The organism is Bacillus sp. P4_E1 (genome assembly GCF_056401715.1).
The window spans coordinates 1-115,343 of record NZ_JBFUIV010000010.1 but is presented as its reverse complement, the minus strand read 5'-3'; the positions used below and the strand labels follow the sequence as shown (position 1 = coordinate 115,343).

Sequence of the window (115,343 nt, the reverse complement as noted above, 5' to 3'; positions counted from 1 at the left end):
CCATTCTACGATGGGGGATTTGAAGCATTGTTAGAAGTAGCCATTCCATATAAATTTCAACCAGAAACAAAGTGAGTGAACGAAAAAACAGGAGCCACAAGGCTCCTGTTTTCTATTCAATCGTCTTCAGTAATAGTTTCTTCAACAATGGTTTAATCTTCAGGCGTAAATCTTCAGCATGATTTGCAACTAAGAAGTGATGGTTATAAATGTTCTTCATTAATTGATAAGTTGCTTCTTTCGCTTCGCCTTCTTCGATAAAGATGCCGATTACTTCCATACCACTTTTACGAGCAAGTTTGACTGCTTCGTGCGTATCTAAAATTCCGTCTTGTTGATAGTCTAGTGCAGAAGGTTCACCGTCTGTAAAGACAAGTAAGAATTTATGTTTTTCTGGTCTTTTCGCAAGCTTTTCGGAAACGATACGAATAATATACCCGTCGCGGTTATCTTCTTCTTCGCGAAGTTGCATAATTTCTGGACCGACGTTTGGTAACGTTGAGTTTTTATACGTAACAACTTCATGGATAACGTTCGGTTTATCTTCAGGTTTAGCACTAGAAGCATCTTCCCAAAATCCACTAATAGCGTGCGGGATTTTTAAAGATTTCAACGCTTCATGGAATAGGACCACACTCTTCTTCGTTTCTTCCATTTTGTTATACATAGAACCAGAGCAGTCCACTAATAGTTGGAATGCAACGTCGAGCTCTTGTGATTCTTGTCCTTTTTTATAAAACATACGCGGCTGCTTTTCAGTATAAATACGAAGGAATTTCTTACGAAGCCTTCCGTAATATTTATCACTGTTTGCATTCGTTTTGTTTTCAATTGTTTTTTCGATAATTTTCTTTAATTCTTTTACATCTTTATTAACGACTGATTTGATAGCTTGGTAATCTTTTTTCTCATCAGGATTCGATTTGCGAGCTTCTTTAAATGTATGAGAAGCTCCCACATTATACTTGCCGTATGCACCGTCGTTTTGGCTAGAAGCATGAGACGCTCTTGCTTCCTCTGTATCAGCACCATCAAAGTTAGATTGTGTACTTTTTTGGGAAGTACCTTGTACAGAACCAAGTGCTTGGTCACCATCTTCTGATTCACGAGCAGTATCACCCATCATATTTGTTTTTGTTCCGCTTTCTAAATCAAAGCGTAAAAAGTTCTCGTTTTCATTGTTTTTATTTTCACGGTGCCATGTCGAGAAGCTTTCATCCATTTTGTTTTTGTTATCATCGTCATCTAGGAGCTGCGTATCATCATTTGCTAATTTTTCAGCGCGACTGTCTTTCTCATCTGCAATCACAGATAAATAAAGCGGTGCATGTCCGAAATAATTATTAAGCATATCACTTTCAAGAAGTCCTTCTAAACGATAGCGAATTTTCTCAACAATATACATAATATCTTCCGTATTACGAGCTTGGAATGTTTCATGCAAAATTGATTCAATTTGCTCGAAATATTCATTATTAAACATTTCATATTTATCACTCGTTAATGAAAGATAGCATAGACAAAATAGACGATCACCGTGATAGTTACGAACACGATTTATTTCATTTTGTGAGCCAAAGTAATTGCGATACATTTCTTTTCGGCGTTTAAAAATATGTTTTGTGCCAGGACGTAAATTTTTGACGATTTCCTCAACACGTAAATCTTCTAATAGAACAAATAATTGTGTTAAAAACTTTTTTAGAGGCGATTCTTGTAACTCAATCGCATAAGAACGAATTAAAGTCATGTCCGAGTAATGTTTATTACCAAGTGCCTTTAAGAACACTTCGCTTTTTAATCCGATTACTGTATCCTCTTCTTTTCGATCATCCCAAAAGTGACTAATGACAACCTTTTTTTCAATTTCGTCGTAGTATGCTTTATAGCCATACTCAAGATAGGCATCGTCTTCTTTTAGAAGAGCATACATTAAGTTTTCCATTTGTAGAAACAGCGACGCATCAATTTTTTTGTCACTAAAAATTTGTCTCATGAATTATCCCTCAAAGAAATAACTTTCTGCTAATTCACGGACAGTCATTTGTTCTGTTTCATCGTTTAATTTTGCGATAATACTACGTTCAATTGCACGCATAACAGGAATATATACACCTAAATCACATGCATCGATAATGCCACGAATACTAGCTGCTTCTTCACTTACGCGCCCATCACGAGCTAAAGGCATAAGATCGCTTGCGAATGCAACGAACTTTTCAATTGTTGCAACATCATTTAATTTTGATTCAGATAGTAATAGTTCTTTTAATGTATCACCTTGAATGTAAGGAACTTCAATAATAACGAAACGGTTTTTTAACGCTTCGTTTAGTTCACTTGTCCCAACATAACCTTCGTTAATCGCAGCAATTACGCGATATTCGTCATCACCGTATACAACTTCTTGTGTAAATGGGTTTGTAATCATTTTACGGTAATCTAACGCACCATGAAGAAGTGGTAACGTTTCAGGTTTTGCCATATTGATTTCATCAATATAAAGGAAATGACCGTTTTTCATTGCCTTCATAAGAGGACCGTTAACGAACGTAACTTCAGATGCGCCGTCTTTTGTTTGTAATGTGTTGTATCCTAAAATACCTTCTACATCTAAGTCGACAGAACAGTTAATGCTATGCATTGGTTTTTGGAATAAAGAAGAAAGAGTTTCCGCTAGTACTGTTTTACCACTACCAGTTGGTCCTTTTAATAGAATGTTTTTACCAAGTAAAAGTGCTGTAATGGCATCTTCAATAATGCTGTTATCAGATGCTTTATATATTTTCTTGCCAATTAAATGTGCATTTTCACCAGCTTCTTGTTTATTCTTTTCATGAATTGTAGAAAGCTGCTGTTTTAAATCAGAATGTATATGAAATTGTTCTAACATGTATTTCCCACCTAACATTATTTTCATAAAGTAATACATCTTATGATAACTTGTTTTAATATGGTATGCAAAGAAAAGGAGAAGGGGGAAATATAAAAGAAAAAGCAATCAATATCACATTGATTGCTTATAGTAAAGGAGAAATGAGTCGCATAAAGGACTCTAATATTCGTTTTTTGATACTTCTTTTTTGGAACGAGTTCCATTTAATTTCAGTGGAGTGTTTAAAGTCTTCTTCAAAATCGCGTTTAATATCATGAACGGTTTCTGATTCATATAGTACGCTAATAATTTCATAATTCAATTCAAAGCTACGTACATCCATATTTGCTGTTCCGATTGTTGCAATTTTATCGTCAACGAGTACAATCTTTGCGTGCATAAATCCATCTTTATAACTGTAAATAGAAGCACCAGCTTTTAAAAGTGGAGTGAAATAGGATTGAGATGCTTGATCGCTAATAATACTATCACTCTTACCAGGATATAAAATGCGAACATCTATGCCAGATATTGCACTTAAGCGTAATAATGTTAAAGTTTCTTGATCCGGAATAAAGTATGGTGTAGCGATCCAAATAGATTTTTTGGCTGAGCCCATAATAGCTAGTAATGTATTACGAATACTTTTATCATCTGAGCTTGGTCCACTTGCTACAATTTGCACCGCACCTTCTGCATCCGGAATTTCTTTTCCTGGGAAGTAGTGTCTATTCATAAATTGATCCCAAGAATAAGTATTCAATCCACTAGACGCATAAAGCCAATCTTCTAGAAAGATGGCTTGTAATTTATACAATGCTTTTCCTTCTATTTTTAAATGACTATCACGCCAAACAGGGAATTTTTTTGAGCGACCAAGATATTCATCACCGACGTTGAGCCCTCCGGTAAAACCAATTTCTCCATCTACAATGACGATTTTACGGTGATTACGATAATTAACTGTCTCGAGTAACCAAGCTGAAAAAATAGGGTCAAATTCGACAATTTCAATTCCAACTTTTTTCATAGGTTGTAAAAATCGTCGTCTTAACGTATTACTTCCGAGTCCATCATAAAGGAAGCGTACAATAACACCATCTTTTGCTTTTTGTATTAAAGCATCTCGTACTTTTGTACCAATCTCATCAGATTTATAAATATAGTATTGAATATGTATGTGATGTTTTGCATTCTCGATTGCATTCAAAATTTCTGAAAAGGTTTGATCACCGTTTGTTAAAAGTTTTGTTGTCGTTCTATCTGCGGCAGGCCCGCCTCCGAATTTTTGTACGACTTCTGTTAAATGTATAGAACGTTCATGTAATGGGACTGTGAGTGATAATTCTAGTCGTCTTCCTTCTAATATTTCGCGGAATAACTTTCTTTGTTCTTCTGAACGATGAAGATGTTTTTTTCTTCTCCAACGGCTACGCCCGAAAATAGAGTATAAAAGGACACCTACAACAGGAAGAAGTGCTAATACTAAAAACCACGCTAAGGTGCTTTGGGGTGATCTATTTTCGATAAAAATAACGAATGAAATTCCTACGATTGTGATGGACCATAGAGCACCAACAAACGTATATAACGAAATAACCGATGTATTTAATAGGAAAAGAACGATAGATACGATTGTAAATATTAATAATAATTGAACGATAGGTTTCTTCATTTCTATAAAATTCCTCAAATCTTTCTTAAATATAGACTTCTTATATAAAAGGTGTAATCTGACATTCTTATTATAAAGTGTTTTGTTTTTTTTACAAAATATAGACATTTTCCCCATGCTTTCCGCATTTGTCCTACATACAGTATATTATTACATTTTTATATAGAAAAGGGGATGAATAAAATGTACGATCTTCCATTTGGTGGATTTGTACATTCTCCATTTTTAGGAGGAGGATTCTTTCCTGGAAGGGGCTTTACTTAGTCCTGCGTTTGGTTATGGCGGATATTGCTGTCCATACTATACGGATTATTAACAGTATCCTTACTATTCATACAACACATATTAAAGTAGGGAAATTGAAAAGGAGAGGAAGAGAAATGAACTATATGCTAAATCACGGAGGATATTATCGTAATCATCATGGTGGGGGAGGGCATAATCACCATGGAGGACATAATCACCATGGTGGGCACAATCATTATGATCATCATCATCACGGTGGTGGATGGGGCTGGGGTGGCGGCTCGTGGGGCGGAGGGTTTTTCCCAGGAAGTTTTGCTGGAGGCATGTTAGGTGGGCTTACAGCTGGCGCATTAACGGGTGCAGCAGGTGGAGGCTACTATCCAGCACCGTACCCAGTAACGTATCCAGCACCATATCCAATGCCATACCCGGGTTATCAGCAAATACCATATCAGTATTAAACTAAAAAAGAGGATATCCTCTTTTTTAGTTTAATACTTTATTTATAAATATTTCCAAAAACAAGGTGAAAATATGTTAATATGTTGTTATTATAATTCAATATGTTAAATGCAAATTTTGGCTTTATCCCGCTATTTGTGGGCAGTAAAACCCCCACCTCAAAATTCAGCTGGAACAAAGAAGTTAGGTGGAAGCCCTGCTACCCGTAAAAGCACGATTGGTGATCAGTTGGGATGAACAAAACCCCCACTGATTAGAGTTTCACTTTATATTATTATTCGTGAATCGTTGCATTTTGTATATTAATCTCTATTTCATTATGTATCGGCAGTTAGATTTACATCTTAACATTTAATGAAATAAAAGAGGTTAGGTGTGAGGTCGTATTAGTAGGGAGCAGAGGCTAATAGTGATGAAATTGTCACTTTACAAATTCAAAGAATGTAAGAGAATACTGTATAATAAGCTTAGATAAGTAGAGAGATGAGAAGCTTCTACTATAATTAAAACAGCACCATATTGCTTTTTTTTATAAATAATATTATGTTATTTTAATCGGCCTATTTAGAAAAAAATTGTGATTTATCCCGCATTAACGGGCAGTAAGACTCCCACCTCAAAATTCGGTGAATGTGAGGAAGTTAGGTGGGAGATAAAAGCCCGATTGGTGAAGGCTAATAATCAGTGGGGGATGGACAACCCCCCCCCCTACTGATTAAAGTTTCATTTTATGTAAAGGCGTATTGTTAGAAAATGAAATATCTCTATTTCTATGAAGAGAAACGAGTTGTGTTTTAGTCAGATAGGAAGCAAGGAGAGGTGCGCATGCTAGAACAAAGAGGTCATGCATTATATGACTCTTCATTGCAAGATTTAAAATTAGCATTAGATGAGTCTTCAATTGTTGCTATTACAGACCGAAATGGTCTTATTACATATGTGAATGATAAATTTTGTAAAATATCAAAATATAAAAGAGAAGAGTTAATAGGAAAAGATCACCGTATTTTAAATTCCGGATATCATCCGAAAGCATTTTTTCAAATCCTATGGAAGCGTATTTTGAGTGGAAAAGTCTGGACAGGGGAAATTCGAAATCAAGCAAAAGATGGTACGTATTATTGGGTTAAAACAACAATTGTTCCATTTTTAAATGAAAAGGGAGAACCTTATCAATTTATTGCAATTCGAAATGATATAAGTAGTAGGAAAGAAGCAGAACAAAGATTACGATTAAGCGAAAGTCGTTATAGGGAACTTGCTTATCATGATGCGTTAACAAGTTTACCGAACCGTTTACAGTTAATTACGACTGTAAATAAGATGATTGCAGAGAAAATAGAGTTTGGCATGATTTACTTTGATTTAGATCGTTTTAAATTAGTGAATGATACGTTAGGTCATATGATAGGAGATTTACTTTTAAGCGAAGTTGCTTCACGGTTGCATTATGTGCTAGGAGAGAAAGATGTTCTAGCTAGGCTTGGTGGCGACGAATTTGTACTGTTAACAAAAACTCATACACATGATGAGATGAGGCAGTTAGCGACATCCGTGTTGTCATGCTTTCAAGCGCCATTTATGCTTGAAGGTCATGAAGTATATATTTCAGCTAGTCTAGGACTTTGTTCCTATCCGCAAGATGGAAAAGACGTTGAAACGTTATTAAAAAATTCGGATTTAGCCATGTATAGTGCGAAAGAGCAAGGAAGAAATGCGGCGTGCTTCTTTACAGATGAATTACGTGCGAAAATAAACCGTAGAATGAAAATAGAATTTGCTTTGCAAAAAGCGATTCGTGACGAAGAATTAAAAGTGGCATTACAGCCCATTATTGATTTGAAAACAAAGAAATGTACTGGTATTGAGGCTTTAGTACGCTGTAAGACAGAAGAAGGTCCTATTTCACCAAGTGAATTTATCCCTGTAGCTGAAGAGTGTGGACTTATTATAAAACTAGGAGACTGGGTACTAGAAAAGTCATGTCGACTGTTTAAAACTTTACCAGATTATCAAGAGGGACTGAAGTTATCTGTTAATTTATCAATACAACAATTGATGCAAAAGCGATTTATTTTATCTGTTCGTAGTATATTGAAGCGAACAGGGTTTCCGCCAAATCGTTTAATATTAGAAATAACAGAAAGTATAGCTGTACGCCATTTTGATTATATTATTGCTACATTACAAGAATTGAGAAGTATGGGAATTTTAATCGCTTTAGACGATTTCGGAACAGGGTATTCCTCATTATATTATTTAAAACAACTACCACTTGATATTGTGAAAATTGATCGTAATTTTATTCGTGAGTTTCATTATGATCATGCACAACCAGAGCGAACGATTGTAAAATCGGTTATTGAAATCGCCCATAGTTTAAATTTATTAGTGGTTGCTGAAGGGGTAGAAACGGTAGAACAAGAAAGTTTATTAAAATCAATGAGTTGCGACTTTGTACAAGGTTTTTATTATGCGAAACCGTTAGATATAGGGGAACTAAAAGAAAAGTTATTAACTGATTTTTAATAAAAAAAGAGAAGCGAAAAGCTTCTCTTTTTTATTGTTTTTTTTGTGAATCTTTCATTAAAACTGGATAAAGAATAAGACCTAATACAAACAAACCAATGCCTAAGAAGAATGTTTTTAAATCAGCAGTTCCCGTTTTAATAACCCATATGGAATATAAAAATGCTAATGCAGTAATGATTCCATCTTTTATTCGGGATCCCGGCATTATATCATACGTTTCCCCCGTAATAACTAATTTTAACTGATACAAGGTAGAAACAAGGTACGGGATTAAATATGCTAATGTCGCTACAACAATAGCGAAATTATATGCTTCTGAAACAGTACCAGAAATCGTTGAGAATAAGAAAATTTGCGTCATCACATTTGTAATAAATAATGATTTTGAAGGACTACCTTTTTTATTTGTTTTACTGAAAAACTTAGGGAAAAGTCCATTTTTAGCAGCCTGGTAAGGTACTTCTGAGCTAACAACGATCCATCCTACAGTAGAGCCGAATAAAGATACGAGTGCAAGTAAGGCCATTATATAAGCACCTTTAGTACCAATTGCTAAATTTAATGCATCTACTAATGGTTTTTGAGACTCTTTTAAAGCGTCTTGTGGAAGAGCGCCCATTGTTAGTAGAGTAATTGCCATGTAAATAAGAAGAGCGATGATTAATCCGAAAATCGTAGCTTTCTTAACATCGTGCTGAGATTTTGCACGGTTAGAGAGCATAACTGCTGACTCAATACCGATAAACGCCCAAAGTGTTGCAATAGCAGCGGAATTTATTTGTCCACCCAACGAAATAGGTTGTCCAGCTTCATTCATAAATGTTTGACCGTCCCCGAAATTAGAGGCATTGAAAATGAATAATGTGATTACAATAAACATTGTAAATCCGATGATTTTTGCGATTGTTGCAAGAAGGTTCATATTTCCGGCTCTATCAATATTTTGAGAAAGAATATATTGAATTCCCCATAGCATCATACTACATACTATGAAGGTTAAAGCTTTTCCAAGTTCTAATGAAAATCCGTTTGTTGAAAAGAGAATTTGCTTACTTTGTAAAACTGGGAAGAATGTTGATAAATATCCTGCAAAGGAAATAATTACAGATGCTGTAGCAGCCCAGTTAGCAGCCCAGTATCCCCAAGCCATACTATATCCTGCAACTTTACCTGTCTTTTGAGAAGTAAACATTGCTTGGGCGTAACTTTGTGGTCCTGCTTTTAATTCTGGTTTACGAATTGCTAAATTTCCAAATACGAGTGCAATCATAAATACACCAAGTCCTGTAATACTCCATGCCAGTGTAGATCCCATTGGACCTGATACGTGTGCTAAATTTGCTGGGAGCATAAATACGCCACCGCCAACCATATTCCCGATAACAAAAGCTGTTAAAATCCATAATCCCCATTTTTTCGTTTCCATTTTTGTTAACTCCTTTGTAGTAAGTTTTGCTTAAACATCATTTTTTACTAGCATTTTTGGCAATAAAAAAAGAGCCATGTAGATAAAAAATACCTACATGGCTCTTTGCCAAAGCGTAGGTACAACGGGAATAACCCTTGTACCTACGCGTAATTTTTCCGCTAGGTTTCAAGGGTTAAGTATGATGATGATGTTTTTGTGCAAATGTAACTACAATTGTTGTATAAGTAAGCATAGTTCTTTGCTCCCTTTCTCCTCTGATTTTGAAGTTAGTATACTACATGTTTTTTTGAAAGAAAAGAAAAATTTATAAAAATACGTTTTAGAGACTAAATATTTACCTATAGTTTTCTTGTACTGGAAAATAAGTGAGAGATTGGCAGAAGAGTATAGCGTGGTATAATACATATAGAACTAGAAGGTGACAAGGGGCTATTGTAGATGATGAGTAAGTATGAACAAATTTATACAGAAATCAGCAAGTCTATTGATAATAAACAATTAAAAGAAGGATGTAAAATCCCATCAGAAACGGAATTAATGAAGCAGTATGAGGCAAGTAGGGGTACTGTAAGAAAAGCTGTAGATTTATTGCAAGAGCGTGGATATGTTCAAAAAATACACGGAAAAGGTGTTTTTGTATTAAAGCGCAAAAACATTGAATTTAACTTTGGTGGTATTGTAAGTTTTCAAGAAGAAAATGAACGTTTAGGACGTCATTGTATTACAGAAGTCGTGGAAATAGAGAAAATGAAAGCGACACAAGATGTAGCAAAGTTATTAAACGTGAAAGAAAAAACGGAAATAAATCATATTAAACGTGTACGAAATATTGATGGAGAAAAAGTAATTTTAGATATAAACCATTTTGTATCGGAATATATTCCAGGATTAACGAGAGAAATTGCAACTGCATCGATTTATAAATACATTGAGAAAGAATTAGGGCTACATATTAGCTATTCACAGCGGGTAATTGAAGTGCAACCATGTACAGAGGATGACCGAAAGTATTTGGATTTAAATGGAACAGACTATGTTGTCGTTGTAAAAAACTTTACTCATTTATACGATGGGAGTCAGTTCGAATATACGGAATCACGTCACCGTTTAGATATTTTTCACTTTTCGGATGTGGCGCGAAGAAAATAAAGAGATGGAGCGAAATAATCGTTCCATCTCTTTATTTATCCCGCTATTTGTGGGCAGTAAAACTCCCACCTCAAAATTCAGCTGGAGCAAAGAAGTTAGGTGGGAGATCAACTGCCACGCCCGATTGGTGAAGGCTAATAATCAGTGGGGGATGAACAAAACCCCCACTGATTAAAGTTTCACTTTATAAAAAAATCACCAACTTATATATACGAGTGTTGACTAACTTATATATACGAGTTAATATGTAAGTGTAAACGGTATCAAAAAAAGAAAAGAGGGACGGGAATATGGGGAAAGACTATCGTAAAACAGCAAAAGAAGTGTTGCAGTATATTGGTGGGAAAGACAATATTGAACAAGCTGCGCACTGTGTAACGAGGCTACGTATCGCTTTAAAAGATGAAAATAAAATAGATAATGATAAATTACAGTCTGTTTCATTAGTAAAGGGAGCGTTTCATAACGCTGGGGTATTTCAAATTGTAATTGGTCCAGGTGATGTCGATCGAGTATACGCTGAATTGATAACGCTTGCAGGTATGGAAGAATCGACAGTAGCTGACGTAAAAGGTTCAGGGGATAAAAAATTAAATCCAGTTCAAAAGTTTGTAAAAGTATTTTCAGATGTATTTATGCCGATTTTGCCAGCAATTATTACGGCAGGCTTACTAATGGGGATTAATAACCTGTTAGGGGCAAAGGACTTATTTTTTGATGGGAAAAATTTATTAGAAGTATATCCGAACTTAGGTGGGCTTTGGGATTTAATTAATATGATGGCCAATACAGCATTCGTATTCTTACCGGCACTTGTTGGTTGGTCAGCAACGAAGCGCTTTGGTGGTAGTCCAATACTAGGGATTGTTATGGGATTAATGCTTGTGCATCCGGCCTTATTAAACGCGTGGGATTATGGAAAAGCAGCGACTGGTTTAGAGGGACAAAAGATTGAGTACTTCGATATTTTAGGGCTATTCCAAATTGAAAAGGTAGGGTATCAAGGTCAAATTTTACCCATTTTAGTAGCAGCATTCGTATTAAGTAAAGTTGAAATCTTCTTAAAGAAACATGTGCCAAACGCAATTCAATTATTAGTTGTACCAATTACAACAATCGTTGTAACGGGTGTGTTAGCGTTAGGAATTATCGGTCCAGTTACACGTCATATTGGCGATTTATTAACGGCTGGATTAGTTGGCGTATATGAAACGGTACCAGTACTTGGAGCAGTATTATTTGGAGCATTATATGCACCGCTCGTAATTACAGGAATGCATCATATGTTTATTGCAATTGATTTACAGCTAATTGCACAGCACGGCGGTACATTTATTTGGCCGATGATTGCTCTTTCTAACATTGCACAAGGTAGTGCGGCACTAGCGATGTTCTGGATTTCTAAAAATCAAAATGATAAAAGTATGGCATCAACATCAGCAATCTCAGCGTACTTCGGTATTACAGAGCCAGCGATGTTCGGTGTGAATTTAAGAAATAAATTCCCGTTCTATGCAGCGATTATTGGGTCTGCTATAGCAGCGATATTTATTACATTAAATGGTGTATTAGCACCAGCAATCGGAATTGGCGGATTGCCAGCATTTATTTCTATCATTCCGAAATCGATTCCGATGTTTATTGTAGGGATGATAATCGCAGTAGTAATTCCATTTACATTAACATGGTTATTTGCGAAACGAGTAAAACAGAAGTAGGAGGAAATTAAGCATGAAAGATTGGCATAAAAGTGTAGTTTATCAAATTTATCCGAAGAGCTTTAATAGCTATTACAATAAAGAAACCGGTGATATAAAGGGAGTTACAGAGAAACTAGATTATTTAAAAGAACTCGGAGTAGATTATATTTGGTTAACACCGATATACCAATCACCACAAAATGATAATGGATACGATGTAAGTGATTATTACAGCATTGATCCATCTTACGGGACGATGGAAGAGTTTGAAGAGCTTTTAAAAGAAGCGAAAGTACGTGACATTGAAATCATGCTTGATATCGTTGTAAATCATAGTTCAACGGAGCATAAGTGGTTTAAAGAAGCAAAAGAAGATAAGAATAGTCCGTATCGAAATTATTATATTTGGCGTGATGAAAAGAATAATTGGCAGTCTAAATTTGGAGGATCTGCTTGGGAATATGATGAGAAAACAGAGCAATATTTTTTACATCTATTTGATGAGACGCAAGCTGATTTAAACTGGGAAAATGAAAAGCTTCGTGAAGAAGTGTACGATATGATGCGCTTTTGGTTGGAGAAAGGTGTAAAAGGATTCCGCCTTGATGTTATTAACTTAATTTCAAAAGATCAAAGATTTTTAAGTGATGAAGGCACCACTGCTACAAGTGATGGGCGTAAATATTACACAGATGGTCCACGCGTCCATGAATATTTACAAGAGATGAGCCAAAATGTTTTTGAAGGGAAAGATGTAATTACAGTTGGAGAAATGTCATCTACGACAATTGATAATTGTATTAAATATTCGAATCCTGAGCGCAATGAACTAAGCATGACGTTTAGTTTCCATCATTTAAAAGTAGATTATCCGAATGGTGATAAGTGGACGAAAGCTGATTTTGATTTCATTAAATTAAAAGAAATTATGTCTAATTGGCAAATTGAAATGCAAAAGGGCGGAGGATGGAATGCGTTATTTTGGTGTAATCATGACCAGCCTCGTATCGTTTCACGGTTTGGTGATGATGAGAAGTACCGAAATGAATCTGCGAAAATGTTAGCGACAGCTATGCATATGTTGCAAGGAACGCCTTACATTTACCAAGGTGAAGAAATCGGTATGACGAATCCTAAATTCGAGTCCATCGAGCAATATCGTGATGTAGAATCATTAAATATATATGATATAAAGCTAGAAGAAGGATTATCAAAAAAAGAGATTATCGGGATTTTAAAACAAAAATCTCGTGACAATTCCCGTACTCCGATGCAGTGGAATGAAGAGGTGAATAGTGGTTTTACAACGAGTACACCTTGGATTTCTGTGGCTGAAAACTTTAAAGAAATAAACGTAGAGAAGGCATTAGAAGATAGAGAATCTGTATTTTATCATTATAAAAAGCTAATTGAACTTAGAAAAAAATACGATGTCCTTACAGAAGGGAAATATGCTATTTTAGATGGAAATCATCCTAGCATTTGGGCGTATACACGTACTGTAAATAATGAAGTATTACTTGTTATAAATAACTTCTACGGAGAAGAAATAACGTATTCTGTACCAATTCATGTTCAATTGGATGGTATGAGACAAGAAGTATTATTATCAAATTACAAAGGTTCAAGTAAAGATATTACCAATCTTAACTTAAGACCGTATGAGTCAATTGTATATCGTTATATGAAATAAAAGGTTGGATGCCGGCGGGCGTCCAACCTTTTTATTTTAAGACGCCACTATATAAAATCGTTACTTCTACTTCCGGTTTAAATTTTACCTTTGCATAATCTTTATTCCAATTTTTTTTCTTCCATAAATCAGGATGATAAGCGATAAGATGTCTGCCAATCCCGAAAGCATCACAATTTGCTTTTTGGAGTTTTTTCGTTATGCGTTTTGCTTCTTTTGTGAGCTGCTTAGATAATTCTTTGTTTAGTTTTTTTCTTTCTCCCATTTTATAAAGATTATCTCTCGGTGCTTCAAGAGCGATTACTTGTAGCTTTAGTTTTAGATGAGCGTAAACATTTCCTTTTTTGTCAGTCGTTATATTCAAGTCTCTTTTTAGTTTCCGATTGCTCACTTCCATTGTTAAATAATCAGATGTCTTCTCTGATTCATCGCTAGTAAGTTTTTGGGTTATACGGGCACTTGTTCCCATTTTTCCGGTTAATAACACGAATAGAACAGATTGTTTCAAAGGTAAATGCCCAGTTAATTTATCGTTGTTAAATAAAGCTAACCCGTTTGTAATTACTTCTTTTCCTTTTATTTTTATAGAAGGGAGGGTAAAGTCTTTACCGGGATCTAACATTTTTGTAGCGGCTGTTTCTAAAGTTTCTTTTGGAAATACACTCATATCTTCTAAGCTTTTCACTTTTTTCTTTAGAAAATCTCCAATTAGTAAATTTCCTACTTTCTTTTTTTCGAGTATCTCGGATGTTTCACCATCTACTGCAATAAGTTTTACTAAAGCAGTTGGGTTTGTTGGATCCCGAAAGCTAACATCTAAATAGGGTAGTATACCTTTTTTTAGAATTTTGGTTCCTAGTAATTGAACACCATATTTGAAATAGCGAATATTCCCAGTTACATTTTTTTTTAGGGCATCGCTTGTATCCCTTATGTTATGCCCGGTTGCTGAATGTATTTCATTCTCGAATGAAGATTGCTCTCCGCTTGAACTTTTTACGAGCTCGACTGTTTGCTGGAGTTTATTCTCTTCCGTAATATCAGATCCAATGCTATAAGCTAATCTGGCCTCTCTTAATGGTTCTTGATCCCAACAGCCAGAAAGGAATGAACTAGCACATAATATAAAAAGTAGTTTAACTCTTTTTTTGAACATACTGTTCTCCTTTCTTATTTCGTATTACTGAATAAAGTAGAAATAAAAGAGGGAGAACAACTATGAAAATATAGGTGAACTTATCAGTGAAAGTTGAAATTACTTTTAATTCTTCAGGTGTATCTATAAATAAGGCTACACTAAAAGCAATAATACCAACGATTGGAACGGCCTTTTTATGATTAGCAAGGTTGAATATATGTCCAATTCCTATTGAGGCAGCACAGTAATAACTAGCAATAGAAGCGACAACTGTTATCATCCATATTGGTATGAATAGTAAATCAGTTCGGTCTATAATCCCGATATGCAAGGAGCGTAATAAGTAAGCAACTGGCTCTGGAATAAGTTCAACTTGTTTTGGACTGAATACGATAAAGCAAATCCAAACAGTAAAAGTATAAAAAAGCGTTACAAATCCATTAGCGATAGAAATGGCCTTCAGTTTTGCCACAGAACTGCCATTTACTTTTGGAAAAGCGATAAGAATAATTTCAAAACCATACATGGCTGTAATTGTTTCCTTGGATGCTTGAATTATATTCCACCATCCGGCTTCTGTAAGTGGAAAAATATAAGAAAAATCAGCTCGTGTGAGCCCAAGTGCAATTAAAAGTGCCATTGGGATAATAAGAATAGAAGCCATGACATAAAATCGTACAATCACTTTAAATGTATTATAGGCTACGTAGCAACAAGCTATTGTAAATAGTATGAGAATTGCAGACCAAGGGGTGGCTTGTAAGACCCATACTTTAATGACGTTACAAGCGTTTAACATGACGGTCATACCGATAAGAGTAAAATAAAAAACATAAAAAAAACCTAATAACTTTCCGATTTTATTACCAAATAGCATACAAACACTTTCATACATATCTGCATCAGGAAAGCGTTTTAAGAAAAGCCACATAAGTATAATAATAAGTTGAATTGCAAGACCAGCGATGAGAGCAGAAATCCACCCACCGCCTTTCGCAATGGGGTGAAGGCGGTTTGGTAAAGAAAGTATACCAACTCCAATTTGGCATTGAATAACGAAAAAGGTAAATTGAACAAGTGAAATTTTACTTTGCGTGTTTGTCACCGTTCTCATCCTCTCTCGTTACATGTTGTCGTTGCATTTTTTTCGGCTTTGGATCATGAGGTCGTTCCCGAAACGACCAAATTGGAAGTCTTACAAAAGAATCTTTCATATCTTTTATTCGCATCGGTGCAATAGGAGAAAGATATGGTGTATGAAATGAATGTAGCTGGCATAAATGAACGAAAGTTATAATTAGACCAAATGATATTCCTACGTACCCGAATATAGCAGCAAGGATCATTAACGGAAAACGAAGGATCCGAACTGCTGAACTCATATCGTTTGATGGAACGAGAAAAGACGCAATTGCAGTTAAAGCTACAACGATAATCATTGTATAAGAGACAAGCCCAGCCTTTACAATCGCATCACCAATTACTAAACCTCCTACGATACCGATTGTTTGTCCAACGCGACTCGGCAGACGAATACCAGCTTCTCTTAATAATTCGAAGATTAATTCCATTAATAAAGCTTCAAATATAGGAGGAAGAGGTACCTTTTCTAATGAAGCTTTAATTGTATAAACGAGTTCGAGTGGTAATACATCAGGATGAAAAGCGACGGTTGCGATATATATAGCTGGTAAGAGAAATGCGATTAAAAAGCTAACGAGCCGAATCATTCGTACGAAAGAACCAACAATCCACCGATTATTATAATCATCAGGTGATTGATAAAAAGCAAATAAAGTGACAGGAACGATAAGTGCTGTTGGATCTCCATCTGATAAAATGGCAACGCGCCCTTCCATTAAATTAGCCGCAGTTCGGTCGGGACGCTCTGTATTTAATTGTTGTGGAAATGGTGAGAAAGACGTGTCTTCTATAAATTCTTGTATGTATCCTGGTGGCATTAGTGCATCGGTCTTAATCGTTTCTAATCTTCTTTTTACTTCTGTGACGAGATCATCATTAGCTATATTTTGCATATAAACAATTGCTACTTTCGTGTGCATCTCTTCACCAAGGATAAAATATTTAACGACTAAATTTGGACTCTTAATTAGTTTCCGTACGGAAGCTAAATTAGTAGCTAAATCTTCTACAAAACCAGAATGTGGTCCGCGTACAACACCTTCATTGTCAGGCTCTTTTATATCCCTTTTTAAAGATAAAGCTGTTTCGAAAATACAAAAACTGTCGACTTGTTCATGAAAATATAATGATTTTCCTTGTAATAAAAGTTGCACACCATAATTTAAATTTGTTTCTTTTTTCATATTTAATGTGGAAAAAGCTTTATCTAAAGGCAAATCCGACCGCGTTAATAATGGCTCAAGAGCCAATTGATGAATTAAATTTTGGTCTGCTAAAGATTCGATATATAAGATTGTTCCTTTTCCATTTTGGAAAGGGACATCTAATTTTTTTATATCATCTGAATGACAGAGCTTATTTTCAATGTAATTAATATTTTCCGGAAGTGATGGAAACATATGCTTTTTTTTATTATCTTGTTGTGAACTTTTCTGTTCGGCCATAATTTCCATCTCCTTTACATTGAAATTGTTTCTGTTAATTTTTGTTGTTTGTGAGAAAATTATGCTTGGATTATTTGAAAAAAGTAGCTTGAAAGTTACGTTACGTCATCTTTTATACTAAAGAAAATAGGATATAGGGGATGGTATAGATAACTCTGAGGTATATGTGGGGATGGAAAGAAAGCGTATATTAGATTAGCGATATTAATATATATCTTTTGTACTATAGAGGATAAGCCTAGTGGTATGCATAATTACATCGTTTGATGAATAGGAAATTTATGAGAATCGATTTATACTAATATTGTGTCTTGCCTTTTTAGGTGTAGTACACAGCCGGTGATTGGCTAGTGGAGGTTTTTCCATTTTGCCAGTGCCGGTTTTTTGTTGGATAATAGAGAAAATATATAAGAAGGAAGGGATCGTTTTGAAAGATGTAGATTCTATTTCTATGAGAGAAAAAGTTGCTAGCTTTTATCTTTATTTCATTTCTTTTTTTGGTTTAATTACTATAACTATCTCTTTACTTGAAATTAAAATCCCTTCTCATCTAACAATACTAGTATTGTTAGTACTGTTTATGGGGATCACAGAGTATTTTCCTGTACGATTTTGGAGGGGAGTAAGTTCACTTAGCTTTCCGATTATTTATTCTATGCTTTTGTTGTTTGGGACACATATAACCGCGCTCGCTCTTGTATTTGTTACTTTAATTATTCATTTGCTTCGGCATTCTCCAGTGGAAAGGATGCTTTTTAATAGTACACAGCATGCTCTTAGCCTTGTGTTAGCAGAATGGTTTTCTAGCAAATGTATGGTGTGGCTTGCCAGTGTAATAAATATGGAAGTTTTATATGAGAACTTATTATTTTTACTATTGTTTAGTATATTTTTCTGTTTTTTCAACAATCTCTTTTATGATTTACTAATGGTACTTCTTCCTCAGACATATTCGATACATCGATGGAATCAAAAAAATATATCAGTCTTTTTTTGTGAAAGTTTTTGTCTATTCTATGCTGTTCTTATACACATATTAGATAGCCAATATTCTTTAGAGCTAAAAGGAATTATTGTTTTGTTCTTTTTCTTCCCACTTGTGGCAATCTCTATCATTAGTTCATTTTCTGCACGAATACGGATGGAAAAAGAAAGATTGTACGAATTTTTTCTTATTACGACAGAAATAAGCCGTGGATTATCTGGAGGGAATCTTCAGCACATAAAAAAATCACTTAAAGGATTTCTAGGGATACAAGCATATGTATTATGGACAAAAGACGAGGGAGAATGGAATATACAGTTGAGGGATGGAAAATTGAAAAATGATATAACTGATTATTCCGACGAAAAAGGAGAATTCTGTGAAATAACTGAAAATACGGTTTTTAATAATTGGAAGGTTGGTACAGCACCAGGAGATGGGGTGTTTGAGGATGTTATACGTTCTTTAGTTTATTTCCCTCTTATTGTAAATAATGAGTTGATCGGGATGTTTGTTGCAGGTAAAAGTAGAGGTGCTGGTTTTTTCCCGGAAGATGTGCAGTTGTTAGCGACATTTTCCAACCAATTGGCTAACATAGTTAAAACAAGAATACTTATTTCTGAACAAGAAAAAAGGATGATTTTAGAAGAAAGAAATCGAATTGCACGCGAGATTCATGATGGTATTGCACAAGCTTTGGCTGGGGTGATATTTCAACTAGAGTCCGCTCAGAAAAAATACCATGATAAACCTATTGATATGCAGCAAGTAGTCGAGAAAAGTATAAAGGATTTAAGGGAAAGCTTAGGAGAAGTTCGCTATTCTATTTACGCTTTAAAGCCGTATCCCACACAACAATTAGGGCTTAAACAGGCGATAGCAAGTAAAATAAAATCTTTAAAACAAGAATATGAACTAGACATTACATATCATGAAAGAGGTCATTCACGTGCACTCAGCTTTTCAAAAGAAAGAGTTATTTTTGATACATTACAAGAGAGTTTACAAAACATTGTTAAACATGCACAAGCAGAAGAAATTGATGTTTTGCTAAGTTATCAAAGTGAGCACGTGCTTTTAAAGGTTAAGGATAATGGAGTTGGCTTTTCACTATTTGAGTCTATGGTTAAAACGAAGCATGAGCCACATTATGGTATATTACATATGAATGAACAAGCTGAACAACTAGGGGCTACTTTACAGATTGATAGTTCTTTAGGTAAAGGGACAGAAATTACACTGTTAATTCCAGATTCACAAACAAGGGGTGCGTAAAATGATTAAAATATTAGTAGTGGATGATCATGCTTTTTTACGAGACGCAATTCGGAGCATACTAGAGGTTGAATCTGATATGAAAGTGGTTGGAGAGGCGAGCTCTGGGGACGAGGTATTGGGAAAAGTAGAGGAATGTAGACCAGACTGTATTTTGATGGATATTAATCTTCCAGGGAAAAATGGAATTGAAGCTACGGGATTAGTGAAAAAAAAATATCCTAATTGCCGAGTACTTGTTTTTACAATGTATGAGCATGATGAGTATTTAATGGATGCGCTTCAGTCTGGTGCTGATGGTTATTTATTGAAGGATTCATCATCGGAGCAGGTAATAGCAGCAATTCGAATGTTATATCGAGGCGATTCAGTTATTCATCCGCGTATGACTAAAAAATTAATTACATATCATCAGCAAAAAATGAAATTAGAATCAAATGAAAATGAACTGACGGAACGTGAAAAGGAAATTCTTTTTGAATTAGTAAAAGGACTTAGTAATAAAGAAATTGCTGAAGCTCTATATATTAGTGATAAAACAGTTAAAATTCACATCAATAAAATTTTTAAAAAACTAAATGTAAAAAGTCGATCGCAAGCGGTGATTTATGCTGTTCGAAATCAATTGGTTCCGTTGGATTAAATAAGAGATGTTTAAAAGAACTATCGTGTTTCTTTATTCTATATTACAAAGAATAAAGGGCAAGGTAGTTCTTTTGTACTATTTGGGCATAGAATCATTAGAAAAAAATTACTCCTTTTGTTCAATATTCAGAAAAATCAAAATGTGAAATAATAAAAATAGAATTATTGCTTAACGCTACTAATAATTCATGTTGTAAATCATTGTAGTTGGAAACAATTTATGGGGGCTTTTATAGAAAGAAGATTAGAAGTGTGGGGATGGCGGTAGTAGTGTTGGAGATTCTCGATTATTTTAAATAGATTCAAGGTTGATAGAATTGCCAATGCTAAATAGGAGCTCAGAGGATTTATTTTAGAAAAATAAATTTAATAATAAGGAGATGCGCTATGAAGAAGGGGAAATTCGGAAAAATACTTATTGGAACGCTAACTGTTGGTATGTTAATGTCTCAAGGAATTCCATATAACGTATTGGCAGAAGAGGTAAATACAACTACTTTAACTGGGATTGATGATGCAAACGCTATATTGAAAGGTCTTACAAAGGAACAACGTAATGCCTTAAAAACGTTAAATACAAAACCAGGTTTTGTTATTTCACCAGGCATCAATACAGCAAGTCCTGATAATGTGAATGTGATTGTAGAGTTTAAGCAAGCACCTAGCAAAATCGAGATGTTAAAACAAGCAGCTAAAGGGAAAAAAATAGCTCTTTCAACTGCGGAACAAAAGGTAGAAGCATCTCATAAAGAATTTAAATCAGAGTTTGAACAGCTTCAAAAGAATAAAGATAAAGGGACGAATTTTAAATCTGCCAAAATAACAAGAGAATATAAGAATGCTTTTAATGGTGTAGCGATTTCGTTACCTGCGAATATGATTGAAGACTTAGTTCGCACTGGTATTGTTAAGCGCGTATGGGAAGATAGTGAGGTCAAAATTGATTTGCCGAAAGAAACAGCTAAGACTGCTGCTGAACCCAAAATGGCAGATAGTGTACCGCAAATTGGTGTGGACAAGCTGCATGATGAAAAAATAACAGGTAAAGGAATTAAGGTAGGTGTACTGGACACAGGTATTGATTACAACCACCCGGATTTGAAAGATGCATATAAAGGATATCGTGCAAAGCAAGGTGAAGATCCAAGCAAAATAGATCCGAACTCAATAAAAGGATGGGACTTTGTTAATAATGATGCTGATCCAATGGAGACAACGTATAAGGATTGGCAAAATTCTGGAGGATATCCTGAAATTTATGATGGAAGTGCATATTATACATCCCATGGCACTCATGTAGCTGGGACAATTGCTGCAGACAAAAAGAATAATGTGGATTATGCGGTTAAGGGAGTCGCTCCAGATGTAGATTTATATTCATATCGTGTATTAGGACCATATGGAAGTGGACAAACAAGCGGTATTCTTGCTGCGATTGATAAAGCAGTGAAAGACGATATGGATGTTATCAATTTATCATTAGGTGCAGCTATTAATGATCCTTTATATCCAACTTCTGTGGCAGTGAACAATGCCATGTTAGCTGGTGTTGTTACAGTAGTAGCGGCAGGTAATAGTGGTCCTGGAGAAGGTACTATTGGATCACCTAGTGCGGCGGCACTTCCAATTACAGTTGGAGCAAGTGATGCTGCGATGTCTATCCCGACATTTTCTGCCGATGCAGGTGATTTACATGTCGATAAGATGATGCTACTTGGAAAGAGCTTTACTGATAAGCTTGAAGACTTAAAAGGTCAATCCTTATCGGTTGTATATGCAGGACTTGGGAAATTAGATGATTTTAAGGGGAAAGACGTAAAAGGAAAATTAGCGCTCATCCAACGCGGTGAGATTACATTTGATGAAAAGATTAAGAATGCGAAAGAAGCAGGTGCAAAGGCCGTAATTGTATATAACAATGTTGATGGTGAAATCACAAGTTATCTTGGAGAAAGTACGTCATCTATTCCATCGTTCCGCTTAGCGAAAGTAGATGGTGAGAAATTACAAGTAAAAGCTGTACAAGGAGATGTGTCTTTAGCGTTTGGAGAAATTAGTAATATAAAAACAGAGGGAGATCATTTAGCCGATTTTAGCTCTCGTGGTCCTGCAACTAAAACAGATGATATTAAGCCGGACATTGTAGCGCCAGGTGTGTCTATTTTCTCTACTGTTCCTGAATATATTAACGATCCAAAGGATGGAGAAAATTATCCGGTAGCGTATGGACGTATGTCAGGTACATCTATGGCAACTCCTCATACTGCGGGGGTAGCGGCACTCATTTTACAAGAACATCCAAACTATAGTCCATTTGAAGTAAAAGAAGCACTTATGAATACCGCAGTTGACTTAAAAGAAGAGCGTTCTGTATTTGAAGTAGGATCAGGCCGAATTGATGCGTATCGTGCGGTTCATGCAGATACAGCTATCGAGGTTATTGATAAAACATCAAACGTTGTAAATGATGAAGAAGTAGAAATTGAAGAAAAAACAGGTTCTATTGCATTCGGGTATAAAAATCAATTGGGAAATGGACCTATTAAAGATAGTCGAAAAGTCTTAATTAAGAACAGCAGTAAAACAGACGGGAAAGAGTTTAAATTAGAAGTAAAGTTTTCACCAACAAATGTAGGTGTGAAGGACGCAGCGAAGAATGGTGTGAAGCTGAACGTACAAGATTCTATTAAAGTGGCTCCTGGTACATCAGGGGAAATTAGCCCTGAAATTATCATTCCAGAAAACGCTGAATTCGGTAGATATGAGGGGTATATTCATATTTCAAATAAAAATAATGAAAAAGAAGTATATCAAGTGCCATTTGCAGTGAAGTTCACAGAAAAGGGGATTGAATCTGTAGATTTACTGAGAGACGCAATGGCAACAGATGGGTCTAAATTCCATCCATTTATGGAAAGCCCAAGTTCACCGCTGACATTTAAATTAAATAGTCCTCTTGAAACCATTGATGCAGTTGTGAAAGATCGAAAAACAGGAAAGGCATTAGGAGTCGTTGGTACACTTAATGCAAGTAGTCTAACACCGAATGTTGAATATATGATGTTTTCTGGTATGGGAGGATATGTATTTCCGTTCACAGGAGATCCTGCCCATCCAATTGGGGATAAACCTGTTATGTTGCCTGATGGAGATTACGAATTGAACTTCGTTGGATATGATAAAGAAGGGAAATCTTATACAAAAGGCGATAGCATTATCATTGATAATGTCATACCTGAAATGAAATTTACGGATGTACAACCTGGTATTCATGAAGTAAATGATTCTATGTTCAAAGAAGAAGATGGCCAGCGGGCATTATGGGTGCATGGTAATGTTTATGATTCTACAGTGGATGCATTAAAGGCAAAAGGCCTGCAGTATGACCAAAAAGCTAATCAAATTGTATATTATCAGAACTCGGCCTTTCCATCAGGTTGGCTGAATACAATTCAGGCCAATGGTGACTTTAAATTTGGAGTACTTCCAGAAGAAATAAATGAACCGTTAAATTTAAAATTATTTGGATATGACCTCGCAACTGCAGGGAATATGGCAACTGGATATAAAGATTACGTCTTTGTAAAAGAAGGGACAGAATACGCTGTTCCAAGTTATGACAAAGATAAAATAAAATTAGGAGAAAAAATTACGTTAACTTTAAATCTCAATAATGTAAAACAACTTACGGCAGGTACATTTGAAATCCCTTATGATAAGCAGCTATTTAAATTTACAGATGTGAAACCAAATTCAGCGCTTACGGAATATGCAAAACAACATGGATTAAACTTGACATTAGAAGATACGGCTATAAATACAGAAGGAACTTGGGAAAACAAGGTGAAAGTTGGCGCATCATTGGAAGGAAAAGAATTTAAAGGATTAGATGGAGATACACCATTTTTAGATGTTACATTCGAAATGACGAGCGATGAATATTTTAATAATTTAACTGCATTTGGAGCAGATAAGTTCTCTTATATAAAAGCTGGTGCATCAGAAGGTACTGAGATTCCTGTGTTTAAAGATAAATCTTTTGCTATTGTTTCGAAGCATTCAACAGTTACAGGATATATTGGTCCAGAAGCTTTCTTGAATGAAGAGGGGTATTTAGGTAAGAATGATTACACAAAACTAGGAGCAAAAGTTTACGCAGTTGGCAAGGATGGAAAGAAATATACAGGAACGGTTAATGATAATGGGCAATTTGAAATTCATAGTGTTCCTGTAAGCGATAAAGAATATGATATTTTCGTAGAAATGCCGGGTCATTTAAATAGTAAATTAACTACAAAAATAGGGAAAATGCAAGATGGAGAATTAGTGGGACAAAACTTTAGAGCCGATATGGATGACAACCTTGCAGGTGATGTAAACGGCGATAAAATGGTGGATATTCAAGATGCTAGAATAGCAGCTCTTTCATATGAAAAAGGAAAAGTGGCTGCAAAAGATGGAGATGTCAATCAAGATGGTGTTGTAAATGAAACAGATATTCGTTTTATCGAGAAGAATTTCTTGAAAAAGGGTCGAGATGCTAAAGAAAATCAGAAGCCGAAAGAAAATGTAGGGCCAGTGACGTTAGATAAAATCTTACGTTCTATTGGCTTAGAACCAAAAAAATAAGTGGACAAACTTCTAGAGTAAATAAAGCAATAGGACAATGAATATAAAATTAAATGAGATTGGCTAACAAATAACCGGTAATGATTTACGGTAACATTACCGGTTATTTTAAAAGTAATAGTCGTTTGGGTACATGAAGTAACTAGTTTAAAGTTAGTTCGCTTTCGTTGTGGGACAAGGTAGTTGCTTAATTATTATTGTTTGTGGGCTGGAAATAAGGTTTGTAGTTTAAACTTTAAAAATAGGGGGGCTTGTGAAATGAGTATTAAGAAAAAACTTGGTATGGGTGTTGTAACTGCAGCGCTTGGCTTATCTTTAATTAGTGGGGGAACATATGCGTATTTTAGTGATAAGGAAGTATCACAAAACACGTTTGCAGCCGGTACTTTAGATTTGAGTGTTAATCCTGAAGTTGTTATTAATGTCGACAATATTAAACCAGGTGATGAAATGGAGCGTGGTTTTCAATTAGTAAACAAAGGAACCTTAGCAATAGGAGATGTGAAACTTCTGACAGATTACAGTGTAATCGATGCTAAAGGAGATAATGGAAATGCTGATTTTGGTGATCATATCCGTGTTGATTTCTTGTGGAATTTGGATAAAAATGAGGTTCCAATTTGGTCTACTACATTATCTGAATTAAAGGTAGCTACGCAAAACGGAAGTATTCCTGATCTTGTACAAAAAGGTGTTGTAGACCGAGAAGGAAATGGACTTGCTCCTGGTGATGATGATACTTTCTACGTAATGTTCACATTTGTAGATAACGATGAAGAGCAAAATGTATTTCAAGGAGATTCATTGAAGTTAAATTGGACCTTCAACTCAATGCAGACAAAAGGTGAAGAGAAATAAAGATAAATATTATATATGAGAATGAATTGATGAAGAATTGAGGAATAGAATTTTTAATAGTGTAAAGGTTGATTGAGTGAATCAACCTTTTTTATTTTGTGAGAAAATTATGCTTAGATTATTTGAAAAAAGTAGCTTGAAAGTTACGTTACGTCATCTTTTATACTAAAGAAAATAGGATATAGGGGGATGGTGTAGATGACTTTAAAATGTATGTGGGGATGGAAAGAAATTTTATATTTATTTGTTTTCGTATTTCTAATTGTACCAGTAATGATTGAATCTCTTTTTTATGATTATGCTTTAAAAATACTAGGGAACTCATTATATGCTGGAGTATTAATGGGACTTATAATGGCAGTGATATTTACGTTTGTAGTTTATCTTTTTTGCATAAAAAGATATAAACTGTCGTGGAAAGATATTGGAATTCGGAAGCTTTCATGGAAAGATTTATTGTGGACATTTGTAGCGGTTATTTCTTTGATTGTAGTTAGTATAGGTGTATTAATGATAATGGAGAAACTGGGGATTTCTTTTGAAAATAGTAAAACGGAGGCGATCCAAAATGATAAATCAATATATGCGTTCTGTATCGCGGTAATTGGAGCAGCAGTTATATCACCAATCTATGAAGAAATTTTATATCGAGGTGTTTTTTATACATTTTTTCGTGATAGGTATGGTATATGGGGCGGTATGCTTATAAGTTCAATAATATTTACTATTGTTCATATCCCGACATATAACACATTACCGGTGAATTTTTTAAGCGGAGTAGTATTTGCGTGGTTATATGAGAAAACAAATTCTATTTTATCGGCTATGATTGCCCACGCATTATTCAATTTCATAGCAGTACTTCTCACATTCATGTCGAATTAATTAGAGGGTACATATAGGAGGGAATAAATATGGAAATAGCTGTGGAACGAGTTTTTACACATAAGATTTTAGCAGAAGCTGCAAAGATATTTAATGTGAAAGTAGAAGAAAAGCCACTTGGTGATTTTGAAAATTATATTTTTAAGGCGAAGGGTAAAAATAATGAAGATTACGTATTACGCTTAACTCATTCTTCTCATCGTTCTAAAAAAGAGGTAGAGGCCGAACTAGATTTTTTACGGTATGTTGCGGAGCATGGGGCGAAAGTGGCGGGACCTCTTAATTCAATATCTCAAAATCTTGTAGAAGAAATTGGAGCGGAAGATGGCACTTTCTTTTTCGCGTCTTTATTTACATATGCAAAAGGTGAGCAAGTAAAAGGAGAAGAATCGCCTTATTGGGGAGATGCTTACTTTGAAGCGTGGGGAAAAGCGATTGGACAACTGCACCGCCTTACAATGGATTATCCTAAAACAGACTACCGTGATACGTGGGAAGAGGATGAAAGTAGCATTGTTAATGGATTAGAAGATGAGAAGGTGAAAGGGATTGCCACTGTATTAATGGATGAAATAAAGGCTCTTCCAATTGAAAGAGAAACGTTTGGCCTTATGCATGGCGATATTCATCCAGGTAATTTTCATTATGATGGAAAAGGGCTAACAATCTTTGATTTTGATGACGCTGCCTATAATTACTTCATTCATGATTTGGCAATGGTTCTTTATTACTCTGTTCTTTTTACACCGTGGACTACAGAAGAGAGGAAAGAATTTGCTGGCAAACAGTTACAAGTGTTACGAAAAGGTTATGAATATGAGCACAGACTGACGGATAGTTGGTATGAATCGTTACCGTTATTTTTGCGTCTACGTGATATTGGTTTATACGGTACGCTTCAAAAGAAGTTTAAAGGGAAAGATATGCCAAATCATTTCATAGAATTAGCGGAACAACTCTATGAAAGAATTATAAAGAAAGAAGCAATTGTGAATATATAATACATTCATATCGAAACAAAGTATACAAAATAAATGTATACTTTGTTTTTTTATACAAAAATATGTTTACTTTATTAAAATAATATTGTTATAGATTCGGTATACACTTATAATTTTATATATATTCTGAATATTCTTTATAAAAGAGGAGGGGGAAAGTTGGAAGCTATCGTAAGTTGGATAAATAATATTGTTTGGAGTCCAGCACTTGTCTATTTATGTTTAGGAGTAGGTCTATATTTTTCCATTCGAACAAGGTTTTTACAAGTAAGACATGTAGGGGAAATGGTGAAGCTTACATTTAAGGGAGAAAAGTCTGATGCGGGTGTTTCTTCGTTCCAAGCGTTAGCACTCTCGTTATCAGGGCGCGTTGGAACCGGAAATATTGCGGGTGTTGCAACGGCTGTTGCCTTTGGTGGTCCAGGCGCTGTATTTTGGATGTGGGCGGTAGCCTTTCTAGGAGCTGGTTCTGCATATGTAGAATCGACGCTTGCACAAATATATAAGACGAAGCATCAAGGGCAATTCCGCGGTGGTCCTGCTTATTACATTGAAAAAGGACTAGGTGTTAAATGGTACGCATTAGTGTTCGTCGCAGCGACAATTCTTGCAACAGGAATGCTGCTTCCAGGTGTTCAAGCGAATAGTATTGCTGTAAGTCTAGAAACAGCTTTTGGTATTAATACTTCTGTATCAGGGGCGGTATTAGTAGCGGCATTAGCACTTATTATTTTTGGTGGAGTTAAGCGAATTGTTAACGTAGCGCAAGTTGTAGTACCGTTTATGGCGCTTGGCTATATTTTAGTAGCTTGTGTAATTGTAGGTATGAATATTGAAAAATTACCAGACGCTTTCATGTTAATTTTAAAAAGTGCATTTGCATTAGAAGCAGCTTTTGGCGGGATTATTGGTTTAGCAATTTCTTGGGGTGTAAAACGTGGTATTTATTCAAACGAAGCAGGGCAAGGAACTGGGGCCCATGCAGCAGCTGCTGCTGAAGTATCGCATCCAGCTAAACAAGGGTTAGTACAAGCATTTTCCGTTTACATTGATACATTATTTGTTTGTTCAGCAACAGCATTTATGATGATTATTACAGGCATGTATAACGTATTTGATGCAAGCGGAAAAAACTTTATCGTCAATAAATTAAATGGTGCACAGCCAGGTCCTGGTTATACACAGGCAGCAGTAGAATCTGTTTTCCCTGGATTTGGAAACGGTTTCGTAGCAATCTCTTTACTATTCTTCGCATTTACAACAATTATGGCTTATTACTACATTGCAGAAACGAATATAGCTTACTTAAATCGTGATAAAGACCGTCCTTGGATGTCTATCGTACTAAAGTTTGTATTCTTAGGAGTTGTATTCTACGGTTGTGTAAAAACAGCAGAAACAGCATGGGCTTTAGGGGATATTGGTGTAGGAATTATGGCATGGGTTAACATTATTGCGATTCTATTATTACAAAAACCGGCATTGATCGCATTAAAGGATTATGAAAAGCAGAAAAAAGAAGGAAAAGATCCAGTGTTCGATCCGCAGAAACTAGGAATTAAAAATGCTGATTTCTGGGAGCATGAATACGGGAAAGACAAGAAAGAAGAAGTATCTTAAGAGAATAGAAATGAAGGAGCAAAGGGAGATCCCTTTGCTCTTTTTTATGGACAAAATGAAGATGAAAGTTATTTTTTTGCCTATTTTTGAATATAAAAAGAATGTACATGCTTTGTTTAGGGGAGGGGGAGTATGGTGATAGAGTTTCGTAATGTAAATAAATATTATGGTAACTTCCAAGTTTTGAAGAATATTAATATGCAAGTGAAAAAAGGTGAAGTGGTAGTAGTTGTTGGTCCTTCAGGATCAGGAAAAAGTACATTGCTTCGGTGTATAAATCAGTTAGAGGCGATTACTGATGGAGAGTTAATCGTACAAAATACAGACGTACACAATAAAAAAACAGATATGAATGAATTACGCCGAAATATTGGTATGGTCTTCCAGCATTTTTACTTATACCCACATAAAACAGTTCTGCAAAATATTACACTAGCACCAATTAAAGTAAATAAAACTTCAAAAGAAGAAGCAGAAAAAACAGCGATGGTTTATTTAGAGAAAGTAGGAATCCCGGAGAAGGCAGGTGTATATCCTCATCAATTATCCGGAGGTCAACAGCAAAGGGTAGCTATTGCTAGAGGGCTCGCGATGCAACCGAAAATTATGCTATTTGATGAGCCTACGTCCGCTCTTGATCCAGAGATGATCGGAGAGGTGCTTGATGTTATGAAAGCGCTGGCTAAAGAAGGAATGACGATGGTCGTCGTCACACATGAGATGGGATTTGCACGTGAGGTAGCAGATAGAATTTTATTTATGGATGACGGTCAAATTATCGAAGATACAACACCGGCGCAATTTTTTGCAAGTCCTGAACAAGAAAGAGCTCGTCTATTTTTAAGAAGAGTGTTAAATCATTAAAGGGGGAGTTTTATGCTTAAAATGAAAAAGTTGTTTACGTTAATCGTATTTTCATGTTTATTCGTACTTGTCGTTGCTGGATGCGGAAGTAAAAAAGATGAGACGAAAGAAACGAATACGAAACAAGGCGGGGCTGTTGAGCAAATTAAGAAGCGCGGGAAGTTAGTAGTTGGAGTGAAGAATGATACGAATTTATTTGGATTGAAAAACCCTTCAACAGGGCAAGTAGAAGGATTCGATATTGATATCGCGAAGGCACTTGCGAAAAAAATTCTTGGTGATGAAAAGAAACTAGAGCTGAAAGAAGTAACGTCTAAAACACGTATTCCGATGCTGAAAAATGGTGATATTGATGCAATTATTGCGACAATGACAATTACGGAAGAACGCAAAAAAGAAGTAGATTTCTCAGATGTATATTTTAAAGCAGGACAATCGTTACTTGTGAAAAAAGGAAGCAATATTAAGAGCATTGATGATATAAAACAAGGCGTTAAAGTATTAGCTGTAAAAGGATCAACATCTACAAATAACATTCGCCAAAAATCACCAGAAGCAACAGTATTAGAGTTTGAGAATTATAGTGAGGCATTTACAGCGTTAAAAGCAGGTAAAGGCGATGTTTTAACTACAGATAATGCGATTCTTTACGGAATGGCAAAACAAGATTCTAATTATGAAGTTGTAGGGAAAATTTTCACGGATGAACCGTATGGAATTGCAGTACAAAAAGGTGCAGACGATTTAACGAAAGAGATTAATAGTTTATTAAAAGATATGAAAGCGAATGGAGAATACGATAAATTGTATGAAAAATGGATTGGTCAAAAACAAGAGAAGTAAAATGAAACTTTATTTCTCGTGATAAATAGTAAGAGTGAGAGGATGAGAGTACTCATCCTCTTCTTGTAAAGAAAGAGGGGAGAATATGTGCCTGATTTTTCTATATTAACGAATAACATTGATATGTATTTAGAAGGATTTAAATATACGGTTATGTCTAGTGTAGTTGCACTAATAGGAAGTTTTGTTTTAGGAATTGTTATGGCAGTGATGCGAATTTCACCTATTCGTATTTTGAATTGGATTGGCTCTGCCTATGTAGAGTTTGTTAGAAATATTCCACTCGTATTAATTGCATTCATTTTCTATTTTGCTTTGCCTGTAATAGGAATTACTTTCAACGGTTTTGTAGCAGGGACAGTTGCGCTTACAGTTTATACAGCGGCTTTTATTGCGGAAGTAATTCGTGCTGGTATTTTATCAGTCGCGAAAGGTCAAATGGAAGCAGCACGTTCTTCAGGATTAACTTATACGCAAGCGATGTATCATGTCGTCTTACCTCAAGCGATGAAAATCGTCATTCCTCCTCTAGGAAATCAATTTCTCAATTTAGTAAAAAACTCTTCAATACTCGGAATTATTGCTGGAACGGATTTAATGTATCAAGGAGACTTAATTTCAACGAAGACGTTCGTTACGTTTGATGTATATATATTTGTCGGGATGTTTTATTTAGTATTAACAATACCGCTAAGTATGCTAGTGCGTTATTTAGAAAAACGCTTGGCAAAGGAGGCGGTATAAATGGATTTTAAAGGAGCGATAACAGGTGATCATATCCTCTTTTTATTAAAAGGATTACTCATAACGTTAGAGGTAGCGCTCGTAGCAATTGTACTTAGCTTTATTATTGGTAGTGTAATAGGGATATTGCGCTACATGAAAATACCTGTCGTCTCACAAGTATTAGGAATTATCGTTGAAGTGATTCGAAACTTACCACTACTTTTAATTATATTTTTCACATATTTTGCGCTTCCAGAAGTAGGCTTGAAATTAGAGATTATAACAGCTGTAATTGTTGCTTTAACAATATTTGAAGCAGCAATGATATCTGAAATTGTTCGAAGTGGTCTATTATCGATTGAAAAAGGACAGATTGAGGCCGCAAGATCTTCAGGATTAACGTATGTTCAAGCACTGTGGCATATCATTTTACCACAAGCATTAAGAAGAATGGTCCCGCCGCTTGTCAGTCAGTTTATTTCATTGCTGAAAGATACATCATTAGCAGTTGGTATATCACTGCCAGAGCTTATGCATAATGCTCAAATTATTAGCGGGCAGAATGTAAATTATATGATTCCAACGTTTATAGTAGTAGCTTGTATGTATTTTGTTGTAAACTACGGTTTATCAATTTTATCTAGAAGATTAGAAATACGTTAACTCTTACAAAAAATGTAAGAGTTTTTTCCTTATAAATCCTTTTTTGCCTCAAATTAGTATCGTGAGCTCTTAATAGTTGAATTTTTATATTGTTTTATCAGAAAAGTTTTAATTTTATATAGAAATTGTAATCGCTTTCGTGTATATTTTTATTATCAGAAAATTTTAAAAAGAGATAGGGGTACTTGTAGGGGGAGGATTAAGATGCAGCAAACAACGAATGAGCAATTACATCGTACGATGAAGAGTAGACATTTATTTATGATCGCACTAGGTGGTGTAATCGGAACTGGTTTTTTTCTAGGTTCAGGTTACACCATTAATCAGGCTGGACCAGGGGGAGCCATCCTTTCATATTTAGTGGGCGGATTTATTATGTATTTAACAATGCTTTGTCTTGGAGAGCTAACGGTAGCAATGCCAGTTTCAGGATCTTTCCAAAAGTATGCGACGAAGTTTATTGGACCAGGAACTGGATTTATGATCGGTTGGCTATACTGGATTGGATGGGCAGTAACAGTAGGATTAGAATTAACATCGATCGGTTTAATGATGAAAAGATGGTTTCCGAATGTTGATGTTTGGGTATGGTGTCTCGTATTCGGAGTTATTTTATATGCTTCAAATGCAATATCAGCGAAGAGTTATGCTGAATTAGAGTTTTGGTTCTCTAGTATTAAAGTAGTTACAATTATTGCATTCATTTTACTTGGTGGTAGCGCATTACTAGGATTCTTACCATACGATGGAAAAGAAGCAGCGCCTCTTTTCTCTAACTTTGTAAGTGATGGTGGGCTATTCCCAAATGGACTAGCTGCAGTGCTTCTTACGATGATTACAGTTAACTTTTCCTTCCAAGGAACAGAGTTAATCGGGATTGCAGCAGGAGAGAGTCAGAATCCTGAAAAAACAATTCCACGTGCGATTCGTAATACAGTATGGCGCATTATGTTATTCTTCATTTTAACAATGACAATTTTAGTAGGGTTAATTTCTTGGAAAGAAGCAGGGATAATTGAAAGCCCATTCGTAGTTGTATTTGATAAAATCGGTATTCCATATGCAGCTGATATTATGAACTTCGTTATTATTACAGCTCTTCTATCTGTAGCGAACTCAGGGTTATATGCAGCAACGCGTATACTATGGTCACTTGCAAATGAAGGAATGGCACCAACTTCTTTCAAGAAAGTAAATAAACGTGGTATTCCGATTACAGCGTTAGTCGTAACGATTGCTGTAGCGGCGTTATCTTTATTAACAAGCTTCCTTGCAGAAGATACAGTATATATGTACTTATTATCTATAGCTGGTTTATCTGCTGTTTCAAGTTGGATCATTATTGCTTTATCGCAACTTCGTTTTAGAAGTCAGTATTTAAAAGGCGGAGGAAAATTAGAGGACTTAAAGTATAGAACACCACTATACCCGCTTGTTCCAATTTTAGCTTTAATTACAAATAGCATCGTTGTTATTAGTTTAGCGTTTATTCCAGAACAACGAATGGCGTTATATTGTGGTATTCCATTTATCATTTTCTGCTACATATATTATTATATGAGTAAGAAACGGAAGAAACCGATGAAAGTGGAGATGGAAGCAAAGTATGAAAATAAAAATTAAGCATGATGATATAGAGGCAGATTTATCGTATGGTCAATTAGCGATTGGGAAAGAAAACGGATATTCACCGTTACAATTACTCGTTTCTTCTATCGCAGGATGTAGTGCAATTGTTTTTCGAACGATTTTAGAAAAGAAACGTATTGCATACGATACGTTTACAATTGAAACTGAAATTGGTAGAAGTGAAGCTTTATCAAAACCAGTTGAAAGTGTTCATTTGCACTATAAAATTAAAGCGCAAAACATTACAGAAGAGCAATTAGACAAGGCGCTGCAACTTGCGGTGAAAAATTGCACAATTGTTCAATCTATAAAGGATAGTATAAAAGTTACAGAAACAATTGAATTAGTAAAGTGAAACATAAAAACGTGAGAATAGGGCGCTCACGTTTTTATGTTTTTGGCAGAGGGGGAAGAATGATGGAATGTTTAGGTTGTAAATTAGCAAATGAAGAAGAAATTATATATAAAGTGTATGAAGATGATTATGTAACTTGTTTTTTAGACCATGCGCCTTTCTACCCAGGACATACTTTAATTGTGCCAAAGAAGCATGTTTTAGAAGTGGACGAATTAGATGATGTTGTAGCGAAATCGATTATGGATGCTTCTAAGCTTATTTCAAAGGCTATTAAGTTATTATATAAACCAGACGGAGTTACAATTTGCCCCGCATTAACGGGGCAGTAAGATCCCCTACCTCAAAATTCAGTGAAAACAAAGAAGTTAGTTGGGAATCCAACTGCCCGTAAAAGCCCGATTGGTTCAACTAATAATCAGTGGGGGATGAACAAAACCCCCACTGATTAAAGTTTCACTTTATCAAAATGGTGGAATCTTTAACGAGTTAACTCATTATCACATGCATGTTGTGCCGAGATATAAAGAGCGTTCGTTTGCTGAGTTTTATACGGTGCAGCCAGGAGAACAGCAGAATCATAACCTTGAAGAGACAAAGAATTTATTAAAAGAAGCAATAGAGAAAATAATACATAGCGAAAAGGCGTAAGAGGGGTTTTCTTAAGGGGACAGTCAGGAAAATTCTAATATTAAAAAGCCCAATTTCTCAGTTAAAATAGAGAAATTGGGCTTTTCTTTATTCTATTATTCAATTTTCTCTATTAAAAAATTCTGCAGTGTCACAAAGTATATCGCTCATTCGTTATATAGAATGAGAGGAGGAATTATATGAAAGTTACAAACAAAGATTACGAAAAGATGGAAGAGCTATACGAGTTGTATGAGCAAAAAATTTATTATGTAGCTTATTCTATTTTAAATAATATTCAGCAGGCTGAAGATGCAGTTCAAGAGACGTTTATTACTCTTTATAAGAATTTGGAAAAGCTGCATAGTTTGAACACTCAAGAGCTTAAACAGTATATTTTGAGGATCGCGAAAAACAAGGCGATTGATAGTTACCGGAAAAATAAACGACATGAAACATTTTTAGAAGAATATCAACGAGAATCAACAGAGGTAGTAGATGAAAATATTGAAGAGTGGGAAAAACGTATAATGTCTGAGGTTCAGATTGATACATTGCTAAAAGAGCTAAATGAATCTAACAGACAAGTGTTTAAGTACAAAGTCTTCTATAACTTAACGTATCAAGAAATTTCAAGTGTAATGGGGATAACAGAGGCTAATGTCCGCAAGCAATTTGAGCGCGCTCGAAAACGAGTACAAAGTATTATAGGAGGTATACAAAATGACGAATTCAAAGAACTCCAAAGAAATGTATGACCTTGCTGAAAAAATTGCTTTAGATGATTTTGATAAACTGGATGAACAACATGAATTTTCACATACATATACACACAAAAAGAAATTGTTTATGGAGGAAATGAAGCTGAAAGACGAGCAACCACAGACAAAGCGTAAAAGACATCGTATGTTAATCGCTGCGGCCTGTTTATTGATTGGTATGCCGACAACCGTTTTTGGTGCAGTAAAAGTCTATAATATGATTGTTCAAAAACAAAATTACGAAGTAAATGTTTCAGTAACGAATAAGGAATCGAAAAATATTGATAAGTGGTATAAGTTGAAAGTTGGTAAATTACCAGAAAATATGGAAGCAATTGATGACTCGGCTATGAAATATTCATTTAAAGATAACGACGCAATGGGTGGATTTTCATTCGCTCTTTGGAGAGTGGGGGGAAATGCGGACTTTCAAACTTTATATTCAAAAAGCTATGAAGAAAAAGAGATAAATGGCAGGAAAGCAGTAATTGTTCATAAAGAAACTGGAAACAACAATGTAATGTTTGATAGGAAGGTCTTTCTCTTTTTTGAGAAAGAAGGGATTATGTTAGAAAGTTTTATTGGATCAGATGTAAATGAAGAACAAATGATGGATGTGTTAGGGAACATTTCACTTGAGCCTACGTCAAAAGAAAAGGCAGCACATATAACAGATTATGATAAAAAGTATTTTAGTGAAGCGGATGAACCTAAAAAAACTAAGGTGATTCCTTTGAAAAAAGATAGTAAACGACTATTTCACATAGGACAAAAGGTTCCAGTAACGATATCTATGGATAACAGCCAAATTGAATATGTGATAGAAAAAGTTGAAGTTTTTGATTCGATTAAAGATTTTAAACAAGAGAACTTTAATGAACTTGGCTTAGGGATATTAAGCAAGAAGAAGGCTTTAAATCAGACGGGAAAATTGCTATCGTACAGACGGGATGTATATAAATTAGGGAATGGTAAAGATTCAATTGATACATTAGTAGATTCGAAATTAGTTAATGTTAAATTTGTCTACCTGACAACAACAGTGAAAAATATAGGTAAACAGGTGACAGAAGAAATCTATATGACTCCATCCATAAAACAGCTTAAATTTGAAGGAAATGCATGGAACTACGCTAAAGAAGAGGGAATGGACGCAACGCGTATTATGACGGGCGAAGTCGATTATTTAGAACCTCATGGAGATGGAAAAAGCTTTTACAATATTGGCAGTATCCGACCTGGCCAAACGATGAAAGTTAACTTGGGTTATTTTGTGGATGAGGATAAACTAGATTCAATTTTCCTTGATGCTTTTCATTACAGAGGGAATGGAAGTACTGAAAATATGAATGCGTCATATCGTTGGTGGATTGATATTCGTCAACAGTCAAAACAATAGGAACAAATACACAAAAAGCTGCTTATATTTAGCAGCTTTTTTCGTCTTCATACATATGTAAAACCTCTTTTGCACGTATACGTAAACCATTTATCAATTCTTTCGGTTCTAAAACTCTTGCATCTTTTCCAAGTCTATAAAATAAAGGAGTAATAAAGTTAATTTCACCTTTATCAATTGTTGAATTTATATATCCTGTCCCATCTTCGTCTACTACAACGAATTCTTCAAGGTAAGGAACGCTTTTGCATTGGCGCACACCCTCTGTCGTTAGTAAAACATGTAACCGAGTAGGAATGTTTATTACGTTAGAGTTAGAGGCGAACCATTCTTCTAAATTCATAAACTTATCTTTATTTTCTTCGGTCGATAATATGGAAAGAATACGATCCACGCGATACAGTAATACTTTTTTTCTGCTGAAGTCATAGGATGGTAAGTACCATAGCCCATCATGAGCATATACACCGATAGGATGAACATATTTTATTTTTATCCCTGATTTAGATTCGTATTGAAAGTGTAAATTTTTATTTTCAATAGCCGCGGTTAATACTTCGTTTAAAAGAGGTGTATCAATTGTTCTCTTCGGATTCCAAAAAGAGATATAAGATCGTATTTTATCAACTTTCGCTTTCGCATCATGTTGTAGGGAGCTATACAGCTTATGCGTAACGGAATTGATTTCTGTGTTAAAAGGCAAGTCTCTGTAGTAGCTTAAAGACTGAAAAGCAAAAAAGATGGATACTGCTTCTTCTTCGGTAAATAAAATAGGGGGAATGACTTTATTCGTTAATACTTTATATCCTCCGTTACGACCTTGTTCAGCGTAAATGGGTAATCCCATATCACTTAAATCTAAAATATATCTATGGACCGTACGAACGGAAATATTAAATTCATCAGCTATTTCTTGAGCTGTAAATGTTTTTTTTGCAGAAGCAAATATAAGAATGTCTAGTAAACGTTTTGCTTTTGACAAGGATATCACCTTTTTCTTTTTTAACATGACATAAGTTGTCATGTTTTATGGTTAGTATAGTGCTTATAAGATGATTTTATCAATAGAAGCTGTAAGGAGGAAAAGATATGTCACGTGAAATTGTTTTATTTATTGCAGCGAGTTTAGATGGATTTATCGCGAAAGAAGATGATGATTTAGAGTGGTTAATGGAAACAGAAGGTGAGGGAGACAACGGTTATACAGAAATGTACGAAACAATTGATACGATAATTATGGGAAAGAGAACGTACGATTATGTGGTAGAGCATACGGAAACATTCCCGTACCTAGATAAAAAATGTTATGTTTTTTCTAATTCAGAAAAAGGTTCAAACGAACATGTAGAGTTTGTAAATGAAGATGTATTAGAGTTTACAAAAAGGTTGAAAGAGCAGGAAGGATCTAAAATATGGATGGTCGGTGGAGGGAGTCTACTGAAAGGATTTTTTAAGAATAATTTAATTGATGAATATGTTGTTACGATTACACCTCACATATTAGGTTCTGGAGTTCCGTTATTTAAAGAAAAGAATCCAGAAATTAATTTAACTTTAACGGATACGAAACGTTTTGGCCAATTCGTAAATTTATATTATAAAGTAAAGTCCTAAAGGATAAGAAAACACGACTATTGATGATAGTCGTGTTTCTATATAGATGGCAATGAAATTGTAAAGCAAGATCCGTGATCAATTTCACTTGTGACAGTAATATTCCCGCCGTGTAGTTCTACGATTTCTTTTACGATGGAGAGCCCTAAACCAGTGCCTCCTGTAGCTCTAGAGCGCGCTTTATCAACACGGTAAAAGCGATCGAAAATGTGAGGGAGGTCTTCAGGCGGAATCCCTTCGCCTTCATCTTCAATTGTAATGGAAATACGTTTATGTTCTTCTGTAACAGAAATATTTATATGAGAATGTTCTTTTGAATGTCTATACGCGTTATTTAAAATGTTAGCCATAACTTGTTCAAAGCGTTGCTCATCTAGCTTTACTAAGAGTGAGGAAGGACATGTGAAAACAACTTTAATTTGTTTTTCTCCGTACATCACATTTATTTTTTCAGTGATGCGAGTAAGGAAGGTGTGTAAATGCACTTCCTGTACTTGAATGAAAAAGTTATGCTTTTCCATTTGAGCGAGTGAAAATAAATCTTGGACTAAGTTTGTAATATAATCAGACTCGTCTTTTATAATGGATAAGTATCGTAAACGTTGCTCTGGGGGTGTGTTTTCTTTTGATGCAATGTCAGCATAACCTCTTACGTACGTTAATGGTGTTCGTAATTCGTGAGCAACACTTGCTAGAAATTCACTTCGCTCCGTTTTCATATAATGTAAATCATTTGCGAGAGTTTGGATAGATTGTGCTAGTTCACCAATTTCGTCATTTCGAGTAGTTGTTAATGAAACGGATAAATCGCCCTTACTCATTTTTTCAGTCGCTTGTTTCATGTGTAACAATGGTTTTGTTAACAAACGTGATAATAGAAAAATGGTGATGGCTGTTAATAGGAAAGTAATGACTCCAGCGATAATGAATTGCCGTGTGAGCCCGTTAACCATTTCTTCGATTGATTCCGTCCCGAGAAACATATATACATAGCCTTCCGTTTTTCCTGCCACTACAATTGGGCTAACTGTACATATATAATTAGATGTTTTCCAATGATTCTCTATAATTGCTCCATCATGATCTGTTCGTGTTTGCATTCCTTCAATATGTTTTTTTATAGTAGTATTTATTTCATTGGATTTAGCTAGTATTTCCTTATTTGCATTTGTAATAATAACAGTTGTTTCAGCTTCGGATTCCATTAAAGCAACATGGGAGATTGTTTGCCTGTCAAAATATTTTTCAAGGACATCTCGGTGACTATTTCCACGCTTTAATAAAGCAGTCATTTCTTCATTCACTCTATTGTTTACAAGGCTATAATAGAGCAAGACAAATAGAACACTTTCGATTAAAAGTGTAACAATTAGAAAATAAAATCCGAGTTGAATAGAAATTCGCTTCATCGTTTTGCTCCTTAGTTTTCAATATCAATCCATCGATATCCTACTCCGTAAACAGTTTTTAAATGGTGATCAATGGGGAAATTTACTTTTCGTAATTTATCACGTAAATTACGAATATGTGAATCGACTGTTCTATCTTCTGTATTTGTATTTAATCCCCAAATTCGTTCAATGAGCTGATCACGGCTTAATACGTAGTTCACATGACGTAAAAATAATCCGAGTAAAGAGAATTCGATTGGGGTGAGAAGAAGTTCTTCATTATGGACAGAAATGAAATGCTTGGCCTCATCCCATAAAATGCCGTGATATTGGATTTGTGCATGTTGATTGGTTCGGCGTAAAACAGCTTCAATTCTTGCGAAGAGCTCCTCTTCGTGGAATGGTTTCGTCACGTAATCATCTGCTCCAAGTTTTAACCCTTGAACGACATCTACCGTTTGATCACGAGCAGTTACCATAATGATAGGAACGTTACTAAATGATCGAATTCTTTTGCAAGTTTCCCACCCGTCCATCTTTGGCATCATAATATCGAGTAAAACAAATTTGAAGTTTCGATTTTCTATATGTGAAATAGCTTCTTCTCCGGATACTGCACATACGCAGTTATATCCGATTGGAGTAAGATAAAGCGTTAATAATTCAAGCATTCTCGGTTCATCATCTACGAGTAGTATATCGATCATAGAGTACCTCCGCATTTGTAGTTATTACTTAAATTGTAAGTCAAAATCATGAAGAAATGGTGCAGATTATAATGCATCTGCATAATTTCTTCAGAATTGCTTGTTATTGTAAAGTTGAAATTCCATTTTAGGTAATAATATTGGCTCGAAAACGAATAATACGGAGGCGATATAGTGAAAAAGATGACCCGAATTTTGGGGATAACAATAATTGCAGCAGTCGGTCTTGCGGCATGCGGACAAACGAGTACAGATCATAAAAATCATGAATCTACAGAAGAGAAGAAAACAGAGCAAAAGGAAATGAAAATGAATCAGGAGGTAACTGCGCCGAAAGAAATGAATCAAGGTGCATCGAATGATTTATTAACGACAAGTTTAAAAAATGTAACGAGATTAAATACAAATGATCCTCTGCAAATGGCAGTATTAACTTCGCAAACGATATGGCCAGCAACGCATAAAGAGAATCAGCCAGGCGCTATTATTTTAGTGCCAGTGAACGAGTGGCAATTAGGTATTGCAAGTGCGGATCTTATTCATCACCCGAATAACGGACCGATTTTATTTATAGAAAAAGAAAAGGTACCCGAAATGACGTTAAAAGAAATAAAACGATTAAATCCGCTCGGAACGAAAGATGGAACGCAAATTATGGTGATGGGGGATATAGGGGCATCTAGCCTAGAGCAATTAAAAGAATATAAAGTAAAGCAAATAAAAGAAACGGACCCAGCTAAATTTGCTAAAGATGTTGATAAAGAATATGCCGATATAACAGGAAATTATCCAAATAGCGTTATTATCGGTTCGTCTGAAGAAGAAGGACGTTTATATACAACACCAGCTGTAAATTGGATTTCTCATATGCCGGAACCTCTTCTATATACTGAAAAAAATAAAGTGCCAGAAGCGACAATAGAGGCATTAAAGACGAGAAAAGATAAAGCGAATATATATGTGTTAGGACCAGAAAAAATCGTTTCGAAAGAAGTAGAAAAAGAGTTAAGTAAATACGGGAAAGTAACGCGTATTAGTGGGGAGACTCCAACAGAAAATTCGGTTGCATTTGCGAAATTTAAAGATGAAAAAACGAAATTTGGCTGGGGATTCACAAAACCAGGTCACGGTTTGTCATTTGTTTCAAGCAAAACACCAGACTTAGCAATTGCGGGAGCACCGTTTTCACATATGGGTAAACATGCCCCTGTTGTTTTGCTTGAGGAAGGAAAAGCAAAACAACCAGTTTATGACTTCCTTGCTACTATTCAGCCGAAGTTTAAGGATGACCCAACACTTGGACCGTATAACCATGGTTTCCTATTAGGAAGTACTAGTGATATCTCATTTGAAACACAAGGGATATTAGATGAGAGGTTAGAGATTGTTCAGGAAAGTGGTCAAGGTCACGGTGGACATTAATAAAATGAGAAAAGACGCTGCTAAGGTAGCGTCTTTTCTTTAGGAAACTTTTACATAGCACAACATCCTTTGCTCGTTATATAATAGCCTTCGTGCAGTCGGCCTTGATTTTCTTATGGAGAAAATCAAATGATAAAAGAGTGGAGGAGTGTTACTTTGTTTCAAACTATAAAAAATGAATGGTTCTCAAATATGAGAGGGGACGTGCTATCGGGGGTTGTTGTTGCTTTAGCATTAATTCCTGAAGCGATAGCTTTTTCTGTTATTGCAGGTGTAGATCCGACGGTTGGATTGTACGCGGCCTTTTGTATTGCGGTTACAATTTCGTTTGTCGGCGGAAGACCAGGGATGATCTCGGCGGCAACGGGTGCGATGGCATTATTAATGGTCACTCTTGTGAAGGATCACGGTTTGCAATATTTATTTGCTGTGACAATAGTAACAGGTATTGTTCAAATTATTTTTGGAGTGTTCAAGCTGAGCTCATTTATGAAGTTTGTTCCTAAATCCGTTATGAGTGGTTTTTTAAATTCACTTGGAATTTTAGTTTTTACAGCGCAATTGCCGCATTTTAAAAATGCAACTTGGCAAATGTATGCACTTGTCGCATTAGGACTTGCAATTATATATTTATTTCCACGTATTACGACGGCTCTTCCGTCTACACTTATTTCAATTATTATTGTGACAAGCATTGCACTTATGAGCGGATTACAGTTAAAAACAGTAGGGGATATGGGAAGCTTACCGAAAGAATTACCGTTCTTTAGTATTCCTAATGTTCCATTTACACTTGAGACATTAGCAATTATTTTACCGTATTCAGTTATGCTAGCGGTTATAGGTTTACTAGAGTCATTATTAACGGCGTCGGTTTTAGACGATATGACACATACGGAAAGTAATAAGCATAAAGAGGCACGTGGACAAGGGATTGCGAACGTTGTTGCTGGTTTCTTCGGAGGAATGGCAGGATGTGCAATGATTGGACAATCTGTTATTAACATTAAATCAGGTGGTCGCGGGAGATTATCGACGTTTGTAGCCGGTGGTTTTTTAATCGTATTGCTATTTGTTTTAGGTGATTACGTTGTTCATATTCCGATGGCAGCTTTAGTTGCAGTTATGATTATGGTTTCGATTGGGACGTTTGATTGGAACTCTGTAGCGACGATTCATAAAGTACCAAAAGGAAACGCATTTGTTATGATCGTAACAGTTGTGATTGTCATAATTACACATAATTTAGGATTAGGTGTAATTATCGGAACGATAATTAGTGCAGTTTTATTTGCATTCAATATGGCAAAGATTCACGTGAAACATTTGTATATTGAAAATAAGAAAATATACGAAATTCACGGCCAACTATTCTTCGCATCTACGGCAGAGTATATAAATGCTTTTTCATACAATGAAGATGTGAAAGAAATTGAGATGAACTTTACTAACGCACACGTATGGGATGATTCAGCAGTAGCGGCAATTGATAAAGTTATAATGAAGTATGAACAGAACGGTGTGAAAGTAAGGATCACAGGGTTAAATGAACGTAGCTCGAAGCTCGTTGCGAATTTAGCTACTTATAATAAGAGAATTGCTAGTTAGAAGCCTCCTTTTTAGGGGGCTTTATTATATAATACGGGTAGGATAACGAAAAGGGGATTCAGCATATGTACAAACAAATTTTATTAGCATGCGATGGTTCTGAACATGCACTTCGAGCAGCCGAGCATGCAACATATATTGCGAAATTTAGCGAAGAAACACATGTTGAAGTTGTGTACGTAGTAGATAATAGAACGGCAAAGTCAGATATTATACAAGGACAAACGGATTTAGAAACAATATCAGCTAGTCGAAAAGATAAATTAAAAGAGATTGAGGGTTTATTAAAGAAAGAGAACATTTCCTACAAAATTACGATTCTACATGGCGATCCAGGAGATACGATTGTTCAATATGTAAATACAGGAGATATAGATCTTATTATTGCTGGGAGTAGAGGGCTAAATACACTGCAAGAGATGGTGCTTGGTAGTGTAAGTCATAAAATAGCAAAGCGTGTGAAATGCCCGGTGATGATTATAAAGTGAAGCTTTAATCAGTGGGGGTTTTGTTCATCCCCGACCTAACTTCTTTGCTTTCACTGAATTTTGAGGTGGGGGTCTTACTGCCCGGCGAATAGCGGGATAAAATAAGTTGAGTGAGATATTATGTAGTGTAAGCAGGACCTTGATATAATTCGAGGTCTTTTTTGATGTATAGAGGGGGGAGATTATGGAAATACTAGATATAAGTTTAAAGGGAAATCGTTAACTTACAAATTTGTAAGTTTGTTGTCAGAAAAATCGATGTTATGAAATTTTTCCCATTGGTAAAATAAGAGTATCAAAGGGGAGATAGGGAGGGTGGAAGTAATGAAATCATTGCAAAATTTATCATATAGTCAAGGGGTAAGCTTAATTTGTTTAGGCGGATTTGCTGCATCTGTTACGTTAGCTATTTTAATAAAGATGGTTCATCAAATCTTTTAATTTTAGAGTAGGGAAGGAATTGGTTGTTATTAATAGCAAGAGAAGTATTATAAATAAAAAATAGCTCCTAGCATGTATCTTAGTGCTAGGAGCTATTTTCTTATTTCTCTGTTTCTGCTTTATCGCTTGTTACGCTAACGTTACCCCATTTATATTGATCTTCTGGTGTATATTTATAGTCTTTTACGCGGTTGTTTACACCTTTTAAATCGAATTTATAATGAAGTGGAATTAATGGTACTTCATCATGAATTAATTTTTGCCATTTATCGTAGACGTCTTTACGATACTTTTCATCAGCAGCCGCTGGAGAAATACCCTGTTTTAATAATTCATTATTTTTGTCATTAGACCAACGCGTGTAATTGAACGATGCATTTTTAGCCCAAATACCAGAAGGGTCTGGGTCAGATGCAGTTCCCCAAGCTCCAGAGAAAATATCAACTTTTGGATCATCCTTTTTAATCATATCGTAGAATGAGTTAAATTCATGTAAGCGACCATCAAGAAGCTCTACTTTTAGGCCGATGTCTTTCCAAGATTGAATAAAGAATTTTGCGAGTGGTTCACTTACATCGCTACCACTCATTGATAAGAAATTAGCTTTAAATTCTTTACCATTCGGATCTTCACGGAATCCATCTCCGTTCGTATCTTTATAGCCAGCTTCATCTAATAACTTTTTAGCTTTCTCTACATCTTTATCATAAGAACCAACTTTATTGTTATGATATTTTGGTAGAGATGGTGGGATTGGTGAGTTAGCCGGATAACGTAGGCCATGATATAATTTTTCACCAATTTCTTTTCGATCAATAGCATACGCCATTGCTTGACGTACACGAACATCTTTAAATTTATCTTTATCCATGACTACTTCTTCTTTTTCTTTATCCATATGCCCTAATTTAAAGCCGATATAACTATAGTATAAATCGGTTTTGCCGAGTAATTGTGCATTTTTTAATTGACTTACATTTGGATATTGATCTGCACTTACTTCAGCAATGTCAATATCGCCGTTTTTTAAGGATGCGTTAACAACGGAAGGATTGACAACTTTTAAAACCATGCTTTTCAGTTTTGGCTTTCCACCATAATAGTCATCAAAACGTTCAAATTCAACGGATTCCCCTGGCGTAATTTTCTTCACTTTAAAAGGCCCAAAGCCAATTGGATTTTTACGGATTTTATCAGATTCTGCTAATTTATCGATTGGTACATCTCCTAAGTATTTCTTATGGAGAGGGTATGTCCAAAGTCCTGTTTTCACTGAAGGGTTTGGTTCTTTAAATGTAATAGAAATTGTTTTTGGATCCGTTACCTTTATACCTGAAATTTTTTCAGATTTTCCATTATGGTAATCTTCCATACCTTCAATCATTTGCATTTGAGAGTCATAGCGAGAACCAGCATATAGTTTGCTACCGATCACCAGGTAAGAATATTCTAAATCTTCAGCAGTAACAGGGTTCCCATCATGCCATTTTACATTATCTTTAATTTTTAGTGTAATTGTCTTTTTATCTTCAGAAAGTTCATATGTAGCAGCTCCATCATTAGTGTATTCCCAGTTTTTATCATTTGATAATAAAGATTCATCGAAAATTGTAAGGACTTGATTATCAGGATCTCCCTCATATACAGCGAAGTTTAAAAGGCCTTCAAATGGTGTGTTAGAAACAAGACCATATGTTAATGAACCATCTTTAATTTCTTTTTTGTCATTTTTAACAGTTGTACTAAATTTATTTGTATCTACTTTTTTTGTGCTGCTAGTTTTTTCACTACCCCCACTGCCCCCACATGCTGAAAGTAGTAATGTTGAAACTGCAAGTGTACTTAATACTTTGAAAAAATTTGGTTTATTCGTCATCTTCTCCACCCCTTATCCTTTTCTCTGTCTTGCATCAGCCGAGCGGCGTAGCGCTTGGCCAATAAAATTTATACACAGCATCAATGTTAAAATCATGATTGATGCGGGTAACCAAATCCACCATTTCTCTTGTAATACATCTGGGTTTCTAGCATAACTAACAAGTGTACCAAGGCTTGGTGTACTTTCTGGTAGACCGAACCCTAAGAAAGTTAGACCAGATTCAATGCCGATGTTTCCAGCAAGATTTAATGTAACACTGACAATGATAATTGAGCTTAAGTTAGGTAGTACTTGAAAAAGAATGATTTTCCAGTTTGGTGTTCCTAATGTTTTTGATGCAGAGACATAATCGAGTTCTTTTTCAGTTAATACTTTTGAGCGAATTAATCTTGCCTTTCCTGTCCATAAGAAAACGGTCATAATTAAAATGAAAGTAAAAATGTTGAATGTAGGAACAAGTGTAATAAAAACAATTACAAGCATTAAAAATGGTAAAACCATGACAAAATCGATAACGCGCATAATGATATTATCAATAGTTCCTCCAAAATAACCGGCAATTAATCCAATTGAAAGACCAATCAAACAAGAAAGAATAGTAATAGCTAGTCCAATTGTAAATGAGTTACGTGTACCAATAATAAGTTGGCCGAAAATATCGCGTCCTCCGTAATCTGTTCCTAACCAATGTTCAGCAGAGGGAGGGGCATAAATGGCGAATAAATCAACTCGTACAATATCTTCTTGTTTCATAATAAAAGATGCTGCGTATACCGCTAGTAATAAGATTGCTAGGAAAAAAAGTGAAAACATTGCTAATTTATCTTTGCGAAGTTCTCGCCACATAATAGAGAAACCAGAAGGACTTTTTTCGTAATGAATAACTTCAGTTTGTTTTTTAGGGTTTGCTAACATTAAAAACCCTCCTTTCTTTAATCAATACGAATACGTGGATCAACGATGCTTAGAATAATATCTGAAAGGAGAGTTCCAAGTAGCGTTGCAAATCCAGTAAACATAACGAGTGCAGTTATTACACTAAAATCGCGTTGAGAGATAGATTGTATAAATAGTTGTCCAATCCCTGGGTAACTAAAGATACTTTCCAAGAAGATGGCACCACCAACTAATCCTGTAATTTCATAACCTAAGAAGGCTGCAATTGGTAAGAATGAATTTCGTAAAATATGTCTAGAATAGACTTTTGATTCTGGAACACCTTTTGCTCTTACTGTACGTACAAAATCTTTATGTTTCGTATCGATAATTTCGCTTCGTAAATATTGAACAGTACCAACTGTCGCAATTAATGCGCCGGATAAAGCTGGTAATAGCATGTGATTGAATTTGCTTAAATAGTAAGCAAATGTACCTGTTGCAACTTGAGGATCTACGCTACCGCCAGTCGGAAACAGAGCAAACTTAAATCCGAAAAGGAAGAGCATAATTAGTGCAAATATAAATAGCGGTGTAGCAAAACCTAGATAGTTGTAAATGGTAATGAGTCGATCAGCCCAGGTGTCATTCCAACGCCCACTTATAACTCCCAGTGGAATGGCAATTAAGTAAGTAAGAATAAGAATAACAAGTGCTAAAGATACTGTATTTCCAAGTCGTTCACCAATTAAGTCGGTTACTTTCATTTTATGTGCATAGGAAATACCGAAGTCACCTTGGACGGCATTTTTAATCCAGCGTACATATTGTGTTGTAACCGGGTCATTTAATCCTAGCTTTTCACGTTGTTCTTCAATGACTTTTGGATCTGCTTTTGGGTTATTCATTGCTCTACCGGTTAAGGCATCGCCTGGCATTGCTTTAGCTAGTAGAAAGACTAGTATACTTAACACGAATAATTGCGGGATCATCACTAAAAATCTCCGTAATATAAATTTCCACATGTTTTATCACTCCCTTAAGGTAATGCCACCCGGTGAGTTGGCGAGATTGGTTTTAAATCGTAAGCACGACCGTTTTCATTGAAATACTTTTCGTATGATTTTTCGTACTCAGAACTTACTTGTTGACGTAATTTACGTTGTTGTTCGCGGTTTTCTGGACGAATATCAGGAATAGCTGATATTAGGCGTTTCGTATAGATGTGCTGTGGATTATTATAAATTTCTGCACTAGTTGCTTCTTCGACAATGCGCCCGCGATACATTACACCGATGCGGTCACACATATGACGAATTACGCCTAAATCGTGACTTATGAATAGGTACGTTAATCCAAGTTCAGATTGTAAATCTTGTAAGAAGTTTAAAACTTGCGCTTGTACCGACACGTCAAGTGCAGATACTGGTTCATCGGCGATAATAAGTTTTGGTTTTAATGTAAGAGCGCGTGCAATACCAATTCGCTGTCTTTGTCCACCGGAAAATTCATGTGGGTATTTATAAATAGACTCTGGATTTAACCCAACTTTATCAAGGTATTCTTGAACTGCTCGACGCTCTTCATCGGGTGAGAGCTTTTCAAAATTCCGAAGTGGTTCGGCAATAATATCGATAACACGTTTTTTTGGATTCAATGATGAATACGGATCTTGGAAAATCATTTGGATATCTTTTCGTTGTTCTCTTAACTCAGAGCGACTTAATTTCGTTAAATCCCTATTATTAAAATGAATGCTACCGCCTGTCGCTTTCGTTAAGTGCATAATTGCTTTACCCGTTGTTGATTTGCCGCTACCTGATTCACCAACGATTCCATATGTTTCACCAGGTTGTAATTCAAAGCTTACGCCATCGACAGCTCGTACATAATCTAATGTACGTCCGAAGAAACCGCCTTTAATTGGAAAGTGTACTTTTAAATCTTCTACTTTAAGCAGTGCCATGAGTTACGCCATCTCCTTTCTTATGTTGGAAGTTGAAGTGCTTATAGCAAGTACAACGTACCCAATGGTCTGGTTTTACTTCATGTAAAACAGGATTTTCCTCATGTTGATCTGGTCTAACCCAAGGGATTCGGGCTTGGAATCGGCATCCAGTGCGAGGAAGCTTCGCTAACGAAGGAACCACGCCTTGAATTACATGCAATTTTTCTTTTTCCGCATACGCAGATGGAATTGAGTTTAATAGAGAACGAGTATATGGGTGAAGCGGGTTATTAAAAATCTCTTCTACTGTTCCTGTTTCTACAACTTGTCCTGCATACATAACGACAATACGATCAGCTGTTTCGGCAACAACGCTTAAATCATGTGTAATTAAAATGATGCCCATTTTCGTTTGTTCTTGAATAGATTTTAGTAAGTCTAAAATTTGTGCTTGGATGGTTACGTCAAGAGCCGTTGTTGGCTCATCCGCAATAATGAGTGCTGGGTTACAAGCAATCGCAATCGCGATAACAATTCTTTGTCTCATTCCGCCAGATAATTCGTGAGGGTATTGTTTATATGTAAGTTCTGGTTTTGGAATACCAACTTGATGGAGTAGTTCTAAGGTGCGTTCTTTCTTTTCTGCTTTCGAAAGGTTTGTGTGGTAGTCTAAGTTTTCTTCGATTTGTTTTCCAACTGTCATAAGAGGATCGAGTGCTGTAAGAGGTTCCTGGAAAATCATACCGATGTTTGATCCGCGTACTTTATTCATCTCTGCGGTCGACATAGTAAGTAAATCCTTATCTCTATAGTTAAGTTGCCCTTGTAATTTTGTATTTGCTTCATTATGCAGTCGCATAATGGAAAGGGCAAGTGCACTTTTTCCGCAACCGGATTCACCAACTATCGCGACAATTTCATTTTCATGGACAGTTAACGAAACGTTATCAACTGCTGCATGATATTGATCTTGTATGCGAAAGGAAGTCTGTAAGTTTTCAATGCGAAGAAGTGGATTCTTCATGGTTATCCCTCCATCTTTTCTGAAAAGACTAAATATTTAGTATGTTGTTGCTATTTTAATATAAAGTGACAATGTTTGACAAGAGTAAATATTCAAAAATCTTTTTATATAGAGATGAGATGCAGTAATATAAGGATAAAAACCCTTTTAAAACGCTCACAATTATGGGGTGGATTGATAAATTATTTGTAATAAAAAAGTACTATATGTAGAAAAAAGAGAGGTGTTCTGGAAAGAACTGTCTCTCTTTTTTTTGTAAGTATAATATTATTGTTTAAGCTTGTTTTTGTTTTGTAGATCCTGTATTTAAAGTAAGAGCAAGGAAGAACATTGCAAGCACACAAGAAGCAAGGAGCAAAATGAATCCGCCGTCCCATCCGAATCCATCTACAATAAAGCCCATAGCTGCGCTAGCAAAAGTAGCTCCCCCTAGGTAACCGAAGAACCCAGTTAACCCAGCGGCAGTTCCAGCAGCTTTCTTTGGTGCTAAGTCAAGAGCGTGTAGGCCAATTAACATAACAGGTCCGTAAATTAAAAATCCAATTGCGACAAGTGCGATGCTATCAACCATTGGATTACCAGGAGGGTTTAGCCAGTAAACAAGAACTGCGATAAATACACCGACCATAAATAAAATACCAGCAGGTGCACGGCGTCCTTTAAATAGTTTATCACTCATCCATCCGCAAAGAAGCGTACCTGGAATACCAGCCCATTCGTATAGAGCATAAGCTGTACGTGAGCTACTGTGAGTAAAGCTTTTTTCTTCTACTAAATAAGTAGGAGCCCAGTCTACAACGCCGTAACGAACGAAATAAACAAAGACGTTAGCGATAGCGATGTACCATAAAAACTTATTGTTTAATATGTATGTAAATAAAATTTCCTTTACCGAAAGTTCGCGTTCACGGTCCGCTACTTTTTCATCTGATGGATATTCCCCAGTATGTTCTTCAATAGAAGGTAATCCGCAAGATTGAGGTGTATCTCTCATCGTAATTAATACATAAATCCCCACTAAAATTGAAAGAATACCTGGGAAGTAAAATATACTTTTCCAGTCATTTGCAAAGAAATATAAGCCTAATGTAACGAGAGAGGGCATAAGCGCGCCGCCGACATTATGAGCGACGTTCCAAATAGACATTTTTGTACCACGTTCACTAACGGAGAACCAGTGAACCATCGTACGGCCACAAGGAGGCCAACCCATACCTTGTACCCATCCATTTAAAAACTGAAGTACAAACATAAGTATAATGCTCGTTGTAATGAAAGAAAATGAGCCGAAAATAATATTAATGATACCGGATAAAAATAGCCCAGCTGCTAAAAAGTAGCGAGGATTACAACGATCGGATACGATACCCATAAGAAATTTACTTAATCCGTAAGCGATAGATACTGCTGAAAGGATAACCCCAAGTTCCCCTTTACTAAAGCCTTGTTCGATTAAGTATGGCATTGCGAGTGAAAAGTTTTTTCGAACAAAGTAGTAACCCGCATAACCGATGAAGATGCCTAAGAATACTTGCAAACGCAATTTGCGGTATTCGCTATCAGTGCGATCAGCTGGTAAGCGTTCTGCGTGGGGCGCAGGTTTAAATAATTGTGTGAAAAACATAAAATGAAAATCCTCCCCTAATTAATTGGAAGCGTTTTAAGACAGAGAGAATACAAAAAGGCTATGAAATATAAAAAAGTTCCCTTTTTTATGATTCATAGCCATATACTCCGATTCTCCGTGACTGTCAATATTAACTTCGACGAAAAGTATACAACTTTGTGACAAGAATGTAAACGTTTTTATAAAGAAAGTTGTTGACGTATTTTGTTTGTGGGATTAATATTTAAATACGTTAAATATTTTATTGCTTAAATAAGAGGTGGATAACATGCCAAATGATATGACTCATATTGATAAGATTCAAGCTCTTACATTCGCTATAGGAAAGAAAATGCAAACAGAGCTATTAGAACAAATGCAAGCATCAGGACTTACACCACCGCAGTTTTATATTTTAAAGATTTTAGATCATTACGGAGCTTCAAGAGCGACACAATTGGCGGAGAAAATGTACGTGAAACCGAGCGCGATTACAGTAATGACTGATCGTTTAATTGATCATGGGTTAGTAGAGCGCTATCACGACGATAATGATCGCCGCGTTGTTGTCATTGAGCTAACGAAGAAGGGGAAAACTACAGTAGAAGAAGCGATGGCGGCTCGTAATGAGCATATTGCAAAATACTTCTCACACTTAGAATTACAAGAGAGGGAAGATTTGTTGCGCCTCTTTGAAAAGCTAGAAACAATTATTTGCGGGAAACCAGAGAAAAAAGAGAAAAAAGAGAAAAAAGAGAAAAACTAAGAGGAATTGAGGAGATTACATGGAGCAACAAGAAAATCAGAATAGAAAGTTGTTGTTAATCGGTTTAGTAATCGCAATGCTATTTGCTGCATTGGACGGAACAATCGTTGGTACAGCAATGCCGCGTATCGTCGGTGAACTAGGTGGATTAAGTTTAATGACATGGTTAACAACAGCTTACATGTTAACATCAACAACGGTTGTACCGATTGCAGGTAAATTAGCGGATTTACTTGGGCGTCGTAACGTATATATAGCAGGATTAATTATCTTTATGGTTGGTTCAGCGTTATGTGGTATGGCAAACGGTATGACAGAATTAATTATTTTCCGTGGTATTCAAGGTCTTGGTGGCGGTATTATGATGCCAATGGCTATGATTATTATCGGAGATATGTTCACGGGAAAAGAACGTGCTAAATGGCAAGGTATTTTTGGAGCTCTATACGGTCTTGCCTCTGTAATTGGACCACAAGTTGGTGGTTGGATTGTAGACGCAGTGAACTGGAGATGGGTATTCTATATTAACTTACCAGTTGGTATTTTAGCGACAATCTTCATTGCAATGGGATTAAAAGCACATAAACAAACAGGACCAATTAAAATTGATATCGCTGGAATCTTCACGATGATTCTCGGTGTTGTAAGTTTATTACTTGCGTTAACGTTTGGCGGGAAAGATTATGCATGGGGTTCTTGGCAAATTATCGGGTTATTTGCACTAGCTGCCATTGGTATTGTTAGCTTTGTTATCGTTGAAACGAAGGCTGAAGAACCAATTTTACCGATGCACTTCTTTAAAAACCGCACATTTACACTACTGAATGCGATCGGTTTCTTTATGAGTATCGGAATGTTTGGAGCAATTATGTTCGTACCGTTCTTTATGCAAGGAATTGTAGGCGTAAGTGCTGCTGAATCAGGAACGATTATGACACCGATGATGATTACAATGATCGTTATGAGTATTATTGGTGGTCAGCTTGTATTAAAAATTGGTGTGAAACCACAAATTATTACAGGGATGCTTATTATGGCTAGTGGTTTCTGGTTATTAACAACGATGGATATGCACACAACTAAGCTTACCGCTACTTCTTATATGATGGTTATCGGTTTAGGAATGGGTCTTGTTATGCCGATATTAACATTAGCATTACAAGAAAGCTTCCCGAAAAAAGATCTTGGCGTTGTAACATCATCAAGTCAATTCTTCCGTCAAATCGGTGGAACATTCGGTATTACAATTTTAGGATCAATTATGAATAACACTTCAGGTACAACGTTAACAAATAAATTAGTACCTGTATTAGACACATTCCCAAAAGAAGCGGGACAAATGGTAACAAAATTTAAAGATATGATTCATACAGATCCACAAAGTTTATATTCTATGCTATTTAGTCCAGAGGCATTAAAACAAATGCCAGAAGCATTTTCTAATAGCATCGTACCAATTTTGAAAAGCTCTTTAGTGGACTCACTTCATACTGTATTCTTAACAGGATTGGTATTTATCGTAGTAGGTGCTATCTTTACGATTTTCTTACAGAAAATTAAACTGTCTGATCGTAAAAAAGATGCTGAAGAGCCTGCTGTAGAAGAAAAGGAAAAAACTGTATCATATTCGTAATAAAAAAGCATCGCCTTATGGCGATGCTTTTTTTGAGTATAACCGTAAAAGCTTTTTAGTTAGAAATGATTGACGTATTTTTATAAATGCGTTATATTATTTTCTGTAAACGGTTACATGAAATGAGGAGAAAAGAGAATGAGTACGATTAAAGACGTTGCAAAATTAGCAGGGGTATCTGTTGCGACCGTTTCCAGAGTGTTAAATAAAAATGGATATGTCCATGAGGATACATTAAAGAAAGTAGAGCGAGCAATTGAAATGCTAGATTATAAGCCTAGTACAGTAGCGCGTTCTTTATATAATAAAAAGTCTCGTTTAATTGGCTTAGTTGTTCCAAATATCGTGAATCCATTCTTTCCGGAAGTTGCACGTGCTGTAGAAGATGTAGCACATAAGCAAGGCTACACAGTTGTACTTTGTAACTCTGATGAAAATTTAGAAAAAGAGAAGCAATACATTGATGTGCTTAGACAAAATAATGTGGACGGATTTATTGTAGCAACGAATCCACAAAATAGTGTTAATTACATGAATTTGTCTATTCCAGTTGTTGCGATTGACCGTATGTTTAATGAGCGCATTCCTACTGTATATGCAGATAACTATGCAGGGATCCAGGCGGCGACAAAGTTATTAATAGACAAAGGGTGTAAACATATTGCACATATTCGTGGACCGCGTGATGTGAGCACAGCTAATGAACGTTTTGAAGGTTTTGTAGACGTTATTACGCAAAATAATCTTTCTTATATGATTGCAGAGAGTACATTCGATCCAGCTAATAGTGAACAGGTAGCGGTGGAATTATTAGAAGAATATCCGCATATTGATGGAATTGTTGCTGGGAATGATTTAATTGCAATTGGTATTGTAAAGGCTGCACTTCAAAAGGGAATTTCTATTCCAAACGATTTACAAATTATTGGATTCGATGGAATTTCTTTAACTGAAATGATGTATCCATCTATTACGACTGTTGCACAGCCAATTTATGAAATGGGGAAAATTGCAACAGAATTGTTGTTAGAGCAGATGGAAGGAAATCCATTAGAAGAGAAACACTATCGTTTACCGATTGAAATTATAGAACGAAATACAACGAAGTAAGGAGATGAGACAGATGCCAAATATTGCAGTAGTAGGTAGCATTTCAATGGACTTAGTGGCTGTTTCAAAAATACGGCCGAAAGCAGGAGAAACAGTAATTGGTGAAGCGTTTCATACGATACCAGGAGGAAAAGGGGCCAACCAAGCAGTTGCTGCAGCTAGATTAGGAGCAAATGTAGCGATGGTTGGTGCAGTAGGAAATGATGATTACGGAACAGTAGTTAGAAAAAATTTGGAGAACGAACGCATTTTTATCGACTATGTGGTACCGGTTACAGATAGGACGACAGGAATCGCTCATATCGTTTTAGCAGAAGAGGATAACAGTATTGTTGTCGTACAAGGAGCAAATGCTCTTGTAAATGAGTCGATTGTAGATCGTTCAAAAGACCTTCTTGTAAAAGCAGATATGGTTGTTCTTCAACTAGAGATTCCGCTTGAAACAGTAAAATACGTTCTGGCTATTTGTGAGGAGCATAACATTCCAGTTATGTTGAATCCGGCTCCAGCACAAATCTTATCAGAAGATATTTTAGAAAAAGCGACTTATATTACGCCGAATGAACATGAATGTCGCATCGTATTAAATGATTTCACATCACCAATTGAAGAGTTACTTGCGAAATATCCAAATAAGCTATTGATGACGGAAGGGTCTAACGGTGTTCGTTTCCATAACGGAACGGAAGTTGTTCAAGTTCCAAGTATTGCTGTAGACGTAGTAGATACGACTGGAGCTGGTGATACATTTAACGGCGCGCTAGCAGTTGCACTTTCTGAAGGAGAAATACTTCAAAAAGCAATTCGTTTTGCGAACATTGCTGGTGGTCTTTCTGTAACGAAACTTGGGGCACAGGGCGGTATGCCAACAAGAGATAGAGTACGTGAAGTGCAGGTGATTGTCGGATGAAGAAACACGGTGTATTAAATAGTGAAATTGCGGCGGTCCTTGCTTCACTTGGACATACAGATACGATTGTAATTGCTGATTGCGGGTTACCTATTCCTGATGGAGTAAAACGAATTGATTTAGCAGTTGAAATCGGAAAACCTAGTTTTTTAGACGTATTACAAGTAGTTGCTGATGATATGGCAATTGAAAAAGTGATGTTAGCAGAAGAAGTTATTATAAATAATGCAGAGGTAAATAAAGAAGTTGAGATGCGATTAATAGAGCCAGCATTTGAATATGTGTCTCATAAGGAATTTAAAGAGCATACAAAGAGAGCGAAGGCGATTATTCGTACAGGAGAAGCAACGCCTTATGCGAATGTTATTTTACATGCAGGCGTGATTTTTTAATAAAGGGATGTGATGAGAATGCATATTGAAATGAAGAACATTTCAAAAGCGTTCAGTGGTAATCCTGTTCTAAAAAACGCACAGTTTATGATTGAAACAGGAGAAGTCCATGCATTGATGGGGGAAAATGGAGCGGGGAAATCGACGCTCATGAAGATTTTAACAGGTGTATATAAAAAAGACAGTGGAACAGTCATGATTGATGGGAAAGAACGAACTTTTAAAAATGCGAAAGAAGCTGAAGAGTATGGTATTGCATTTATCCATCAAGAGTTGAACATATTACCGAATTTAACGGTAGCTGAAAATATGTTTCTTGGAAAAGAGTTAATGTATGGGAAAACGGGCATTTTACGTACGCGTCAAATGAATGCGATTGCCCAGCAACAATTAGCAGATCTTGGTCTACATGTGAGAGGTGCTATGCTAGCAGGTGAATTATCAGTTGGACAACAGCAAATTATTGAAATTGCTAAAGCATTAATGACAAAGGCGAGCGTTATTATTATGGATGAACCTACAGCGGCATTAACAGATCGCGAAATTGAAACTCTGTTTATTGTTATTAATAAATTGCGTAAAGAGGGCGTTTCATTCGTTTATATTTCACACCGGATGGAAGAAATTTTTTCAATATGTGATGCTATTACGATTTTGCGTGATGGAGAATATGTAGGGAAAAGATTAATTCCAGAAACGTCATTTGATGAAGTAGTTAGCATGATGGTGGGCCGCAGTATTGGTGAACGTTATCCAGAACGAAATAGTCAAATTGGCGAAGTGATTTTTGAAATGCGAAACGGAACGAAAAAAGGAAAATTTGAAAATGTTTCGTTTCAAGTTAGAAAAGGTGAAATCCTTGGTGTTGCGGGCTTGATGGGAGCTGGTCGCACGGATATTATGAAAGCAATATTTGGATATGAACCGCTCGATTCAGGAAAAATTTTCATGAATGGACAAGAAGTAAAAATTGATAGTCCAATTGATGCGATTAGACAACGAATTGCCTTTATTACAGAGGATAGAAAATCTGAAGGGCTTGTGTTAGATTTTTCGATTCGTGAAAATTTAGCTTTACCAAATTTAGAAAGTCTTTCAAAGGGAAGCGTGGTTAATAAAGGTTTAGAACGGCAATTTACAGAGGATATGATGAAGCTTCTTAATGTGAAAGCAGCAAACGGAGAGCAAGCTGTCAAATCTCTTTCTGGTGGAAATCAGCAAAAGATTGTAATTGCAAAATGGTTAGGTATTCATCCGCAGTTACTCATTTTAGATGAACCAACGAGAGGTGTAGATGTTGGGGCTAAAAAAGAAATTTACTCTATTATGAATAAGCTTACCGAGCAAGGAGATGCCGTTATTATGGTATCGTCTGAGCTTCCAGAAGTTTTAGGAATGAGTGATCGAGTTCTCGTCATTCATGAAGGGAAAATCGGTGGTATTTTAGAGAAAGATCAGGCATCGCAAGAGTCTATTATGGCACTAGCTACAGGGGGAGAGTAAGATATGGCTAAGAAGGGGAATGTATTACAACAACTTGGTTCTTTAATTGGATTAGTATTAATTATCGTAGTAATTACAGCTTTAAATCCAGCATTTATTGAAATTCCAAATTTATTTAATATACTGCGCCAAGTATCGATTAATGCACTCATTGCATTTGGAATGACCTTCGTTATTTTAACAGGGGGTATTGACTTATCGGTAGGTTCTATTTTAGCATTATCAAGTGCACTTGTTGCCGGAATGATGGCAAGTGGCATGGATCCGTTCCTTGCAATGGCAGTTGGATTATTAGCAGGTCTTGCAATGGGGATTGTAAACGGTATCATTATTGCGAAGGGAAAAGTAGCTCCGTTTATTGCAACTTTAGCAACAATGACTATTTTTCGCGGGTTGACGCTTGTTTATATGGACGGACGTCCGATCACTGGTCTTGGTGATCATTTAATGTTCCAAATGTTTGGCCGTGGTTATTTCCTTGGTATTCCTGTGCCAGCCGTTACAATGATGATCGCTTTTGCAGTACTGTACTTTATTTTAAAGAAAACAACGTTTGGTCGCCGTACGTTTGCGATTGGTGGAAATGAAGAAGCGGCAGCTTTATCAGGTATTAATGTTACGAGAATTAAAGTAATGATTTACGGTCTTTCCGGAATTTTGGCAGCGCTTGCAGGTATTGTCTTAACATCAAGGTTAGATTCTGCACAGCCGACTGCTGGTACTTCTTACGAATTGGATGCAATTGCTGCAGTTGTGTTAGGAGGAACGAGTCTTTCAGGTGGAAGAGGATGGATTGTTGGTACATTCATCGGTGTGCTTATTATTGGTGTACTAAATAACGGTTTAAATTTATTAGGTGTATCTTCTTTCTTCCAACAAGTTGTAAAAGGACTTGTAATCTTACTAGCTGTACTAATTGATCGTCGAAAAGAAGCGTAATGGAGGGGCAATTCATGAAAAAATGGTTACTGATACTCGTTGCATGTATCATGGTAGTTACTGCTGGTTGTTCAATGGAACCACCAGAATGGGCAAAGGATTCTAGCGATAAAGGTCGAAATAAAACTATTAAAGTTGGATTTTCTGTTTCAACTTTAAATAATCCATTTTTCGTCACGTTGAAAAAAGGTGCAGAAAAGAAAGCAAAAGATAGCGGCATTGAATTAATTGCTGTTGATGCACAAAATGATGCAGCGAAGCAAACAAACGATGTTGAAGATTTAATTCAAAAAGGTGTCGATGTAATTGTTATTAATCCAACCGACTCAGATGCTGTTGCTTCAGCGGTAAGTGCAGCCAATGCAGCCAATGTTCCTGTTATTACAGTAGACAGAGTTGCAAATTCAGGTAAAGTTGTTTCTCACATAGCTTCCAACAATGTAGAAGGTGGTCAAATGGCTAGTGATTACATTCGGGAAGTAGTTGGTGAAGGAACAAATGTCGCTGAGTTAGAAGGAATACCTGGATCGTCTGCTGCTCGTGAGCGTGGGAAAGGATTCCATAACGTAGCTGATAAGTCTTTAAAAGTAGTAGCAAAACAAGCAGCTGATTTCGATCGTGCAAAAGGGTTATCCGTTATGGAAAATATTTTGCAAGCAAATAGCGATATTAAAGCGGTATTTGCTCATAATGATGAAATGGCATTAGGCGCAATTGAGGCATTAAAATCTGCTGGTAAAACGGATGTAGTCGTTGTTGGATTTGATGCAACGGATGATGCTGTAAAAGCGGTTAAAGATGGGCGTATGGCAGCAACAGTCGCTCAAAAACCGGAATTAATCGGAGAGAAGGCGATGGAAACAGCAAAAGAGATAACACAAGGTAAAAAAGTGGACAAATTTATTCCGATTGAATTAGAGCTTATTAAGAAAAAATAAATAAATATAAAATGAAAATTAGGAAGGAAGAATAACAAATGAAATTTTTTATTGATACAGCAAACATTAACGAAATTAAAGAGGCAAATGCATTAGGCGTAGTAGCTGGAGTAACGACAAACCCATCACTTGTAGCAAAAGAAGGCGTAGATTTCCATGAGCGTATTCGTGAAATTTGCAGCTTTATTGAAGGACCTGTAAGCGCAGAAGTAATTAGCTTAGAAGCTGACAAAATGATTGAAGAAGGAAAAGAGTTAGCAAAAATCGCTCCAAATGTTGTTGTAAAAGTTCCAATGACAACAGAAGGCTTAAAAGCAGTAAAAGCATTCTCAGATTTAGGAATTCGTACAAACGTTACATTAGTATTCTCAGCAGTGCAAGCATTACTTGCAGCTCGCGCTGGTGCGACATACGTTTCACCGTTCTTAGGTCGCCTAGATGATATCGGTCATAACGGTATGGACTTAATTCGCCAAATCGCAGAAATCTTTGCAATTCACGGCATTGAAACAGAAATCATTGCAGCATCTGTACGTCATAGTGTTCACGTAACAGAAGCAGCATTAAACGGTTCACATATTGCAACAATCCCAGCAAACGTAATCGCTTCATTAGTGAAGCACCCATTAACAGATCAAGGAATTGAGAAATTCTTAGCTGATTGGGAAAAAACACAAGAGAAATAATACGAAATGGAGAACCCAAGTTTAATTAACTTGGGTTCTTTTTTTGTTTGAAAGAATTTTCATGCAATTGTGCATATTGTCTTTTAAATTTTTAATATAAGCTATTTAATATATACAAATCACTCTTTATTTTTCACATTTCGACATAAAAAGATAGAGGGTCTGACCAGAAAACTGGAGGGCATGATTCTATAACAGAAAGCTTATTTCTTATAGAATCATGTCTTTTATTATACAAGGGAGGATAGATTACATATTTTTATCTGAAGTTTAAGATTGATACAAGGGGATGATTAAAATGAGAAAAAAAGCGCCATTTAAAGTGTTGTCATCATTAACGATCGCAACACTCATCGGATGCTCAGCTGTAATGAGTGCTCCGTTAGCATATGCAGAAACGTCAGCAAAAGAAGGTGTGTCTACAACGCCAATTGATCATAACTTAATTCAAGAAGATCGTTTAGCGGAAGCGCTGAAAGAAAGAGGAACAATTAATCCAGCATCGTCTAAAGAAGAGACAAAAAAGGCCGTAGAGCAATATATTGAAAAGAAACAAGGGGATCAGGCGAATAAAGAAATTCTTCCCGATGCGAATCAAGAAGCATCTGATTTCGTGAAAAAGGTAAAAGAGAAGAAGATGGAAGAAAAGGAAAAAGTAAAGAAAGCTGAAAAAAATGTTAGCCCTGAGCAAAAGCCAGAGCCAAATAAAAAGCAATTAGATGGGAAAGTTCCAACTTCTAAGGCGAAACAAGCTCCATATAGTGGACCTGTCCGCAATGATAAAGTGTTAGTGTTACTCGTTGAATTTAGTGATTATAAACATAATAATATTGAGCAAACACCAGGTTATATGTATTCGAAAGACTTTAGTAGAGAACATTATCAAAAAATGTTATTTGGTAATGAGCCTTACACATTATTTGATGGTTCGAAAGTAAAAACATTTAAGCAATATTATGAAGAACAGTCTGGCGGTAGTTATACGACGGATGGATATGTAACAGAGTGGTTAACTGTTCCAGGTAAAGCCGCTGATTATGGTGCTGATGGTAGTAGCGGTCACGATAATAAAGGACCAAAAGGTGCGCGTGATTTAGTGAAAGAAGCATTAAAAGCTGCAGCGGATAAAGGATTAGATTTATCTCAATTTGATCAATTTGACAGATATGATACAAATGGTGATGGTAATCAAGATGAATCTGACGGTGTAATTGATCATTTAATGGTAATCCATGCTGGTGTTGGTCAAGAAGCTGGTGGCGGTAAATTAGGTGATGATGCGATTTGGTCACATCGTTCAAAATTAGCAACAGATCCAGTAGCGATTGAAGGTACAAAATCAAAGGTAGATTACTTTGGTGGAAAAGTAGCGGCTCATGATTACACAATTGAACCAGAAGACGGTGCAGTAGGTGTGTTTGCACATGAATTTGGACATGACCTTGGCTTACCGGATGAATATGACACGAAATATACTGGAACTGGTTCACCTGTTGAAGCGTGGTCATTAATGAGTGGAGGTAGCTGGACAGGAAAAATCGCAGGAACAGAGCCAACTAGTTTTTCACCACAAAATAAAGACTTCTTACAAAAGAATATGGGTGGAAACTGGGCAAAAATTTTAGAAGTAGATTACGATAAAATTAAGAGTGGTGTAGGCGTTCCTACATATATTGATCAAAGTGTTACGAAATCCAATCGTCCAGGCGTTGTACGTGTTAACTTACCAGGTAAAAGTGTTGAAACAATTAAACCGGAGTTTGGAAAGCATGCATATTATAGTACAAGAGGAGATGATATGCATACGACATTAGAAACACCATTCTTTGATTTAACAAAAGGAACAAATGCGAAATTTGATTATAAAGCGAATTATGAACTAGAAGCAGAGTGTGATTTCATCGAAGTACATGCTGTAACTGAAGATGGAACGAAAACATTAATTGATAGATTGGGAGAAAACATAGTCCAAGAAGATAAAGATACAACAGATGGAAAATGGATTGATAAATCATACGATTTAAGTCAATTTAAAGGGAAGAAAGTTAAACTACAATTCGACTATATTACAGATCCAGCTTTAACATATAAAGGTTTCGCAATGGATAATGTAAATGTAACAGTTGATGGACAAGTAGTATTTTCAGATGACGCAGAAGGACAGTCTAAAATGAAGTTAAATGGATTCGTTGTTTCTGATGGGACAGAACAGAAACCCCATTATTATTATCTAGAGTGGAGAAACTATGCTGGGTCAGATAATGGATTAAAAGCAGGAAAAGGTCCGGTGTATAATACTGGTCTTGTCGTTTGGTATGCAGATGATAGTTTCAAAGATAACTGGGTTGGGGTACATCCAGGTGAAGGCTTCCTTGGTGTTGTAGACTCTCATCCAGAAGCGTTTGTTGGTAATTTAAACGGGAAACCAGCGTATGGTAATACAGGCATGCAAATTGCAGACGCTGCCTTTTCATTTGATCAAACACCCGCATGGAGTGCAAATTCATTAACACGTGGACAGTTTAACTATTCTGGATTACAAGGTGTTACAACTTTTGATGATTCAAAAGTATATAGTAACAAACAAATTGCAGACGCGGGAAGAAAAGTTCCAAACCTTGGACTTAAATTCCAAGTTGTTGGACAGGCAGATGATAAGTCTGCAGGTGCTGTTTGGATTAAACGTTAATAACATAAAAGCACATTCTTCATATGAAGAGTGTGCTTTTTAATTTGTACATTAAGTTATTATTTTAGCTTATGTAATACAATTGTCTGTTCATATGTAGTGTATCAAATTATGTGGGTAAAGGAAATATTTCCGAGGAAATTGTCGAAGTATCGTCGGTATTTATAGACTTTCTTTTTTAAAGGAAGAATGTAGTATTGCTTTTATATGTAAGTTTATTTACAGTATTACTTGGTTATATGCAAAAGTAATATATATTAGGCGAAAAAAAGACAATGATGGAATTAACCCATCATTGTCTTTTTTACTTTGCTTCTTACAAAAATCATTCCAGCAAATGTTAACAAGAATGCAGTTCCGATAACGAAGCTAGCGCTAGGTGATGCTCCGATTGCTCCGACTGTAAAGGAGCCAGCAACAACTCCTAACGAGAAGAATGCATAAAACAATCCGAATGCTTTCCCTCGGTTACTATCTGTTGTATTTTCAACAAGTAAAGCATTAATTGCTGGGAAGAGGATAGCGAATCCAATTCCATAAATTATCATAACGATAAAGAGCATGCCTTTTGTTGCAAATAATCCGAGTAAAGATAACGCTAGTGCCATTACTGCAATCCCGATTAGCATTAGTTTGGAACGATTAAATCGATCGTAAATGCGATTTGTTGGCAGTAAGAAGAAGAGGATAGCGGTAATTCCGAATACACTTAACATCATGCCTGTTGTAGATGCTTTAAGTGCTAATGCCTCAACTTTTACTGGTAACATATAAGTGACAATCCCTTGTGAAAACATTAGTGTGAAAGCACCAATATATGCTTGTAATAACGGTTCTGATTTCAATAGTTCAATCATATCTTCTTTGTTCATCATTTGTGTTCTTGATGTATCTTTTCTTGATACGTTATTTGGTAAGAAGAATAGAGATACGATTGTACCAAGGACCATTAAAATAGAAATAGTAATGAACACCCACTCTATACCAGCTGTTGCTTTCATAATGCCGCTGAAAGCAGGTCCTACGATTGCAGCTGTTCCAACAGCGGCACCAGATAGAGCCATTGCTTTACCTTGCCTTGCTGAATTCGTTTGCTTTGATAAAAACGTAAAGGCAGCAGGAATTAAAAATCCGTCACTAAAACCGTGCATAAAGCGCACAACTAATAGTTGTTCACCACTTTGAACAACGGTGTATAACAAGACTATGAAACTCGTAATTCCCATGCTTATATAAAGGATTTTTTTTGCACCAAATTTATCGACAGCGGCTCCAGCGATAATATTACCGATCATATTAGCGAATGAGTACATACCGATAACTAGCCCGATAACAAGAGGGGTTCCTCCAAGACTTTGAGCGAAAGTACTCATAATAGGTAATTGTGAAAATGTATCTAAAAACGCTACGATAACAATAAAGTAAATAAAATATTTCAAGCGATATTCACCTCTCCTATGCTATTATGGCATAATGCTAATTTCAACCGCAATGAAATTAGCATTAACAGATGTGGAAAAAAGTACAAAGTGACAAAATATTGAACGTTATTTGTTAAAATTTAGTGGAAATGAGATTGTTTTTTTGAAATATATGGATGGAAGTATTATAATAGATTTGTAAACTTCACCAGGTTAAGTATATACGTAGAGAGGGATGGATAAAATGAAAGCACTACTTTGGCATAATCAACGTGATGTACGAGTAGAAGAAGTACCAGAACCAACTGTAAGACCAGGAGCAGTTAAGATTAAAGTTAAATGGTGTGGTATCTGCGGAACAGACTTGCATGAATATTTAGCAGGACCTATTTTTATTCCAACAGAAGAGCACCCATTAACACACGTAAAAGCACCGGTTATTTTAGGTCATGAGTTTAGTGGTGAGGTAGTTGAAATCGGTGAAGGCGTTACTTCTCATAAAGTGGGAGATCGCGTCGTTGTAGAACCAATTTATTCTTGTGGTAAATGTGAAGCTTGTAAACACGGACATTACAATGTTTGTGAACAACTTGTTTTCCACGGTCTTGGCGGAGAAGGCGGCGGTTTCTCTGAATATACAGTAGTACCAGAAGATATGGTCCACCATATTCCTGATGAAATGACGTATGAACAAGGTGCACTTGTAGAACCAGCAGCAGTAGCAGTTCATGCAGTACGTCAAAGTAAATTAAAAGAGGGGGAAGCTGTAGCGGTATTTGGTTGTGGTCCGATTGGGCTTCTTGTAATCCAAGCAGCAAAAGCAGCAGGAGCAACTCCTGTTATCGCAGTGGAACTTTCTAAAGAACGTCAAGAGCTAGCTAAATTAGCAGGTGCTGATTACGTATTAAATCCAGCAACTCAAGATGTACTAGCAGAAATTCGTAACTTAACAAATGGTTTAGGTGTAAATGTGAGCTTTGAAGTAACAGGTGTCGAAGTAGTACTTCGTCAAGCGATTGAAAGTACAAGCTTTGAAGGACAAACTGTAATTGTTAGTGTGTGGGAAAAAGATGCGACAATTACGCCAAACAATCTTGTACTAAAAGAAAAAGAAGTTATTGGTATTCTTGGATACCGTCATATCTTCCCAGCTGTTATTAAATTAATTAGCTCTGGCCAAATTCAAGCAGAGAAATTAATTACGAAAAAAATCACAGTAGATCAAGTTGTTGAAGAAGGATTTGAAGCACTTGTAAAAGATAAAACACAAGTGAAAATTCTTGTTTCACCTAAATAATAGAGAATAGTAAAAAGTAGCCCTTTTCTAGAAATAGAAGAGGGCTACTTTTTTTCTATACAGAAAGGTGATAGACTTTCCTTTAACTACAGGTATTTTGTTTGGAAGGGGAAGTCTAATGCTTTCATTTATGTTGACATTGAAACGGATGCTAAAAGCTTGTTTACGAGCGTGGAAAGATAAAGAATTTCAAGTATTATTCGTATTAACATTTTTAACATTAACATCAGGTACGATTTTTTATAGTACAGTTGAAGGATTACGTCCTCTTGACGCCCTATATTTTAGTGTGGTCACGTTGACGACTGTCGGTGATGGGAATTTTAGTCCGCAAACTGATTTCGGAAAGGTATTTACGATCTTATACATATTTATCGGGATTGGATTAGTGTTTGGATTTATTCATAAGTTGGCAGTTAATGTACAGCTGCCAAGTATATTATCGAAAAGAAAAAAAGAGTAAAGCATGTGGATGCTTTACTCTTTTTTTACATTAGTTTAGACAATCATTTGCAGTAGCTTAACAATACTTTATTACAATGTAAGTGTATTCATTCATTATATTCACTATGTATAAAGTTATAATGATATGAACATTTGCATATTTTAATTTATTGATAGAAATTTCATGAAAGGTGGGATATTCTAGTCATAGGTTAACCAGACGATATCATAGGATCCTAACAAAAAGTTTACAATAATTCAATTAAAAAATGGAGGATTTTATATGAAAAAGAAAGTACTTGCTTTAGCAGCGGCTATTACATTAGTAGCTCCGTTACAAAGTGTTGCATTTGCTCATGAAAATGATGGGGGAAGTAGAATAAATATAGTTCACCGCTGGTCTGCTGAAGATAAGCATAAAGAAGGCGTAAACTCTCATTTATGGATTGTAAACCGTGCAATGGATATTATGTCTCGTAATACAACACTTGTAAAACAAGATCAGGTTGCACTATTAAATGAATGGCGTACGGAGTTAGAGAACGGTATTTATGCTGCTGACTATGAAAATCCTTATTATGATAATAGCACATTTGCTTCACACTTCTATGACCCTGACAATGGAAAAACTTATATTCCATTTGCAAAGCAGGCAAAGGAAACTGGAGCTAAATATTTTAAATTAGCAGGTGAGTCATACAAAAATAAAGATATGAAACAAGCATTCTTCTATTTGGGGTTATCTCTTCATTATTTAGGGGATGTAAATCAACCGATGCATGCGGCAAACTTTACAAATCTTTCTTATCCACAAGGGTTCCATTCTAAATATGAAAACTTTGTAGATACGATAAAAGATAATTATAAAGTAACGGATGGAAATGGATATTGGAACTGGAAAGGTACAAATCCAGAAGATTGGATTCATGGAGCGGCAGTAGCTGCGAAACAAGATTATTCTGGCATTGTAAATGATAATACGAAAGATTGGTTCGTGAAAGCAGCTGTATCACAAGAATATGCAGATAAATGGCGCGCTGAAGTTACACCAATGACAGGTACGCGATTAATGGATGCACAACGTGTTACTGCTGGGTACATCCAGCTTTGGTTTGATACGTACGGAAATCGTTAAATATTTGAAAAAGGTCAAATCTCAGAATAGAGTATTTGGCCTTTTTATCACTACACAGTACATGGAGGTATGAAACGTGAAAGGTAAATTGCTAAAAGGTGTACTAAGCTTTGGGATTGGTCTAGCAGCTTTATATAGCGGATCTTCCGTTCAAGCAGAAATGTCCACAAATCAAAATGATACGTTAAAAGTTATGACGCATAATGTATACATGCTATCAACAAACCTATATCCGAACTGGGGACAAAATGAGCGTGCTGATTTAATTGGAGCAGCAGATTATATAAAGAATCAAGATGTTGTTATATTAAATGAAGTGTTTGATAATAGTGCTTCAAATCGCTTATTAGGAAATTTGAAGAAAGAATATCCAAATCAAACGGCAGTATTAGGTCGTAGTAGTGGAAGCGAGTGGGATAAGACGTTAGGAAACTATTCATCTTCGACTCCTGAAGATGGAGGTGTAGCGATTGTGAGTAAATGGCCAATTGTTGAAAAGATTCAATATGTATTCGAAAAAGGCTGTGGACCAGATAACTTATCAAATAAAGGATTTGTATACACAAAAGTTAAGAAAAATGATCGTTTTGTACATGTGATTGGGACTCATTTACAAGCTGAAGATAGTATGTGTGGAAATACTTCGCCAGCATCTGTACGTACAAAACAGCTACAAGAAATTCAAGAGTTTATTAAAAATAAAAATATACCAAATAACGAGTATGTGTTAATTGGTGGTGATATGAATGTAAATAAAATAAATGCTGAGAATAATAGCAATTCAGAGTATGCATCGATGTTTAAAACATTACATGCGTCTGTTCCATCTTATACAGGACATACAGCAACTTGGGATGCGACGACAAACAGTATTGCGAAATACAATTATCCAGATGCACCTGCTGAACATTTAGATTATATTATTGCGAGTAAAGATCATGCGAATCCATCATTCGTAGAGAATAACGTATTACAAGTGAAATCTCCAAAGTGGTCTGTTACATCATGGTTCAAAAAATATACGTATGATGATTATTCTGATCATTATCCAGTAGAGGCGACTATTTCTATGAAGTAGAGTAGTCTTAAAAAAGTTTCTTCGTGAAGAAGAAACTTTTTTTATTTGAAAACAGGAAAATCATTTTTTCTTTCCAATATGTATAAGACATATATAGAAGAGGAGAGAAAAATGTGGATAGAGGAATTTTTAAGGAAGTTCCATTACCGTGTGCATTTTTAGATGAAGTGGCTTTAGAGAGGAATATTCAATCGATTATAGAGTTAAGTGGAGATAAGAAAATTCGTATAGCGAGTAAATCATTACGCTCTGTTCCAATTATGAAAAAGATTTTAGCTGCAAATAATCGGTTTCAAGGTATTATGTGTTTTTCTCCTAGAGAAGCTTTGTTTTTAATTGAACAAGGGTTTAATGATTTATTGCTCGGATATCCTGTTTATGATGAAAGAGCTTTACATGAAATTAGTTTGCTAACAAAGCAAGGGCACATTATAACTTGTATGGTAGATTGTGAAGACCATATTACTTATTTAGAAAAGATTGCTGAGAAGTCTAAAGGGTGTTTTCGCGTTTGTTTGGATATTGATATGAGTAGTCGTTTTTTGAAATTTCATTTTGGTGTAAAAAGATCCCCCGTAAAAGATGTGCAGAGCGCTTTGAAAATAGTAGAAAAGGTGAAGGGCTCATCATATTTAATACTAGATGGTGTAATGGGATATGAAGCTCAAATTGCCGGGGTGGGGGATCATATACCGAATCAATGGATGAAAAGTAAAGCTGTTTCGTATTTAAAGAAGAAATCAGTGTTAGAGGTTAAAGAAAGAAGAGAACGTATCGTAAAAGAAATACAAAACCTTGGTATTGAACTAAGATTTGTAAATGGGGGGGGAACAGGAAGTATAAAAACAACTGAGCAAGATAACTCAGTTTCAGAGATTACTGTAGGATCCGCCTTTTACTCTCCTAAACTGTTTGACTATTATAAAGAAGTAAAATTTCAGCCAGCTGCCGGATTTGCTTTACCAGTTGTACGTAAACCGGATCCTTTTATTTATACTTGCCTAGGTGGCGGATATATTGCCTCAGGTGCAGTTGGTAAAGATAAAGAGCCTGAGGTTTGGATGCCGCATGGTGCAAAACTATTAGCTTTAGAAGGTGCTGGTGAAGTGCAAACACCAATTTTTTATAACGGCGAGGAACGAGTGGATATAGGAGATTCTATCTTGTTTCGCCATAGTAAAGCTGGGGAGTTATGTGAGCGTTTTCCTATTTTATATCGCATTAAACAAGGGGAAATTGTTGGAGAGTATTCAACATATCGGGGGGATGGACAATGCTTTCTATAAAGGGACAAAAATGGAGAAATTGGACAGGGAATGTAGAAGGAACGCCGCATTATACGATGTATCCAAAAAGTATACAAGATGTAGTAGAAGTTGTGGGGCTTGCACGAAAAAAAGGAAAGAAAATTCGTGTTGTCGGTTCAGGTCATTCGTTTACACCTCTTGTGCAAACGGAAGAAATTTTAGTTTCTTTAGATGAATTGAAGGGCATTGTGAATATTGATGCAGAGAAGATGGTTGCCGAAGTATGGGCGGGAACAAAGTTACATGATTTAGGGAAGTTACTTCAGGAAAAAGGTTATGCGCAAGAAAATTTAGGAGATATTGATTCACAATCTATTGCAGGAGCGATTAGTACGGGGACTCATGGGACGGGTGTTACATTTGGGAGTTTATCAACACAAGTTATAGAGATCACGGCAGTTTTATCAACAGGTGAGAGTATAGTTTGTTCAGAAGCCGAGAACGCCGAATATTGGAAAGCATTTCAGTTGTCACTTGGAATGCTAGGTATCATTGCAAAGATAAAATTGAAGGTTATCCCAGCGTATTCGCTTGTTTATGAAAGTGAAAAACAATCATTGTCTACTGTAATGAACAAACTAGAAGAATATAAGAAGAATCGTCATTTTGAATTTTTCGTTTTTCCTTATTCAGATGAAGTGCAAGTGAAATTTACAAACGAAACAACGAGTAAAGAAAGTGATTTGAAATGGCATAAACTAAAGGTGGAGTTACTTGAAAATAGGATGTTCTCTTTATTATCTAAAGGGTGTAAATGGTTTCCTTCTATAAGTAAAGGAGTAAGCCGATTATCAGCTAAGGCTGTACCGAACACGAAAATAATTGGATCAAGCTATGAAGTATTCGCTACATCACGTACAGTTCCATTTTATGAAATGGAGTACAGTGTCCCTTCAAAGTATATGAGGGCTGTTGTAGAAGAAATTTCAAATCTTATTGAAAAGAAAAAGTATAAGGTGCACTTCCCGATTGAATGCCGCTACGTGAGAGGTGATGATATATGGCTCAGTCCAGCATATGGAAGAGATTCAGCGTATATAGCTGTTCATATGTATAAAGGTATGAAGTATGCCGCTTATTTTGGTGAAGTGGAGAAAATTTTTCTAAAGTATGAAGGGCGCCCACATTGGGGGAAAATGCATACGTTAACGTACGAAAAATTGCAAAATATATATCCAGAATTGCACTCGTTTCTAAAAGTGAGGAAGTCACTAGATGAAACAGGAATATTTTTAAGCCCTTATACAGAAAAGTTATTTACGATTATGAAAAAAAGCTGACAAATTAGTATTTGTCAGCTTTTTTAAGTGTAATTGCATTTCTTGTATGACTAATACGCTCGTAAAATAGTAATTTATCACTACTAAATAAATGTAATAAAACATGAATAATAAATAGCCCGTTAATTACAAATTGGAATAACAGTATAACTAGTAATACTAAAGGCTCTGTATGATTTAAAATAGAGCTACTAGAAAGAATGTAATTGATTCCACCTAAAATGAAATAGAATATACCGTAACGAATGAATAATTCTTTTAGTGTAATACGCTCTGCTTGTCCTTTAATGTAAATACGAAGCAACGCTTTCCCTATTGTTCTTCCATTTGTAAAGTATGGGATGATAATAAAGTAAATTAAGATTGAACATGCGATGAAAAGGAGTTCGTATACATTTGTATAAGATTGGATGTTAGAAATAAATAGTGAGTTTCCTTTGTTTTTAATGAAAGTTACAACGATAGATAAGAAGATCCAATCAATTTGCATAGCGATGAGACGACGAACGAATCCGACTGGTTTCGTTTCCAAATCAATATGACTATCTAATTCGCTTGTTTTTGGCAGGAAGTACGTAAATATTGGTGCAATGATAAAACCGATTACGCCGCCTAGTGTGTTTAAAAACAGATCGTCGATATCGAATAAGCGATATGCACAATTATAAATACCATATAATCCAGTTACTTGTGTTAATTCAAAGAACAGTGAAAGGCAAAAAGAAATGCACACTGTTTGGAAGAAACTACGTCGGAAATAATAACGTAAGTAAATACCGAATGGAACGGTTAATAGAACGTTAAAAGCAACTTGTAAAAATGCAGATTCTTTTAATAACAAGAAATAAGTAGTAGGTTTCGTTAAAATTGCCGATGTATGATTACTAATCTCTTGTATGAAATAAAATGGTGAGAGTTGCATATGCTGTGTATTAGCGGGTTGTAGGCTACAAGTATCATACGTTTGTGGTAACGGCAAAATAACAAGAAAATAGGCATTTAATAAGTAAAGTAATAATGAGTATAAAATAAATGAGCGCCATTTATTTAAATAACCGTATTTTCGATAATTAAATATTAAAAAAGGAATTAATAGAAACATTGCTAAAATAGGAAATAAAATAAAAGCTGTTTTTACTGGAAATAAATATGCAGTCAAAATGAAGCTCCTTTCAATGAAATTTCGTTTATCATTATAGCGCTTAAAAGAATGTAAAACAAAGTTGAAATAGCTCGAAATAGAAAAAATTACAAATTTAAAATAGATTAAGTTATAATAAGTTTAATATAAAGATATTATGATTATACAAGTTGAAAGAGGGTACATGATATGCAATATGAGCTTTTTTCGGTAAGCGGGGATCATATTACAACTTTTGAAAGCACATGGCGTTTTCAAGAGGGGGAACAGATTTTTGTTCATGATGATAATACAAAACGAAATTTTATTATTATTCGCTTAACACATGATTTATTTCAAAAAAATACACATGTTATTCGCTTGTATTGTCAGGAAAAGAAAGTTTATGCATAAGGAAAAACCACTTACTGTATGAGGGCAGTAAGTGGTTTTTTATCCCGCTATTTGTGGGCAGTAAAACTCCCACCTCAAAATTCAGGTGGAGCAAAGAAGTTAGGTGGGAGCCCTGCTGCCCGTAAAAGCCCGATTGGTGAGGGCTAATAATCAGGGGGGATGAACAAAACCCTCACTGATTAAAGTTTCATTTTATAAGAAAATGATAGTTAGCACACCTACGATAATACAGTAGAAAGAGAAGTATTTTAAATTTCCTTTTGCCATAATGTTCATAAACCATTTTAATGAAATATATGTCATGACAAATGTTGCGATGAAAGCAACAATATAAGGTACAAATAATGTATCTAAATTTGGATCGTTTGCAATGTCTGTAATACTTAACAATAACCCACCTAAGCTAACAGGAATGTATAGTAAGAATGAGAAGCGAAGAGCTGTTTCTTGCTTCATACCAAGTAACATTGCTGCCACGATTGTAGCACCTGATCTGCTTATACCAGGAATTAGTGCACAAGCTTGTGCTAGACCAATAATGATTGCATCTTTCATAGAAAGGTCGCCATCATTTTTACGTCCACGCAAGTTTCGAATAATCCAAAGGCCGATAGCAGTAATAAGAAGGGAAATCCCAACCATTTTAACACCTTTTAAATAGTGGTCGATATAATCTTTAAATAAAACTCCAATTACACCTGCTGGAATGGTTGCAATAACAAGGTAAATAATAAAGAAGAAATCGGATTTTGCATCTTCTGCTCTTGTGAATATATAAGATAGACCATTCTTTGTTAGACGAATTAAGTCATTTCTATAAATAAGTAATACAGCTAATAATGAAGCTGAATTAACAAGTAGCTCAAAGCTAAACCCTTCTATTTTTAGTCCTAGCAAATGCTGTGCTAAAACGAGGTGACCGCTTGAAGAAATTGGAATTGGTTCTGTTAGTCCTTGGAATAGACCAAGAATTAAATATTTTAAAATGTAATAAAATTGTTCCATAATAACCTCCTTGTTTATTAGTCGAAAGAAACAACTTGTCCATTATAACAAGAATACGGATGAATATTGAGAAGAAATAAATATTCAAAATATAATAAAAATCCCTTATAACAGTATAAGGGATTTTTATTATTAATGAGAAACTACTGTTTCTTCAAGACTTTTCGTTAATTGAACATCGACTTTCTCAGTATCATGAATATGATTCATAATAGTAGTATTTAACTTTTGGAACATTTGTTGTGTATTAGCGAATTCACGTAATATATCATCATTACAAGATTTTTGGTTTTCGATAGCTTTAATAACATTTGTAGCACCACTTTGTAATGTTTGAATCATCATTAAAATATTTTCAATTCTAGCGTTAGTATCAGCGCTCATTTCTACACCTTCATCAACTAAATGTAAATTATCTTTTGTATTTTCATATGCTTTTTCAATTTCTTCTTGAATTTTTTTCGTTAAGTTACCGATGTTTTTTGTACTTTCAGCTGTACTTTCAGCTAGTTTTCTTACTTCATTAGCAACAACAGCAAATCCTTTACCGTGTTCTCCAGCACGTGCAGCTTCAATACTTGCATTCAACGCTAGTAAATTTGTTTGTGCTGCAATGTTTTGAATCACTTCTACAATTTGTTCAATTTCTTTAGAGCGTTCGCTTAAATGATTCATACTATTAGAAGTACGTTGAGATTGTTCACCTAATCTATTAATTACAATGAGTAAGCGATGAACGGATTCTTTTCCTTCATTAGAGCAATCGATAATTTCTTCAATAGATTGAATTAAGTTTTGCTCTTTTTGTAGCATTTCGTTATTTAATTCGTTGGAATGTGTAGTACGCGTAGAAACATTTTCAAAGCATGCGTTCAATTGTTGAATTAAGTTTTGGAGTGTATGATGTTGGCTATTTACAAGTTCGTGCTCTTGCATAACGCTTTTTACACGATTATGGATAGAAGATATAATTTCTTGTTTTTCCACATCTTTTTGTTTTAATTCTGCTTCTAGTTCATGTATATGAGTTTCTAGTTGATCAATTTTATGTTGGAGTGATTTCTTTTGAGTAAACATTTTATTTAATTCAACCGCCTTTAGGATTTTTAATTTCTCTATATTTGGATTTTAGCATCTTTTATAATTTTTAAATATAGGAATTGTTAAATATTTAAGAATCTATTACATTTTGTTCACAATTCTCTTTTTTTGTCATGAAAAATAAACTGTATTTAATGGTTCTGTAAACAAACTGTAAAATAAATCATGTATAACTGTATAAGAAGGGAGTCGGATTATGAACTATTTTAAGCGAATCAGTAGTCTAGTATTAGCAGGAATTATCGTTCTTTCTAGTACAGTCGCTGTAAAAGCAGAGTCAAACGACGAGAAACTTAACAACATGCAACAGCAATTGCAGCAAAACGATGCAGATATGCAGAAGAAAGAGCAAGAGAAGCAAGCTGTTAGTAAAGAAATTCAAGGTATCGAAAATGAACTACATAATTTAAATAATACAATTGCAAAAAATAAAGAGGATCAAGCTGCTATTCAACGTAAAATCGATGAAACACATAAGCAGATTGAACAAAAAAAGAACGAAATTGTCGTTTTAGAAGATAAAGTCCTTGCTCGTAAGGATATTATGAAAAAACGTATGGTTTCTGTTCAAAATAGCTCAAATACGAGTTTAGTAGTAGAAGTTGTTGTAGAATCAAAAAACTTTGCAGATTTCATACAACGTATGAACGCAGTTACGACTATTCTAGAAGCAGATAAAGAAATTTTACGTCTACAAGAACAAGATCTTCGTCAAATTGAAGAAGATAAAAAAGAGATTGATGAAAAAGAAGCATCTTTAGTAGTAGATAAACAAAAATTAGCAAAAGCACAAGCTGATTTGCAAGATAACTTGAAAAAACGTCAAGATAACTTACAAACAGTTCAAGCTAAATATAATCAGGTTGCAAGCCAACTTAATTTAGCAGCGGAAGAGAAAGCAAAAGTTGAAGCAAATATGAAAGCAGTACAAGAAACAATTGCTCGTGAACAAGAAGCAGCAAGAATTGCAGCAGAAGAGCGCGCAAAAGCTGAAGCAGCTGCAAAGGCTGAGCAAGAAGCTTTAGCGAAAGCGCAAGCGGAATTTGCTGAAAAGCAAAAGCAAGAAAAAGCTAATAAACCAGCTGAACCAGTTGCTAATAAACCAGCTGAACCAGTTGCTAATAATAGTTCGAAAGTAGAGCCTGAACAGCCTAAAGTAACTGCTGGCGGAAAAGAAATGTATGTACACGCAACAGCTTATACAGCAGATCCATCTGAAAATGGTTATGCAGCAGGTCAACAAGTATATTCTGCATGGGGACCGGGTGGTAAGCCTTATAACTTAACTGCAAACCCAGGAATGAAATTAATTGCGGTGGATCCATCTGTTATTCCATTAGGATCTACTGTAAATGTTGAAGGCTATGGAATTGCAATTGCAGCAGATACTGGTGGCGCGATTAAAGGTCACAAAATCGATGTTTTAATGCCGGATAAAGCCTCGTCTAGTAATTGGGGCAGAAAAAATGTTAAAGTTACAATTTTAAACTAAAACGTAATCCAACTTTACAAAACGTAAAGTTGGATTTTTTTGTAAAAATAATGTTAAGTTGAGTTTACATTTTGTTAAGGACAGCATACAATGATGGTAAGAGGTGGTAAATTTGACCATTTGCAATAAGGTGAAGGAATTAAGAGCTCGCTTTAATTTTACGCAAAGTGTATTAGCAGAAAAGGTTGGGGTGACGAGACAAACGATCGCTGCAATTGAAAAAGGGGATTACGTTCCTTCATTATTACTAGCATTGACGATTTGTGATGTATTCGAGTTAAAGATGGAAGATGTATTTGTTTTAAATAAGGAGGGGGAAGAGGATGAATAGAATTGGGGTTTCTTATATCTTAAATGTGCTGAGATTTGTGATAGCTTTTTGGGCGTTTATTGAGCTCTATTATGCTTGGATAGAGCTGGCAAATATTATTGAAACTGAGAAATTACCGTTTGAAGTAACAATCAACATGATGCCATTAGGATTGTTAACAATTGTAGCTATTATAACGACGATTTTTTATAAAGTTCAAAAGAAGAAACATAAAGCTCTTTCTTATTGGATGTACCCGTTATTATTTCCACAAGAAGACGAGCGGGAAAAAGCAATTACACAAAAGGCATGCCGGACAACATTTATTTCATTTTGGTATGGAATAGTTATTGCTATTGGATTTTTAACACTTTCTCCTGTAGCTAATTTATATATTCCTGGATATCCATTATATATTTTATTTTTCATGCTTTTTATTCAAATGACAGTCTTTTACGTATCCCTATACAGAAATAAATTAGTCTAAAAAAAACCTTCTTGCTGATGCAAGAAGGTTTCTTTTTTAGCTTACACTTGTACATATAGCAATATTGTCTTATCATTTTATATAGAGTAAGATTTTGTAACGGAAAGGAATTGTATATGAATAAGCAAAGAATTTATAGTATAGTAGCAATCCTTCTATTTGTTGTAGGTGGTGTATTAATCGGAAAGCCATTTTATGATGGATATAATGCAGAGAAGAAGCAGACAGCGAATGTACAAGCTGTTCAAAAGATGGAATATGAAAAGCATGATACAGAATTTGTAGATGCTTCAAAAATTAATCAACCAGACTTGGCAGAAGTAGCGAGTGCATCGTTAGATAAAAAACAAGTAATCGGTCGTATTTCAATTCCGAGCATCTCATTAGAACTTCCTGTTTTAAAAGCGTCGACTGAAAAGAATTTATTATCAGGTGCGGCAACTGTAAGAGAAAATCAAGTAATGGGACAAGGGAATTATGCACTTGCAGGGCATAATATGTCAAAAAAAGGTGTTTTATTTAGTGATGTATCAACTTTAAAGAAGAACGATAAAATTTATTTGTATGACAATGCAAATGAGTATGAGTATACTGTTACCGGTGTATCTGAAGTGACTCCTGATAAATGGGAAGTTGTAGAGGATCATGGGAAAGATGAGATAACACTTATTACATGTGTATCTGTTAAGGATAATTCTAAGCGTTTTGTTATTACGGGTGATTTAGTAGGAACAAAGGCTAAGAAATAAAGAAAAAAGAAGGTTCACTCTTTAAAGAGTGAACCTTCTTTTTTTATCCAATGTTGAGAAATAAAAGAATATTTTAGTTGGTATTTAAATATTTTTCTATTTTTATATAATAAAGTAATGATTCTAGATTTTGGGAGGAACAAAAGTGAAACAGCAAGTAAAAAGACTTCTTTTAACAACAAGTGTAGCGTTATTGGTAGCGCCAATTTCTGCTTATGCACATCCAGGACGTACAGATGCTAATGGTGGACATACGTGTCGTACAAATTGTGAAAAATGGGGATTGCAGTACGGGGAATATCATTATCACAATAAACCAGCTTCTAGCGGCGGAACAACAAGCCCTGCGCCTAGTCAAAATAATAATGGTGCTGTAGAAGCTGAAAGACAAGCAGAAGCGCAGCGCAATGCTGAGGCTGAAAAACAACGTGCTGCAGAAGCACAGCGTAAAGCAGAGGAAGAGAGACAGCGTGCTGCAGAAGAACAACGCAAAGCTGAAGAAGAGAGACAACGTGTAGCCGAAGAGCAAAGAAAAGCAGAAGAGGCACGTAAGCAAGAGGAAGCCCAGCGTCAAGCTGACATGGAAAAAGGGCAGCTTGAAGGTCAAAAAAGTGGAGAGACAGATTTTAAAGCAGGAAAGAATAATGCAGAAGGACATGTAGCTGGAAAGTCAGACGCATATAAACAAGCATTTACAACTGCGTATGCTGCGGCATGGTCTTTAGAAGAACAGAAAAAAGCACATTTTGAAAAAGGTAAAGAGCAAGGGTTAACACAAGAAGCAATGGACGATAGTCAAATTACTCCTGAGTTTAAGGTGAACTTTGCAGAAGGTTTCCAAGTAGGTAATAAAGAGAGAACCGAAAAGATTGAAAAAGAACAAGCGGAACTTGGTGAAAAGGCTGGTAAAGAATTAGCTGAAAAGAAACCTGGAAATACTGAAAAGGATACATATGTGAAAGTATATGAAACCGCGTATGAAAAGGGATATAAGGCCGCTAAAAAGGCAGCGGAAAAAGCTGGATATACATATGCATTTGAAAACTACGACTTAAAAGTTCCTGCTAAGTATGAAAAGAATGAAACATTAAAGAAATGGTTTACTGAAGGATTTAAATCAAATAAAAAGGCAGCGGAAATTCGAGAAGAAGGATATAAAAAAGGAGACAGCTGGCTTTCGTTCTTCTATAAGAGTTTCGTGCCAAGTGAATATAAAGAACATAAAGGCTTGTATGAACAAGCAATAGAAAAGGGAAAGAAAGCGTAAAAAAAGATGAGGAATTTTCCTCATCTTTTTTTAATCCATCCATTTCACTAATTTCTTAGAAATTGATAATAAAACACAACCTAAAACAATCGCCACAGCGCCAATAACTGTGAATACTTCAGCATATCCAAGTGAAGTTGTGAAGCTTGCAAGCTGTCCGCCTAAAATATTAGCAATACCTGAGCTTGCTAACCATACGCCCATTAATAAAGAGGCTAGTTTTACTGGAGCGAGAGCACTAACCATTGATAGCCCGACAGGTGATAAGAATAGCTCACCTAACGTATGGAAAAGATACGTAAAGACGATAAATAGTAAGTTTGCTTTTTCTGTAATGTTATGTTCGTCACTGCCTGTTTTTAATGTAGCGATAACAAGAACAATATAACCGATACCGAGTAAGATCATACCAAGTCCCATTTTTGTTGGGATTTTCATGTCACCATTTTTTCTAGTTGCCAGTTTCGCCCATAATGCTGAAATAGCTGGTGCAAGTAAAATAATAAATAACGGATTGACCGATTGGAACCAAGATGTTGGAACTTCCCATCCGAACACAGAGCGGTCTACAAATTTGTTTGTATATAATGTTAACGAACTACCAGCTTGTTCAAATCCAGCCCAGAAGAAGACAACAAAGCATGTTAAAATGACGATAACTGTTGTACGTTGTTTTTCTTTTTTTGTTAACGGTGTATTTCCTATTGTTTGTTGTCCAGCATCCGTTTGCAAATCGCGAGTTGGTTTTTTACCGATATCACCAAGGAAGCGATTTGATAGTGTTGTAAATAAAATTTGTCCAATGATCATTCCGATTGAAGCGGCTAAGAAACCGTAACGGAATCCGAAATGAGCAACGCCATCTACTGTTGTTTTGAATAAATTTTCTGATAAAAACCCGCAAACGAGTGGAGCTAAAAATGAACCGACGTTAATACCCATATAGAAAATTGTAAATGCACTATCACGTTTTGGATCATTTTCTTCGTATAATTCTCCAACAAGTGTAGAGATATTCGGTTTGAAGAATCCATTACCGATAATAATAAGCGCTAATCCGAGGTATAGACCGACTTGGTTTTGCAAGGCAAATAGTGTAAGGTTACCGATTGCCATTGTTATACCACCAATTGTGATGGCTTTTCGTTTGCCTAGAAAACGGTCCGTTAAGTATCCACCGATCAATGGTGTGAAGTAACAAGCACCAGTATAAAATCCGTAAATAGAGAGTGCCCAAGCGGGACTAAACCCAAGACCACCACTTACTAAAGCTGTTGTTAAATATAATGTTAATAATCCTCGTAATCCATAGTAACTAAATCTTTCCCACATTTCTGTAAAGAAGAGTAAGTATAAACCTGGAGGATGTTTCTTTTTTCTTTGTTGTTCTCTTTCTAGTTGTATCGCTGATTCCATAATATTTTCCTCCTGACACAAGCAAAAAACAAAGTTAATAGTATTATATGATTAATATTTTACCTTATTAACTATTATAAGTCAATAAAGGTTGATTTTTCAGAAGAAATTTGAAAAGGGAAATAGCTATAGAATGGGTGTTTCTTTTGTGATAGACTATGGACTATGTTTTCTTTGTAAGGAAGCGGATTACCGCATTTTTTTATTTGTGGAATTGATTTCATGTAAGGTGAAATTGAAGAAGGAGAAAGAAATGAAATTGTTACAGAAAAAAGAAATTTTGCTTATTAGTCTTATGTTATTCTCTATGTTCTTTGGGGCCGGAAATCTTATATTTCCACCTTTCCTTGGATATGAAGCAGGAGAACATGTATGGATTGCATTGTTAGGTTTTATTATATCAGCAACAGGGCTTCCTATATTAGGTGTTATCGCTATTGCGAAAGCAGGGAGTTTTCAAACGTTAGCGGGCAGGGTTCATTCTTCATTTGCAATTATTTTTCCGTGTATTGTGTACTTATTTATTGGACCAGGTCTTGGTATACCACGTGCAGGAAGTTTAGCTTTTGAAATGGGGCCAGGCCAGTTGTTCCCAGAAGCGGGTAGCGTAGTTTTGTTATTGTACACGGCTATTTTCTTTAGTATTGTTTACTGGTTAAGTTTATCACCGTCTAAATTAATGGGCTTGTTTGGAAAGGTGTTAACGCCTTTATTATTATGTATGATTGCTATTATATTTATAAAAAGTATGTTTACATCAGTAGGCGGTGTGAAAGAGCCTGCAGGAAATTATGGACAAGCTCCTATGTTCCAAGGATTTTTAGATGGATATTTAACGATGGATGCGTTAGCAGCTTTAATATTTGGGATTGTTATTGCAAATGCTCTGCGTGCAAAAGGTGTAGCGGATGATAAAGGTTTAGCGAAATATATGAGTATTGCTGGTATTGGAGCAGGGCTTTTATTATCTATTATTTATGTCATTCTTGGATATGTTGGTTCAATTAGTGGTTCATTGGGTACATTTGATAACGGTGCGAAAGTGTTAGCACAAGTTATGACGACATTATTTGGACAAGGCGGAGTAGTATTATTAGGCCTTATTTTTACTATCGCATGTTTATGTGTTTCAATTGGGCTGGTTACGTCTTGTAGTCAGTTTTTTGCAAGTGTATTTCCGAAAGTATCTTATAAAGTTTGGGCATTTATATTAAGTTTTGTTAGTATGGTTTTAGCTAATTTAGGATTAACGCAAATTTTAAAAGTATCGGTACCGATTCTTGGATTTATTTATCCAGTTGCACTAACGCTTATTATTTTAGGGTTATTCCATAAGTATATTGGAAAGTATGTATACGTATATTCGGTAACGATTGGACTCGTAGCGGTATTTAGTGCGATTGATATTTTAAACAAAAGTGTACTGATGAATAAATGGACACCACTACTAAAAATGCTTCCGTTTTATTCAGAAGGTGTAGGTTGGATTGTTCCGGCATTTGTAGGTGTCTGCCTCGGTGTAATTGTTAGTATTGCTATAAATAAGAATAAATAAGTAAGAGGTGTTTTCCTATTTCGGAAAACACCTTTCTTTTTTTGGAAAAATAGTATTGAAAGTGAATAGACTAAGAGTATGATAAAGGTAATTGGTAATATATAGGTTTTACATGAGTGATGAGGGGGGAGCGTATGAATGAGGATTTGAATAAGAAAATAGAAGCACTCGAAACGGCAATTGAAACGATGCAAGAGGCACTTTATGAATTGAAAGCGAAACAAAGAAAAATAGAAGTAGATAAAGTTCAACAAAATGTTAATAAGGAAAAGAAAGAATATATTGAAGCGGTAAGTAATGAAAAGTTACAAGAAGATGTAGTGAAAATCAAAGAGCCTGTTCAAAAAGTTGAGGAAAAACAAGTAAATATATCTGTTTTTAAACCAGAACCATTTAATATTATAAAGTTTTGTCAAACGTGGTTACCACGCATATTTGTCGGTATTATGCTACTTGGCGTTATTTGGTTATTCAAAGCAGGGGTAGATGCCGGATTATTGACACCAGCGATACGGGTTGTGTTTGGTATAGTACTATCTGCCGGCTTGTATTACGTAGGAGATATACAAATTAAAAGAGAGCGGCAAGCGTTAGGGTTAGTATTAGCTGGAGGAAGTATTACGGGAATTGTTTTAACAACGTTTGCGGCACATTATTTATATGAGTTTATTCCTGCAAGTATTGCGTTTGTTTGCAACATTATATGGGTTGTTTTAGGGATTTATTTAGCGAAAAGATATAGATCGGAATATCTCGCTATTTTCGTGGCGGTGGGAGCATTTTTTGTTCCTTTCTTGTTAAATAGTACGACTCCTAATACGTATATTTTCTTTAGTTATGAGATGATATTAACAATTAGCCTATTATGGTATGCATTGAGAAACCTTTATAAGTACTTGTATATGATTTCTTATGTTGTTGCGGCAATTGTCCTATTTGTCTTCTTTGTTGTTATGTCAATATTAGTAGAGAATGTGCAAGTACAGTTAACAGTTGTATACGGTGCAATTCATTTACTATTATTTTGGCATATGTTTTCGGAGAGAAGGTTTATACAAGAAGCACGATTGGCGATATTTAGTGCGAATGCAGTTTTCTTTATTTTAGCCATTTCTCAAATTCCTGAATTTACAACGTGGGGATTAGTTATAAGTTCATTTGTGCATGCTGTTATGTTTGTACTTGAATATAGGAAGAATAAACATTCGGTATTTTCAAATCTAATATTTGGCTTTGCAATGGGATCATTTAGTTTAGCGATTTTATACGAGTATAGTTTGGTGAATGCAGCGATCGTATTATTGTTACAAGGTTTCCTCGGTATGGTTACTGCTATTAAAGTAAAGCAAAATATTAAGTTGTATGTAGGTGCAACGATTTATGCGATTGGAATGGTACAGACGATTTTTAGCCCGTTTGATGAGTTCATTTCAGCAGGGTTTGTCGCTCATATTATTTTAATAGGAACGTTCTATTATTGCATGATACAAGCAAAAGAAGTGTTAGCGAGTTTAGGTAAATATGTTTATTCTATAGCGCTCTACTCGTTAATGGTAATTGTATTTATTACAATTACTAGGATCGGTGAAGTTCTTTCTACAGATGGAAGTATAATTAGCGTATCTGTATCATTATTATGGATGGTATATGCTTTATTTGCAGTTTGGTTTGGCCGTTATAGACAGATGAACGAAATATTATATGCTGGATTAGTCGTATTAGTAGTAACAGTAGGGAAGTTATTCCTTCTCGACCTACCAGAGGTGTCGATGATGATTAGAGCGGTGTTATTCTTAATCGTAGGTAGTATAGGTATCGTTATTTCAAGAATGTTTTTCTCAAAAGAAGAGAAGTGAGAAAAAGGCAATCCCTTTACGGATTGCCTTTTCTTTTACTTTACTTCTTACCAATCGTTACAGCCTCATTATATTTAGCTGTTGTGTTTTGTCTTAGGCGAAGTGTTGCTTGTCCAGTTGTATTTGGATTAAGTTGTACGTTCACAATTTTTTCAGCAGATCCTTGGCTATTTGTTATGAAAGAGAATGCACTGCTATATCCGAAAGAAGATGGCCAAGTGCCATTTGTATTTTGAACTTTTGCCACCTGTGTTCCGCCAGTTGTGAAGATACCTAAAGAATAATTATTGTATGTTGTATTTGGTAATAAGTTATTTACTTGAATCTTCATTTGGAACACTTCATTGTTTGGTAGAATGCTAGGGTGCGTAATTACGTAATCACTCGTTGTCACTGCACCGTTATAGCCGTATGAACCTGGTTTGAAAGTATTTGTATTGAACCACTGGTAACCTTGAGTTGGTGCGCTCCAAGGTTCTGGTTGTGGTTCTGTTGATAAACTTGGTTGTTCAAATGTTTGTAGAGCTGTAGGTGCATCAAGCTGTAAACCACTCACTTGATCTAAGCTTGTAAATGTTTCTTGTTTCGCTAACCAATTCACGATGTTTTCTAATAGAACAGCATCGTTTTCTTCTTTATAACCATCATAAGTTTTCTTTGTTTGACCTGAGTCTTCGCGAACATATTTTGGCGTAGCATCTTCAACAGGAGAAGAATCACCAATAAAGGCAGCTTTTCCAAGACCAACTTTCGAAATAGCAGCATAAGGCCCCTCGGCAACGCCACCACCGTTATAAACGCCGCTATCAACAGCGTTATTCCATTTTGATGGATTTTCTGGAAGATATACAAGGCCTTTCGCTAGTTTTGGATTTGTAATCGCAAGGGTAGAGCCGGCATGCATTGCTACAGATGAAACGCCAGTTGTAATTCCGAATGATTGCGCAGGTGAGACAATATTTTTAGCTGAAACATCACCAAGTGCATTGTAACGGAAGCGAATACCGAAATTATCGGATAGCCAATCAGAGCTTTCTACTCCTTGCATAGCTTGTGAAGTTGTTTCTTCATTAGACATTCCCTTTGCTGGATTATCCCATGCCCCGCGTCTATATCCATTGAACACTTCTGAGGAGTCCCAGCGGTTTTTATTACGATCTGCATTATAATGATCGGCAATGAAGAAAATACTGCCGCCATTTTTTACGTATTGTAACATTGCGTCTTGTTCAGATTTTTTGTAAGGAATATTTGCCTCTGGAACGATAAACACGTTGTAATTTTTTAAGTCGTCGTATGTAATAGGTGTTGATTTACGAAGTTCTTTTACATGATATCCGTTTTGGGCAATGCCGTTTCCGAAATCAGAAAAGCCGCCATCAATAACCCAGTCAGCTGTCCCTGCAGTTTGACCGTGCGTATTATCAAATAATACTTTCTTCCCATTGTTTTGATTTACAACCTTTGCAGCAATTTCAGGAGCTGGATCTACAGAGCTTTCGGCATAAGTAGATGGAACATAAGCGCTTCCTAAACTGATTGTAATTGCTGTTGCTAAAGAAAATTGAATCCATTTTTTATTCTTCATAGAAGAATCCCCCTAATAATAAATATATGTGCTTTAATAATGTAATTTATTTTTCTGAAAAAATAAAGACAGAAAACGTAAAAAATATTAAAAAATTGTAAAAATACCGTGAATTTTGTTGAGAAATATTTATATAGACAATAAAAAATCCCTTCCAATTAATAAGGAAGGGATAGCTTGTTTAACTAATCTTTGAATTAGGTGTTTCATCAATCTTATGAAATCCTTTCATGTAATACACGATAGCTAAGCCAATAAGCCAAATTGGGCCAACGATTAATGCAATTCGTGTATCTTCTGAATACGCCATTATACATAGTACAAGTGCAAGGAAGCCAAGTGAGAAGTAAGAGCTTACTGGATGTAAAGGCATTTTATACGTGAGCTTGTCTTTTTTCTCAGTTGATAATCCTTTACGGAATTTAATTTGAGCGACTAATATAATACCCCAAGTCCAAATTGCCCCGAAAGTTGAAATACTAGTTAACCATGTAAATACTTTTGCAGGAACGAGATAGTTTAATATAACGCCAACGAGTAAAACAATCGCAGTTGCTACAATACCTTGACTTGGAATGCCATTTTTATTTAAACGTCCAAATCGTTCAGGTGCTTTCTTTTGTTTTGCTAGTGTAAATAGCATACGGCCTGTACTAAACAAACCACCGTTACAAGATGAAAGAGCCGCTGTTAAAACGACAAAGTTAATAATACCTGCTGCCTTTGCAATACCGATTTGCTGGAACGTTAGTACGAAGGGACTTCCTTTCTCACCAAATTCGTTCCAAGGATAAATTGCCATCATAACGAATAATGCCCCGACGTAAAAGATTAGGATTCTCCAAAATACGTTATCGATAGCTTTTGCGAGTGTTTTCTTCGGGTTTTGAGCTTCACCAGCTGTAACACCAATTAGTTCAACGCCTAAATAAGCGAATAATACCATTTGTAAGGAAAGCAATAATCCAGAGAAGCCATTTGGGAACCAGCCCCCATGTTCCCAAAGATTTGAAATACCAGTTGCAACGCCGCCATTTCCAAATCCGAATAGAATAATACCAAAGCCAATTACTATCATACAGATAATTGTGACAATTTTGATGAGAGCAAACCAAAACTCAAGTTCTCCAAATACTTTTACTGATAAGAAGTTGAAAGCGCTCATTAATAATAGAGCGAGTAGTGCCCAAGTCCAGCGCGGGATATCTGGGAACCAGTACTGCATGTAAATTCCAGCCGCCGTAATTTCAGCCATACAAGTAACAACCCATAAGAACCAGTAGTTCCAACCAGTAATATAGCCAGCAAGTGGACCGATATAATCATTAGCATATTTACTAAAAGAACCGGCAACCGGTTGTTCAATTGCCATTTCTCCGAGCGCTCGCATAATGAAAAAAATAACGAGTCCAGCGATCATATAACCTAGTAAGATGGAAGGACCAGCTAGTTTAATAGCAGAAGCAGATCCTAAAAATAGCCCAACGCCAATAGCCGAACCGAGTGACATTAAAGTAATATGTCGTTCTTTTAAACCTCGATTTAAAGTTCCAGATTTGTTTGTGTGCTGCATAAGAAGAATCCCCCTTGTAGAATGAGCTACCTAAATATTTAACTATTTCAAATTATAAAACATTTCTATCTGTTATGCTACAAAAATAATCAAAATGAACTGTACTACATCTGAACTTGTCAGACTTAAACTTAAAATTCTCACTATTAGAGAATATATTGACTCTTCTTTTTATTGATTGTTAAGATTAAGTATTATATTTTCTCACATACTAGTAAGAAAAGAATGTGTGATAATAATTCAGGTGTAGGAAGGGTACATAGCCATGTTTCAATTACAAAAATATAACACTTCTGTGAAGCAAGAGCTTTTAGCGGGCATCACAACTTTTTTTACATTTGCGTATATTCTTGTCATCAATCCGAAAATATTATCTGATGCAGGTGTACCATTTGATCAAGCGTTTACGGCAACTATTATTGCGACAGTTATTGGGACGCTATGTATGGCGTTTTTAGCTAACTATCCAATTGTTATTGCTCCAGCTATGGGAATGAATGCATATTTTGCTTATTCTGTTGTTCAACAGGCAGAGGGGATTACATATGTCATTGCGTTTTCAGCAGTCTTTGTAACAGGCATTATTTTTCTTTTATTATCTTTCACTTCATTTAGGCAAAAGCTAATTATCGCAATTCCTGACAGTTTAAAACATGCAATTGCAGGTGGAATTGGACTATTTATTGCTTTTATTGGATTACGTCTATCTGGAATTATCGTGGATCATCCATCTAACTTAGTTACGATTGGTGATTTTCATTCTCCAGCCGTTATTTTAACTTTAATTGGTTTAATTTTAGCGGCAGTATTAATGGTATTACGTGTGAGTGGTGCATTATTTATTAGTATGATTGTGACAGGAATTATCGCCTTCTTTACGGGGCAACTGAAGTTTGAGGATAAAATTGTAGCGATGCCTCATTTACCAGAGGGTATTATCGTTTCAAATCCAATCAATGCTTTTTCAGATGTAATTCAGTATGGATTATATGGTGTTGTATTTTCATTTTTACTTGTACTTTTATTTGATACGACAGGTGCATTACTCGGTTTAATTAAACAAGCTGGTTTAATTACAGATAATACAGAGAAACGTTTTGGCAAAGCGTTTATTGCAGATGCGATTGGCGGAACGACAGGTTCTATCTTCGGAACAAGCCCAACAGCAGCAACGATTGAATCGTCAGCTGGCATTGCTGCAGGTGGTAAAACTGGATTAACAGGTATTGTAGTTGTTGGTCTAACGATTATAACGGCATTTTTCAGCCCTGTTATCGCGTCTTTATCAAGTGTAGCTGCTATTACAGCTCCTTCATTAATTATTGTAGGTAGTTTAATGGCACAAAGCATTCGTGATATTAATTGGAATGAATTTGAAGATGCATTACCAGCATTTTTAATTTTCGTTGGTATTCCGTTAACGTCTAGTATTGCAAATGGAATTGCAATTGGATTTTTAGTGTATCCAGTATTAAAAATTGTGAAGGGGAAAGGGATGGAAGTACATCCGTTACTATATTTATTTACAATTTTATTTGGATGTCATTTATTCTTATAGTATAGAGATAGGGAAGGGGGCTTCTTATGAGAGGCTCCTTTTTTGTGTATAATAAAGTGAAAAAAACAAATCAATTACGTAAAATATAAATTACTTAATGGAATATATATGTTACAATAAAGGCAGAGGAGGAACATGAATGGCTGTAAGTAAAATAAAAGTCGCACGTGTTCAGTTAGATTTAACACAACAACAATTAGCAGAAAAAGTAGGCGTCACAAGGCAAACAATTAGTTTAATTGAGAAGGGGAAATACAATCCATCTTTAGATTTATGTTTGAAAATTTGTTATGCAGTAGATAAAACATTGAATGATTTGTTTTGGGAGGAAAAGGAGTGATAGGGTGAAAATCGTGAAAGATGAACGTTTAATGATTGAGGGATTAAAACATATTAGATTGGCTTTCATCTTACAAAATGTCGTCATACTAGGCATTGTTTTTTACCGTTACGTCTTGCAAGGGGCAGGGTATGAAAGTGTTTCGGATTTATTAATGGTATTTATGGGCGGGATAATAGTTATTAACTTTTTAAACTTAAAAAATTCGGTGGAAGTGTATGAGCATACAGGGGGAGTATCTCGTAGTTATTTCATGAAACTATTATTAATTCCAGTAGGGATTGTTATTGGGATTTTAGCTATTTGTATCATTGTAACACCGGATATTTCGATAAAGGAAATTGGTATAACAGGACTTATTATGTTTGTTTGCTTTTTAATTCCTAGTTTGTTTATATACATATATATGAAAAAAATAAAAAGTGAAAATGAAATATAAGAAAAGCTTTCTGCAATATGCAGAAAGCTTTTCTTATATTTCTTTATACATTACTTTATGTAGTCCTATTGGATCAATCTCGAAGATTTCACCATGCTCATAGAAGCCTAATCGTTTGTAATAATCCGCTACGGTAATTCGGGCATTACACCATAGAATATTTGCTTCGCGTTCTTGGAGGACTTGTTCAGCTTTACGGATTAAGGAGCTGCCAGCATGCTGGTTTCGGAAATTAGGTAATGTTGCCATTCCTCGTAGACGATAGTGGGTACCAGCTTGTAAATCAGGATGTATTTCTTTAGAGAAAGAGGCGATACTAACAAGTTCATCATATAAAAATGCACCTAAATGAAAGGCGTCTGTTTCGTAATCTGAATCGTATTTACAATCTTCTAATGATTGATTGGGACGCAAAACCTTTTGACGTAATAAGTATGTTTCAGATGCATCAATATGTTTCACTGTAATCATAATATCATCCTTTCTTATAATCCTTTTTCTGTTAGTTGTATAAAGAAATAGGCAGGTGCAGCGAAAAGTCCGAGTATGCTAGCAGTTCCGATAAGGAGCGAAAGCAAAAGACAAGTGTATTTGACGCCATTTGATTTTTTCCAGCCGTAACTACAAATTTCAATGCTAACACCGATGAGAATAATGGCAACGAGTACTTCCGCTAATAATAATAGAGCTAAAGTTACAATAGACATAATGTGATCCATCCCCATAATATGTGATAGTAACATTTTACCATATGGAATGGGAAAAAATGCCCCTCATTTATGTGAGGGGCGTTTTTCTACTCTAATATGTTTTTCATTGTATCAATATGTTCTTTTGAACCCGTTACAAGTAAAGTATCGCCATGCTGTAACTTCGTATCACCATGTGGTATTAATGCTTTATTACCACGGTAAATTTGAATGACCAGTACATCACCTAGAAACGGAAGGCGACGAAGTGCTAAGCCGTTATATTTATTACTTCGTAGTTCAACCTCACGCACCGTTTCATTTGCTGTTGTAATCAAGCGAACGAGACTCGGTTTATCAATAAGTGCACGTAATAAAATACGTGTAGAGTTAATAGTCGAGAATACAGCGATATGTTCTTGAGTTGCTTTTTCTTGTAGAAGGGGATCTTCTACACTTGCGATGACGTGTTCAACACCTAATTCTTTTGCGTGTTCTGCTAATAATAAGTTTTGTTCATCATCACTTGTCGCAACAACAACACGGTCTGCTTCGAAAGCTTTTTGCTCCATTAAAGATTGAATAGTAATCTCATCTAATTTTACAATAGGGAAGTCATGAGATTTCGCTTCCTCATCATTTATTTTATTTTGACGTATCATATATAGTGTTACGTCATAATCTTCACGTTTTAAATCAAGTGATAACGGAAGGGTAATTCTGCTTGCACCAATAATAGATACTTTCGGTTTTGGTGTTTCCACTTGTGGAAACATCTTTTTAAATAATATAGGTGCAAAAATACAAGTAATAACTGCACTTAAAATAAGAGATGCTGATAAACTTGGGCTAATGATGCCTAGCTTTTCACCAATTTGTGCAGCCGCAATAACTAAAGAAAGTGTTGATGTTAACAAAATAGCACTTCCGAGTACGATATTGCGTGGGTACCATTTTCGTAAGACGAGTGATGGCAACAGTTTTGAAATAAAGAGTCCCACAATTAGAATTGGGATCATTAGCATACTAGAAGGCTCGTTAAAAATAGACCATACTTCTAGATTTACACCAACCATTACGAAGAAAATAGGAATGAAGAAGCCATATCCGATGGAATCAAGTTTTTCAACCATATCTTCATTTGGTGATAATAAAGATACGAGTACACCTGCTAAAAAGGCTCCCAAAATATTTTCTGCCCCAACAGATTCAGATAATCCAACTAATATTAAGATGAGTGCGAAAACAGCTCGTGTATCAATTTGTACACTACCGGCTTTTAAGCTTTCTAGGTATGGAATATTTTTAAACCGTCTTGCGACAAAGTAAATTACAATACCAGCACCGAATAGAAGAAGTAGAAGCCACATGCTTTGGCCACTTTCGGAATTTAATCCGACGAATACAGCGAGTAAAATCATTGTAACTAAGTCTGCAATAACAGCGACTAATAAAATGATTTGCCCGATTGCGGTTTTTCCTAAGTTATTTTCTTTCAATGTTGGTACGACAACACCTAAAGAAATAGTTGAAATAATTAAAGTCATGAACATTGCATTGTCTACGAATCCTAGCCATACGAATAGTAATGATAGGGCATAAGATAAAATGAAAATAAACAAGAAGATAATGCTTGCTGCTTGGAATGTGTTCGGTTCGTTTGTCGTATTCTTTTTCCCTTTTTGTTTAAAGATCGAAAAGTCAATTTCTAAACCACTTAAAAACATTAGGAAGATAAACCCTAGTGTTGATAAGACTTGAAGCCACATGTCTGGCTCAATGATGTTAAATCCACTTTTACCTACAAAGATTCCTGCGATAATTTCTGCAACAACGACAGGAAGTGCTTTTAATTTAAAGCGCTGTAACAAAAGGGGAACGAAAAACGCGATTGCGACGACAACCATAAGTGATAGAACAGAAGAATGATGTTCCATTGCGTTCTCTCCCTTCAAATAAATATAGTAACTATTTAGCCATATAATAGGAAGAAAAGCAACGGATATGGTTTCGATTTCATAAAGAAAGAGTTTTCTTAACATTTGTCATAATAAGTATATTTTTCATGATTTTGTTGTTAATTCCGTAATGTGGATGTAATAGGGGGAGGGGATAAAGTGAAACTTTAATCAGTGGGGGTCTTACTGCTCGTTAATAGGGGATAAAAAAAGACTGCTGAGGAATCCCAGCAGTCTTTTCATGCAAATTACATTGAGAAGAAGATCCATACAGTAAGTCCAACTGTTGCAGTTGCAACGAAGAAACTGTATATCATTGTAAGAACTTGAATTCTTCCTTCTCCTTCTTTTAAGTGCATGAACATAATTAATTGTAATAACGCTTGCGCAACTGCCATTATGATGATAGTTGTTAATATCGTTGAAAGTGGCAGGTTTGTGTAAAGTGCCACGTATAACGCTAGAAACGTTAGTGCAAGCGATAAAATAAATCCGAAAACGTGTGACCATGGGAATCCGCTATGCCCATGCCCGTTTGCTTGGTTGTTATTTTGACCCATTTACGCCACCATCCCGTTCAAGTAAACTAGTGTGTAAATAAAGACCCAAACAAGATCAAGGAAATGCCAGTATAAGCTGATAATAAATACTTTACGAGCTGTAACTGGTGTTAAACCTCGTTTTAAAATTTGGATAATAACACAAGTTGCCCAGATGATACCACCTGTTACGTGGGCACCATGCGTTCCAAGAAGAACGAAGAATGCCGATAAGAAAGCACTTGTTTGAATCGTTGCACCTTCACCAACGTACAAAATGAATTCTTCAATTTCAAAGAATAGGAAGCCTGCACCTAAAAGTAAAGTCAGGATAAACCAAGCTAACATTCCTTTTTGATTGTGTTTACGCATTTCGTGAATTGCGATCCCACATGTAAAGCTACTTGTTAAAAGTAACAGTGTTTGAATTAAAAGTGTTTTAACTTCAAACAATTGCGCTGGTGTTGGGCCATCAGCCGTACGACCAGCAAGGACTAGATAAGAGGCGAAAAGTGTTGCGAACAGCATAATTTCAGCCCCAAGAAAAATCCAGAATCCTAGGATATTCAATCTGCTTTGCTCGGATTGATATTCCAAAGGTAAGCTTTTATCTAAAGCCGCCATGTCATTTCACCTCTCATGCTATATGTTCTGTTTCTTTAATTTCATCAACGCTTACGTAGTAGCCATCATCATAATCGAATGAACGATAGATTAAGCAACCTAAAATACCAATACCACCGATTGCTGCAATCCAGAACCAGCTAAATACTAATGCAAAACCTGCAAGACCGAAGAATAAAGACGCAATAATAGGCACACCAGAATTACTTGGCATGTGAATTGGTTTTAATTCATCTGCTGTTGGTGTAATTGTTTCTCCACGTTTTTTCATGAACCAGAAAGCATCAGCTTCTTTAATTTCAGGAAGTTTCGCGAAGTTGTAATGTTGTACAGGAGATTGAGTTGCCCATTCAAGTGTACGGCCGTCCCATGGATCTCCAGTTGTGTCACGCTCACCGTGACGTGCACTCCAAATTACGTTATAGCAAAGGATTAGGAAGCCAATAGCCATCATTACAGCACCAACAGATGCGATTTGGTTTAGCCAGCCCCATCCAAGACTTTCAGAGTAAGTGTACATACGACGAGTCATACCGTCTAAACCTAAGAAGTACATTGGGAAGAAACAGATGTTAAATCCGCTCATAAAGATCCAGAATGTCCATTTACCTAGGCGTTCATTTAACATATGACCTGTCATTTTTGGATACCAGTATGTGAATCCAGCAAGCATAGCGAATACTGTACCTGCGATTAATACGTAGTGGAAGTGAGCAATTAGGAAGTAGCTGTTATGGTATTGATAATCAGCTGCTGCCATTCCAAGCATAACCCCTGTAACTCCACCAACTACGAAGTTTGGAATAAATGCCAATGACCAAAGCATTGGAACTGTAAAACGAATACGTCCTTTATACAGTGTAAACAACCAGTTAAAGATCTTAACACCGGTTGGAATCGAAATCGCCATTGTCGAAATCGAGAAGAATGAGTTAACCGCTGGACCTGCACCCATAGTGAAGAAATGGTGAAGCCATACGACGAAACTTAGTAAAGAAATTGCAACCATCGAGTACACCATCGCACTGTAACCGAATAGACGTTTACGTGAGAATGTACTAATGATTTCAGAGAAAATACCGAATGCCGGTAAAATAACAATATATACTTCAGGGTGACCCCATACCCAGAATAGGTTGGCCCATAACATTGGCATACCGCCGCTCGCCATCGTAAAGAAGTGAGCATCGAATAGACGGTCAAATGTCATTAATGCAAGAGCAACTGTTAATACTGGGAAAGCGAAAATAATGATAATTGTTGTAATTAAGATTGACCAAGTAAACATTGGCATTCTCATTAATTTCATACCAGGTGTACGCATTTTTAAGATAGTAACAAGGAAGTTAATACCCGTCATCAGCGTACCGAGACCTGAAATCTGTAATGCAATTGCGTAGTAGTTATTTCCTACACCAGAAGTAAACTCTGTACCTGCCATTGGGAAGTAAGAAGTCCACCCAGCGTCTGGAGAACCACCGATTACGAAAGCGATGTTGAATAACATTGCTCCGACAAAGAATAACCAGAAACTTAAAGCATTTAAGAACGGATATGCAACGTCACGAGCACCAATTTGTAATGGTACTACAAGGTTCATTAATCCCATAACGAATGGCATTGCCATGAAAAGAATCATTACCGTACCATGTGTTGTAAAGATTCCGTTATAGTGTTCAGCGTTTAAATAAGTTGTTTCCGGGAATGTTAACTGGGCACGAATCATTAAACCATCCATACCACCACGGAATAACATTATAACGGCAGAGATAATATACATGGTCCCTATTTTTTTATGGTCAACAGTTGTCAACCACTCATCCCAAAGCCATCTCCATTTTTTGTACTTTGTTAGTACGAAAAGAATCGCTAATGTCACAAGAACGATAGAAGCGTCAGCTCCGTAAATAATCGGGTCACCTGTGACAAAAAATTCATCAAGCTTCACTGTGTTCACTCCAATCTGTTGGAATAATAGCTATTATTTTTTGTTTTTGTAGTAGTTGTAATCACAATATTCAAGTGATTTTGGATCTACATAACTTAAGTGGTGACTAGAGAACGTCATACGCCCCACTACACCAGGTTTAATAATTTCGTTATATTTCTTTTCTGATAATTTAGGGGCAGTTTCTTGTACTTCTTTTACCCACTTATCATATTTTTCTTTAGTTTTTGCTTCAACTTCGAATTCCATGTGAGTAAATCCTTCACCAGAGAAGTTCGAGCTACGACCTAGGTAAGAACCTGGTTTGTCAGCTTGTAAATATAAGTCCATGATCATGCCATCCATTGTATACTTCATACCACCAAGTTCTGGTACCCAGAAAGCATTCATTGGACCTACAGAAGTCAGTTTAAATTGAATTGGTACACCAGCTGGGATGTTTAAATAGTTAACGGTTTCAATTTTTTCCTCCGGGTAACTAAATAACCATTTCCAGTTTGCAGATGTAACATAAATTTCAACTGGTTTAATATGTTTGGACTCTTGCGGAACCTCTTCCGAAGCATAAGTTGCTTTAACTGTTGGAATCGATAATGCGATAACGATAATAACAGGAATAATTGTCCAAATGATTTCTAATAATGTGTTACCATGTTGATCAGGTGGCTCATAGTCCATATTCTCTGGTTTTTCACGATAACGAATCAAGATGACTGTAAACAAGATGAATACAATTGCGATAATTAATGACATAAGCAAGAATGACCAAACAATTAAATCATACTGTGCTTTTGCAACAGGTCCTTGCGGATTTAATACTGCGAGTTTTTTATCACAGCCACCGAGGAACAGAAGTAATGATAACGGAAGAAGCGAAGCCAACTTCCAAAATGCTTTCTTTAGTTGCACGATTGAAAATCTCCTTTCTCCTTGGATTGAAACTATGMCAATAAAACAATATAAACCTATTAATTTATAGATGGCAATAGTTTTTGTTATATTGTTAAAAAATAGACACAAATGCACGCTTTTTAAGGTGAATATCATTTGTAACTTGATAACATTGTAAACTATTTTCCAGATAAAAACGTGATTGTGGGAATTTTAAGATAAATAAAGTTATACCAACATACCCAATAAATAGAAAAAAATTATCTTATCATAAGGAAAAATACTGAATTTTTAATATATTCAGTATGTTACCTAAGTTATATTTCTTTTTTGCTCAAATGTGACAACTTTCCGAAACTTTAACTCGGTATAAAATGTAACAAATGATCATAAATGGAACCCAGCAATAAAGAGCAATTCTCTGATCTGGAATGAAAGCTAAACTAACAAATGTAAGGAAATTGAGTGAGAAAGCTACGATTTGAACTATTGGATAAAGTGGTGTGCGGTATTTTAATTCTGCTTGTTCTACTTGTTGATTCATATGTCCCTCCCCCCATATTTTTTTGTATGTTTTAACTAGATTTTATTCGGTGCTTTTAATCATTAGTGGGGGTGAAAAACATACTTGGTTTATTTTGTTGTGAACTGAGTATGTAAAGGAAAAACTAACTATGACTAAATACCTTAGAATGTTTATTAACCTAGTGAAGGAAACGCGATTCTTTCACTAGGTTAATAATTTGTTTTTCAGTAAAAAATTCTGAAAAAATATAATTTTTTCTTTCTATTTCAAACAATCGGAATTTTAAAAAGTATTTGCGAATAATAATTCACAGAATCTTTCTAGCAAACTAGTAAGAAGAAAGGTACAATGATAGGAGTTGTGCCTTTAAAATAATTGATATAATGGAGTTTGGTTTATGATGAAAAAGTTAAAATATATTTTTATTTTCGGTATTATATTTGCTGTCGTGTTCTTTTTCGAGAAAGATAAAATTATGAAAAAGGCACAAGAATTTCGGTTAGACCTTTTCTCTGAGATGAAAGAAAGTGCAATGATTACAGAGGTTCCGTTTATTAGACAGTTACCTGAATTACCTAGAGGTTGTGAAGTGACAAGTTTAACTATGCTACTACAACATAAAGGTGTACAAGTAGATAAGATGCAACTTGCTAGTGAAATTCATCGCGTTCCATTTAAACAAGATGGTTTGCATGGAAATCCGTATGAGGGATTCGTTGGAAATATTTACACGAAAGCTGAGCCGGGATACGGTGTATATAATCAACCGATTTTTAATTTAGCAGAAAAGTATGTTCCTGAAAAAGTAATTAATTTAACGGGTAGAGACGTGCAAGATCTATATAAAGTAATTAGTTCTGGTTCTCCAGTATGGGTAATTATTAATACAACGTTTAAACCATTAGCCGAAAGTAGTTTTGAAACATGGAATACGAGTTCAGGTAAAGTGAAAATTACATATTATGAGCATAGTGTTGTAGTAATTGGATATGATCAAAACTTTGTATACGTAAATGATCCTCTTGCAAACAATCCACGAAAAGCTGTTCCTCGTGCTGAATTTGAAAAGGCATGGGAGCAAATGGGGAAACAAGCAATTACTATTTTATAAAATGAAAAGTCATCTTGAGATGGCTTTTTCTTTTTGAATATTCATTATAGAAAATTCTGAAAATTCTTTCAGAAGTTAACGATTCACGCTATAATAACATTTAACTTGGTAAAGAAGGGGAGAAGAGAAATGGATGTCGCAAAGGAACTTGTTTTATCAAAGAATCAGTTGATTGAGTGGAGAAGGCATTTTCATAAGTATCCAGAGTTATCTTTTCAAGAGGAAAAAACATCTCAATTTGTATTCGACATACTTCGGGAAATCCCGTATTTAGAAGTCTCAAGGCCTACTAAATATAGTGTAATGGCAAGGTTAATTGGTAGGCAGCCTGGTAAAACTATCGCGGTTCGTGCTGATATGGATGCTCTTCCTATTCATGAAGAAAATAAGTTTGATTTTATTTCTATATATCCAGGTGTGATGCATGCGTGTGGTCACGATGGTCACATGGCAATATTGCTTGGTGTAGTACATAAGTTGGTAGAGGAAAGAGAGAAAGTTAAAGGAGAGATTCGCTTTTTATTTCAACATGCAGAAGAAAACTTTCCAGGCGGTGCAGAGGAAATGGTCGCAGCGGGAGTGATGACAGGTGTGGATTACATTATTGGTGCTCATCTTTGGGCGTCATTAGAGGTTGGAAAAGTAGGTGTAATTTATGGTCCTGCGATGGCGGCGCCGGACGTTTTTAAAATTACGATAGAGGGAAAAGGTGGACATGCTGGAATTCCGCATGAAACAGTTGATAGTATCGCCATTGGTGCGCAAGTAGTTTCGCAAATTCAGCAAATTGTATCTCGCCTCACGAATCCGTTAGATTCTCTCGTAGTATCTGTTACGCAATTTCATTCTGGGACAACTCATAATGTTATCCCGGAACAAGCGGAGATTGAAGGGACAGTGAGAAGTTTAAGGCATGAATTAAGAGAAGAAACAAAGAAGAAGCTTGAAAGGATTGTAAAACATATTACAGAATCCTACGGTGCTAAGTATACATTTTCTTATGAATATGGATATCGCCCAGTTGTGAACGATTATGAAGTTACAGAGCTTATTGAACATACAGCATTACAGCTGTATGGAAGAGAAAGAGTTGTTCGTTTACAGCCAACGATGGCAGGGGAAGATTTTTCAGCATTTTTACAAAAGGCACCAGGGACGTTCTTTTTTATAGGGGCAGGAAATGAAGAGAAGGGAATTATATATCCGCATCATCACCCTCGTTTTACAATTGACGAAGACGCATTACCAATTGGAGTGGAAGTCTTTGTATCATCCATTATGAATTTTATAAGTAAAGGAGAATGAGATGAAAAAAATACACGTGCTAGCACTTATTCCAGTTCTTTGTTTAGTAGTTGGACCAGTATTTGCAAATTCGGTCACTCCTTACGTATGGGGGATGCCATTTTTATTATTTTGGGTACTATTATCAGTGCTCATTACGTCTCTTTGTATGGGTCTTGTGTACGTATTCGATCCTGCTAATAAGGGGGACGTAAAATGACTGCATTATTTATCATTATTATATTTTTGTTTCTCGCACTATTTTTAGGAATTCGGGCACAACATGGAAAAGATATGAATTTAGAACAATGGTCAGTTGGAGGAAGAGGATTTGGAACTATTTTCGTTTTTCTCCTTATGGCAGGGGAAATTTATACGACGTTCACATTTTTAGGAGGAAGTGGCTGGGCTTATAGTAAAGGAGCTCCTACATTTTATATTTTAGGGTATGGTGCATTAGCTTATATTTTATCGTATTTCTTATTGCCTCCAATTTGGAAGTATGCAAAAGAACATAACCTCATTTCACAATCAGATTTCTTTGCGAAGAAATACAGGAGTAAGACGCTTGGGGTAATTGTTTCAATTATTGGTGTTATTTCGATTATCCCGTATCTTGTTTTGCAATTAAAGGGATTAGGAATTATCGTTTCGGAAGCTTCCTATGGAAGAGTGACACCTGTTATTGCGGTATGGATTGGTGCTATTGTTATAACTATTTATGTAATGGTTTCAGGTATACATGGATCGGCTTGGACAGCTGCTTTGAAGGACATTATGATACTATTTATCGTTATGTTTTTAGGTATATATTTACCGTATCACTATTACGGAGGATTTCAACCGATGTTTGAAGCTGTAGAAGCTGCAAAACCAGGTTTGTTATCTTTACCTGAAAAGGGAATGAGTATTTCTTGGTTTGTTTCTACTATTATATTAACGGCTCTCGGTTTTTATATGTGGCCTCATACATTTGCCTCAGCTTTCTCAGCGAAAAGTGAAAAAGTATTTAGGAAAAATGCAGCAATTATGCCTCTCTATTCTTTAGTTTTGCTTTTTGTGTTCTTTGCAGGTTTTGCTGCTATTTTACAAGTTCCAGGGTTAAAGGGAGCGGATGTAGACCTTTCATTATTCCGTCTTGCTCTTCAAACTTTTGATCCATGGTTTATTGGGATTATTGGTAGTGCGGGGGTATTAACAGCACTAGTTCCCGGTTCCATGCTTGTTATGGCGGCATCTACGTTGTTAGCAAAAAATATTTACCGAACAATGGTGCCATCTGCTTCAGATAGACAAGTTGCAAAAGTAGCTAAGTTATTTGTACCTGTTGTAACGCTTGTTGCAGTATTGTTTACATTTAAAGGGGGAGAAACGATAGGGGCTCTTCTTTTAATGGGGTACAGTATAGTTACGCAACTTTTCCCTGCACTTGTATGTAGTTTGTTTCCACGTCAAATTATTACGAAGCAAGGAGCGATTGCAGGAATGGGGATTGGGTTGTTAATTGTCGCATATATTACCTTATCTGGTTCAACTATAGCTACGATGTTTCCGAGTTTTCCGCAATATATAAAAGATTTAAATGTAGGTATAGTCGCATTGTTAATGAATATGATTGTGATGTTTATCGTTAGTGGATTCACAAGAAATGTATCTGTAAAGACCGACAATATAATAGTAGAAAAGTAATTCGTATGTTAGAGCTATCTTCGAAAAGAGATAGCTCTTTTTTGTATATATTTTCTTCTATTAGCGGAATCTAACTAAAAACTTGTTGAAAAGGAAGTTAGGTGGGGAAATTGTTAGAGCTAAAAGGTAACTTGTTTGAAGTTATGAAGGAAATTAGAGATGAGTTAGGTTCACCTAATGATTTAACAATTAGAGAAGTTGCTCTTGCTGGTAGTTTTACACGTTGTGCGGTTGTTTTCTTATGTGGATTGACAGATAAGGATAATGTTTATAAATATGTAGTTCGTACACTTCAATATGAAGAAATACCAAATGAAGCAGCTGTGGTTCAGATATTATTGGATCGTTTTATTTCTATTGCAGAAGTCGGTATGAAGACGACTTTTCCAGATATTATAAATGCGATTTTAGCAGGAGATACAGTCATATTAATTGATAATATTCAAACGGCTATTGTTGTTAACAGTAGGGCTTGGGAGAAAAGAAGTCTAGAACCGCCAGTGACAGAAGATTTAATTCGTGGACCGAGGGTTGGGTTAAATGAAGATATTAATGTGAATAAAATGTTAATTCGCCGTGGTTTACGCGATCCGAAGTTACGGTTTCAATCTTATATTATGGGGAAGCGATCGCAGAAAGAAGTAACCCTAGTATATATAGAGGATATTATTAACCCTTATATCGTAAACGAGCTAGATCGGCGTCTTCAATCAATAGTGACAGATGTCATTTTTGAGACAGGAACGATTGAGCAATTAATTCAAGATAATAATTTATCGCCGTTTCCGCAGTTTTTAAATACAGAAAGACCAGATAATATAGTGGCTGCATTGGCGAAAGGGAAAGCGGCCATTTTAGTAGATGGGTCACCATTTGCTCTTATAGCTCCACTAGTATTTGTTGATATTTTTCAATCTGTAGAAGATCATTATGAGCGTTGGGTAATTGGAACGTTATTAAGAATATTACGTATGGGATCAGGTATCGCTGCTGTTTTATTACCTGCCATGTACGTAGCGCTTGTGTCGTATCATCAAGGGCTTATTCCATCTAAACTAGCTTATTCCATTGCGGGAGCGAGAGAAGGGGTGCCGTTTCCTGCTTATATAGAAACGTTAATGATGGCATTAACGATGGAATTAATACGAGAAGCCGGGATTAGGCTTCCGAAACCGATGGGACAAACAATTGGCATCGTAGGCGGTCTTGTAATTGGAGAAGCGGCAGTAAATGCGGGGATTGTAAATCCGTTTTTAGTAATTATTATTGCGGTTACCGCAATTGCTACATTTTCACTTCCTGTATATAGCATTACGATTACATTTCGAATTTTACTTTTCGTCTTCGTGTTAGCTGCAACTGCTTTTGGGTTATACGGAATCATTTTAGCTCTTATTGCACTGGCGATCCATATTACAAATTTAAAGAGTGTTGGGGTACCGTATACAACACCTATTGCTCCTGCTTTTTATAAAGATTGGGAAGAAGAATTGGTTCGCCTACCAAAATCAATGTTAAAAGAGAGACCAGAATATTTACAAACGAAAGACTCTACACTACGTCCAAAGGAGCGAGAGTAATTGAAACCATTTGAATATGGGGATGAAGAAATTGGATCTCGGGAACTTGGTTTTGCGGTATCGTCAACAATTATCGGTATAGGTGCATTATCTATGCCTCGAGATATTGCTGACCAAACTTTATTTTCGGATGGTTGGATTATTTTGCTTTTGGGTGGATTGATATGTGCGGTTTTAGGTTGGTTTGTAACGAGGATAGCTATTTTATTCCCAAAACAAAACTTTGTTCAATATACAAGTGCACATTTGACGAAGCCTGTTGCATACACAATTAGTAGCATTTTAGTATTAACATTTGCTGCTTTGACCGCATATGAATCGCGAATGATTGCAATTATTTCACAAACATATTTATTTAGTGATACACCAATACAGCTACTCTCTTTCTTCTTCTTATTAGTTGTTATTTATGGAGTAGCAGGATCGAGAGCGGCTTTAGTAAGGTTAAATGTTCTATTCTTACCTATCGTGTTCATTGCGATAGTGTTGCTTTCTTTATTGAATGTGAATTTAATGGAAATAAACAATTTACTACCAGCTTTTCAAACGAACGCAAGTCAATATGCTGTAGGAGTTAAAAATTCCATTTTCACATTTATCGGATTTGAGGTAGCTCTGTTTTATGCTGTGATGTTGAACGATAAGACAGCGAAAAAAGCGCCAATGGCAGTTGCAAAAGCAGTGATGGTAAATGTGCTGTCATACATTTTAATTTATGTAACTTGTATTAGCGTTTTTTCGTATATGACAACCCGTGGATTGACGTATCCAACAATTGAATTGGGTAAAGAAATTGAAATTGGTGGAGGTTTTTTAGAAAGATTTGATGCCATTTTTTTTACTACTTGGATTATTACTATTTATAACACTACAGCAATGTATTATGACGTCGCATCTTTATTATTTTGTGCTATGTTTCCGAAAGTGAAGAAACACGTATTTATTTTTGTGAGTGCTCCTATTATTTTTATGGTGAATATGATACCTGGCAATTCGAATGATTTATCAAGTTATGGGACTTATTTAGCTTGGATAGATATGGGGTTTGTTGTCTCAGCACCTTTGCTAGTTTTTATTGTATATAAAATAAAAAGAAGGAATGGTGGAAATGAAACACCTTCTTAAAATTATAATAATTATGTTTTTAGCTGGATCTATTAGTGGGTGCTCTGAGCTGGAGGAGATAGAAGAAAGGGGATTTGTAGTAGGGGCGGCTTACGATATCGTGAAGGAAAAACAATCGAATCCAATTATGAAAGGGACGTATCAGATGGTGCTCCCAAGTAAATTGTCGCAACAAGGTGGACAAGGGGATGGAGATAGCGAAAATTATATTAATGTTAGTGCGAAAGCAGATAGTGTCTTTGAGCAAATACGAATTATCGCTAAAAAAATTAGTCGCTCATTATTCTTTCCGCATATACAAGTGATAATTTTTTCTAAAGATTTACTAGCGAATCCATATGTTTTACAAAATACGTTAGATGTATATATTCGCGATCATGAAATGAGAAGAAATATTCGTTTGTTCGTTTCTAAGAAAAATGCAGAAGCTATTTTAAAGCAGAGTGCCAAGCCTGAAAATTTGCCAGCGCAGTATATTGATATGTTAGCTGAGCATCCTCCGAAAAATGCTCAAATGATTGAAGCTGCAAGAATTGGTGAGGTACAGCAAAAAATGATTGCTAACCAAAGTTTCGTATTACCTATTCTCGAACTAACAAAGCAGGGGGTACAAATGAACGGGGCAGCGTTGTTTCGTGGAAAAGATAATAAGTGTGTAGGCAGTTTGAATGGAGAAGAAACATTAGGAATGAATTATGTAATAGGTAAAAAAATTGGAGGGTTCTATACTATCCGTAAACAAGGTCAGCTTGTTACATACGAAATTCATAAGATGCACCGAAAGATTAAAGTATCTACGGAAAATGCTACAAAACCGAAGTTTGATATCCATTTATCTTTGGAAGGGACCTTAGCAGAGTTGCATTTTAGTGATCATAAACAAATTATGAATGAAAAGCGATTAAAGAAAACCATTGCGGAGGAAATGGAGAAGCGTATCCAAAAATCGATTAAGCTTGTTCAAAAAAAATATAAGGTAGATGTATTAGCGTTAGGAGAAGTATATAAGCGGCATAATTATAAAGAATGGAAGAAGATAGATAAGAATTGGGATCAAGGTGAAAAATACTTTAGTAATGCTGAAATTACTGTTCATGTTCATCCAACGATTGCACATTCAGGTTCAGCTTTACCGAAGAGAGTGAAATAAGGTGATGTAAGTTGTTTACTGGATTGGGAATTAGTTGCACGATATTAATGGCGGTTCTTCCGGGAGCCATATACTTCATTCATAAAAAAATTACAACGTATGGAGCGCAGCCGTGGAAAGAAAAAAAGAAACCTGAATAATTTCAGGTTTCTTTTGCGCAAAGCATATGTGAAGGGGGATACCTTCTATGTATGCTTTGTTTTTTATACAAGTCCTAACCAATGTACCAATTGTGTAGAGAGGAATGTAACAACAATGGCAATAACAGTAGGGATTGCGAACGATAAGAATGTCCATTTTGCACTTTTTGTTTCTTTATATATGTTAACTAGTGTTGTTCCACATGGGAAATGAAGAAGAGAGAACAACATTGTGTTTAACGCGGTTAACCAAGTCCAACCGTGTTCTAAGAATAGATTTTTAATTTGATTAAAATCATCTATTTCAGTTAAAGCACCAGTTGATAAGTAAGACATTAATAAAATCGGAATAACAATTTCATTAGCTGGTAGTCCAAGAATAAACGCTGCTAGAATAAATCCGTCAAGTCCTAACATTTTAGCAAATGGATCTAGGAAGTTTACAAAATACATAAGTAAGCTTGTGTCACCGATGAAAATATTAGCAAGTAACCAAGTTAATGCAGCTGCAGGGGCAGCTACAACTACAGCTCGTTTTAAAACATATATTGATTTATCGAGTGTTGCGCGTACAATTGTATTCCAAACTTTTGGCTTACGGTACGGTGGTAACTCAAGTGTGTAGTGAGTCGGAACACCTTTTAAAGCTGTTTTTGATAGTACCCAAGAAACGGTTAATGTCATAATGACACCAATTACAACCATTCCAACTACAACGCCAGCAGTAACAAGTGTTTGCATACTACCTGTATAACCAGCAGCCATAAATAATGAAGCCATTAAAATTAACATAGGCCAGCGACCGTTACAAGGAACGAAGTTGTTTGTTAAGATTGCAAGCATACGTTCACGTGGTGATTCAATAATACGTGTTGACATGATGGCAGCTGCATTACAACCGAATCCCATTGCCATTGTTAAAGATTGCTTGCCATGTGCACCAGATCGTTTGAATAAGCGGTCCATGTTAAATGCGACACGTGGTAAATATCCGTAGTTTTCTAATAGCGCGAACATAGGGAAAAAGATTGCCATAGGTGGTAACATAACGCTAATAACAGCACCGATACCGCGGAATAAACCAAGTATTAAAATGCCATGTAACCATTCAGGTGCATGCATTGCTTGGAACCAAGATGTTAAATATCCTTCTACCCAGCCAAAGAACTTAGCGATCATATCAGAAGGTACGTTAGCGCCTGCAATTGTGAGATAAAAAATAATAGATAAAATACCGAGCATAATTGGGAATCCCCAGATTGGAGATGTGAAAATTTTATCTAGCTTTTCGGAACGATACAATTTATCGGTATTTGTATATTGGACAGCTTCTTTACATATACTTGCGGAGGTTCGATAAATATCTCCGACAATATCATCTCGTATATCTTCTTTTGAAAGTGTTTGTGCATGTTGAACAATATAGTCCAGCGGAAGAGCTTTACTGGCTGAGTGAGATTCCATTTATTATGACCTCCCTTACAAGTGGTTCGTTATGATGTTTTTGAAGTGCAGTTAAGAAATTTTTATCTCCATCTAAAATACGTAACGCAATCCAACGTGCTGGATACGTATTGCCGAACACTTTATAAATTTGTGGTTCTAATTCTTGAATCATATTTTCGATTTTTTCATTATAAGTAATTTTAATTGGTGTTGGAATGAGTTTTTTATTTGCTACTTTAGCGATGACATTTAGCAAATGACCAATGCCTACTCGGTTGCGAGCAGAAATCTTCACTACAGGTACACCGAGTGATTTTGCTAATTTCTTTTCGTCAATAATGATTCCTTTTTTCTCCGCTTCATCAATTAAGTTAATACAAATGACCACATCGTTTGTCATTTCCATCACTTGGAGTGCTAAATTTAAATTTCTTTCCATTGCAGTTGCATCTATAACAACTACAGTTACTTCTGGTTTTTCAAATATAATATAATCTCGTGCTACTTCTTCATCTGCCGAATTTGAATACAGTGAGTAAGTTCCAGGTAAATCTATTATTGTATATATATTTCCGCCATGCTTATATTCCCCTTCAGCCTTTAAAACAGTTTTCCCCGTCCAGTTTCCAGTATGTTGTTTTAAGCCTGTTAAAGTATTAAATAATGTACTTTTCCCGGTATTCGGGTTACCAGCTAACGCAATGCGATGGTTACTCATCTGAAATCATCTCCTATTAATACCCCGAAAATAAGGGAGCTTTCTTCACTACGCAGTGCAATAGTTGTGTTGCTTACTTGATAAGCGACTGGGTCTCCAAGTGGGCTGCGTTGTAATACTTTAATTGTCGCTCCAGGAAAAAAGCCTAAATCTAATAAACGTCGTTTCATAGTTCCTTCTAATTGTATCTTCTCAATTTGTACAAATTCCCCTGTTCTGAATTCGGAAAGGGGTTTAGTATTAGCCGATACCATAAAAGTTACCTCATCTCTATATTTTTAGTTTTAGTTTAAAAAGTTTCCTTAGGTAAACTTTTTGATACTAATATAGTAGACTACATTTAATGATGCTGTCAATTAGTACTTTAAAAATATTCAAATATTTTTAGAATTGTTCCAATTTATTTAGTTGTACCGAAAAATATTACTGGAATTCTTCTTAAAGTCAGAGTGTAAAAGCTTAAAAATATAGGGGAATTGTAAATGTAGTTTTAACCTAAAGGGAAAAATACAGAAAATCATTTACATTGAATTTACATTGTTAAGATTAAATTTACAATACTACGTGTTTAGTGTGGGTTTTGTTGGCTTTTTCAACTGTAAATGTTGGAATGTCTAGCTTTTAGGGGATGTTATCTCTATTTACTTAAACTTAAAAATTGCTTAACACTCACATAATATTGTTGTCCTACAATGAATTTGTGTTCGAAAGAAGATGAATTCGAAAAGTGATAATCCAAATGGGGGTACAAGACATGGTTATGAAAAAGGGTATTAAATTTTCTTTAGCGGCTTTAGTTGTTGCAGGTGCATTAGTTGGATGTGGAAAAGCAGAAAGTACGGATAATAAGGAAGCTACTAAAGGTAGCGATGCAAAACAAGAATTATCAGGTACGATTGCAGCGGCTGGCTCTACAGCTCTTCAACCTCTTGCGGAGGAAGCTGGAAAGAAATTCATGGAGAAAAATTCAAAAGTTTCTATTCAAGTTCAAGGTGGCGGTAGTGGAACTGGGATTAACCAAGTAGCATCTGGTGCAGTACAAATTGGTAACTCAGATGTTCCAGCTGGAGATAAAATAAAAGATGCTGAAAAAGCAAAAGAATTAGTAGATAACAAAGTTGCGGGTATCGCATTCGCACTTGTCGTAAATAAAGATGTAAAAGTTGATAACTTAACAGTAAAACAAGTGCAAGATATCTTCACTGGAAAAGTAACGAATTGGAAAGAAGTAGGCGGGAAAGATGAAAAAATCAATGTAATTAACCGACCAGCTTCATCTGGTACACGTGCTACTTTTGAAAAGACAGTGATGAAAGACGCGAAGATTAATGATGGAACTGGTACAACACAAGATTCTAATGGTGCTGTAGAGCAAGCGATTAACTCTACTCCAGGTTCAGTTAGTTACTTAGCAATGTCTTACATGGTTGGTGAGAAAAAAGGTGCGTTACAAACGGTTAAAATTGATGGATCTGAACCGAAAGTTGAAAACATCTCTGCTGGTAAATATCCATTCTGGTCTTACGAGTACATGGTAACTAAAGGTGAGGCAAAAGAAGCGACAAAAGCTTACATTGATTATGTAAAAGGTAAAGATTTCGAAAAACAAGTAGAAGATATGGGTTACATCCCAATGTCTAAATTAGATAAGTAATAAAATTTTATGGGGCTGGCTGCAAGGCCAGTCCTGTTCAATGCAATCTATGAAGTGGGGTCTGTCCTGTGATGAAGGGGAAAAAACAAATTAATTACGTAAAGAGTGAATATATAGGTAGATCACTTGTTACGTTTTGCGGTATCTTTATTGTTTTTATTACATTAGCTATTATTGCGTTTATTTGCGGCAAAGGCATTCAATCTTTCACGCAAAGTGGTATCTCATTTTCTGAGGTGTTAACTTCGATGAAATGGAATCCAAATGCTGATCAAGGTACGTATGGTGCTGTCATCTTTATTGTCGGTTCGACGCTTGTGTCGTTAGGTGCTGTTGTCATTAGTGCACCAATTGCTATAGCTCTTGCTATATTCATGAATTTAATTTCGCCGAAGTTTGGGAATAAAGTATTAAAGCCTGTTTTAGAATTATTAGTTGGTATTCCATCAGTTGTATACGGATTATTAGGGGTTACGATCTTGGTTCCTCTATTACGGGATTCGTTCGGTGGAGTGGGATTTAGTTTAATTGCGGGTATTATTGTCCTGAGTATTATGATTTTACCTACTATTGCTAGTATTGCCTCTGATGCAATACGCTCTGTTCCGTTTGATTACTTGGAAGCTTCTTACGGTCTAGGATCGACGAAATGGCAAGCGATTAGCCGAGTTATTGTTCCTGCTGCAAAACAAGGAATTTTAACAGGTATAGTTTTAGGGTTAGCGCGTGCTTTTGGTGAAGCGTTAGCGGTTCAAATGGTAATCGGGAACACGATTAAATTACCGGAAGGAATATATAGTCCAACAGCAACGTTAACAGGTATTCTGACAATGGATATGACGAATACATTGAACGGAACAGCTTGGAACAATGCGCTATGGACGTTAGCAATGATTTTACTTGTTATTTCATTCCTGTTTATTTTAGTAATTCGAGCGATTGGTCAAAGAGGTGAGCGATAATAATGAATGCAAGAACGGTAAATAAAGTTTGGACAGGTATCTTTTATGGGGTTGCAGCTTTAGTTGTAGCTTTGCTAGCTTTTTTAATGTACGAAATTCTGCAAAAGGGATGGGGATTTTGGGATCCTAGTTTCTTATTCGGAGAACCAAGCAATACAAGAGCTGGTGGGGGAATTGGTCCACAGTTATTCAATTCTTTCTACATGCTTGTTATAACACTTATTATATCTATTCCTCTTGGACTAGGGGCTGGAATATATTTAGCGGAGTATGCAAAACAAGGTCGTTTTTTAAGTTTTGTTCGTTTATGTATTGAAACAATGGCGTCTTTACCTTCTATTGTTGTTGGACTATTTGGCTTATTAGTATTTGTTACCATGACAGGCTGGGGATATACAGTAATGGGTGGAGCTCTTGCTTTAACTATTTTGAATTTACCTGGTTTAACACGTGTTTGTGAAAATGCGATTTCTGAAGTTCCTCATAATGTAAAAGAGGCGAGTCTTGGACTAGGTGCAACGAAATGGCAAACAATTGCCCGCATCATTATCCCGTCTTCGTTACCACAAATCATTACAGGTATTATTTTAGCGGCAGGCCGTATATTCGGTGAAGCTGCGGCGTTAATTTATACAGCGGGTTTAACATCACCTATTTTAAATTCAGCAGCGGACTTCTCGAGCCCCTCGCATCCTTTAAATCCATTTAGACCAGCTGAAACGTTAGCTGTTCACATTTGGAAATTAAACTCTGAAGGGATTATCCCGGATGCGAAGTTAATTGCAACAAAATCTGCAGCTGTATTAATTATTATGGTATTACTCTTTAATATCATTTCTCGTTTCGTAGCATCTGTATTACACAAGCGTTTTACAGGAGCGAAAAAAAGTCGTAAAACGACGAAGAAGGTAAAAGCGGCATAAATGTCCGTAAAAGAACTCTCTGTTTATAAACAGGGAGTTTTTTACGGACATTTATTAAAATCATTAACGGTAAGAGGGAGTGAATCGACAGTTGTTGGGGGAGTCTCCTATGATATTGAGTGGAAACTGATAGGTTTTTTGTTGGAACAAGAACATAGTGTTATATTAGATAGCCCATGTCTCTATGAGGGGATGCTTGAAAAGGAATAGGTTTATGTCGGAAGTATGGGGCTACATATAAATATATTGAATGTTATCTTAATAATATAGAAGAAATTAATCATAGGTTACAAACGCGTGAACATAAGATAAGTCAATAGAATCAGGAGTAGCGTTTGAAAAAAGTGGCTAGATGACAGTAAAAGGCTTTTAAATGATGAATATCTTCTTGTAGATTCTGGTAAGCCACTAGAGCGATATACGAAAAAAGTACTGGATTATATCGATAGGTAGGGAATTCTAAAAGGCGTTATCTTCAATTATGAAGATAACGCCTTTTAGTTTAAATATCAGGTGTTTCTGTAGAAGTGCTTATTTTTCTGCGGGAGCGTCTTTTTCTCCCGATTTTATCTAATAGTTCATACATAACGGGAACGACTACTAATGTAAGAACGGTTGAGACTGCCAAACCACCGATTACAACGACGGCCAGACTTTTCGATACCATACTTCCTGCTTGAGATTGCCCGAAGAGGAGTGGTAGCATAGCGACGATTGTTGTTATAGCTGTCATAATAATTGGGCGTAATCTAGTAGATCCTGCTTCTAGTAAGGCTTCTCTAGTTTCCATACCGTTTTCCCGATTTTGTTGCACTCTTTCTATTAATACAATAGCATTTGTAACGACAATCCCGATTAACATTAATGCGCCGATTAATGAATTTACGTCAACAGGTGTTCTTGAAATGATTAATCCTAAAATACCGCCGACAGCAGCTAATGGTAAAGAAAATAAAATCGCGAAAGGAGCACGTGCTTGCCCGAATGTGATAACCATAATTAAATATACAATCCCGATTGCGATACCCATAATTTTGAATAAATCTGTGAAGTTCTCTTGCATAGATTCAGTAGCACCTGCGATATTTACTTTTGCTCCGGTAGGTAAATCTAAGTCGGCTATAGCTTTGTTTACTTCTGCGCTTACTTTACTTAAATCTTCACTTGAAGCTTCTGCAGTAATTTGAATCGTTTCTTTCCCATCTTTATGGAAGATTTCCGTTTGAAGTTGTTTTTCTGAAATAGTTGCAATGTCTTTTAAAGGAATTGGTCCGTTAATAGGTGATAGTATGTTTGTGCTTAAAATATCTTCTTGTTTGTTAATAGATGCCTTTTTATGTTCTATCATAATAGTTGTTTTTTCATTATTGATTGAGATTTCCCCAAGAGGAGATTTCTTCATAAGGAATGATACTTGTTGTGCTACTAATTCTGGTGTTAAACCATGTTGTTCCGCTTTTGTTTGATCGATATGAATTTGCCATTCTTTTTTAGAGTCTTCTATATTTGTTTTTACTTTAGAGAGATCGTCCATACCTTTTAGTTTTGTTTCGACGATGTTAGCGGCCTTTTTTAAATTTGTTTCGTTAGTAGCGGTTACGTTAAATTGTAAGTTGTTTCCGCCTCCGGAATCAGAGTAACTCGTTTTTATATAATCAAGTTCAGCTGGTTCGAAAGCTGTATGATCCTTTTTTAATTCTTTAATATATTGGTCGATGTCAGATCCTTTTTTAAAGACTACAAATATAGTTGCAAGATTGTTTTGAGTTGTCTGTCCCCATTGTGCATCTTCTGCGCTAGATCCCATTCGCAAAATAACATCTGTTACATCAGAATTAGAGAGGAGTTTCTTTTCGAAATCAAAGGCTTTTTGTTTTTTAGCTTCAGAATCATAATCACCTGGAAATGTCATGTTAACGGAAAGCATTGTATCGTCCTCAGACTTTATGTTCGCTTTCGGAAGTAGTATGTAGGCTGCAATTGATCCTGCAAATAATAAAAAAGAAGTGAGTAGAATGATAAACTTATGAGAAAGAGCCCACTTTAATGTAGCGACATATCGCGGTGAAGAATGTGAATTGCGACGTTTTGTTTTTTTGAGCAGTAAAAAAGCCATAAGTGGAACGACTGTTAATGCCACAATTAAGGAAGACAGTATAGAATACACAACTGCTAACACCATAGGTAACATTAGTTTTCCGATTACTCCCGATACGAGACCGATAGGTAAAAAAACGGCGACTGTCGTTAAAGTAGAAGAGGTAATTGCGACGGCGACCTCTTTTGTTGCATCGAGAATAATATCTTTAGAGAAAGATTCTTTTTGTAAACGACGGAAAATATTCTCGATGACAACGATACTATCATCGACGAGACGTCCAACTGCAACGGCTAAGCCACCAAGAGTTAGAATGTTAAGTGTGATGTTAGATTGATGGAGTAAAAATAGTGTTAATAAAATAGATAATGGAATACTAATGACAGCGATGAGTGTTGTTCTGAAGCTGCGTAAAAAGATTAAGATAATGAGAGTTGCAGCAATTGCCCCAAGGATTACTTCTTTTCCCATACTAGTAACAGCATTTTCAACTTGCTCATGAGTTGAAGCTAAAAGTTTAATAGAGAATTGATCTTTATATTGCTTGCTTATATCTTTAATCTTTTTATCAATCTCTTTTCCGATTGCAACCGCATTTTTACTCGGCTCTTTCATGATGATTAATCCTGTTCCTTCTTCCCCGTTTATGTGCGAGATTGTATCGTAATGTTGTTTTAATTCAATTTGAGCAACATCTTGTAATTTTACTTGAGGTGTAATGGTGATGTTCTTTATGTCATTTACATTTTTTATATCCCCGATGACACGAAGATTGTATTCTGCCTTATTAACGGTAATTGCTCCGGCTGGAGTGGAAGTTTCTTTTCCTTGTAAAACTGTTAATACTTGCTGTGATGTTACGTTTTTATCTTTTAGTTGGTTAGGATCAAGTACGATGGATAATTCGGAAGTTGATTTTCCGAAAAACATAACATTGGCAACACCATCAATGCTTTCGAGTTGTGGTACGATTTCTTTCTCAATTTGTTTTTCGTCAGCTTTTGAAAATCCGTTTTGCTTCTGGATGGTAATTTGAGCGAGTGGAATCATAGAAGTGTTTAATTGGCTAACAACAGGTTTAGTTACATCTTTAGGTAATTTAATCGTATTAATTGTTTTTTCGACTTCGCGTGCCGCGTCTTTCATATTTGCCTTGGATGTATATGCAATGTCGATGCGTGATAATCCTTCATGTGTGGAAGAAGTGATGCCATCGATATGTTCTAAATTACGAAATTGTTTTTCAAGGGGATCAGTTACGTCCTTGGTCATCGTTTCAGCATCGAGCCCTTGAGATAATGTCGTAACAGTTATTGCAGGGTTATCGATGCTTGGTAAAAATTCCATAGGTAATTTAGAGCCGGAATAAACACCGAGTATGGAAATGAGAAAAACCATGATAATAATAGCGGCTCGGTTTTTTAATGAAAATTTTGTTAACCTATCCATAAAATAATTCCTCCATTAGTTTATTTATAGTTTTGTGGGCACTTTCTTACTATATAACAAAAATTGGATATCTTTCATTAATTAAATGTAAAAAAATTCTAACAATAATCTTAAGTTAATATTTCGAGGGGAAGTTTGTTATTTGTGGAAGCAAAATTCCTGATTGGAGAGAAAAATCAGGAATTAAAGTTTTGCTCTAGTATAGTGGCCTCGTTTTTTGTTACTCTACATTTAAATGATTATTTGTCCTTCTTAAGCAGAACTATGGTAATTATAAAATTAAAAAAGGAGAAGACTAAAGGTTAGGAAGTTATTGTGAAATACTGCCTGGTTGATGATAGTGTATAGTAACTTGTATACAATCAAAATGAATGTTTTTAGTAGAAAGGATAAGGGTTCTTTCTATAGAAGAAAGTAGGATAGATAACTTTTTGTATTTTTTTATAAAAAATACTTGTTATTTAAAAACCATGATGGTATATTAATAAACGTCGCTGATGCGGAAACGCAGAAAACGACAAAAAAGAAATTCAAAAACATAGTTGACATCGAAAAATGAAGATGTTAATATGATGAAGTCGCTTYTGAAGCGGCAGACAAGTTCTTTGAAAACTGAACGAAACAAACAACGTGAACGTCAATTTTTATTTTTAGATGCTAGACAAACTAACTTTATTGGAGAGTTTGATCCTGGCTCAGGATGAACGCTGGCGGCGTGCCTAATACATGCAAGTCGAGCGAATGGATTAAGAGCTTGCTCTTATGAARTTAGCGGCGGACGG

The 115,343-nt window shown here is 35.7% G+C and carries 97 protein-coding genes, 1 rRNA gene and 5 pseudogenes (1 of these 103 running past the window's edge); 68 read left to right on the top strand and 35 right to left on the bottom strand.

The features are described 5' to 3' along the window. Positions 1-75, top strand: partial view of an NUDIX hydrolase gene (locus tag AC1DS7_RS15675; RefSeq protein ID WP_016101836.1) — the 3' portion only. The gene continues 348 nt to the left of window position 1, outside the view; the window shows 75 of its 423 coding nt (coding positions 349-423); its start codon lies beyond the left edge, outside the window; the stop codon is at positions 73-75. 37 nt (positions 76-112) lie between these two features. Here the strand turns inward: AC1DS7_RS15675 and AC1DS7_RS15670 are convergent, their stop codons facing one another. The 3 genes from AC1DS7_RS15670 to AC1DS7_RS15660 all read right to left on the bottom strand — a co-directional run bounded on the left by AC1DS7_RS15670 (position 113) and on the right by AC1DS7_RS15660 (position 4,550). Continuing rightward, a complete protein-coding gene (locus tag AC1DS7_RS15670; protein ID WP_002029726.1) occupies positions 113-1,996 on the bottom strand; it encodes a vWA domain-containing protein in 1,884 nt (627 codons plus the stop codon). A 3-nt stretch (positions 1,997-1,999) separates the two neighbouring features. After that, on the bottom strand, positions 2,000-2,893 hold the full coding sequence (locus tag AC1DS7_RS15665; protein WP_000892986.1) for an ATP-binding protein: 894 nt from the start codon (positions 2,891-2,893) through the stop codon (positions 2,000-2,002). 127 nt (positions 2,894-3,020) lie between these two features. Further along, the gene (locus tag AC1DS7_RS15660; protein ID WP_016101835.1) at positions 3,021-4,550 is read right to left on the bottom strand and encodes a cardiolipin synthase; all 1,530 of its coding nucleotides are present in this window, start codon (positions 4,548-4,550) and stop codon (positions 3,021-3,023) included. A 380-nt stretch (positions 4,551-4,930) separates the two neighbouring features. Here AC1DS7_RS15660 and AC1DS7_RS15655 point away from each other — a divergent pair, with 380 nt between their 5' ends. Together AC1DS7_RS15655 and AC1DS7_RS15650 are read left to right on the top strand one after the other, a co-directional pair. Then, the gene (locus AC1DS7_RS15655) at positions 4,931-5,257 is read left to right on the top strand and encodes a hypothetical protein (RefSeq protein ID WP_012260301.1); all 327 of its coding nucleotides are present in this window, start codon (positions 4,931-4,933) and stop codon (positions 5,255-5,257) included. A gap of 826 nt (positions 5,258-6,083) precedes the next feature. Then, positions 6,084-7,787: a putative bifunctional diguanylate cyclase/phosphodiesterase gene (locus tag AC1DS7_RS15650; protein WP_002010499.1), complete on the top strand. Its 1,704-nt coding sequence runs from the start codon at positions 6,084-6,086 to the stop codon at positions 7,785-7,787. Positions 7,788-7,818: 31 nt separating this feature from the next. Here the strand turns inward: AC1DS7_RS15650 and AC1DS7_RS15645 are convergent, their stop codons facing one another. Further along, complete coding sequence (locus AC1DS7_RS15645; RefSeq protein WP_002010500.1) at positions 7,819-9,216, bottom strand: amino acid permease; 1,398 nt, start codon at positions 9,214-9,216, stop codon at positions 7,819-7,821. A 441-nt stretch (positions 9,217-9,657) separates the two neighbouring features. Here AC1DS7_RS15645 and treR point away from each other — a divergent pair, with 441 nt between their 5' ends. From treR to treC, 3 genes are all read left to right on the top strand, one after another. After that, positions 9,658-10,368, top strand: a complete 711-nt coding sequence (treR, locus tag AC1DS7_RS15640; protein WP_002010502.1) for a trehalose operon repressor — start codon at positions 9,658-9,660, stop codon at positions 10,366-10,368. A gap of 290 nt (positions 10,369-10,658) precedes the next feature. Beyond that, a complete protein-coding gene (treP, locus tag AC1DS7_RS15635; RefSeq protein WP_002010521.1) occupies positions 10,659-12,086 on the top strand; it encodes a PTS system trehalose-specific EIIBC component in 1,428 nt (475 codons plus the stop codon). Between the two features lie 13 nt (positions 12,087-12,099). Then, positions 12,100-13,761 carry an alpha,alpha-phosphotrehalase gene (gene treC, locus AC1DS7_RS15630; protein ID WP_215588718.1) on the top strand — a complete coding sequence of 554 codons (1,662 nt, stop codon included), beginning with the start codon at positions 12,100-12,102 and terminating at the stop codon, positions 13,759-13,761. A gap of 31 nt (positions 13,762-13,792) precedes the next feature. Here the strand turns inward: treC and gerKC are convergent, their stop codons facing one another. From gerKC to gerKA, 3 genes are read right to left on the bottom strand one after another with little or no spacing between them, the layout of a single operon-like run. Continuing rightward, positions 13,793-14,917, bottom strand: coding sequence for a spore germination protein GerKC (gerKC, locus tag AC1DS7_RS15625; protein ID WP_016101832.1), 1,125 nt, complete (start codon positions 14,915-14,917; stop codon positions 13,793-13,795). Continuing rightward, positions 14,898-16,004 (bottom strand): GerAB/ArcD/ProY family transporter, encoded by a 1,107-nt coding sequence (locus tag AC1DS7_RS15620; protein WP_016101831.1) that lies wholly within the window; start codon positions 16,002-16,004, stop codon positions 14,898-14,900. Before AC1DS7_RS15620 ends, gerKC begins: the two co-directional genes overlap by 20 nt. Then, on the bottom strand, positions 15,985-17,487 hold the full coding sequence (gerKA, locus tag AC1DS7_RS15615; protein ID WP_002090975.1) for a spore germination protein GerKA: 1,503 nt from the start codon (positions 17,485-17,487) through the stop codon (positions 15,985-15,987). The genes AC1DS7_RS15620 and gerKA overlap by 20 nt, the downstream gene beginning before the upstream one ends. Positions 17,488-17,914: 427 nt before the next feature. On the opposite strand from gerKA, the gene AC1DS7_RS15610 reads away from it, so the two are divergent. The 17 genes and pseudogenes from AC1DS7_RS15610 (at position 17,915) to AC1DS7_RS15530 (ending at position 37,255) form a co-directional block, all read left to right on the top strand. Next, complete coding sequence (locus AC1DS7_RS15610) at positions 17,915-19,747, top strand: GAF domain-containing sensor histidine kinase (RefSeq protein ID WP_033715135.1); 1,833 nt, start codon at positions 17,915-17,917, stop codon at positions 19,745-19,747. A 1-nt stretch (position 19,748) separates the two neighbouring features. Beyond that, positions 19,749-20,390 (top strand): response regulator, encoded by a 642-nt coding sequence (locus AC1DS7_RS15605; RefSeq protein ID WP_016101829.1) that lies wholly within the window; start codon positions 19,749-19,751, stop codon positions 20,388-20,390. Positions 20,391-20,779: 389 nt separating this feature from the next. Next, positions 20,780-25,021, top strand: a complete 4,242-nt coding sequence (locus AC1DS7_RS15600) for a S8 family serine peptidase (RefSeq protein ID WP_215588719.1) — start codon at positions 20,780-20,782, stop codon at positions 25,019-25,021. 258 nt (positions 25,022-25,279) lie between these two features. Continuing rightward, positions 25,280-25,879 carry a TasA family protein gene (locus tag AC1DS7_RS15595; protein WP_000023369.1) on the top strand — a complete coding sequence of 200 codons (600 nt, stop codon included), beginning with the start codon at positions 25,280-25,282 and terminating at the stop codon, positions 25,877-25,879. A 198-nt stretch (positions 25,880-26,077) separates the two neighbouring features. Further along, positions 26,078-26,764, top strand: coding sequence for a lysostaphin resistance A-like protein (locus AC1DS7_RS15590; protein ID WP_476999104.1), 687 nt, complete (start codon positions 26,078-26,080; stop codon positions 26,762-26,764). Positions 26,765-26,793: 29 nt separating this feature from the next. Then, a complete protein-coding gene (locus AC1DS7_RS15585) occupies positions 26,794-27,765 on the top strand; it encodes a phosphotransferase enzyme family protein (protein ID WP_016101827.1) in 972 nt (323 codons plus the stop codon). Positions 27,766-27,924: 159 nt separating this feature from the next. Next, entirely contained in the window at positions 27,925-29,385 is a 1,461-nt protein-coding gene (locus tag AC1DS7_RS15580) for an alanine/glycine:cation symporter family protein (protein WP_002029764.1), read from the top strand. 132 nt (positions 29,386-29,517) lie between these two features. Beyond that, complete coding sequence (locus tag AC1DS7_RS15575; RefSeq protein WP_016101825.1) at positions 29,518-30,249, top strand: amino acid ABC transporter ATP-binding protein; 732 nt, start codon at positions 29,518-29,520, stop codon at positions 30,247-30,249. A 12-nt stretch (positions 30,250-30,261) separates the two neighbouring features. Beyond that, on the top strand, positions 30,262-31,092 hold the full coding sequence (gene glnH / locus AC1DS7_RS15570) for a glutamine ABC transporter substrate-binding protein GlnH (RefSeq protein ID WP_016101824.1): 831 nt from the start codon (positions 30,262-30,264) through the stop codon (positions 31,090-31,092). A gap of 87 nt (positions 31,093-31,179) precedes the next feature. Then, positions 31,180-31,836 carry an amino acid ABC transporter permease gene (locus tag AC1DS7_RS15565; RefSeq protein WP_002090963.1) on the top strand — a complete coding sequence of 219 codons (657 nt, stop codon included), beginning with the start codon at positions 31,180-31,182 and terminating at the stop codon, positions 31,834-31,836. After that, the gene (locus AC1DS7_RS15560; RefSeq protein ID WP_016101823.1) at positions 31,837-32,481 is read left to right on the top strand and encodes an amino acid ABC transporter permease; all 645 of its coding nucleotides are present in this window, start codon (positions 31,837-31,839) and stop codon (positions 32,479-32,481) included. A 204-nt stretch (positions 32,482-32,685) separates the two neighbouring features. After that, positions 32,686-34,104: an amino acid permease gene (locus AC1DS7_RS15555; RefSeq protein ID WP_002029755.1), complete on the top strand. Its 1,419-nt coding sequence runs from the start codon at positions 32,686-32,688 to the stop codon at positions 34,102-34,104. Further along, positions 34,088-34,465, top strand: a complete 378-nt coding sequence (locus tag AC1DS7_RS15550) for an OsmC family protein (protein WP_002140367.1) — start codon at positions 34,088-34,090, stop codon at positions 34,463-34,465. Before AC1DS7_RS15555 ends, AC1DS7_RS15550 begins: the two co-directional genes overlap by 17 nt. Before the next feature lie 62 nt (positions 34,466-34,527). Further along, a pseudogene (locus AC1DS7_RS15545) lies at positions 34,528-34,776 on the top strand (HIT family protein); the annotation flags it as partial. 154 nt (positions 34,777-34,930) lie between these two features. Next, positions 34,931-35,116, top strand: a pseudogene (locus tag AC1DS7_RS15540) (HIT family protein); the annotation flags it as partial. 179 nt (positions 35,117-35,295) lie between these two features. Further along, positions 35,296-35,853, top strand: a complete 558-nt coding sequence (locus AC1DS7_RS15535; RefSeq protein ID WP_061689165.1) for an RNA polymerase sigma factor — start codon at positions 35,296-35,298, stop codon at positions 35,851-35,853. Beyond that, entirely contained in the window at positions 35,819-37,255 is a 1,437-nt protein-coding gene (locus AC1DS7_RS15530) for an anti-sigma factor (RefSeq protein WP_476999103.1), read from the top strand. Before AC1DS7_RS15535 ends, AC1DS7_RS15530 begins: the two co-directional genes overlap by 35 nt. A 28-nt stretch (positions 37,256-37,283) precedes the next feature. Here the strand turns inward: AC1DS7_RS15530 and AC1DS7_RS15525 are convergent, their stop codons facing one another. Then, positions 37,284-38,279, bottom strand: a complete 996-nt coding sequence (locus AC1DS7_RS15525; protein WP_186317321.1) for a helix-turn-helix transcriptional regulator — start codon at positions 38,277-38,279, stop codon at positions 37,284-37,286. A gap of 65 nt (positions 38,280-38,344) precedes the next feature. Here AC1DS7_RS15525 and AC1DS7_RS15520 point away from each other — a divergent pair, with 65 nt between their 5' ends. Continuing rightward, entirely contained in the window at positions 38,345-38,869 is a 525-nt protein-coding gene (locus AC1DS7_RS15520; protein WP_002140373.1) for a dihydrofolate reductase family protein, read from the top strand. 38 nt (positions 38,870-38,907) lie between these two features. On the opposite strand, the gene AC1DS7_RS15515 is transcribed toward AC1DS7_RS15520, so the two are convergent. Further along, positions 38,908-40,278 (bottom strand): sensor histidine kinase, encoded by a 1,371-nt coding sequence (locus tag AC1DS7_RS15515; protein ID WP_002140374.1) that lies wholly within the window; start codon positions 40,276-40,278, stop codon positions 38,908-38,910. Positions 40,279-40,289: 11 nt separating this feature from the next. Further along, positions 40,290-40,967 (bottom strand): response regulator transcription factor, encoded by a 678-nt coding sequence (locus AC1DS7_RS15510; RefSeq protein ID WP_002029819.1) that lies wholly within the window; start codon positions 40,965-40,967, stop codon positions 40,290-40,292. 174 nt (positions 40,968-41,141) lie between these two features. On the opposite strand from AC1DS7_RS15510, the gene AC1DS7_RS15505 reads away from it, so the two are divergent. From AC1DS7_RS15505 to AC1DS7_RS15490, 4 genes are all read left to right on the top strand, one after another. Next, the gene (locus AC1DS7_RS15505) at positions 41,142-42,389 is read left to right on the top strand and encodes a cell wall-binding repeat-containing protein (protein ID WP_002140375.1); all 1,248 of its coding nucleotides are present in this window, start codon (positions 41,142-41,144) and stop codon (positions 42,387-42,389) included. Between the two features lie 156 nt (positions 42,390-42,545). Beyond that, positions 42,546-43,997 (top strand): SulP family inorganic anion transporter, encoded by a 1,452-nt coding sequence (locus AC1DS7_RS15500; protein WP_002140376.1) that lies wholly within the window; start codon positions 42,546-42,548, stop codon positions 43,995-43,997. Between the two features lie 65 nt (positions 43,998-44,062). Next, a complete protein-coding gene (locus tag AC1DS7_RS15495) occupies positions 44,063-44,485 on the top strand; it encodes a universal stress protein (protein WP_002140377.1) in 423 nt (140 codons plus the stop codon). A gap of 324 nt (positions 44,486-44,809) precedes the next feature. Beyond that, on the top strand, positions 44,810-44,926 hold the full coding sequence (locus AC1DS7_RS15490; RefSeq protein WP_002096854.1) for a DUF4027 family protein: 117 nt from the start codon (positions 44,810-44,812) through the stop codon (positions 44,924-44,926). 100 nt (positions 44,927-45,026) lie between these two features. On the opposite strand, the gene opp4A is transcribed toward AC1DS7_RS15490, so the two are convergent. The 6 genes from opp4A to glpT all read right to left on the bottom strand — a co-directional run bounded on the left by opp4A (position 45,027) and on the right by glpT (position 52,277). Then, complete coding sequence (opp4A, locus tag AC1DS7_RS15485) at positions 45,027-46,802, bottom strand: oligopeptide ABC transporter substrate-binding protein (protein WP_002140378.1); 1,776 nt, start codon at positions 46,800-46,802, stop codon at positions 45,027-45,029. Between the two features lie 12 nt (positions 46,803-46,814). Further along, positions 46,815-47,720 carry an ABC transporter permease gene (locus AC1DS7_RS15480; protein WP_002140379.1) on the bottom strand — a complete coding sequence of 302 codons (906 nt, stop codon included), beginning with the start codon at positions 47,718-47,720 and terminating at the stop codon, positions 46,815-46,817. A gap of 17 nt (positions 47,721-47,737) precedes the next feature. Further along, the gene (gene opp4B / locus AC1DS7_RS15475; protein ID WP_012260312.1) at positions 47,738-48,706 is read right to left on the bottom strand and encodes an oligopeptide ABC transporter permease; all 969 of its coding nucleotides are present in this window, start codon (positions 48,704-48,706) and stop codon (positions 47,738-47,740) included. Between the two features lie 14 nt (positions 48,707-48,720). Next, the gene (locus AC1DS7_RS15470) at positions 48,721-49,647 is read right to left on the bottom strand and encodes an ABC transporter ATP-binding protein (protein ID WP_002140382.1); all 927 of its coding nucleotides are present in this window, start codon (positions 49,645-49,647) and stop codon (positions 48,721-48,723) included. After that, entirely contained in the window at positions 49,634-50,653 is a 1,020-nt protein-coding gene (locus tag AC1DS7_RS15465) for an ABC transporter ATP-binding protein (RefSeq protein ID WP_002140384.1), read from the bottom strand. The genes AC1DS7_RS15470 and AC1DS7_RS15465 overlap by 14 nt, the downstream gene beginning before the upstream one ends. A gap of 274 nt (positions 50,654-50,927) precedes the next feature. Continuing rightward, positions 50,928-52,277 (bottom strand): glycerol-3-phosphate transporter, encoded by a 1,350-nt coding sequence (gene glpT, locus AC1DS7_RS15460; protein WP_215588724.1) that lies wholly within the window; start codon positions 52,275-52,277, stop codon positions 50,928-50,930. 271 nt (positions 52,278-52,548) lie between these two features. Here glpT and AC1DS7_RS15455 point away from each other — a divergent pair, with 271 nt between their 5' ends. From AC1DS7_RS15455 to inhA2, 10 genes are all read left to right on the top strand, one after another. Continuing rightward, positions 52,549-53,025, top strand: a complete 477-nt coding sequence (locus AC1DS7_RS15455) for a MarR family winged helix-turn-helix transcriptional regulator (RefSeq protein ID WP_016101809.1) — start codon at positions 52,549-52,551, stop codon at positions 53,023-53,025. Between the two features lie 19 nt (positions 53,026-53,044). Then, positions 53,045-54,658, top strand: coding sequence for an MDR family MFS transporter (locus AC1DS7_RS15450; protein ID WP_044444494.1), 1,614 nt, complete (start codon positions 53,045-53,047; stop codon positions 54,656-54,658). A gap of 138 nt (positions 54,659-54,796) precedes the next feature. Next, positions 54,797-55,768, top strand: coding sequence for a ribose operon transcriptional repressor RbsR (rbsR, locus tag AC1DS7_RS15445; protein WP_215588725.1), 972 nt, complete (start codon positions 54,797-54,799; stop codon positions 55,766-55,768). Positions 55,769-55,781: 13 nt separating this feature from the next. Continuing rightward, positions 55,782-56,678, top strand: a complete 897-nt coding sequence (gene rbsK / locus AC1DS7_RS15440) for a ribokinase (protein ID WP_002140386.1) — start codon at positions 55,782-55,784, stop codon at positions 56,676-56,678. Next, the gene (gene rbsD / locus AC1DS7_RS15435) at positions 56,675-57,070 is read left to right on the top strand and encodes a D-ribose pyranase (protein ID WP_002125248.1); all 396 of its coding nucleotides are present in this window, start codon (positions 56,675-56,677) and stop codon (positions 57,068-57,070) included. The genes rbsK and rbsD overlap by 4 nt, the downstream gene beginning before the upstream one ends. 18 nt (positions 57,071-57,088) lie before the next feature. Further along, a complete protein-coding gene (gene rbsA, locus AC1DS7_RS15430; protein WP_002140387.1) occupies positions 57,089-58,573 on the top strand; it encodes a ribose ABC transporter ATP-binding protein RbsA in 1,485 nt (494 codons plus the stop codon). A 3-nt stretch (positions 58,574-58,576) separates the two neighbouring features. After that, positions 58,577-59,512, top strand: coding sequence for an ABC transporter permease subunit (locus AC1DS7_RS15425; RefSeq protein ID WP_001074640.1), 936 nt, complete (start codon positions 58,577-58,579; stop codon positions 59,510-59,512). Positions 59,513-59,526: 14 nt separating this feature from the next. Then, positions 59,527-60,450: a ribose ABC transporter substrate-binding protein RbsB gene (rbsB, locus tag AC1DS7_RS15420; RefSeq protein WP_002090926.1), complete on the top strand. Its 924-nt coding sequence runs from the start codon at positions 59,527-59,529 to the stop codon at positions 60,448-60,450. Positions 60,451-60,488: 38 nt separating this feature from the next. Then, positions 60,489-61,136, top strand: coding sequence for a fructose-6-phosphate aldolase (gene fsa, locus AC1DS7_RS15415; protein ID WP_000667669.1), 648 nt, complete (start codon positions 60,489-60,491; stop codon positions 61,134-61,136). 298 nt (positions 61,137-61,434) lie between these two features. After that, positions 61,435-63,825 carry a M6 family metalloprotease immune inhibitor InhA2 gene (inhA2, locus tag AC1DS7_RS15410; RefSeq protein ID WP_012260315.1) on the top strand — a complete coding sequence of 797 codons (2,391 nt, stop codon included), beginning with the start codon at positions 61,435-61,437 and terminating at the stop codon, positions 63,823-63,825. Between the two features lie 284 nt (positions 63,826-64,109). Here the strand turns inward: inhA2 and AC1DS7_RS15405 are convergent, their stop codons facing one another. Beyond that, entirely contained in the window at positions 64,110-65,264 is a 1,155-nt protein-coding gene (locus AC1DS7_RS15405; protein WP_002140391.1) for an MFS transporter, read from the bottom strand. A gap of 226 nt (positions 65,265-65,490) precedes the next feature. Between AC1DS7_RS15405 and bdhA the strand changes: the two genes are divergently transcribed. From bdhA to AC1DS7_RS15375, 6 genes are all read left to right on the top strand, one after another. After that, on the top strand, positions 65,491-66,543 hold the full coding sequence (gene bdhA, locus AC1DS7_RS15400) for a (R,R)-butanediol dehydrogenase (protein WP_000645834.1): 1,053 nt from the start codon (positions 65,491-65,493) through the stop codon (positions 66,541-66,543). Between the two features lie 118 nt (positions 66,544-66,661). Continuing rightward, positions 66,662-67,006: a potassium channel family protein gene (locus tag AC1DS7_RS15395; RefSeq protein WP_000948238.1), complete on the top strand. Its 345-nt coding sequence runs from the start codon at positions 66,662-66,664 to the stop codon at positions 67,004-67,006. A 264-nt stretch (positions 67,007-67,270) separates the two neighbouring features. Then, positions 67,271-68,122: a phospholipase CerA gene (gene cerA, locus AC1DS7_RS15390; RefSeq protein WP_002029789.1), complete on the top strand. Its 852-nt coding sequence runs from the start codon at positions 67,271-67,273 to the stop codon at positions 68,120-68,122. A 76-nt stretch (positions 68,123-68,198) separates the two neighbouring features. Then, complete coding sequence (gene sph, locus AC1DS7_RS15385; protein WP_012260317.1) at positions 68,199-69,200, top strand: sphingomyelin phosphodiesterase; 1,002 nt, start codon at positions 68,199-68,201, stop codon at positions 69,198-69,200. A 113-nt stretch (positions 69,201-69,313) separates the two neighbouring features. After that, positions 69,314-70,486, top strand: a complete 1,173-nt coding sequence (locus tag AC1DS7_RS15380; protein WP_002029787.1) for an amino acid deaminase/aldolase — start codon at positions 69,314-69,316, stop codon at positions 70,484-70,486. Then, positions 70,474-71,787, top strand: coding sequence for a D-arabinono-1,4-lactone oxidase (locus AC1DS7_RS15375; protein WP_215588726.1), 1,314 nt, complete (start codon positions 70,474-70,476; stop codon positions 71,785-71,787). Before AC1DS7_RS15380 ends, AC1DS7_RS15375 begins: the two co-directional genes overlap by 13 nt. 4 nt (positions 71,788-71,791) lie before the next feature. Here AC1DS7_RS15375 and AC1DS7_RS15370 read toward each other — a convergent pair whose 3' ends face one another. Then, on the bottom strand, positions 71,792-72,946 hold the full coding sequence (locus tag AC1DS7_RS15370) for a VanZ family protein (RefSeq protein WP_215588727.1): 1,155 nt from the start codon (positions 72,944-72,946) through the stop codon (positions 71,792-71,794). Between the two features lie 171 nt (positions 72,947-73,117). Between AC1DS7_RS15370 and AC1DS7_RS15365 the strand changes: the two genes are divergently transcribed. Next, a complete protein-coding gene (locus AC1DS7_RS15365; RefSeq protein WP_002010557.1) occupies positions 73,118-73,321 on the top strand; it encodes a hypothetical protein in 204 nt (67 codons plus the stop codon). A gap of 192 nt (positions 73,322-73,513) precedes the next feature. Here AC1DS7_RS15365 and AC1DS7_RS15360 read toward each other — a convergent pair whose 3' ends face one another. Together AC1DS7_RS15360 and AC1DS7_RS15355 are read right to left on the bottom strand one after the other, a co-directional pair. Continuing rightward, complete coding sequence (locus tag AC1DS7_RS15360; protein ID WP_002010553.1) at positions 73,514-74,326, bottom strand: undecaprenyl-diphosphate phosphatase; 813 nt, start codon at positions 74,324-74,326, stop codon at positions 73,514-73,516. A 132-nt stretch (positions 74,327-74,458) separates the two neighbouring features. Next, positions 74,459-74,962 (bottom strand): annotated as a pseudogene (locus AC1DS7_RS15355) (methyl-accepting chemotaxis protein); the annotation flags it as partial. 661 nt (positions 74,963-75,623) lie between these two features. Here AC1DS7_RS15355 and AC1DS7_RS15350 point away from each other — a divergent pair. From AC1DS7_RS15350 to AC1DS7_RS15330, 5 genes are all read left to right on the top strand, one after another. After that, complete coding sequence (locus tag AC1DS7_RS15350) at positions 75,624-76,919, top strand: 3D domain-containing protein (RefSeq protein ID WP_002029782.1); 1,296 nt, start codon at positions 75,624-75,626, stop codon at positions 76,917-76,919. A gap of 103 nt (positions 76,920-77,022) precedes the next feature. Next, entirely contained in the window at positions 77,023-77,250 is a 228-nt protein-coding gene (locus AC1DS7_RS15345) for a helix-turn-helix transcriptional regulator (protein ID WP_078185072.1), read from the top strand. Continuing rightward, a complete protein-coding gene (locus tag AC1DS7_RS15340) occupies positions 77,243-77,716 on the top strand; it encodes a DUF2178 domain-containing protein (RefSeq protein ID WP_002134421.1) in 474 nt (157 codons plus the stop codon). Before AC1DS7_RS15345 ends, AC1DS7_RS15340 begins: the two co-directional genes overlap by 8 nt. A gap of 116 nt (positions 77,717-77,832) precedes the next feature. Beyond that, positions 77,833-78,465 (top strand): class A sortase, encoded by a 633-nt coding sequence (locus tag AC1DS7_RS15335; RefSeq protein ID WP_002186970.1) that lies wholly within the window; start codon positions 77,833-77,835, stop codon positions 78,463-78,465. 145 nt (positions 78,466-78,610) lie between these two features. Further along, on the top strand, positions 78,611-79,732 hold the full coding sequence (locus tag AC1DS7_RS15330) for a YHYH domain-containing protein (RefSeq protein ID WP_012260322.1): 1,122 nt from the start codon (positions 78,611-78,613) through the stop codon (positions 79,730-79,732). Between the two features lie 30 nt (positions 79,733-79,762). Here AC1DS7_RS15330 and AC1DS7_RS15325 read toward each other — a convergent pair whose 3' ends face one another. After that, a complete protein-coding gene (locus AC1DS7_RS15325) occupies positions 79,763-81,148 on the bottom strand; it encodes a peptide MFS transporter (RefSeq protein ID WP_002090906.1) in 1,386 nt (461 codons plus the stop codon). Positions 81,149-81,401: 253 nt separating this feature from the next. Between AC1DS7_RS15325 and brnQ1 the strand changes: the two genes are divergently transcribed. Both brnQ1 and AC1DS7_RS15315 read left to right on the top strand, forming a co-directional pair. Further along, positions 81,402-82,703 (top strand): branched-chain amino acid transport system II carrier protein BrnQ1, encoded by a 1,302-nt coding sequence (brnQ1, locus tag AC1DS7_RS15320; protein WP_394818271.1) that lies wholly within the window; start codon positions 81,402-81,404, stop codon positions 82,701-82,703. A 134-nt stretch (positions 82,704-82,837) separates the two neighbouring features. Continuing rightward, the gene (locus AC1DS7_RS15315; RefSeq protein ID WP_215588728.1) at positions 82,838-84,559 is read left to right on the top strand and encodes a DUF2339 domain-containing protein; all 1,722 of its coding nucleotides are present in this window, start codon (positions 82,838-82,840) and stop codon (positions 84,557-84,559) included. A 40-nt stretch (positions 84,560-84,599) separates the two neighbouring features. Here AC1DS7_RS15315 and AC1DS7_RS15310 read toward each other — a convergent pair whose 3' ends face one another. After that, positions 84,600-86,147 carry a DNA-binding protein gene (locus AC1DS7_RS15310; protein WP_215588729.1) on the bottom strand — a complete coding sequence of 516 codons (1,548 nt, stop codon included), beginning with the start codon at positions 86,145-86,147 and terminating at the stop codon, positions 84,600-84,602. Between the two features lie 181 nt (positions 86,148-86,328). Continuing rightward, positions 86,329-87,720, bottom strand: coding sequence for an amino acid permease (locus tag AC1DS7_RS15305; protein ID WP_002140410.1), 1,392 nt, complete (start codon positions 87,718-87,720; stop codon positions 86,329-86,331). 265 nt (positions 87,721-87,985) lie between these two features. Here AC1DS7_RS15305 and AC1DS7_RS15300 point away from each other — a divergent pair, with 265 nt between their 5' ends. The 3 genes from AC1DS7_RS15300 to AC1DS7_RS15290 all read left to right on the top strand — a co-directional run bounded on the left by AC1DS7_RS15300 (position 87,986) and on the right by AC1DS7_RS15290 (position 90,057). After that, positions 87,986-89,278, top strand: coding sequence for an NCS2 family permease (locus AC1DS7_RS15300; protein WP_002029772.1), 1,293 nt, complete (start codon positions 87,986-87,988; stop codon positions 89,276-89,278). Between the two features lie 139 nt (positions 89,279-89,417). Further along, positions 89,418-89,618, top strand: a complete 201-nt coding sequence (locus AC1DS7_RS15295; RefSeq protein WP_000301182.1) for a helix-turn-helix transcriptional regulator — start codon at positions 89,418-89,420, stop codon at positions 89,616-89,618. A gap of 4 nt (positions 89,619-89,622) precedes the next feature. Next, positions 89,623-90,057, top strand: coding sequence for a hypothetical protein (locus AC1DS7_RS15290; protein ID WP_476999102.1), 435 nt, complete (start codon positions 89,623-89,625; stop codon positions 90,055-90,057). A gap of 33 nt (positions 90,058-90,090) precedes the next feature. Here AC1DS7_RS15290 and AC1DS7_RS15285 read toward each other — a convergent pair whose 3' ends face one another. The 8 genes and pseudogenes from AC1DS7_RS15285 to AC1DS7_RS15250 all read right to left on the bottom strand — a co-directional run. Continuing rightward, complete coding sequence (locus AC1DS7_RS15285; RefSeq protein ID WP_002140412.1) at positions 90,091-90,528, bottom strand: GNAT family N-acetyltransferase; 438 nt, start codon at positions 90,526-90,528, stop codon at positions 90,091-90,093. Between the two features lie 14 nt (positions 90,529-90,542). Next, a complete protein-coding gene (locus AC1DS7_RS15280) occupies positions 90,543-90,800 on the bottom strand; it encodes a DUF4022 family protein (RefSeq protein ID WP_080019745.1) in 258 nt (85 codons plus the stop codon). Between the two features lie 53 nt (positions 90,801-90,853). Next, entirely contained in the window at positions 90,854-92,683 is a 1,830-nt protein-coding gene (locus AC1DS7_RS15275) for a monovalent cation:proton antiporter family protein (RefSeq protein WP_002140414.1), read from the bottom strand. 269 nt (positions 92,684-92,952) lie between these two features. Beyond that, positions 92,953-93,264 (bottom strand): cytochrome aa3 quinol oxidase subunit IV, encoded by a 312-nt coding sequence (qoxD, locus tag AC1DS7_RS15270; protein ID WP_002029843.1) that lies wholly within the window; start codon positions 93,262-93,264, stop codon positions 92,953-92,955. After that, a complete protein-coding gene (gene qoxC, locus AC1DS7_RS15265) occupies positions 93,265-93,867 on the bottom strand; it encodes a cytochrome aa3 quinol oxidase subunit III (protein ID WP_002029841.1) in 603 nt (200 codons plus the stop codon). A 13-nt stretch (positions 93,868-93,880) separates the two neighbouring features. Next, on the bottom strand, positions 93,881-95,815 hold the full coding sequence (gene qoxB, locus AC1DS7_RS15260; RefSeq protein ID WP_002063826.1) for a cytochrome aa3 quinol oxidase subunit I: 1,935 nt from the start codon (positions 95,813-95,815) through the stop codon (positions 93,881-93,883). Positions 95,816-95,848: 33 nt separating this feature from the next. Beyond that, positions 95,849-96,724 carry a cytochrome aa3 quinol oxidase subunit II gene (locus tag AC1DS7_RS15255; protein ID WP_002010605.1) on the bottom strand — a complete coding sequence of 292 codons (876 nt, stop codon included), beginning with the start codon at positions 96,722-96,724 and terminating at the stop codon, positions 95,849-95,851. A 294-nt stretch (positions 96,725-97,018) separates the two neighbouring features. Next, positions 97,019-97,226 (bottom strand): annotated as a pseudogene (locus AC1DS7_RS15250) (amino acid permease); the annotation flags it as partial. Between the two features lie 406 nt (positions 97,227-97,632). On the opposite strand from AC1DS7_RS15250, the gene AC1DS7_RS15245 reads away from it, so the two are divergent. The 8 genes from AC1DS7_RS15245 to AC1DS7_RS15210 all read left to right on the top strand — a co-directional run bounded on the left by AC1DS7_RS15245 (position 97,633) and on the right by AC1DS7_RS15210 (position 105,311). Continuing rightward, positions 97,633-98,343, top strand: coding sequence for a C39 family peptidase (locus tag AC1DS7_RS15245; protein ID WP_033708232.1), 711 nt, complete (start codon positions 97,633-97,635; stop codon positions 98,341-98,343). Positions 98,344-98,472: 129 nt separating this feature from the next. After that, entirely contained in the window at positions 98,473-99,648 is a 1,176-nt protein-coding gene (locus AC1DS7_RS15240; protein ID WP_002167120.1) for an amidohydrolase, read from the top strand. A gap of 1 nt (position 99,649) precedes the next feature. Then, positions 99,650-99,847: a DUF3311 domain-containing protein gene (locus AC1DS7_RS15235; protein WP_002029838.1), complete on the top strand. Its 198-nt coding sequence runs from the start codon at positions 99,650-99,652 to the stop codon at positions 99,845-99,847. Continuing rightward, positions 99,844-101,316, top strand: coding sequence for a sodium:solute symporter family protein (locus AC1DS7_RS15230; protein ID WP_033708798.1), 1,473 nt, complete (start codon positions 99,844-99,846; stop codon positions 101,314-101,316). Before AC1DS7_RS15235 ends, AC1DS7_RS15230 begins: the two co-directional genes overlap by 4 nt. 101 nt (positions 101,317-101,417) lie before the next feature. Then, the gene (gerLA, locus tag AC1DS7_RS15225; protein WP_476999101.1) at positions 101,418-102,896 is read left to right on the top strand and encodes a spore germination protein GerLA; all 1,479 of its coding nucleotides are present in this window, start codon (positions 101,418-101,420) and stop codon (positions 102,894-102,896) included. Continuing rightward, positions 102,897-104,021: an endospore germination permease gene (locus tag AC1DS7_RS15220; protein ID WP_476999100.1), complete on the top strand. Its 1,125-nt coding sequence runs from the start codon at positions 102,897-102,899 to the stop codon at positions 104,019-104,021. Further along, positions 104,005-105,171, top strand: coding sequence for a Ger(x)C family spore germination protein (locus AC1DS7_RS15215; protein WP_002125306.1), 1,167 nt, complete (start codon positions 104,005-104,007; stop codon positions 105,169-105,171). Before AC1DS7_RS15220 ends, AC1DS7_RS15215 begins: the two co-directional genes overlap by 17 nt. Before the next feature lie 11 nt (positions 105,172-105,182). Continuing rightward, the gene (locus tag AC1DS7_RS15210) at positions 105,183-105,311 is read left to right on the top strand and encodes a hypothetical protein (protein ID WP_002029830.1); all 129 of its coding nucleotides are present in this window, start codon (positions 105,183-105,185) and stop codon (positions 105,309-105,311) included. Between the two features lie 63 nt (positions 105,312-105,374). Here the strand turns inward: AC1DS7_RS15210 and AC1DS7_RS15205 are convergent, their stop codons facing one another. From AC1DS7_RS15205 to AC1DS7_RS15195, 3 genes are read right to left on the bottom strand one after another with little or no spacing between them, the layout of a single operon-like run. Continuing rightward, on the bottom strand, positions 105,375-106,775 hold the full coding sequence (locus AC1DS7_RS15205) for a nucleoside recognition domain-containing protein (protein WP_002125307.1): 1,401 nt from the start codon (positions 106,773-106,775) through the stop codon (positions 105,375-105,377). Beyond that, positions 106,753-107,475, bottom strand: a complete 723-nt coding sequence (locus tag AC1DS7_RS15200; protein ID WP_016101791.1) for a FeoB small GTPase domain-containing protein — start codon at positions 107,473-107,475, stop codon at positions 106,753-106,755. Before AC1DS7_RS15200 ends, AC1DS7_RS15205 begins: the two co-directional genes overlap by 23 nt. Then, positions 107,472-107,729, bottom strand: a complete 258-nt coding sequence (locus AC1DS7_RS15195) for a FeoA family protein (RefSeq protein ID WP_002090873.1) — start codon at positions 107,727-107,729, stop codon at positions 107,472-107,474. Before AC1DS7_RS15195 ends, AC1DS7_RS15200 begins: the two co-directional genes overlap by 4 nt. Positions 107,730-108,229: 500 nt before the next feature. On the opposite strand from AC1DS7_RS15195, the gene AC1DS7_RS15190 reads away from it, so the two are divergent. The 4 genes and pseudogenes from AC1DS7_RS15190 to AC1DS7_RS15175 all read left to right on the top strand — a co-directional run bounded on the left by AC1DS7_RS15190 (position 108,230) and on the right by AC1DS7_RS15175 (position 111,467). Then, the gene (locus AC1DS7_RS15190; RefSeq protein ID WP_016101790.1) at positions 108,230-109,129 is read left to right on the top strand and encodes a phosphate ABC transporter substrate-binding protein PstS family protein; all 900 of its coding nucleotides are present in this window, start codon (positions 108,230-108,232) and stop codon (positions 109,127-109,129) included. A gap of 71 nt (positions 109,130-109,200) precedes the next feature. Then, positions 109,201-110,091: a phosphate ABC transporter permease subunit PstC gene (pstC, locus tag AC1DS7_RS15185; protein WP_016101789.1), complete on the top strand. Its 891-nt coding sequence runs from the start codon at positions 109,201-109,203 to the stop codon at positions 110,089-110,091. Between the two features lie 2 nt (positions 110,092-110,093). Continuing rightward, a complete protein-coding gene (gene pstA, locus AC1DS7_RS15180; protein ID WP_002010630.1) occupies positions 110,094-111,014 on the top strand; it encodes a phosphate ABC transporter permease PstA in 921 nt (306 codons plus the stop codon). Continuing rightward, a pseudogene (locus AC1DS7_RS15175) lies at positions 111,015-111,467 on the top strand (P-loop nucleotide/nucleoside kinase family protein). It begins immediately after the preceding gene. A gap of 49 nt (positions 111,468-111,516) precedes the next feature. Here the strand turns inward: AC1DS7_RS15175 and AC1DS7_RS15170 are convergent. Then, positions 111,517-114,561 carry an efflux RND transporter permease subunit gene (locus AC1DS7_RS15170; RefSeq protein WP_016101787.1) on the bottom strand — a complete coding sequence of 1,015 codons (3,045 nt, stop codon included), beginning with the start codon at positions 114,559-114,561 and terminating at the stop codon, positions 111,517-111,519. 672 nt (positions 114,562-115,233) lie between these two features. On the opposite strand from AC1DS7_RS15170, the gene AC1DS7_RS15165 reads away from it, so the two are divergent. Beyond that, positions 115,234-115,343: ribosomal RNA gene (locus tag AC1DS7_RS15165) — 16S ribosomal RNA — on the top strand; the annotation flags it as partial.

Bases quoted from the DNA above. Each gene is read 5' to 3' on its own strand.
- fsa (WP_000667669.1), top strand. From the start codon at position 60,489: ATGAAATTTTTTATTGATACAGCAAACATTAACGAAATTAAAGAGGCA.
- AC1DS7_RS15300 (WP_002029772.1), top strand. From the start codon at position 87,986: ATGTTTCAATTACAAAAATATAACACTTCTGTGAAGCAAGAGCTTTTA.
- AC1DS7_RS15515 (WP_002140374.1), bottom strand. From the start codon at position 40,278: ATGAAGCGAATTTCTATTCAACTCGGATTTTATTTTCTAATTGTTACA.
- glpT (WP_215588724.1), bottom strand. From the start codon at position 52,277: ATGTTTTTCACACAATTATTTAAACCTGCGCCCCACGCAGAACGCTTA.
- AC1DS7_RS15605 (WP_016101829.1), top strand. From the start codon at position 19,749: ATGATTAAAATATTAGTAGTGGATGATCATGCTTTTTTACGAGACGCA.
- AC1DS7_RS15200 (WP_016101791.1), bottom strand. From the start codon at position 107,475: ATGAGTAACCATCGCATTGCGTTAGCTGGTAACCCGAATACCGGGAAA.
- opp4A (WP_002140378.1), bottom strand. From the start codon at position 46,802: ATGACGAATAAACCAAATTTTTTCAAAGTATTAAGTACACTTGCAGTT.
- AC1DS7_RS15560 (WP_016101823.1), top strand. From the start codon at position 31,837: ATGGATTTTAAAGGAGCGATAACAGGTGATCATATCCTCTTTTTATTA.
- AC1DS7_RS15230 (WP_033708798.1), top strand. From the start codon at position 99,844: ATGACTGCATTATTTATCATTATTATATTTTTGTTTCTCGCACTATTT.
- gerKC (WP_016101832.1), bottom strand. From the start codon at position 14,917: ATGTTCAAAAAAAGAGTTAAACTACTTTTTATATTATGTGCTAGTTCA.
- AC1DS7_RS15590 (WP_476999104.1), top strand. From the start codon at position 26,078: ATGACTTTAAAATGTATGTGGGGATGGAAAGAAATTTTATATTTATTT.
- AC1DS7_RS15510 (WP_002029819.1), bottom strand. From the start codon at position 40,967: ATGATCGATATACTACTCGTAGATGATGAACCGAGAATGCTTGAATTA.
- qoxD (WP_002029843.1), bottom strand. From the start codon at position 93,264: ATGGGTCAAAATAACAACCAAGCAAACGGGCATGGGCATAGCGGATTC.
- AC1DS7_RS15550 (WP_002140367.1), top strand. From the start codon at position 34,088: ATGAAAATAAAAATTAAGCATGATGATATAGAGGCAGATTTATCGTAT.
- AC1DS7_RS15350 (WP_002029782.1), top strand. From the start codon at position 75,624: ATGAACTATTTTAAGCGAATCAGTAGTCTAGTATTAGCAGGAATTATC.
- AC1DS7_RS15530 (WP_476999103.1), top strand. From the start codon at position 35,819: ATGACGAATTCAAAGAACTCCAAAGAAATGTATGACCTTGCTGAAAAA.
- AC1DS7_RS15195 (WP_002090873.1), bottom strand. From the start codon at position 107,729: ATGGTATCGGCTAATACTAAACCCCTTTCCGAATTCAGAACAGGGGAA.
- AC1DS7_RS15660 (WP_016101835.1), bottom strand. From the start codon at position 4,550: ATGAAGAAACCTATCGTTCAATTATTATTAATATTTACAATCGTATCT.
- AC1DS7_RS15555 (WP_002029755.1), top strand. From the start codon at position 32,686: ATGCAGCAAACAACGAATGAGCAATTACATCGTACGATGAAGAGTAGA.
- cerA (WP_002029789.1), top strand. From the start codon at position 67,271: ATGAAAAAGAAAGTACTTGCTTTAGCAGCGGCTATTACATTAGTAGCT.
- pstA (WP_002010630.1), top strand. From the start codon at position 110,094: ATGAATGCAAGAACGGTAAATAAAGTTTGGACAGGTATCTTTTATGGG.
- treC (WP_215588718.1), top strand. From the start codon at position 12,100: ATGAAAGATTGGCATAAAAGTGTAGTTTATCAAATTTATCCGAAGAGC.
- treR (WP_002010502.1), top strand. From the start codon at position 9,658: ATGATGAGTAAGTATGAACAAATTTATACAGAAATCAGCAAGTCTATT.
- AC1DS7_RS15655 (WP_012260301.1), top strand. From the start codon at position 4,931: ATGAACTATATGCTAAATCACGGAGGATATTATCGTAATCATCATGGT.
- AC1DS7_RS15455 (WP_016101809.1), top strand. From the start codon at position 52,549: ATGCCAAATGATATGACTCATATTGATAAGATTCAAGCTCTTACATTC.
- rbsR (WP_215588725.1), top strand. From the start codon at position 54,797: ATGAGTACGATTAAAGACGTTGCAAAATTAGCAGGGGTATCTGTTGCG.
- AC1DS7_RS15525 (WP_186317321.1), bottom strand. From the start codon at position 38,279: ATGACAACTTATGTCATGTTAAAAAAGAAAAAGGTGATATCCTTGTCA.
- AC1DS7_RS15585 (WP_016101827.1), top strand. From the start codon at position 26,794: ATGGAAATAGCTGTGGAACGAGTTTTTACACATAAGATTTTAGCAGAA.
- AC1DS7_RS15240 (WP_002167120.1), top strand. From the start codon at position 98,473: ATGGATGTCGCAAAGGAACTTGTTTTATCAAAGAATCAGTTGATTGAG.
- AC1DS7_RS15480 (WP_002140379.1), bottom strand. From the start codon at position 47,720: ATGTTAGCAAACCCTAAAAAACAAACTGAAGTTATTCATTACGAAAAA.
- glnH (WP_016101824.1), top strand. From the start codon at position 30,262: ATGCTTAAAATGAAAAAGTTGTTTACGTTAATCGTATTTTCATGTTTA.
- AC1DS7_RS15495 (WP_002140377.1), top strand. From the start codon at position 44,063: ATGTACAAACAAATTTTATTAGCATGCGATGGTTCTGAACATGCACTT.
- AC1DS7_RS15325 (WP_002090906.1), bottom strand. From the start codon at position 81,148: ATGGAATCAGCGATACAACTAGAAAGAGAACAACAAAGAAAAAAGAAA.
- AC1DS7_RS15365 (WP_002010557.1), top strand. From the start codon at position 73,118: ATGCAATATGAGCTTTTTTCGGTAAGCGGGGATCATATTACAACTTTT.
- AC1DS7_RS15275 (WP_002140414.1), bottom strand. From the start codon at position 92,683: ATGGAACATCATTCTTCTGTTCTATCACTTATGGTTGTCGTCGCAATC.
- AC1DS7_RS15170 (WP_016101787.1), bottom strand. From the start codon at position 114,561: ATGGATAGGTTAACAAAATTTTCATTAAAAAACCGAGCCGCTATTATT.
- AC1DS7_RS15305 (WP_002140410.1), bottom strand. From the start codon at position 87,720: ATGCAGCACACAAACAAATCTGGAACTTTAAATCGAGGTTTAAAAGAA.
- AC1DS7_RS15215 (WP_002125306.1), top strand. From the start codon at position 104,005: ATGAAACACCTTCTTAAAATTATAATAATTATGTTTTTAGCTGGATCT.
- AC1DS7_RS15205 (WP_002125307.1), bottom strand. From the start codon at position 106,775: ATGGAATCTCACTCAGCCAGTAAAGCTCTTCCGCTGGACTATATTGTT.
- AC1DS7_RS15490 (WP_002096854.1), top strand. From the start codon at position 44,810: ATGAAATCATTGCAAAATTTATCATATAGTCAAGGGGTAAGCTTAATT.
- AC1DS7_RS15280 (WP_080019745.1), bottom strand. From the start codon at position 90,800: ATGTTACTATCACATATTATGGGGATGGATCACATTATGTCTATTGTA.
- AC1DS7_RS15665 (WP_000892986.1), bottom strand. From the start codon at position 2,893: ATGTTAGAACAATTTCATATACATTCTGATTTAAAACAGCAGCTTTCT.
- bdhA (WP_000645834.1), top strand. From the start codon at position 65,491: ATGAAAGCACTACTTTGGCATAATCAACGTGATGTACGAGTAGAAGAA.
- rbsD (WP_002125248.1), top strand. From the start codon at position 56,675: ATGAAGAAACACGGTGTATTAAATAGTGAAATTGCGGCGGTCCTTGCT.
- AC1DS7_RS15465 (WP_002140384.1), bottom strand. From the start codon at position 50,653: ATGAAGAATCCACTTCTTCGCATTGAAAACTTACAGACTTCCTTTCGC.
- AC1DS7_RS15645 (WP_002010500.1), bottom strand. From the start codon at position 9,216: ATGGAAACGAAAAAATGGGGATTATGGATTTTAACAGCTTTTGTTATC.
- rbsA (WP_002140387.1), top strand. From the start codon at position 57,089: ATGCATATTGAAATGAAGAACATTTCAAAAGCGTTCAGTGGTAATCCT.
- AC1DS7_RS15245 (WP_033708232.1), top strand. From the start codon at position 97,633: ATGAAAAAGTTAAAATATATTTTTATTTTCGGTATTATATTTGCTGTC.
- AC1DS7_RS15395 (WP_000948238.1), top strand. From the start codon at position 66,662: ATGCTTTCATTTATGTTGACATTGAAACGGATGCTAAAAGCTTGTTTA.
- AC1DS7_RS15425 (WP_001074640.1), top strand. From the start codon at position 58,577: ATGGCTAAGAAGGGGAATGTATTACAACAACTTGGTTCTTTAATTGGA.
- AC1DS7_RS15450 (WP_044444494.1), top strand. From the start codon at position 53,045: ATGGAGCAACAAGAAAATCAGAATAGAAAGTTGTTGTTAATCGGTTTA.
- AC1DS7_RS15285 (WP_002140412.1), bottom strand. From the start codon at position 90,528: ATGATTACAGTGAAACATATTGATGCATCTGAAACATACTTATTACGT.
- AC1DS7_RS15670 (WP_002029726.1), bottom strand. From the start codon at position 1,996: ATGAGACAAATTTTTAGTGACAAAAAAATTGATGCGTCGCTGTTTCTA.
- treP (WP_002010521.1), top strand. From the start codon at position 10,659: ATGGGGAAAGACTATCGTAAAACAGCAAAAGAAGTGTTGCAGTATATT.
- AC1DS7_RS15295 (WP_000301182.1), top strand. From the start codon at position 89,418: ATGGCTGTAAGTAAAATAAAAGTCGCACGTGTTCAGTTAGATTTAACA.
- opp4B (WP_012260312.1), bottom strand. From the start codon at position 48,706: ATGTGGAAATTTATATTACGGAGATTTTTAGTGATGATCCCGCAATTA.
- gerKA (WP_002090975.1), bottom strand. From the start codon at position 17,487: ATGGCCGAACAGAAAAGTTCACAACAAGATAATAAAAAAAAGCATATG.
- pstC (WP_016101789.1), top strand. From the start codon at position 109,201: ATGAAGGGGAAAAAACAAATTAATTACGTAAAGAGTGAATATATAGGT.
- AC1DS7_RS15315 (WP_215588728.1), top strand. From the start codon at position 82,838: ATGAATGAGGATTTGAATAAGAAAATAGAAGCACTCGAAACGGCAATT.
- AC1DS7_RS15375 (WP_215588726.1), top strand. From the start codon at position 70,474: ATGCTTTCTATAAAGGGACAAAAATGGAGAAATTGGACAGGGAATGTA.
- AC1DS7_RS15360 (WP_002010553.1), bottom strand. From the start codon at position 74,326: ATGGAACAATTTTATTACATTTTAAAATATTTAATTCTTGGTCTATTC.
- AC1DS7_RS15310 (WP_215588729.1), bottom strand. From the start codon at position 86,147: ATGAAGAATAAAAAATGGATTCAATTTTCTTTAGCAACAGCAATTACA.
- brnQ1 (WP_394818271.1), top strand. From the start codon at position 81,402: ATGAAATTGTTACAGAAAAAAGAAATTTTGCTTATTAGTCTTATGTTA.
- AC1DS7_RS15470 (WP_002140382.1), bottom strand. From the start codon at position 49,647: ATGGCACTGCTTAAAGTAGAAGATTTAAAAGTACACTTTCCAATTAAA.
- AC1DS7_RS15535 (WP_061689165.1), top strand. From the start codon at position 35,296: ATGAAAGTTACAAACAAAGATTACGAAAAGATGGAAGAGCTATACGAG.
- AC1DS7_RS15340 (WP_002134421.1), top strand. From the start codon at position 77,243: ATGAATAGAATTGGGGTTTCTTATATCTTAAATGTGCTGAGATTTGTG.
- AC1DS7_RS15650 (WP_002010499.1), top strand. From the start codon at position 6,084: ATGCTAGAACAAAGAGGTCATGCATTATATGACTCTTCATTGCAAGAT.
- AC1DS7_RS15235 (WP_002029838.1), top strand. From the start codon at position 99,650: ATGAAAAAAATACACGTGCTAGCACTTATTCCAGTTCTTTGTTTAGTA.
- AC1DS7_RS15335 (WP_002186970.1), top strand. From the start codon at position 77,833: ATGAATAAGCAAAGAATTTATAGTATAGTAGCAATCCTTCTATTTGTT.
- inhA2 (WP_012260315.1), top strand. From the start codon at position 61,435: ATGAGAAAAAAAGCGCCATTTAAAGTGTTGTCATCATTAACGATCGCA.
- AC1DS7_RS15575 (WP_016101825.1), top strand. From the start codon at position 29,518: ATGGTGATAGAGTTTCGTAATGTAAATAAATATTATGGTAACTTCCAA.
- AC1DS7_RS15600 (WP_215588719.1), top strand. From the start codon at position 20,780: ATGAAGAAGGGGAAATTCGGAAAAATACTTATTGGAACGCTAACTGTT.
- qoxC (WP_002029841.1), bottom strand. From the start codon at position 93,867: ATGGCGGCTTTAGATAAAAGCTTACCTTTGGAATATCAATCCGAGCAA.
- rbsK (WP_002140386.1), top strand. From the start codon at position 55,782: ATGCCAAATATTGCAGTAGTAGGTAGCATTTCAATGGACTTAGTGGCT.
- AC1DS7_RS15190 (WP_016101790.1), top strand. From the start codon at position 108,230: ATGGTTATGAAAAAGGGTATTAAATTTTCTTTAGCGGCTTTAGTTGTT.
- AC1DS7_RS15520 (WP_002140373.1), top strand. From the start codon at position 38,345: ATGTCACGTGAAATTGTTTTATTTATTGCAGCGAGTTTAGATGGATTT.
- rbsB (WP_002090926.1), top strand. From the start codon at position 59,527: ATGAAAAAATGGTTACTGATACTCGTTGCATGTATCATGGTAGTTACT.
- AC1DS7_RS15595 (WP_000023369.1), top strand. From the start codon at position 25,280: ATGAGTATTAAGAAAAAACTTGGTATGGGTGTTGTAACTGCAGCGCTT.